Source organism: Mycolicibacterium sp. XJ1819, assembly GCF_053483675.1.
The window spans coordinates 1-112,438 of sequence record NZ_JBEFST010000014.1 but is presented as its reverse complement, the minus strand read 5'-3'; the positions used below and the strand labels follow the sequence as shown (position 1 = coordinate 112,438).

Annotated in this window: 116 protein-coding genes and 1 pseudogene (1 of these 117 cut by a window edge); 70 read left to right on the top strand and 47 right to left on the bottom strand. The window is 68.1% G+C overall.

Features of this window, described 5'->3' with window-relative positions; genetic code table 11:
• Both ABQE89_RS16965 and ABQE89_RS16960 read left to right on the top strand, forming a co-directional pair.
• Window positions 1–35: the final stretch of a thiolase family protein gene (locus tag ABQE89_RS16965; RefSeq protein ID WP_448418774.1), read on the top strand. 1,159 nt of this gene lie to the left of the window's left edge; 35 of the gene's 1,194 nt are visible here — the last part of the coding sequence; its start codon lies off the left edge, out of view; it ends in the stop codon at window positions 33–35.
• Between the two features lie 8 nt (window positions 36–43).
• Complete coding sequence (locus ABQE89_RS16960) at window positions 44–1,597, top strand: AMP-binding protein (RefSeq protein WP_448418617.1); 1,554 nt, start codon at window positions 44–46, stop codon at window positions 1,595–1,597.
• A gap of 12 nt (window positions 1,598–1,609) precedes the next feature.
• Here the strand turns inward: ABQE89_RS16960 and ABQE89_RS16955 are convergent.
• Window positions 1,610–1,720: pseudogene (locus ABQE89_RS16955) on the bottom strand (CAP domain-containing protein); the annotation flags it as partial.
• Between the two features lie 79 nt (window positions 1,721–1,799).
• Between ABQE89_RS16955 and ABQE89_RS16950 the strand changes: the two are divergent.
• From ABQE89_RS16950 to ABQE89_RS16935, 4 genes are read left to right on the top strand one after another with little or no spacing between them, the layout of a single operon-like run.
• Window positions 1,800–2,234: a lipoprotein LpqH gene (locus tag ABQE89_RS16950; RefSeq protein WP_448418615.1), complete on the top strand. Its 435-nt coding sequence runs from the start codon at window positions 1,800–1,802 to the stop codon at window positions 2,232–2,234.
• 18 nt (window positions 2,235–2,252) lie between these two features.
• Window positions 2,253–2,447 (top strand): ferredoxin FdxE, encoded by a 195-nt coding sequence (locus ABQE89_RS16945; RefSeq protein ID WP_448418613.1) that lies wholly within the window; start codon window positions 2,253–2,255, stop codon window positions 2,445–2,447.
• Between the two features lie 8 nt (window positions 2,448–2,455).
• A complete protein-coding gene (locus tag ABQE89_RS16940; protein ID WP_448418611.1) occupies window positions 2,456–3,598 on the top strand; it encodes an acyl-CoA dehydrogenase family protein in 1,143 nt (380 codons plus the stop codon).
• A gap of 39 nt (window positions 3,599–3,637) precedes the next feature.
• Window positions 3,638–4,732 (top strand): Gfo/Idh/MocA family protein, encoded by a 1,095-nt coding sequence (locus tag ABQE89_RS16935; protein WP_448418609.1) that lies wholly within the window; start codon window positions 3,638–3,640, stop codon window positions 4,730–4,732.
• Here ABQE89_RS16935 and ABQE89_RS16930 read toward each other — a convergent pair.
• Complete coding sequence (locus ABQE89_RS16930) at window positions 4,729–5,178, bottom strand: Zn-ribbon domain-containing OB-fold protein (protein WP_448418607.1); 450 nt, start codon at window positions 5,176–5,178, stop codon at window positions 4,729–4,731. The genes ABQE89_RS16935 and ABQE89_RS16930 overlap by 4 nt on opposite strands.
• Window positions 5,179–5,293: 115 nt before the next feature.
• On the opposite strand from ABQE89_RS16930, the gene ABQE89_RS16925 reads away from it, so the two are divergent.
• Genes ABQE89_RS16925 through ABQE89_RS16915 form a run of 3 tightly spaced genes read left to right on the top strand, consistent with a single transcriptional unit; the run spans window position 5,294 to window position 7,649 of the window.
• Entirely contained in the window at window positions 5,294–6,007 is a 714-nt protein-coding gene (locus tag ABQE89_RS16925) for an Rv1363c family protein (protein ID WP_448418605.1), read from the top strand.
• Window positions 6,008–6,018: 11 nt separating this feature from the next.
• The gene (locus ABQE89_RS16920; protein ID WP_448418603.1) at window positions 6,019–6,741 is read left to right on the top strand and encodes an Rv1363c family protein; all 723 of its coding nucleotides are present in this window, start codon (window positions 6,019–6,021) and stop codon (window positions 6,739–6,741) included.
• The gene (locus tag ABQE89_RS16915; protein WP_448418601.1) at window positions 6,741–7,649 is read left to right on the top strand and encodes an alpha/beta fold hydrolase; all 909 of its coding nucleotides are present in this window, start codon (window positions 6,741–6,743) and stop codon (window positions 7,647–7,649) included. Before ABQE89_RS16920 ends, ABQE89_RS16915 begins: the two co-directional genes overlap by 1 nt.
• Here ABQE89_RS16915 and ABQE89_RS16910 read toward each other — a convergent pair.
• Entirely contained in the window at window positions 7,646–8,449 is an 804-nt protein-coding gene (locus tag ABQE89_RS16910; RefSeq protein ID WP_448418599.1) for an SDR family NAD(P)-dependent oxidoreductase, read from the bottom strand. The two genes, ABQE89_RS16915 and ABQE89_RS16910, sit on opposite strands and share 4 nt — an antisense overlap.
• 23 nt (window positions 8,450–8,472) lie before the next feature.
• Between ABQE89_RS16910 and ABQE89_RS16905 the strand changes: the two genes are divergently transcribed.
• From ABQE89_RS16905 to ABQE89_RS16895, 3 genes are all read left to right on the top strand, one after another.
• Window positions 8,473–9,750, top strand: a complete 1,278-nt coding sequence (locus ABQE89_RS16905) for a WS/DGAT domain-containing protein (protein ID WP_448418597.1) — start codon at window positions 8,473–8,475, stop codon at window positions 9,748–9,750.
• Between the two features lie 34 nt (window positions 9,751–9,784).
• Window positions 9,785–10,309, top strand: coding sequence for a DoxX family protein (locus ABQE89_RS16900; RefSeq protein WP_448418595.1), 525 nt, complete (start codon window positions 9,785–9,787; stop codon window positions 10,307–10,309).
• Window positions 10,310–10,442: 133 nt separating this feature from the next.
• Window positions 10,443–12,191 (top strand): DUF3556 domain-containing protein, encoded by a 1,749-nt coding sequence (locus ABQE89_RS16895; protein WP_448418593.1) that lies wholly within the window; start codon window positions 10,443–10,445, stop codon window positions 12,189–12,191.
• Here ABQE89_RS16895 and ABQE89_RS16890 read toward each other — a convergent pair.
• Window positions 12,166–12,957: a FadR/GntR family transcriptional regulator gene (locus ABQE89_RS16890; RefSeq protein ID WP_448418591.1), complete on the bottom strand. Its 792-nt coding sequence runs from the start codon at window positions 12,955–12,957 to the stop codon at window positions 12,166–12,168. The two genes, ABQE89_RS16895 and ABQE89_RS16890, sit on opposite strands and share 26 nt — an antisense overlap.
• A gap of 142 nt (window positions 12,958–13,099) precedes the next feature.
• Between ABQE89_RS16890 and ABQE89_RS16885 the strand changes: the two genes are divergently transcribed.
• From ABQE89_RS16885 to ABQE89_RS16875, 3 genes are read left to right on the top strand one after another with little or no spacing between them, the layout of a single operon-like run.
• On the top strand, window positions 13,100–14,245 hold the full coding sequence (locus ABQE89_RS16885; RefSeq protein WP_448418589.1) for a thiolase family protein: 1,146 nt from the start codon (window positions 13,100–13,102) through the stop codon (window positions 14,243–14,245).
• Window positions 14,242–15,039 carry a crotonase/enoyl-CoA hydratase family protein gene (locus ABQE89_RS16880; protein WP_448418587.1) on the top strand — a complete coding sequence of 266 codons (798 nt, stop codon included), beginning with the start codon at window positions 14,242–14,244 and terminating at the stop codon, window positions 15,037–15,039. The genes ABQE89_RS16885 and ABQE89_RS16880 overlap by 4 nt, the downstream gene beginning before the upstream one ends.
• Window positions 15,040–15,041: 2 nt before the next feature.
• Window positions 15,042–16,184, top strand: coding sequence for an acyl-CoA dehydrogenase family protein (locus tag ABQE89_RS16875; protein WP_448418585.1), 1,143 nt, complete (start codon window positions 15,042–15,044; stop codon window positions 16,182–16,184).
• A gap of 102 nt (window positions 16,185–16,286) precedes the next feature.
• Here ABQE89_RS16875 and ABQE89_RS16870 read toward each other — a convergent pair whose 3' ends face one another.
• Window positions 16,287–17,036, bottom strand: coding sequence for a fasciclin domain-containing protein (locus ABQE89_RS16870; RefSeq protein WP_448418583.1), 750 nt, complete (start codon window positions 17,034–17,036; stop codon window positions 16,287–16,289).
• A gap of 161 nt (window positions 17,037–17,197) precedes the next feature.
• Between ABQE89_RS16870 and ABQE89_RS16865 the strand changes: the two genes are divergently transcribed.
• The 3 genes from ABQE89_RS16865 to ABQE89_RS16855 are packed head-to-tail and all read left to right on the top strand — an operon-like array spanning window position 17,198 to window position 19,631.
• Entirely contained in the window at window positions 17,198–17,725 is a 528-nt protein-coding gene (locus ABQE89_RS16865) for a gamma carbonic anhydrase family protein (protein ID WP_448418581.1), read from the top strand.
• A gap of 38 nt (window positions 17,726–17,763) precedes the next feature.
• Window positions 17,764–18,912, top strand: a complete 1,149-nt coding sequence (locus tag ABQE89_RS16860) for an NAD(P)H-binding protein (RefSeq protein WP_448418579.1) — start codon at window positions 17,764–17,766, stop codon at window positions 18,910–18,912.
• Window positions 18,909–19,631 (top strand): CPBP family intramembrane glutamic endopeptidase, encoded by a 723-nt coding sequence (locus tag ABQE89_RS16855; protein WP_448418577.1) that lies wholly within the window; start codon window positions 18,909–18,911, stop codon window positions 19,629–19,631. The genes ABQE89_RS16860 and ABQE89_RS16855 overlap by 4 nt, the downstream gene beginning before the upstream one ends.
• A 6-nt stretch (window positions 19,632–19,637) precedes the next feature.
• Here the strand turns inward: ABQE89_RS16855 and tet(V) are convergent, their stop codons facing one another.
• Both tet(V) and ABQE89_RS16845 read right to left on the bottom strand, forming a co-directional pair.
• Complete coding sequence (gene tet(V), locus ABQE89_RS16850; protein WP_448418575.1) at window positions 19,638–20,924, bottom strand: tetracycline efflux MFS transporter Tet(V); 1,287 nt, start codon at window positions 20,922–20,924, stop codon at window positions 19,638–19,640.
• Between the two features lie 134 nt (window positions 20,925–21,058).
• The gene (locus ABQE89_RS16845; protein WP_448418573.1) at window positions 21,059–21,877 is read right to left on the bottom strand and encodes an enoyl-CoA hydratase; all 819 of its coding nucleotides are present in this window, start codon (window positions 21,875–21,877) and stop codon (window positions 21,059–21,061) included.
• Between the two features lie 89 nt (window positions 21,878–21,966).
• Here ABQE89_RS16845 and ABQE89_RS16840 point away from each other — a divergent pair, with 89 nt between their 5' ends.
• Genes ABQE89_RS16840 through ABQE89_RS16830 form a run of 3 tightly spaced genes read left to right on the top strand, consistent with a single transcriptional unit; the run spans window position 21,967 to window position 24,837 of the window.
• Window positions 21,967–23,061, top strand: coding sequence for a CaiB/BaiF CoA transferase family protein (locus ABQE89_RS16840; RefSeq protein WP_448418571.1), 1,095 nt, complete (start codon window positions 21,967–21,969; stop codon window positions 23,059–23,061).
• Window positions 23,062–23,089: 28 nt separating this feature from the next.
• On the top strand, window positions 23,090–23,842 hold the full coding sequence (locus ABQE89_RS16835) for a 3-hydroxyacyl-CoA dehydrogenase (RefSeq protein WP_448418569.1): 753 nt from the start codon (window positions 23,090–23,092) through the stop codon (window positions 23,840–23,842).
• Window positions 23,839–24,837, top strand: coding sequence for an NAD(P)H-dependent flavin oxidoreductase (locus ABQE89_RS16830; RefSeq protein WP_448418567.1), 999 nt, complete (start codon window positions 23,839–23,841; stop codon window positions 24,835–24,837). Before ABQE89_RS16835 ends, ABQE89_RS16830 begins: the two co-directional genes overlap by 4 nt.
• 77 nt (window positions 24,838–24,914) lie before the next feature.
• Here the strand turns inward: ABQE89_RS16830 and ABQE89_RS16825 are convergent, their stop codons facing one another.
• Window positions 24,915–25,046: a hypothetical protein gene (locus ABQE89_RS16825; protein WP_448418565.1), complete on the bottom strand. Its 132-nt coding sequence runs from the start codon at window positions 25,044–25,046 to the stop codon at window positions 24,915–24,917.
• 106 nt (window positions 25,047–25,152) lie between these two features.
• On the bottom strand, window positions 25,153–25,707 hold the full coding sequence (locus ABQE89_RS16820; RefSeq protein WP_448418563.1) for a DoxX family protein: 555 nt from the start codon (window positions 25,705–25,707) through the stop codon (window positions 25,153–25,155).
• Between the two features lie 156 nt (window positions 25,708–25,863).
• On the opposite strand from ABQE89_RS16820, the gene ABQE89_RS16815 reads away from it, so the two are divergent.
• The 3 genes from ABQE89_RS16815 to ABQE89_RS16805 are packed head-to-tail and all read left to right on the top strand — an operon-like array spanning window position 25,864 to window position 29,415.
• Entirely contained in the window at window positions 25,864–28,125 is a 2,262-nt protein-coding gene (locus tag ABQE89_RS16815) for an MMPL family transporter (protein WP_448418561.1), read from the top strand.
• Window positions 28,122–28,805, top strand: coding sequence for a TetR/AcrR family transcriptional regulator (locus ABQE89_RS16810; RefSeq protein ID WP_448418559.1), 684 nt, complete (start codon window positions 28,122–28,124; stop codon window positions 28,803–28,805). Before ABQE89_RS16815 ends, ABQE89_RS16810 begins: the two co-directional genes overlap by 4 nt.
• Window positions 28,783–29,415, top strand: a complete 633-nt coding sequence (locus ABQE89_RS16805; protein WP_448418557.1) for a class I SAM-dependent methyltransferase — start codon at window positions 28,783–28,785, stop codon at window positions 29,413–29,415. The genes ABQE89_RS16810 and ABQE89_RS16805 overlap by 23 nt, the downstream gene beginning before the upstream one ends.
• 49 nt (window positions 29,416–29,464) lie before the next feature.
• On the opposite strand, the gene ABQE89_RS16800 is transcribed toward ABQE89_RS16805, so the two are convergent.
• Complete coding sequence (locus ABQE89_RS16800; protein WP_448418555.1) at window positions 29,465–30,178, bottom strand: NAD-dependent deacylase; 714 nt, start codon at window positions 30,176–30,178, stop codon at window positions 29,465–29,467.
• Window positions 30,179–30,215: 37 nt separating this feature from the next.
• Between ABQE89_RS16800 and ABQE89_RS16795 the strand changes: the two genes are divergently transcribed.
• Window positions 30,216–30,581 (top strand): Rv1152 family transcriptional regulator, encoded by a 366-nt coding sequence (locus tag ABQE89_RS16795; protein WP_448418772.1) that lies wholly within the window; start codon window positions 30,216–30,218, stop codon window positions 30,579–30,581.
• A gap of 3 nt (window positions 30,582–30,584) precedes the next feature.
• Here ABQE89_RS16795 and ABQE89_RS16790 read toward each other — a convergent pair whose 3' ends face one another.
• The 3 genes from ABQE89_RS16790 to ABQE89_RS16780 are packed head-to-tail and all read right to left on the bottom strand — an operon-like array spanning window position 30,585 to window position 32,805.
• Window positions 30,585–31,427 (bottom strand): class I SAM-dependent methyltransferase, encoded by an 843-nt coding sequence (locus ABQE89_RS16790; RefSeq protein WP_448418553.1) that lies wholly within the window; start codon window positions 31,425–31,427, stop codon window positions 30,585–30,587.
• Between the two features lie 14 nt (window positions 31,428–31,441).
• A complete protein-coding gene (locus tag ABQE89_RS16785) occupies window positions 31,442–31,963 on the bottom strand; it encodes a DUF1697 domain-containing protein (protein ID WP_448418551.1) in 522 nt (173 codons plus the stop codon).
• Window positions 31,960–32,805, bottom strand: coding sequence for a class I SAM-dependent methyltransferase (locus ABQE89_RS16780; protein WP_448418549.1), 846 nt, complete (start codon window positions 32,803–32,805; stop codon window positions 31,960–31,962). Before ABQE89_RS16780 ends, ABQE89_RS16785 begins: the two co-directional genes overlap by 4 nt.
• Window positions 32,806–32,836: 31 nt before the next feature.
• On the opposite strand from ABQE89_RS16780, the gene ABQE89_RS16775 reads away from it, so the two are divergent.
• Both ABQE89_RS16775 and ABQE89_RS16770 read left to right on the top strand, forming a co-directional pair.
• Window positions 32,837–33,280 carry a PPOX class F420-dependent oxidoreductase gene (locus ABQE89_RS16775; protein ID WP_448418547.1) on the top strand — a complete coding sequence of 148 codons (444 nt, stop codon included), beginning with the start codon at window positions 32,837–32,839 and terminating at the stop codon, window positions 33,278–33,280.
• A gap of 41 nt (window positions 33,281–33,321) precedes the next feature.
• Window positions 33,322–33,492: a DUF5302 domain-containing protein gene (locus ABQE89_RS16770; protein ID WP_448418545.1), complete on the top strand. Its 171-nt coding sequence runs from the start codon at window positions 33,322–33,324 to the stop codon at window positions 33,490–33,492.
• Here the strand turns inward: ABQE89_RS16770 and ABQE89_RS16765 are convergent.
• Genes ABQE89_RS16765 through ABQE89_RS16755 form a run of 3 tightly spaced genes read right to left on the bottom strand, consistent with a single transcriptional unit; the run spans window position 33,489 to window position 36,711 of the window.
• On the bottom strand, window positions 33,489–34,685 hold the full coding sequence (locus ABQE89_RS16765) for an MFS transporter (protein ID WP_448418543.1): 1,197 nt from the start codon (window positions 34,683–34,685) through the stop codon (window positions 33,489–33,491). The two genes, ABQE89_RS16770 and ABQE89_RS16765, sit on opposite strands and share 4 nt — an antisense overlap.
• A 41-nt stretch (window positions 34,686–34,726) precedes the next feature.
• Window positions 34,727–36,364, bottom strand: coding sequence for a monocarboxylic acid transporter (locus ABQE89_RS16760; protein ID WP_448418541.1), 1,638 nt, complete (start codon window positions 36,362–36,364; stop codon window positions 34,727–34,729).
• On the bottom strand, window positions 36,361–36,711 hold the full coding sequence (locus ABQE89_RS16755) for a DUF485 domain-containing protein (RefSeq protein WP_448418539.1): 351 nt from the start codon (window positions 36,709–36,711) through the stop codon (window positions 36,361–36,363). Before ABQE89_RS16755 ends, ABQE89_RS16760 begins: the two co-directional genes overlap by 4 nt.
• 114 nt (window positions 36,712–36,825) lie before the next feature.
• Here ABQE89_RS16755 and ABQE89_RS16750 point away from each other — a divergent pair, with 114 nt between their 5' ends.
• Window positions 36,826–37,407: an HhH-GPD-type base excision DNA repair protein gene (locus tag ABQE89_RS16750; protein WP_448418537.1), complete on the top strand. Its 582-nt coding sequence runs from the start codon at window positions 36,826–36,828 to the stop codon at window positions 37,405–37,407.
• Window positions 37,408–37,413: 6 nt separating this feature from the next.
• Here the strand turns inward: ABQE89_RS16750 and ABQE89_RS16745 are convergent, their stop codons facing one another.
• Together ABQE89_RS16745 and ABQE89_RS16740 are read right to left on the bottom strand one after the other, a co-directional pair.
• Window positions 37,414–37,791, bottom strand: coding sequence for a recombinase family protein (locus ABQE89_RS16745; RefSeq protein WP_448418535.1), 378 nt, complete (start codon window positions 37,789–37,791; stop codon window positions 37,414–37,416).
• Window positions 37,792–37,854: 63 nt separating this feature from the next.
• On the bottom strand, window positions 37,855–38,523 hold the full coding sequence (locus ABQE89_RS16740; protein WP_448418533.1) for a nitroreductase family protein: 669 nt from the start codon (window positions 38,521–38,523) through the stop codon (window positions 37,855–37,857).
• Between the two features lie 47 nt (window positions 38,524–38,570).
• On the opposite strand from ABQE89_RS16740, the gene ABQE89_RS16735 reads away from it, so the two are divergent.
• Entirely contained in the window at window positions 38,571–38,717 is a 147-nt protein-coding gene (locus tag ABQE89_RS16735) for a DUF1059 domain-containing protein (RefSeq protein ID WP_448418531.1), read from the top strand.
• A gap of 39 nt (window positions 38,718–38,756) precedes the next feature.
• On the opposite strand, the gene ABQE89_RS16730 is transcribed toward ABQE89_RS16735, so the two are convergent.
• Both ABQE89_RS16730 and ABQE89_RS16725 read right to left on the bottom strand, forming a co-directional pair.
• Window positions 38,757–39,701 carry an Rv1157c family protein gene (locus tag ABQE89_RS16730; RefSeq protein WP_448418529.1) on the bottom strand — a complete coding sequence of 315 codons (945 nt, stop codon included), beginning with the start codon at window positions 39,699–39,701 and terminating at the stop codon, window positions 38,757–38,759.
• 67 nt (window positions 39,702–39,768) lie between these two features.
• On the bottom strand, window positions 39,769–40,272 hold the full coding sequence (locus ABQE89_RS16725; protein ID WP_448418527.1) for a hypothetical protein: 504 nt from the start codon (window positions 40,270–40,272) through the stop codon (window positions 39,769–39,771).
• 138 nt (window positions 40,273–40,410) lie between these two features.
• Between ABQE89_RS16725 and ABQE89_RS16720 the strand changes: the two genes are divergently transcribed.
• Entirely contained in the window at window positions 40,411–41,610 is a 1,200-nt protein-coding gene (locus ABQE89_RS16720; protein ID WP_448418770.1) for a mannosyltransferase, read from the top strand.
• Here ABQE89_RS16720 and ABQE89_RS16715 read toward each other — a convergent pair.
• Complete coding sequence (locus ABQE89_RS16715; protein ID WP_448418525.1) at window positions 41,588–41,872, bottom strand: 4a-hydroxytetrahydrobiopterin dehydratase; 285 nt, start codon at window positions 41,870–41,872, stop codon at window positions 41,588–41,590. The two genes, ABQE89_RS16720 and ABQE89_RS16715, sit on opposite strands and share 23 nt — an antisense overlap.
• Before the next feature lie 27 nt (window positions 41,873–41,899).
• Here ABQE89_RS16715 and ABQE89_RS16710 point away from each other — a divergent pair, with 27 nt between their 5' ends.
• Entirely contained in the window at window positions 41,900–42,301 is a 402-nt protein-coding gene (locus ABQE89_RS16710) for a (deoxy)nucleoside triphosphate pyrophosphohydrolase (RefSeq protein WP_448418523.1), read from the top strand.
• Window positions 42,302–42,336: 35 nt separating this feature from the next.
• On the opposite strand, the gene ABQE89_RS16705 is transcribed toward ABQE89_RS16710, so the two are convergent.
• Entirely contained in the window at window positions 42,337–42,504 is a 168-nt protein-coding gene (locus ABQE89_RS16705) for a hypothetical protein (RefSeq protein ID WP_448418521.1), read from the bottom strand.
• A gap of 55 nt (window positions 42,505–42,559) precedes the next feature.
• Between ABQE89_RS16705 and typA the strand changes: the two genes are divergently transcribed.
• Window positions 42,560–44,461, top strand: a complete 1,902-nt coding sequence (gene typA, locus ABQE89_RS16700) for a translational GTPase TypA (RefSeq protein WP_448418519.1) — start codon at window positions 42,560–42,562, stop codon at window positions 44,459–44,461.
• A gap of 63 nt (window positions 44,462–44,524) precedes the next feature.
• Window positions 44,525–46,363 (top strand): ABC transporter family substrate-binding protein, encoded by a 1,839-nt coding sequence (locus tag ABQE89_RS16695; RefSeq protein ID WP_448418768.1) that lies wholly within the window; start codon window positions 44,525–44,527, stop codon window positions 46,361–46,363.
• A gap of 59 nt (window positions 46,364–46,422) precedes the next feature.
• Here ABQE89_RS16695 and ABQE89_RS16690 read toward each other — a convergent pair whose 3' ends face one another.
• Window positions 46,423–47,907, bottom strand: coding sequence for a hypothetical protein (locus tag ABQE89_RS16690; protein ID WP_448418517.1), 1,485 nt, complete (start codon window positions 47,905–47,907; stop codon window positions 46,423–46,425).
• Window positions 47,908–48,467: 560 nt separating this feature from the next.
• Here ABQE89_RS16690 and mshB point away from each other — a divergent pair.
• Both mshB and ABQE89_RS16680 read left to right on the top strand, forming a co-directional pair.
• Window positions 48,468–49,352 (top strand): N-acetyl-1-D-myo-inositol-2-amino-2-deoxy-alpha-D-glucopyranoside deacetylase, encoded by an 885-nt coding sequence (gene mshB, locus ABQE89_RS16685; RefSeq protein WP_448418515.1) that lies wholly within the window; start codon window positions 48,468–48,470, stop codon window positions 49,350–49,352.
• Window positions 49,353–49,466: 114 nt separating this feature from the next.
• Complete coding sequence (locus ABQE89_RS16680; RefSeq protein ID WP_448418513.1) at window positions 49,467–49,895, top strand: hypothetical protein; 429 nt, start codon at window positions 49,467–49,469, stop codon at window positions 49,893–49,895.
• A gap of 12 nt (window positions 49,896–49,907) precedes the next feature.
• On the opposite strand, the gene ABQE89_RS16675 is transcribed toward ABQE89_RS16680, so the two are convergent.
• The gene (locus tag ABQE89_RS16675; RefSeq protein ID WP_448418511.1) at window positions 49,908–50,873 is read right to left on the bottom strand and encodes a hypothetical protein; all 966 of its coding nucleotides are present in this window, start codon (window positions 50,871–50,873) and stop codon (window positions 49,908–49,910) included.
• Window positions 50,874–51,088: 215 nt separating this feature from the next.
• Between ABQE89_RS16675 and ABQE89_RS16670 the strand changes: the two genes are divergently transcribed.
• Together ABQE89_RS16670 and ABQE89_RS16665 are read left to right on the top strand one after the other, a co-directional pair.
• Complete coding sequence (locus ABQE89_RS16670; RefSeq protein WP_448418509.1) at window positions 51,089–53,668, top strand: bifunctional FO biosynthesis protein CofGH; 2,580 nt, start codon at window positions 51,089–51,091, stop codon at window positions 53,666–53,668.
• Between the two features lie 194 nt (window positions 53,669–53,862).
• Complete coding sequence (locus ABQE89_RS16665; protein WP_448418507.1) at window positions 53,863–54,411, top strand: YceI family protein; 549 nt, start codon at window positions 53,863–53,865, stop codon at window positions 54,409–54,411.
• Between the two features lie 91 nt (window positions 54,412–54,502).
• Here the strand turns inward: ABQE89_RS16665 and ABQE89_RS16660 are convergent, their stop codons facing one another.
• Both ABQE89_RS16660 and ABQE89_RS16655 read right to left on the bottom strand, forming a co-directional pair.
• Window positions 54,503–56,563: an FAD-dependent oxidoreductase gene (locus ABQE89_RS16660; protein ID WP_448418505.1), complete on the bottom strand. Its 2,061-nt coding sequence runs from the start codon at window positions 56,561–56,563 to the stop codon at window positions 54,503–54,505.
• Window positions 56,509–57,078, bottom strand: a complete 570-nt coding sequence (locus tag ABQE89_RS16655; RefSeq protein ID WP_448418503.1) for a PadR family transcriptional regulator — start codon at window positions 57,076–57,078, stop codon at window positions 56,509–56,511. The genes ABQE89_RS16660 and ABQE89_RS16655 overlap by 55 nt, the downstream gene beginning before the upstream one ends.
• A 254-nt stretch (window positions 57,079–57,332) precedes the next feature.
• Between ABQE89_RS16655 and fdxA the strand changes: the two genes are divergently transcribed.
• Entirely contained in the window at window positions 57,333–57,659 is a 327-nt protein-coding gene (gene fdxA / locus ABQE89_RS16650) for a ferredoxin (protein WP_448418501.1), read from the top strand.
• Between the two features lie 27 nt (window positions 57,660–57,686).
• Complete coding sequence (gene dapC, locus ABQE89_RS16645) at window positions 57,687–58,775, top strand: succinyldiaminopimelate transaminase (protein ID WP_448418499.1); 1,089 nt, start codon at window positions 57,687–57,689, stop codon at window positions 58,773–58,775.
• Here the strand turns inward: dapC and ABQE89_RS16640 are convergent, their stop codons facing one another.
• Entirely contained in the window at window positions 58,776–60,365 is a 1,590-nt protein-coding gene (locus ABQE89_RS16640; protein WP_448418497.1) for a PucR family transcriptional regulator, read from the bottom strand.
• A 92-nt stretch (window positions 60,366–60,457) separates the two neighbouring features.
• Here ABQE89_RS16640 and pruA point away from each other — a divergent pair, with 92 nt between their 5' ends.
• Together pruA and ABQE89_RS16630 are read left to right on the top strand one after the other, a co-directional pair.
• Window positions 60,458–62,086, top strand: coding sequence for an L-glutamate gamma-semialdehyde dehydrogenase (gene pruA, locus ABQE89_RS16635; protein ID WP_448418495.1), 1,629 nt, complete (start codon window positions 60,458–60,460; stop codon window positions 62,084–62,086).
• Between the two features lies 1 nt (window position 62,087).
• Window positions 62,088–63,050, top strand: coding sequence for a proline dehydrogenase family protein (locus tag ABQE89_RS16630; RefSeq protein ID WP_448418493.1), 963 nt, complete (start codon window positions 62,088–62,090; stop codon window positions 63,048–63,050).
• On the opposite strand, the gene ABQE89_RS16625 is transcribed toward ABQE89_RS16630, so the two are convergent.
• Both ABQE89_RS16625 and ABQE89_RS16620 read right to left on the bottom strand, forming a co-directional pair.
• On the bottom strand, window positions 63,047–63,547 hold the full coding sequence (locus ABQE89_RS16625; RefSeq protein ID WP_448418491.1) for an Rv2253 family sensor-like surface protein: 501 nt from the start codon (window positions 63,545–63,547) through the stop codon (window positions 63,047–63,049). The genes ABQE89_RS16630 and ABQE89_RS16625 overlap by 4 nt on opposite strands.
• Window positions 63,548–63,655: 108 nt before the next feature.
• Complete coding sequence (locus tag ABQE89_RS16620; RefSeq protein WP_448418766.1) at window positions 63,656–64,141, bottom strand: NUDIX domain-containing protein; 486 nt, start codon at window positions 64,139–64,141, stop codon at window positions 63,656–63,658.
• Window positions 64,142–64,235: 94 nt separating this feature from the next.
• Here ABQE89_RS16620 and ABQE89_RS16615 point away from each other — a divergent pair, with 94 nt between their 5' ends.
• From ABQE89_RS16615 to ABQE89_RS16605, 3 genes are read left to right on the top strand one after another with little or no spacing between them, the layout of a single operon-like run.
• Entirely contained in the window at window positions 64,236–65,642 is a 1,407-nt protein-coding gene (locus tag ABQE89_RS16615; RefSeq protein ID WP_448418489.1) for an acyl-CoA synthetase, read from the top strand.
• Window positions 65,633–65,983: a VOC family protein gene (locus ABQE89_RS16610; RefSeq protein ID WP_448418487.1), complete on the top strand. Its 351-nt coding sequence runs from the start codon at window positions 65,633–65,635 to the stop codon at window positions 65,981–65,983. The genes ABQE89_RS16615 and ABQE89_RS16610 overlap by 10 nt, the downstream gene beginning before the upstream one ends.
• Window positions 65,984–66,015: 32 nt before the next feature.
• Complete coding sequence (locus tag ABQE89_RS16605) at window positions 66,016–66,603, top strand: M15 family metallopeptidase (RefSeq protein ID WP_448418485.1); 588 nt, start codon at window positions 66,016–66,018, stop codon at window positions 66,601–66,603.
• Window positions 66,604–66,695: 92 nt separating this feature from the next.
• Here the strand turns inward: ABQE89_RS16605 and dapD are convergent, their stop codons facing one another.
• Window positions 66,696–67,688: a 2,3,4,5-tetrahydropyridine-2,6-dicarboxylate N-succinyltransferase gene (gene dapD / locus ABQE89_RS16600; RefSeq protein WP_448418483.1), complete on the bottom strand. Its 993-nt coding sequence runs from the start codon at window positions 67,686–67,688 to the stop codon at window positions 66,696–66,698.
• Between the two features lie 23 nt (window positions 67,689–67,711).
• Between dapD and dapE the strand changes: the two genes are divergently transcribed.
• The 4 genes from dapE to ABQE89_RS16580 all read left to right on the top strand — a co-directional run bounded on the left by dapE (window position 67,712) and on the right by ABQE89_RS16580 (window position 72,298).
• Complete coding sequence (gene dapE, locus ABQE89_RS16595) at window positions 67,712–68,776, top strand: succinyl-diaminopimelate desuccinylase (protein WP_448418481.1); 1,065 nt, start codon at window positions 67,712–67,714, stop codon at window positions 68,774–68,776.
• Window positions 68,777–68,853: 77 nt separating this feature from the next.
• The gene (locus tag ABQE89_RS16590) at window positions 68,854–70,473 is read left to right on the top strand and encodes an ABC-F family ATP-binding cassette domain-containing protein (RefSeq protein ID WP_448418479.1); all 1,620 of its coding nucleotides are present in this window, start codon (window positions 68,854–68,856) and stop codon (window positions 70,471–70,473) included.
• A 40-nt stretch (window positions 70,474–70,513) separates the two neighbouring features.
• The gene (locus ABQE89_RS16585) at window positions 70,514–71,641 is read left to right on the top strand and encodes a hypothetical protein (protein ID WP_448418477.1); all 1,128 of its coding nucleotides are present in this window, start codon (window positions 70,514–70,516) and stop codon (window positions 71,639–71,641) included.
• A gap of 18 nt (window positions 71,642–71,659) precedes the next feature.
• Window positions 71,660–72,298, top strand: a complete 639-nt coding sequence (locus tag ABQE89_RS16580) for a hypothetical protein (RefSeq protein WP_448418475.1) — start codon at window positions 71,660–71,662, stop codon at window positions 72,296–72,298.
• On the opposite strand, the gene ABQE89_RS16575 is transcribed toward ABQE89_RS16580, so the two are convergent.
• Entirely contained in the window at window positions 72,293–72,952 is a 660-nt protein-coding gene (locus ABQE89_RS16575; RefSeq protein ID WP_448418473.1) for an ESX-1 secretion-associated protein, read from the bottom strand. The two genes, ABQE89_RS16580 and ABQE89_RS16575, sit on opposite strands and share 6 nt — an antisense overlap.
• Window positions 72,953–72,983: 31 nt before the next feature.
• Complete coding sequence (locus ABQE89_RS16570; protein ID WP_448418471.1) at window positions 72,984–75,098, bottom strand: AAA family ATPase; 2,115 nt, start codon at window positions 75,096–75,098, stop codon at window positions 72,984–72,986.
• 28 nt (window positions 75,099–75,126) lie between these two features.
• On the opposite strand from ABQE89_RS16570, the gene ABQE89_RS16565 reads away from it, so the two are divergent.
• From ABQE89_RS16565 to ABQE89_RS16535, 7 genes are all read left to right on the top strand, one after another.
• Window positions 75,127–75,687: a cytokinin riboside 5'-monophosphate phosphoribohydrolase gene (locus tag ABQE89_RS16565; protein ID WP_448418469.1), complete on the top strand. Its 561-nt coding sequence runs from the start codon at window positions 75,127–75,129 to the stop codon at window positions 75,685–75,687.
• 60 nt (window positions 75,688–75,747) lie between these two features.
• Window positions 75,748–77,532 (top strand): long-chain-acyl-CoA synthetase FadD6, encoded by a 1,785-nt coding sequence (fadD6, locus tag ABQE89_RS16560; protein WP_448418467.1) that lies wholly within the window; start codon window positions 75,748–75,750, stop codon window positions 77,530–77,532.
• Window positions 77,533–77,600: 68 nt separating this feature from the next.
• Window positions 77,601–78,476: a dihydropteroate synthase gene (gene folP, locus ABQE89_RS16555; protein ID WP_448418465.1), complete on the top strand. Its 876-nt coding sequence runs from the start codon at window positions 77,601–77,603 to the stop codon at window positions 78,474–78,476.
• 29 nt (window positions 78,477–78,505) lie between these two features.
• Complete coding sequence (locus tag ABQE89_RS16550) at window positions 78,506–79,414, top strand: glucosyl-3-phosphoglycerate synthase (protein ID WP_448418764.1); 909 nt, start codon at window positions 78,506–78,508, stop codon at window positions 79,412–79,414.
• Between the two features lie 45 nt (window positions 79,415–79,459).
• Window positions 79,460–79,846 carry a DivIVA domain-containing protein gene (locus ABQE89_RS16545; RefSeq protein WP_448418463.1) on the top strand — a complete coding sequence of 129 codons (387 nt, stop codon included), beginning with the start codon at window positions 79,460–79,462 and terminating at the stop codon, window positions 79,844–79,846.
• On the top strand, window positions 79,843–80,442 hold the full coding sequence (locus ABQE89_RS16540) for a DNA-3-methyladenine glycosylase I (protein WP_448418461.1): 600 nt from the start codon (window positions 79,843–79,845) through the stop codon (window positions 80,440–80,442). Before ABQE89_RS16545 ends, ABQE89_RS16540 begins: the two co-directional genes overlap by 4 nt.
• A 151-nt stretch (window positions 80,443–80,593) precedes the next feature.
• A complete protein-coding gene (locus ABQE89_RS16535; RefSeq protein WP_448418459.1) occupies window positions 80,594–80,761 on the top strand; it encodes a DUF3117 domain-containing protein in 168 nt (55 codons plus the stop codon).
• A 40-nt stretch (window positions 80,762–80,801) separates the two neighbouring features.
• On the opposite strand, the gene glgA is transcribed toward ABQE89_RS16535, so the two are convergent.
• Entirely contained in the window at window positions 80,802–81,965 is a 1,164-nt protein-coding gene (glgA, locus tag ABQE89_RS16530) for a glycogen synthase (protein WP_448418457.1), read from the bottom strand.
• Between the two features lie 90 nt (window positions 81,966–82,055).
• On the opposite strand from glgA, the gene glgC reads away from it, so the two are divergent.
• Window positions 82,056–83,270, top strand: coding sequence for a glucose-1-phosphate adenylyltransferase (gene glgC / locus ABQE89_RS16525; RefSeq protein WP_448418455.1), 1,215 nt, complete (start codon window positions 82,056–82,058; stop codon window positions 83,268–83,270).
• On the opposite strand, the gene ABQE89_RS16520 is transcribed toward glgC, so the two are convergent.
• The 6 genes from ABQE89_RS16520 to ABQE89_RS16495 form a co-directional block, all read right to left on the bottom strand.
• Complete coding sequence (locus ABQE89_RS16520) at window positions 83,267–83,881, bottom strand: DUF4126 domain-containing protein (RefSeq protein ID WP_448418453.1); 615 nt, start codon at window positions 83,879–83,881, stop codon at window positions 83,267–83,269. The genes glgC and ABQE89_RS16520 overlap by 4 nt on opposite strands.
• A gap of 39 nt (window positions 83,882–83,920) precedes the next feature.
• Entirely contained in the window at window positions 83,921–84,598 is a 678-nt protein-coding gene (locus tag ABQE89_RS16515) for a methyltransferase family protein (RefSeq protein ID WP_448418451.1), read from the bottom strand.
• A gap of 15 nt (window positions 84,599–84,613) precedes the next feature.
• Window positions 84,614–86,236, bottom strand: a complete 1,623-nt coding sequence (locus ABQE89_RS16510) for an ABC transporter permease (RefSeq protein ID WP_448418449.1) — start codon at window positions 86,234–86,236, stop codon at window positions 84,614–84,616.
• Window positions 86,233–87,177 carry an ABC transporter ATP-binding protein gene (locus ABQE89_RS16505; protein ID WP_448418447.1) on the bottom strand — a complete coding sequence of 315 codons (945 nt, stop codon included), beginning with the start codon at window positions 87,175–87,177 and terminating at the stop codon, window positions 86,233–86,235. The genes ABQE89_RS16510 and ABQE89_RS16505 overlap by 4 nt, the downstream gene beginning before the upstream one ends.
• Window positions 87,143–87,835: a TetR/AcrR family transcriptional regulator gene (locus tag ABQE89_RS16500; RefSeq protein ID WP_448418445.1), complete on the bottom strand. Its 693-nt coding sequence runs from the start codon at window positions 87,833–87,835 to the stop codon at window positions 87,143–87,145. The genes ABQE89_RS16505 and ABQE89_RS16500 overlap by 35 nt, the downstream gene beginning before the upstream one ends.
• Window positions 87,836–87,921: 86 nt before the next feature.
• Window positions 87,922–88,578 (bottom strand): O-methyltransferase, encoded by a 657-nt coding sequence (locus ABQE89_RS16495; RefSeq protein ID WP_448418443.1) that lies wholly within the window; start codon window positions 88,576–88,578, stop codon window positions 87,922–87,924.
• Between the two features lie 174 nt (window positions 88,579–88,752).
• Between ABQE89_RS16495 and sigE the strand changes: the two genes are divergently transcribed.
• The 4 genes from sigE (at window position 88,753) to tatB (ending at window position 91,944) form a co-directional block, all read left to right on the top strand.
• Window positions 88,753–89,505 carry an RNA polymerase sigma factor SigE gene (gene sigE / locus ABQE89_RS16490; protein WP_448418441.1) on the top strand — a complete coding sequence of 251 codons (753 nt, stop codon included), beginning with the start codon at window positions 88,753–88,755 and terminating at the stop codon, window positions 89,503–89,505.
• A gap of 92 nt (window positions 89,506–89,597) precedes the next feature.
• Window positions 89,598–89,993, top strand: coding sequence for an anti-sigma E factor RseA (rseA, locus tag ABQE89_RS16485; protein WP_448418762.1), 396 nt, complete (start codon window positions 89,598–89,600; stop codon window positions 89,991–89,993).
• A 71-nt stretch (window positions 89,994–90,064) separates the two neighbouring features.
• Complete coding sequence (gene htrA / locus ABQE89_RS16480) at window positions 90,065–91,552, top strand: serine protease HtrA (RefSeq protein ID WP_448418439.1); 1,488 nt, start codon at window positions 90,065–90,067, stop codon at window positions 91,550–91,552.
• Between the two features lie 2 nt (window positions 91,553–91,554).
• The gene (tatB, locus tag ABQE89_RS16475) at window positions 91,555–91,944 is read left to right on the top strand and encodes a Sec-independent protein translocase protein TatB (protein ID WP_448418437.1); all 390 of its coding nucleotides are present in this window, start codon (window positions 91,555–91,557) and stop codon (window positions 91,942–91,944) included.
• A 43-nt stretch (window positions 91,945–91,987) separates the two neighbouring features.
• Here the strand turns inward: tatB and ABQE89_RS16470 are convergent, their stop codons facing one another.
• The 4 genes from ABQE89_RS16470 to ABQE89_RS16455 form a co-directional block, all read right to left on the bottom strand.
• A complete protein-coding gene (locus ABQE89_RS16470; protein ID WP_448418435.1) occupies window positions 91,988–93,130 on the bottom strand; it encodes an Mrp/NBP35 family ATP-binding protein in 1,143 nt (380 codons plus the stop codon).
• Between the two features lie 34 nt (window positions 93,131–93,164).
• A complete protein-coding gene (locus ABQE89_RS16465; protein WP_448418433.1) occupies window positions 93,165–94,529 on the bottom strand; it encodes a lytic transglycosylase domain-containing protein in 1,365 nt (454 codons plus the stop codon).
• A gap of 154 nt (window positions 94,530–94,683) precedes the next feature.
• Window positions 94,684–95,226, bottom strand: a complete 543-nt coding sequence (locus ABQE89_RS16460; protein ID WP_448418431.1) for a DUF1003 domain-containing protein — start codon at window positions 95,224–95,226, stop codon at window positions 94,684–94,686.
• Window positions 95,223–96,515, bottom strand: coding sequence for a magnesium transporter MgtE N-terminal domain-containing protein (locus tag ABQE89_RS16455; protein WP_448418429.1), 1,293 nt, complete (start codon window positions 96,513–96,515; stop codon window positions 95,223–95,225). The genes ABQE89_RS16460 and ABQE89_RS16455 overlap by 4 nt, the downstream gene beginning before the upstream one ends.
• 25 nt (window positions 96,516–96,540) lie before the next feature.
• On the opposite strand from ABQE89_RS16455, the gene ABQE89_RS16450 reads away from it, so the two are divergent.
• Entirely contained in the window at window positions 96,541–97,497 is a 957-nt protein-coding gene (locus ABQE89_RS16450) for an HpcH/HpaI aldolase/citrate lyase family protein (protein WP_448418427.1), read from the top strand.
• A 13-nt stretch (window positions 97,498–97,510) separates the two neighbouring features.
• Here the strand turns inward: ABQE89_RS16450 and ABQE89_RS16445 are convergent, their stop codons facing one another.
• Both ABQE89_RS16445 and ABQE89_RS16440 read right to left on the bottom strand, forming a co-directional pair.
• Window positions 97,511–97,909, bottom strand: coding sequence for a DUF4190 domain-containing protein (locus ABQE89_RS16445; RefSeq protein ID WP_448418425.1), 399 nt, complete (start codon window positions 97,907–97,909; stop codon window positions 97,511–97,513).
• A gap of 16 nt (window positions 97,910–97,925) precedes the next feature.
• On the bottom strand, window positions 97,926–98,567 hold the full coding sequence (locus ABQE89_RS16440) for a DUF4190 domain-containing protein (protein WP_448418423.1): 642 nt from the start codon (window positions 98,565–98,567) through the stop codon (window positions 97,926–97,928).
• A gap of 107 nt (window positions 98,568–98,674) precedes the next feature.
• Here ABQE89_RS16440 and ABQE89_RS16435 point away from each other — a divergent pair, with 107 nt between their 5' ends.
• The 9 genes from ABQE89_RS16435 (at window position 98,675) to ABQE89_RS16395 (ending at window position 107,579) form a co-directional block, all read left to right on the top strand.
• Window positions 98,675–99,199 carry a YflT domain-containing protein gene (locus ABQE89_RS16435; protein WP_448418421.1) on the top strand — a complete coding sequence of 175 codons (525 nt, stop codon included), beginning with the start codon at window positions 98,675–98,677 and terminating at the stop codon, window positions 99,197–99,199.
• A gap of 134 nt (window positions 99,200–99,333) precedes the next feature.
• On the top strand, window positions 99,334–100,731 hold the full coding sequence (locus ABQE89_RS16430) for an ABC transporter substrate-binding protein (RefSeq protein ID WP_448418419.1): 1,398 nt from the start codon (window positions 99,334–99,336) through the stop codon (window positions 100,729–100,731).
• Window positions 100,728–101,642, top strand: a complete 915-nt coding sequence (locus tag ABQE89_RS16425) for a carbohydrate ABC transporter permease (RefSeq protein ID WP_448418417.1) — start codon at window positions 100,728–100,730, stop codon at window positions 101,640–101,642. The genes ABQE89_RS16430 and ABQE89_RS16425 overlap by 4 nt, the downstream gene beginning before the upstream one ends.
• A 13-nt stretch (window positions 101,643–101,655) precedes the next feature.
• Window positions 101,656–102,480 (top strand): carbohydrate ABC transporter permease, encoded by an 825-nt coding sequence (locus tag ABQE89_RS16420; RefSeq protein WP_448418760.1) that lies wholly within the window; start codon window positions 101,656–101,658, stop codon window positions 102,478–102,480.
• Between the two features lie 3 nt (window positions 102,481–102,483).
• A complete protein-coding gene (locus ABQE89_RS16415) occupies window positions 102,484–103,737 on the top strand; it encodes an ABC transporter ATP-binding protein (protein ID WP_448418415.1) in 1,254 nt (417 codons plus the stop codon).
• The gene (locus ABQE89_RS16410; RefSeq protein ID WP_448418413.1) at window positions 103,734–104,327 is read left to right on the top strand and encodes a suppressor of fused domain protein; all 594 of its coding nucleotides are present in this window, start codon (window positions 103,734–103,736) and stop codon (window positions 104,325–104,327) included. Before ABQE89_RS16415 ends, ABQE89_RS16410 begins: the two co-directional genes overlap by 4 nt.
• Before the next feature lie 156 nt (window positions 104,328–104,483).
• Window positions 104,484–105,473 carry a malate dehydrogenase gene (locus ABQE89_RS16405; protein ID WP_448418411.1) on the top strand — a complete coding sequence of 330 codons (990 nt, stop codon included), beginning with the start codon at window positions 104,484–104,486 and terminating at the stop codon, window positions 105,471–105,473.
• Window positions 105,474–105,556: 83 nt separating this feature from the next.
• Entirely contained in the window at window positions 105,557–106,729 is a 1,173-nt protein-coding gene (locus ABQE89_RS16400; RefSeq protein WP_448418758.1) for an NAD(P)-dependent malic enzyme, read from the top strand.
• Window positions 106,730–106,736: 7 nt separating this feature from the next.
• On the top strand, window positions 106,737–107,579 hold the full coding sequence (locus ABQE89_RS16395) for a glycine betaine ABC transporter substrate-binding protein (protein WP_448418409.1): 843 nt from the start codon (window positions 106,737–106,739) through the stop codon (window positions 107,577–107,579).
• A 5-nt stretch (window positions 107,580–107,584) separates the two neighbouring features.
• Here the strand turns inward: ABQE89_RS16395 and ABQE89_RS16390 are convergent, their stop codons facing one another.
• Window positions 107,585–108,415 carry an SDR family NAD(P)-dependent oxidoreductase gene (locus tag ABQE89_RS16390; protein WP_448418407.1) on the bottom strand — a complete coding sequence of 277 codons (831 nt, stop codon included), beginning with the start codon at window positions 108,413–108,415 and terminating at the stop codon, window positions 107,585–107,587.
• Between the two features lie 135 nt (window positions 108,416–108,550).
• On the bottom strand, window positions 108,551–112,222 hold the full coding sequence (locus ABQE89_RS16385; protein WP_448418756.1) for a multifunctional oxoglutarate decarboxylase/oxoglutarate dehydrogenase thiamine pyrophosphate-binding subunit/dihydrolipoyllysine-residue succinyltransferase subunit: 3,672 nt from the start codon (window positions 112,220–112,222) through the stop codon (window positions 108,551–108,553).
• Window positions 112,223–112,438: the final 216 nt, after the last annotated feature.

Sequence of the window (112,438 nt, the reverse complement as noted above, 5' to 3'; positions counted from 1 at the left end):
CTGTCGCCGGATCGATGTTGTTGAGCAGCAGGTAGTTACGGCCATGGCGGGCGACATCGGCGACGCGGCCATGACGTTGGGCGACATCGTCACCGACAACGCCCGACGCTTTCCGGAGGTGGTCGCCTACCGCCTCGACGACCACAGCATCACCCACGCGCAGTTGTACGAGCGCGCGACACGGTTGGTGTCAGCGATGGTGGCCGCGGGCGTCCGACGTCAGGACCGCATCGCGATCCTGTCCCGCAACAGCGTGGAGTTCGGCGAGGTGATGGCGGCCTGCCAGCTCAGCGGAATCATCATGGCCACCGTGAACTTCCGGCTGACCGCCGGTGAAGTCCGCGATGTGCTGAACCGGGTACGACCGTCGATCCTGTTCTATTCGGCCGAATTCGCCCCGATGATCGGCGACCTCGCCGCGCAGCTGAACACCTCTCCGCGCCTGGTGGTCATCGGCGGGCCGGCGCGCCCGGACATGGCCGGCTACGACGAGTTCCTGGCCACCGGTTCGGACGGTGAACTCGCGCTGCGCGCGCAACCCGACGACATCGCGAGCCTGATCTTCACCAGCGGCACCACCGGCGCCTCCAAATGCTGCATCCTCGGACAGCGGGAGAGTCGCCGCGTCGCCTTCACGATGAACGGCGAGATGCATTCGGGCGCAGCGGATCGCGGCCTGATCAACATGCCGATGTTTCACATCGGCGCCATCGCCATCATCGGCGGAGTGCATGCACGCGGCGGAACCGTGGTGCTGCAGCGGCAGTTCGACCCTGACGAGGCGGTCGGGTTGATCGCGCGTGAACGCATCTCCCTGGTCCATCTCGCGCCGGTGATGCTGCAGGCGCTGCTGGACGCGGTGACCGACCCCGCATCCGTCGCGCACCTGCGCACCGTCATCTACGCGGCGGCGCCGATGACCACCGGCATTCTGCAGCGGGCGATGGCGATGTGGCCGTCGGCCGGTTTTCTCAACCTCTACGGGCAGACCGAGGTGATCGTCTCCGGTCTGCCCCGGGAGCTGCACACGCTCGACGCCGGTGACGTGCTGCGTTCGGTCGGATTCCCGTTTCCGGGCATCGAGGTGCGCATCGTCGCCGACGACGGCAGCGAGGTGGCGGTCGGGCAGGCCGGTGAGATCGTCGTCCGGGCGGATTCGATGTTCCGGGGTTACTGGGACGACCACGCCGCGACGCTGGCGACGTTGCGCGACGGGTGGTGCCACACCGGTGACGTCGGCCGGTTCGACGCCCGCGGACTGCTGTATCTGGTGGACCGCAAGAAGGACGTGATCATCACCGGCGGGGAGAACGTGTACTCACCAGAGGTCGAGGACGTGGTGAGCCGGATCGACGGGGTGGCGGCGTGCGCGGTGGTGGGGACACCGGACGAGCAGTGGGGTGAAACCGTCTGCGCGGTCGTGGTTCTCGACCCCGCCAAGCCCGACGCCACGCTGACGCTGGACACTGTCCGGGAGTATGCCCGCGGCCGGCTCGCGGGATACAAACTGCCGCGCCGACTCGTGGTCGTCCCGGAGTTGCCCGTGCTGCCCAGCGGCAAGATCGACAAGAAGCGGCTGCGGGCCGCGCTGGCGTGAAACCGCCGACTTCTAGACCGGCGGATAGGCCGGCGGCGGATACACGCCGCGCAGAATCCAGGCGAACCAGTTCATGCCGTACTCCAGTTCGTCGCTGGCGTCGTAATCCGGGTTGGGGTCCATCCGTCGTCCTTTCGCCGTGATACCGGAAGTCAACTACTTCACGGTTGAAATGGGAAGATATTTAGCGGATTATGTTCGGGTGACGGTTCACCGTATTCTCGGCGCCTGCGTGTTCGCGTTCGTCCTGGCCGGCTGTTCGAACTCGGCGCCCGCCGAGCCGCCGCCGGGCATCCTGTCGGCGGGCACCGCCGAGATCAGCATCGACGGCGCGAACGTCGAAACCACCCACGACGTGCACTGCACGACGGGGGAGACCGTCGTGACCGTCAACACCGGCAACGACGATTCCGGCACCACCTCGGCCATCGACACCGCCGACGGATTGGTCGTGCAGTTCGCGCAGTTCCGCAACGTCGGTGGGTTCACCGGTAGCTACTGGGCCGACCTGGACCCCGAAGCCGAGGCCCAGATTTCGGGGCACACGTTCACCCTGTCCGGGACCGCCAACGGCTTCCATGAGGACAACCCCAGCGCACGCATATCGCAGCCCTTTTCCATCAAAGTCGCGTGCTGAGACAACGGAGGATTGATTGTGAAAGTTCGACTCGATCAGGCGAGATGCGTCGGCCATGCGCAATGCCACGCGGTGGACCCGGACCTCTTCCCGATCGACGACTCCGGTTACAGCATCCTCGAGGCGCACGAGGTCAAGCCGGGCGATGAGCAACTCACCCGCGACGGCGCGGCGGCGTGCCCGGAGATGGCCATCATCATCGAGGAAGACTGACACCGCAGGTGAAGCGACTGATCTACGAAGCCGACCACGAGCAGTTTCGGGAGACCACCAGGCAGTACATCGAACGCGAAGTCGTGCCCCACGCCGAAAGGTGGGAGCGCGAGCGGATCGTCGACCGGTCGGCGTACGTCGCCGCGGGCAAGTACGGGCTGATCGGGTTCAACATGCCCGAGGAGTACGGCGGCGGCGGCACCGACGACTTCCGGTTCAACGCCGTGATCACCGAGGAACTGGCCCGGTGGGGTAACACGGTGCCGGCGCTGAGCCTGCAGAACGACGTCGTCGGCCCGTACTTCAAGAATTTGGCCAACGACGAGCAGAAGGCGCGCTGGCTGCCCGGCATCATCGCCGGCGACACCATCGTGGCGATCGCGATGACCGAACCCGGTGCGGGCAGCGACCTGGCCGGCATCCGCACCTCGGCGGTGCGCGACGGGCAAAACTGGATTCTCAACGGCGCCAAGACATTCATCTCCTCGGGCATCAACTGCGATCTGGTGGTCGTGGTGACCCGCACCGATCCGGACGCGGGTCACAAGGGCTTTTCGCTGCTGGTGGTCGAGGACGGGATGGAGGGTTTCACCCGCGGCCGCAAGCTGGACAAGATGGGCCTGCACGCCCAGGACACCGCGGAGTTGAACTTCGAGAACGTGCGGGTGCCCGCGGCCAACGTGCTGGGCACCGAGGGCCGCGGGTTCTACCACCTGATGCAGAACCTGCCCTCGGAGCGGTTGTCGATCGCGATCTCGGCGATCGCGGGCGCACGCGAGACGTGGCGGCAGACCCTGCAATACGTCAAGGACCGCAAGGCCTTCGGGCAGCCGATCGGCAGCTTCCAGCACAACCGGTTCTTGATGGCCGAGATGGACACCGAACTCGACGTCTGTGAGCAGTACATCGACCGCTGCCTGCAGGCCGTGGTCGACGGCGAGTTGACGGCCGTCGAGGCGGCCAAGGCGAAATGGTGGTGCACCGAGACGGCCAAAAAGGTGGTCGACCACTGCGTGCAATTGCACGGCGGATACGGCTACATGAACGAGTACCGGGTGGCCCGCGACTATGCGGACGTGCGGATCCAGACCATTCTCGGCGGCACGACAGAGATCATGAAGGACCTCATCGGCCGCGATCTGGGTCTGTGACGCCTGGTGTAGTCGAGCCGGCTGCGAACGGGAGTACCAGTGACAGCACCAACGGCGTTGCGCGTCGGGATCATCGGAGTCGGCTGGGGCGCACACGTCCAGGTGCCGGGCTTTCGGGCGGCCGAAGGTTTCGAACCCGTGGCGCTGTGCGCCCGCACACCTGAGCGTCTGGAGCGCACCGCGGCCAGAACCGGTATCTCCGACACCTCCACCGACTGGCGGTCGTTTGTGGCCCGCGACGATCTCGACGTCATCTCGGTGGCGACGCCGACGGTGCTGCACCGCGACATGACCCTCGCCGCACTGGAGGCCGGCAAGGCCGTGCTGTGTGAGAAACCGCTGGCCGGTGACGTCGGCGCCGCCCGCGAAATGGTCAGCGCCGCAGCCCAAGCGGGCCGCCCGACGGCATGCTGCTTCGAGAACCGGTGGAATCCCGACTGGTTGGCGGTGGCCGGCAAGGTCGACGCGGGCTTTCTCGGTACGCCGTATCTGGCAAGGATCAGCCGCAGCGCCGCGTACTGGCATCCCAGCCATGCGCCGCAGGCCAGGTGGATGTACGACCGGGCCCAGGGCGGGGGATACCTGGCGGGCATGCTGGTGCACGATCTGGACTTCGTGTGCAGCATGCTCGGCCGGCCCGCGTCGGTGTGCGCGGAGGTGCGCACCGCCGTCCCGGTCCGCGAACTGCCCGACGGCGAGGTGATCGAGGTGACCGCCGACGACACCGCGGCGCTGTTGATGCGCATGGAGTCCGGGACGACGGCCGTGCTCAGCGTCTCGGTGGTCGGCGCGCACGCCGACCATTACCGGTTGGAACTGTTCGGCGCCGACGGCACCATCATCGGTGACGGCGGTCTTCGCGCAAGCCGGTATCAGGCAGCCAGGGCGACCGACGACGCGCTGGCGGATCTGGCGGTGGTCGAGCGTGACCCCGCCCATCCCGAGCAGCTGCCGAACGGGCTTGCGGGACACGCGAGCCGGGCCATGGCCCTGATGCTCGAGGATTGGCTGCCCGCGTTCGGGGGCGCGCCGAGCAACGCGCCGACCTTCGAGGACGGGCTGCTGAGCCTGGCCGTCATCGAGGCGGCACGTCGCTCCGCCGAGGGCGGCGGCTGGGAAGCGGTGGTCGTCTAGTGGTCCGCCGGCGTCGTCACCGGCCGGAACAGAGGCAACCAAACTCGGTTCTCGTCCTCGCCCCACTCCTCGAAGAAGACCTCGACCGGCAGCCCGACCCGGATGTCGTCGACCGACACGTCGACGACATTGGTGACCAGCCGGACATCGGGTTCGTCGTCGAGTTCGACCATCGCGACGATGTAGGGCGGCTCGAAGCCGGGAATCCAGGGCTGGCGGTTGACGGTGTACGCCGCCACGGTGGCGCGACCCGTTGCCGGCTCGGGTCCCACGTCGGTGCTGCGGCAGCGCCAGCAGGCGGGGCCGGGCGGGTGGAAGAAGTGGCCGCACCCTCGGCAGCGGCAAATCAGCAGCTCACCGCGCTCACCGCCGGTCCAGAACGCCCGGCTCTCGGCGGTCGGATCGGGCGCCAGCCGAAACTGTGGTCGGGTATAAGTGGTGGCCATAACCTAAACAGTAAACTATATGACGTTTTGACGATCTAGGGTGGTTGACGCGTAGGCGCACCCGGTGCCGCTAGGGTGTCGAGCACGTACGTTGACGGCGGCCGTAAGGAAGTAGATGGCAGACGACGAAAGCACCGCGAAGCGGGACGCGAGCGATTCGGCTCCCGACGACGAACAGCCCCTCGGTGATGGCGAATCCGCCGACGCCGCCACGGCTGGGGTCGAGGCCGAAACCGCCGAGGTCGCAGCGGGGGAAGACGGCTCAGACAGCGCCGACAGTGCTGACAGCGCTGAGGGCGACGCGGCCGATGAGGGCGCCGAGACCGTCGCGCCGGCCAAGCGCAAGATCTCGCATGTACGCCTCGCGACGATTGCGGGCCTGGTGCTGGTATTGGGGTTGGGCGGGCTCGCAGGATGGCTCGGTTACCAGGCCTACCAGGCGCGCAAGGCCGACGACCTGCGCAACCTGTTCATTCAGGTCGGACGGCAGGGCGCGCTGAACCTGACGACGATCGATTGGGAGCAGGCCGAAGGCGATGTGCAACGGATCCTGGACTCCGCGACCGGCACGTTCTACGACGACTTCCAGCAGCGGGCTCAGCCGTTCGTCGAGGTCGTCAAGCAGGCGCAGTCGAAGTCGACCGGTTCGATCAACGAGGCCGGCCTGGAATCGCAGTCCGGCAATGAGGGTCGGGTTCTGGTCGCGGTGACCGTCAACACCACGAACCTGGGCGCGCCCGAGCAGCAACCGCGGTCCTGGCGAATGCGGATCACCGTCGAAAAAGTTGGAGATGAGGCGAAGGTATCCAATGTGGAGTTCGTACCGTGAGCAGGCACCGGATGCCTAAGGGCAGCAGCAGCGACGAGACCCCCGAGACGCCCGCCGAGTCCGCGGAGATCACCGAGTCGGCCGCGACCGAGACGACCGAGACCGAGGCGGCAACTGAGGTGGCTTCCACCGAGGCCGAGGCGGCGACCGAGGTCGCCGACACCGAGGCGGCTGTGGAGGACTACCCCGCGGACGCGGCGACCGACGGCGAGGCCACCGAAGATTCGGAGCCCGCCAAGCCCAAGCGCCGCATCAACTGGTCTCGGGTCGCGGCCTACGGCCTGTTGCCCGGGCTTGCGCTGGTTCTGGCGATCGCCGCGGGCTATTTCAAGTGGGTCGACAACTCGATCGCGGATTCGGAGCGAGTCGGCGAGGAGACCGTTCAGGTCGCCAAGGACAGCACCATCGCGATGCTGTCCTACAAGCCCGACTCCGTCGAGGAGGAACTCAACTCCGCGCGCGATCTGCTGACCGGAGAATTCCGCGACTCGTACACGACGTTGATCAACGACGTGGTGATCCCGGGCGCCAAGGAGAAGGCGATCTCGGCGGTGGCGTCGGTGCCCGCGGCCGCCTCGGTGTCCGCGGACCCGAACCGCGCCGTGGTTCTCGTCTTCGTCAACCAGACCGTCGTGGTGGGTCAGGATCCCCCGACCGACACGGCGTCGAGCGTGCGCGTGACCCTGGACAAGGTCGACGATCGCTGGCTGATCTCGAGCTTCGATCCGGTGTGATGCCCCGGCCCGACACGGTCGATGTCACGACGCCGTCGGGACAGCTACGGGCCCTGACGTGGGGTTCCGCCGATGCGCCGATAGCGTTGTGCCTGCACGGTTTTCCCGACACCGCCCACGGGTGGCGTAAGGTCGCGCCGAAGTTGGTGGCCGGGGGCTGGCGGGTGGTCGCGCCGTTCATGCGCGGCTACGCACCGTCGTCGATCCCGTCGGACGGTAGCTACCACATCGGCGCATTGATGGACGACGCGCTTCGGGTGCTCGACACCGTCGGCCCCACCGGACGCGACGTGATCATCGGACACGACTGGGGTGCCATGGCCGCGGCGGGCCTTGCCGCCATGCCCGACAGTCCGTTCCGCAAGGCCGTGGTCATGTCGGTTCCGCTCGCCGCGGCGCTGCGCGGCAGGGGTGCGCTACCCGAGGACTTCGGCCGCTTCGTCGCCACGCTGCCCGGACAGCTCAGACGCAGCTGGTACATCCTGTATTTCCAATTGCCCTGGCTGCCGGAACGTTCCACCGACTGGGTGGTGCCTCGGCTGTGGCGGCGGTGGTCGCCGTCCTACCCGGCCGACGAGGACCTCGGACACGTGCGGGACGCCATCGGGGCGCCGGACCGCTGGCGCGCCGCCTTGGGGTACTACCGCGCCGCGGTGCGCAAGCCCAAACCGCCCGCGCAATACGCCGAGCTGCACGAGCACTGGCTGTCCGCACCGGCGATGCCGACGCTTTATCTGCACGGCGCCGACGACGGTTGCATGACAGCGGATTACGCGCACTGGGTGCAGAAGGTGGTACCGGACGGCAGCCGGACAGTGGTCGTCGAGCGGGCGGGTCACTTCCTGCAACTCGACCAACCGGAGGTCGTCGGGCAACAGATCGCCGACTTCATCGGGCCTGCGGGTTAGCCCAGTGTCATACCGGGATGGTTGCGCGCGACCAGGCCCAGCAGCAGCCGCCGCGGTAGGTGATGGTTGACGACGGCGGCGATGCGGTTGCCCAGTCCGGGCACGATGACGCGCCGGCCGGCCGCGAGGCCGTCGATACCGGCCCTGGCCACCTCGTCGGGCCGTTTCCACAAGAACTTCGGCAGCGACTTCTCGGCTTCTGCGTCGGGAATGCCTGCGGCCTCGCCGAACCCGGTCCGCACCGGCCCGGGACACAGCGTGGCCGCCACGACACCCGTGCCCCGCAACTCCTGGCCCAGGGCATCGGTGTAGGACAGTACGAACGCCTTGGCCGCGCCGTAGGTGGCCTGCCCCGGCACCGGGCCGAACGCACCGACCGAGGCGACGTTGAGCACCGCGCCCCGGCCGCGGTCGACCATGTCCGGCACGAAGCGGCTGCACAGGTCGACGACGGCGCTGACGTCGACCTCGACCAGCCGTAGTTCGGCCTGCGGGTCGCAGGCGGCGACGGGTCCGAGGTTGGTCATCCCGGCGTTGTTGACCAGGATGTCGGCGACCACGCCCAGCGCGGCAACGCGGTCCGGCAAGGCGGCGCGCTCAGCGGTCACCGACAGGTCCGCCGGTAGCACATGCGTTGCGCCACCGATCGATTCGGCCAGGGCATACAGCCGGTCCGCGCGGCGGGCCGTCAGCACCAACTGGTGACCGCGACGGCCCAGTTCTCGTGCGATCTGTTCGCCGATACCGGACGACGCCCCGGTGATGACGGCGGCGGTGCCGGTGCTGGGCGGCGGGAGCATGCGCGAGAGCCTAACCTGACACGATGCTGCTTGGTCGGCTGTCGATGGTGGATGCCCAGATGTTCTGGATGTCGGTGAAGATCCCGAACGACCAGTTCCTGCTGTACGGGTTCGCGGGTGCGCCGGACGACGTCGAAATGTCCGTCGAGGTGATTCGGCGGCGCGCCGAGGTGTGCGCAGACCTGAGGCTGCGGGTGTGCGATCACGGCGGGCTGAGCCACCCGCGGTGGGTGGACGCACCGGTGCAGTCCGGTCAATTCGTCGTGCACGAGCTTGCCGACATCAGTTGGCGCGGATGTCTGGCCGCAGTCGCCGAGTTGGCCGAGCACCAATTGGATGCGTGCGCGATGACGTGGCGGTTGCACGTCTTCAGTGGGGTAACGGGCATGCCGGGAGCCGAGATCGCCACGGTGGCCGTCGTGCAGATGGCGCACGCCCTGGGCGACGGACAGCGGTCAGCGGCGCTGGCGGCCGCGCTGTTCGGTAGGCGCGGCGCCGTCCCCACAGCCCCGCCCCGGGCGCGGTTCGAGGCTCTCGCGCTGCCCTGGCTCGGCTACCGCGCCGCGCAGGCCCACCGCCGGCTGGTGCGTGACACCGAGGCGGGAACGGTGCCGCCGCCGGCCACGTCGCGTCCGCCGCTACGGACCAACGCGCAACCCGAAGGCGTGCGCGCTATCCGCACCGTGGTCGTGAACCGGTCCCGGATCGCAGGTCCGACGGTGACCGTCGGGGCACTGGCCGCGGTGTCCACGGCGCTGTCGCGACACCTGCGGGAGCTGGGTGAGGACCCGGCCACGCTGGGCGCCGAGGTACCGATGGCGAAAGTCGGTGTCAGACAGGCCTACAACCAGTTCGGCAACGTCGGCGTCGGCCTGTACCCGCAGTTGGATTTCGGCGACCGGGTGGCGCGCATCGAAGAGGAGTTCGCACAGCGGCGCCGACGGGCCGCCCATCCGGCGATGGCCGCCGCCGCTCGCGCGTCGGCAGCGGCACCCGCGCCCCTCGTGCGATGGGGCGTCGGCAAATTCGATGTGTCTCGACGGTCCCCGACGGTGACCGGCAACACCGTGGTGTCCAGCGTCAATCGGGGGCCCGCCGATCTCCGCTTCGGTGAGGCACCGGTGGTCTTGACGGCCGGCTATCCCGCGCTGTCGCCGATGATGGGCACCACCCACGGTGTGCACGGCATCGGCGAGACCGTCGCGGTCAGCGTCCATGCGGCGCAGTCGGCGATCGGGGACATCGACGCCTACGCGGAGCGATTGGCCGCGGCCCTGGCCGAGCATTCCGGGGTTGGCTAGCCACTCCCGTAACAGATGGCCTAGATTCTGTCGCATGACTGCATACGACGTCGGAGTCCTGATCCTGCGAGTCGTGCTCGGTCTGACCATGGCCGCCCACGGCTACAACAAGTTCTTCGGCCCCGGCGGGCTCAAGGGCACGGCCGGTTGGTTCGACAGCATGGGTATGAAGCCCGGCATGTTCCACGCCAGGATCGCCGCGACCACCGAGATGGCCGCCGGAATCGGTCTGGCGCTCGGTCTGCTCACCCCGATCCCCGCGGCGGGCTTCGTCGCGCTGATGCTGGTGGCCGCGTGGACGGTGCACCGCCCCAACGGCTTCTTCATCGTCAAGGAGGGCTGGGAGTACAACCTGGTGCTGGCCGCGGCCGCGGTCGGCATCGCGACGATCGGCGCGGGCAAGCTCAGCCTGGATCACCTGCTGTTCAGCACCTCGACCCTCTACGACTATCTGCACGGCTGGTGGGGGCTGGCGATCTCGCTGGGGCTCGGCCTCGCCGGCGGCATCGGGCAGTTGCTGATCTTCTACCGTCCACCGGCCAAGGCCGACGCCTCCTGAGCTTTCCGCGCCTTCCGCGCCGAAATCGACCGGAGGGCTGTGCACCGGGCGAATCACGACCCTCACGCAGATTTCGCGGGGTTGGGCGGCGAAGTGAGGCCGCACGAGCTAGAACACGTTCTAGTCTTGGGCCATGGGGTTTCTGAAGCAGGACGCGCCCGTCGTCGACTACGACGAATGGAGCAAGGGCACCCGCGCCGAGAAGATCGTGCCGATGGCCCGGCACTGGGCCGAGGTCGGGTTCGGCACTCCCGTCGTCCTTCACCTGTTCTACGTCGTGAAGATCGCGCTCTACATCCTGGGCGCATGGCTGGTCGTGCTCACCACCGACGGCATCGACGGATTCACCGACGTCACCTCCTGGTACGCCGAACCGATCGTGTTCGAGAAGGTCGTGCTCTACACGATGCTGTTCGAGGTGGTGGGGCTGGGCTGCGGGTTCGGTCCGCTCAACAACCGCTTCTTCCCGCCGATGGGTTCGATGCTGTACTGGTTGCGGCCCAAGACGATCCGGTTGCCGCCCTGGCCTACCCGCATACCGCTGACCAAGGGCACCGCGCGCACACCGGTTGACGTCGTGCTCTACGCCGCACTGCTGGCGATGCTCGTGGTGGCGTTGTTTACCGACGGCACCGGGCCGATTCCAGAACTGGATACCACTGTGGGTGTGCTGCCGGTCTGGCAGATCGCCACGATTCTGGGCATCCTCGCGGTGGTCAGCCTGCGAGACAAGGTGATCTTCCTGGCCGCTCGTGGCGAGGTATACGCGTCGCTGGCGGTGTGCTTCCTGTTTCCCGGCGCCGACGCGATCCTGGCGGCCAAGTTGGTGCTGCTGGTGATCTGGCTGGGCGCGGCCACGTCGAAGCTCAACAAGCACTTCCCGTTCGTCATCTCGACGATGATGAGCAACAACCCGGTGATCAGGCCGCGATGGATCAAACGCCGGTTCTTCGAACGCTTTCCCGACGATTTGCGTCCGGGTCGGGTGTCGCGCTGGATCGCGCATTTCAGCACCGCGATCGAGGGTCTGGTGCCGCTGGTGTTGTTCTTCTCCCACGGCGGCTGGCCGACGGCGATCGCCGCCGCCATCATGCTCATCTTCCATTTCGGAATCCTGTCGTCGATCCCGATGGGCGTGCCGCTGGAGTGGAACGTGTTCATGATGTTCAGCGTGCTGGCGTTGTTCGTCGGCCACGCGCGCGTCGGACTGGGGGATCTGCAGAGTCCCTGGCCGATCGTGTTGTTCGCGGTGCTGGCGGGCATCGTCGTGATGGGAAACCTGTTCCCGCGCAAGGTGTCTTTTCTGCCCGGCATGCGCTACTACGCGGGCAACTGGGACACCGGGCTGTGGTGCGTGAAGCCGTCGGCGGCGGAGAAGCTCGAAAACGGCATCGTCTCGATCGCGAGCATGCCGCAGTCGCAGATGGAGCGGTACTACGGCAGCCCGGAGACCGCCCAGATGTACCTCTACATGGGATATGCGTTCCGCGCCTTCAACACTCACGGCCGGGCGATGTTCACCCTCGCGCACCGCGCGATGGTCGACCAGAACGAGGACGACTACGTGCTCACCGACGGCGAGCGCATCTGCAGCACGGCCATCGGGTGGAATTTCGGCGACGGCCACATGCACAACGAGCAGCTGATCGAGGCGTTGCAGCAACGCTGTCACTTCGAGCCCGGCGAGGTGCGGGTGGTGCTGATCGACGGGCAACCGATCCACCGGCAGACCCAGCAGTACCGGTTGGTCGACGCCGCGACCGGCGAGTTCGAGCGGGGCTACATCAAGGTCGCCGACATGGTCACCCGCCAACCGTGGGACGACACCGTGCCGGTGCACGTGACGTGGTCGACGATCAGCCCATCACGTCGCGGACCTTGACGTCCTCGAGCCCCTCCACCATCAAGTTGCGCGCCACGTCGAGATGCTTGCGCCAGTGGGCCTCGGTCGCCGCGCCGTCACCGGAGCGCAACAACTGCATCAGGCGTTGATACGACCGCATCAACTTGTCGTAGTCCGCCTTGGAGACCGGTCGGCCCTCCTTGAAGACGAATGCGGTGTGGCGCACCGTGATCTCATGCAGCATGCCCGCGATGATCCCCAGCGTCGCATTGCCCGACAGCTGAACCATCCGCAGGTGGAAATCACCGATCGACTCGGCGAGTCGTCCCGACTCCTTACCGGCCGGAATGTGTTCGGCCAGCATCTTCTCGAGTTCGTCGAACGCCTCGGTGTTGCCCGACTCGGCGAGCAGTCGGGCGGCCATCGGCTCGATGGCCGCCTGCGCCGTCATGGGGTCGGCGATGGTGGCGCCGGACAGCTCGAGCAGCAGGCCCGCCGGGCGCGCGACGATCTCCGCGCCGGGCACGCGGACGCGCGCGCCCGTGCGCGAACCGCGACGGACTTCGACGAGGCGCTCGGACTCGAGCACCCGGACGGCCTCGCGCAGGGTAGGCCTGCTCACCCCGAAGTGGGCCATCAACTCGGCTTCGTTGGGCAGGAAGTCACCGTCTTTGAGTTGGCCGTCGACCACCATGCGGCGCAGGGTGCCCGCCACCAGTTCAGCGGTCTTCGGCGACCGGACCGCCGCACTCGCACCGATGCCGTCGGGGCCGATCATCGGCGCCAGCGGCGTGCTTCGAGCCACTTCGTCTCCCATATCACCCATAACATTGCTGCCGGCCGGACCGCAGGCCGGATACCGGCCCACCCTATCAGCGAGTAGGTTGACCTAGTAAACTTTGTTCCTCTACGTTCGGGGCAACACATCATTTCGAAGGAGTACTTCCATGGCTGAAGCCGTCATCGTCGAGGCCGTCCGGTCACCGGTCGGCAAGCGCAACGGCGGATTGTCGGGTGTCCACCCCGCGGATCTGTCGGCGCAGGTGCTCAATGGCCTGGTCGAGCGCGCCGGAGTTGACCCGGAGATCGTCGACGACGTCATCTGGGGTTGCGTCATGCAGGCCGGTGAGCAGGCGATGGACATCGGCCGCACCGCCCTGCTGGCGGCCGGCTGGCCGGAGACCGTGCCGGGTGTGACCGTCGACCGCCAGTGCGGGTCGAGCCAGCAGTCGGTGCACTTCGCCGCGGCAGGCGTGATCGCCGGGCATTACGACGTGGCGGTGGCCGGCGGTGTCGAGTCGATGTCACGCACGCCGATGGGCGCCTCACTGGCCAACGGTGGCAACCCGTTCTCGCCGGGCTTCAAGGCCCGCTATGACAAGACCCCCAACCAGGGCATCGGTGCGGAGATGATCGCCGAGCAGTGGGGCTTCGACCGCACCGCGCTCGACGAGTTCTCACTCGGATCTCACGAGAAGGCAGCCGCCGCACAGGATTCAGGCGCCTTCGACGACGAGATCGTGGCGATCAAGGATCAGGACGGCAACCCGGTCACCAAGGACGAGGGCATCCGCCGCGGCACCACCATCGAGAAGATGGGCCAGCTCAAGCCGGCGTTCAAGGAGGACGGCGTGATCCACGCCGGCAACTCCTCGCAGATCTCCGACGGTTCGGCTGCGCTGCTGTTCATGTCGGCGGAGAAGGCGAAGTCGTTGGGACTCAAGCCCATCGCCCGCGTGCACACCGCCACGCTGGCCGGTGCGGACCCGGTGATCATGCTGACCGCCCCGATCCCGGCGACCCAGAAGGCGTTGAAGCGGTCGGGCCTCAAGATCGAGGACATCGGCGTATTCGAGGTCAACGAGGCCTTCGCTCCCGTGCCGCTGGCATGGTTGAAGGACATCGGCGCTGACGAGAAGAAGCTCAACCCCAACGGCGGCGCGATCGCGCTGGGCCACCCGCTGGGCGGCTCCGGTGCGCGCATCATGACGACGATGCTTTACCACATGCGCGCCAAGGGAATTAAGTACGGTCTGCAGACGATGTGTGAGGGTGGCGGTCAGGCCAACGCCACCATCCTCGAGCTGCTGTGACGATAGACGTGACCGCCCCCGCCGCTCTCATCGAGCGGCGGGGCAACGTCTCGATCATCACGATCAACCGCCCCGAGGCGCGCAACGCCGTCAACGGTGCGGTGAGCACCGCGGTCGGTGACGCGCTGCAACAGGCGCAGGACGACTCCGAGGTGCGCGCCGTCGTCATTACCGGCGCAGGCGAATCCTTCTGCGCAGGAGCCGATCTCAAGGCCATATCGCGCCGGGAGAATCTGTTCCATCCCGATCACCCTGAATGGGGTTTCGCGGGCTACGTCCACCACTTCATCGACAAGCCGACGATCGCCGCGGTCAACGGCACCGCGTTGGGCGGTGGCAGTGAGCTCGCGCTCGCCAGCGATCTCGTGGTGGCCGAAGAGCGGGCGAAATTCGGTCTGCCCGAGGTCAAACGGGGGCTGATCGCCGCGGCCGGCGGCGTGTTCCGCATCGTCGATCAGCTGCCGCGCAAGGTGGCCATGGAGCTGATCTTCACCGGCGAACCGATGACGTCGGCCGATGCGCTGAAGTGGGGACTGGTCAACCAGGTGGTGCCCGACGGCAGGGCCGTCGACGCGGCGATCGCACTCGCCGAACGGATCACCTGCAACGCACCGCTGGCGGTGTGGGCGAGCAAGCGCGTCGCCTACGGCGTCGACGACGGGGTCATCACCGGTGACGAAGCCGGCTGGGCACGCACCACACGCGAAGTCGGCGCACTGTTGCGCTCCGAGGACGCCAGGGAAGGTCCGCTGGCCTTCGCAGAGAAACGTCAACCCGTCTGGAAAGCGAAATAGCAATGAAGAGAACCATCTACGACGCCGAGCACGAAGCATTCCGCGACACCGTGCGCAGTTACATCGAAAGCGAACTCGTCCCCAACGCCGAGAAGTGGGAGGAGGAGCGCATCGTCGACCGCTCGGCCTACGTGGCCGCGGGCAAGCACGGGCTGATCGGGTTCAACATGCCCGAGGAGTACGGCGGCGGCGGCAGCGACGACTTCCGCTTCAACGCGATCATCGACGAGGAACTTGCCAAATCCGGTGTGCCCGCGCCCTCGCTGAGCCTGCACAACGACGTCGTCGGCCCGTACTTCAAGAACCTGGCCAACGACGAGCAGAAGAAGCGCTGGATGCCCGGCATCGTCAGCGGCGAGACCATCATCGGCGTCGCGATGACCGAACCCGGCGCCGGCAGCGACCTGGCCGGCATCCGCACCTCGGCCGTGCGCGACGGCGACGATTGGATTGTCAACGGCGCCAAGACATTCATCTCCTCGGGCATCAACTGCGACCTGGTGGTCGTGGTGACCCGCACCGATCCGGACGCGGGTCACAAGGGCTTCACGCTGATGGTCGTCGAGCGCGGGATGGAGGGCTTCACCCGCGGCCGCAAGCTGGACAAGATGGGCCTGCACTATCAGGACACCGCGGAGCTGAGCTTCGAGAACGTGCGGGTGCCCGCGGCCAACGTGCTGGGCACCGAGGGCCGCGGGTTCTACCACCTGATGGAGAACCTGCCCTCGGAGCGGTTGTCGATCGCGATCTCGGCGATCGCAGGGGCGCGCGAGACCTGGCGCCAAACCCTGCAATACGTCAAGGACCGCAAGGCGTTCGGGCAGCCGATCGGCAGCTTCCAGCACAACCGGTTTTTGATGGCCGAGATGGACACCGAACTCGAGGTCACCGAGCAGTACATCGACCGGTGTCTGCAGGGCGTCGTCGACAACGACCTGACCGCGGTCGAGGCCGCCAAGGCCAAGTGGTGGGCCACCGAGGTCGCCAAGAAGGTCGTCGACCGCTGCGTGCAGTTGCACGGCGGCTACGGCTACATGATGGAGTACCGCGTCGCGCGCGACTATGTCGACGGGCGCATCCAGACCATCTTCGGTGGCACGACCGAGATCATGAAAGAGATCATCGGCCGCGATCTGGGCCTGTAGCCGGGCTCGGCCCAGGCCGCCGGTTCGAGATCGACGTTCTGGCGGGCTCTACTCGCACAAAGGCGCCCAAACGTTTGTTTGGGCGCCTTTAGGCGTCGGGCGTCAGCCGATCGGGGCGTCCGCGGCGGGCACCGGCGCGGCGGGCTCGGTCGTCTCGGCGGGCAGAGCTGTCTCGGTCGTTTCGGAGGACTCGGCCGGCTCAGTCGTCTCGGTGGCCTCACCGGTCGTCGTCGAGGTGAGCGCCTCCGGCGACGCGGCCGGGTCCAGCACCGCGTCGATCAGATAGATCCGCGCGTTGGCGGCCTGAATGCCACCGCACACCACCTTGGCGGTGTCGTTGACGGTGATGTCGCCACCCTCGCCCTCGACCTTGATGTCGGCGCCCTGCTGCGTCGGTCGCTGACCCTTGACGTCCTTGGGGCCGAGCAGGCCGAGGAACACGTGGTAGTAGTCGAAGTCGGTCAACGCGGCCGGATCGGCCTTCAACGCGTCGAGCTGGGCGGGCGTCAGCGTGGCGAACGCCTCGTCGGTCGGCGCGAACACCACGTACGGGCCGTTCTCCAGCACCGGCACCACGTTCACGACCGGGTTGAATCCGCCCGAGATCGCGGCGTTGAACGTGCTGGCTTCCGGGATGGCGGCCAGCGCCTGTCCGACGGGCACGGTGGCCAGCGACTTCCAGTTCGGCACGGCCTCCTTGAACGCGCCGCAACCGGGCCCCTCGGGGTCGGGGATCTCGAGGGCGGCCGGCTCCGCGGGCTGTGCGTGCGCGGATACCGCCAGCGGCACCGACACCGCAATCGCGGCGAGTCCGGCAGCAGCTCCGATGGCTTTGCTGGTGCGAGTCTTCAACGTACGGCTCCTCAGCTAGGTCAGGTCGCCTGGAATGTTAAAGGCATGGCTCGGCCAACACCAAAGCAGCATCTCCGCGAAATCGCCACCGCACCGCGTTGACCTGCGGTTTGCGAATCTGCGCACAGTTGCCGCGGGCGCGGGTGAATAGCATGTCGGCCATGCCTGAGCCGTTGATACTGACCATCGGGGACCGCGCCCCGTCGCTGCACGCCGAAAGCTGGGTGGCGCCCAATGCGACCGTGATCGGTCACGTCATCCTCGCGGCGCGCGCCAGCGTCTGGTACGGCGCCACCCTGCGCGCCGAGGCCGAGCCGGTCGAGATCGGCACCGGCACCAACATCCAGGACGGGACCACCATCCACGTCGACCCCGGATTCCCGGTGCGCGTCGGATCGGGCGTCAGCGTCGGGCACAACGCGGTGCTGCACGGCTGCACCGTCAAGGACGACTGCCTGATCGGCATGGGCGCGGTCGTCCTCAACGGTGCGACGATCGGCGAGGGGTCGTTGATCGCCGCGGGCGCACTGATTCCGCAGGGGATGGTGGTGCCGCCGCGGTCGATGGTCGCCGGGGTGCCGGGCCGGGCGCGCCGTGAGCTCACCGACGAGGAACTCGCCCATACCCGGTTCAACGCCCAGGCGTATCAGCAGCTGATGGACCTGCATCGACAGGCAACCGGCGCCTGACGGGTTCCGATCGGTCGGCGGTGGGTAACTGTCGTAGCGTGAGCAATATGCGCATCCTGGTCACCGGCGCGACCGGCTACATCGGTTCGCGTCTGGTCACCAGCCTGCTGCGTGCCGGACACTCCGTCGTCGCAGCGACCAGAACCCCGTCCCGGCTCGTCGATTTCGGCTGGTACGACGACGTCGCCGGCGTCGCGCTGGACGCCCACAACGAAGAGTCGGCGCGGCACGCGTTCGCCGACGCCGGGCCGATCGACGTCGTGTACTACCTGGTGCACGGCATCGGCCAGCCGGGCTTTCGCGAGGCGGACAACCGCGCCGCCGCCACCGTGGCCAACGCCGCCAAGACCGCGGGCGTCAAGCGGATCGTCTACCTCGGCGGATTCGTACCCGACGACGACATCCTCTCCGAGCACCTGAGCAGCCGCGCCGAGGTCGCGCAGGCGCTCGAGGTCGACGGCGGTCCGGACGTGGTCTGGCTCGGCGCGGCGATGATCATCGGTGCGGGGTCGACCTCGTTCGAGATGTTGCGTTATGTCGGCGACCGGTTCCTACTCCTGCCGATGCCGGCGTGGGCGGCCAATCCCATTGACCCGATTGCGATCACCGATGTTCTGCACTACCTGGTGGCCGCCGCCGACGTCGACCTGGTGCCCGCCGGCGCGTACGACATCCACGGCGGGGAGACCACGTCGTATGGGGAGCTGTTGCGCACCTACGCGCAAATCTGCGGCAAGTGGCGCGGCGCGGTGCCGGTCAACGGCGTCGACATCGGGGTGGTGTCGTGGATGACCGCGATGGTGCTGCCGGTGCCGGGCGGTCTGGCCTCGGATCTGGTGGAGTCGCTGGACCATCCGATGGTGGCGTCGGTGACCGGCCTGCGCGACATCGTGCCGGATCCGCCGGGGGGCCTCGTCGGCGTAACGGACGCGATCACCCGCGCGCTGGCCAGTCGCGAGCCCACACCCGTCGACCAATTGGCCGATCCGCACCACCTCGCTGACACCGACCCGGTCTGGGCGGGCGGTGACGCGTTGCGCATTCAGCAACTCGCGCGGGCGATCACCCCCACGATCACCCATCCGGCACTCGGCCTCATCGGCGTGGTTCCCGGCCCGGTGGCCGGCGCGGTGCGCACGGGTCTGGACACCCTGATCGGCCTGGTTCCCAAGGCGCGGCCGGTATGAGCCGACCCGCCGACAGCCGTCCCGGGTTCCTGCGCGAAATGCGCGACATCGCCGTCACGGTCGCGGTGCCGCACCACGAACCGCCGTCGGCGATCCGGAAACGACGCGTCGTCGTCGCGGTCGTCTTGGTGATCGGCGCTGCGTTGCTGGGATATTCGTTGACCCGCCCGGCAGGTGACGACGACTTCTACTGGCTGACATTGCTTCTCGCGGCGGTGTGGGCGGTCGGTGCGCTGGTGTCCGGACCGCTGCACCTGGGGTGTGTGCGGTTTCGCGGCCGCAACCAGCGCCCGGTGATCACCGGCACCGCGGTAGGCCTGGCCCTTGGCGGGGCGTTCGTGGTGGGCGGGCTGATCGCCAGGGAAATCCCCGGTGTGCGCGAATACGTCACGCGGGTCTTGGAATTCGCCGACTACGGCCCCTTGCTTCTGGTGGTGTTCATCACGGTGATCAACGGTCTGGCCGAGGAGATGTTCTTCCGAGGCGCGTTGTACACCGCGCTCGGCGGCGCCTATCCGCTGCTCGTCTCGACCGTGCTCTACGTCGTCGCGACGTCGGTGACGACCGGCAACCCGATGCTCGGCTTCGCCGCCGTCGTTCTCGGTCTTGTCTGCGCCTGGGAGCGCAGGGCGACCGGGGGAGTGCTGGCACCGATGCTGACCCACTTCTTCTGGGGTCTGATCCTGGTGCTGGCACTGCCCCCGATCTTCGGTGTGTAGACGCCCCTAGTGCAACGGGTGGGCCAACTCGTCGCGGCGCATCCTGGCTGCGCCCATCGCGACGGCCGCCAGCAGCATCGGGGCGATGCCCGCCACGAGGAAGATCGTCTGCATCGACACGACTTTCGACAGCGGGCCCGCGATCGCGAACGACAACGGCAAAAACGCCAGCGAGACGAAGAAGTCCAGGCTCGACACCCGGCCGAGCATGTGCCTGGGCACCCGCCGCTGCAACAGCGTGCCCCAGATGACCATTCCCGCACCGTCGGTGAACCCGACCACCAGTGTTGCCACCGCCATCACCGCGAACGACGACGAAAACCCGAGGACCACAATCGGAATCGATCCGAGGCCCCACATCGCCATCATCACCGTCAGATACCGGCGCGGAAGTCGACCCGAGGACACCGACAGCGCGCCGATCGCGCTGCCCACGCCGAAGAACGCCAGGATGAACCCGTATGTCCGCGCACCGTCGGCGAACCGGTCCTTGACGATGAACGGCAGCAGCACCTCGATCGGGCCCAGCACCACCAACACGAACAGGCTCGCGAACAGCAGCGTCCACAGAATCCACGGGGTGCCGAGGACGAACACAAAGCCCTCGCGAAGGTCGCGAAGCACGCGCGGGCGGGGCAGATCGGGCTGCGCCACCGCCGCTTCGGCTGGGTCTGCGGTGGCCGACAACAGCAGTAGACCGATTGTGAACAACACCGCGACCGCCACACTGCCGACACTCGGAAACGTCGCGCCGACCACCACGCCCGCGACGGCCGGGCCCACCGCGCGTTGGAACACCGGACGGACCACACCTTCGACGCCGTTGGCGGCCAGCAGTTGTTCGGCGGGCAGGATGCGGGGCAGGATCGCGCTGTAGGCGGGAAAGAAGAACGCCGCCGCGATGCCGAGCGCAGCAGCCGCCACCGCCATATGCCAGATCCGCAGCGCCCCAAGCCATCCCAGCACCGCCACCGCCGACACCGCGACGACGTTGACCGACTCGACGGCGATGATGATCGTGCGCTGGTTGAACCTGTCCGCGGCGATCCCGCCGGCCAGCACGAACGCCACCAGGCCCGCGCCCAAGCACGTCGCGACCAGCGAGAGCGCGGTGGGATCGTCGGACAGTTCGATGACCTGCATGGCCATCACCACGGCCCACATGCCTTCGGCGAAGATCGACAACGACACCGCGGTGATCAGCAGGCGGTACTCGCGGATGCGAAATGGCGCGAGCACACGCCAGCCGCCGGTCTGGCGGACCGGCGGCTCGAGATCGAATTGGGTGCTCACCGGTCGATGGTCGCCGAAGCGGGGCCGCGCGGTCCACCGATTTTCCAGCCCGCCGAGATCGACGAAAAGGCGCGATCTACTCGCACTTTCCCGCCCATTTGTCCGTTCGGGCGGGAAGACGAAGGGGAGAGGGGTTAGCTGTCGGTGAACTTCGCGGGTCGCCGCTCCTGGAAAGCCCTGGCGCCCTCGAGGAAGTCGGCGGAATGCATCAGCAGCAACTGGCCCTGTCGCTCGCGTTCGATTGCGGCCTCCAACTCGGTGAGCGTGGCCGCGTTGATGGCATCCTTGGTCTTGCGCAGCGCCACCACCGGCCCCGACACCAGCGTCGCGATCATCTTGTCCACCGCGGCGTCGAACTCGTCGGCCGGATGGACCGCGGTCACCAGACCCCACTGGTAGGCGTCGTCGGCCGAGATGCGTTCGGCCAACAACGCCATCCGGGTGGCGCGGATACGGCCGATCGCCGCGGCGATCAACGCCGAGGCCCCGCCGTCGGGCATCAACCCGATCTTGGTGAACGCCAACATGAAAAACGCGTTCTCCGAGGCCATTACGACATCGCACGCCAGCGCCAGCGAGACCCCCACGCCTGCCGCCGGACCGTGGACCACCGCGACCACCGGTTGCGGCACGTTGACGATCGAGCGCACGGCGCGGTTGGCGGCGTCGAGCACCGACGCCGGTCCGTCGACTGTCTTCTGCGCCTGGTCGTCGTCGCTGATCCCGGCGCCGGAGCAGAATCCGCGTCCGGCCCCGCCGAGTCGCACGACCTTGACCTGCGGGTCGGAGGCTGCCTGCTCGAGAGTCTGGGCGATGGTGTCCAGCATCGGCTTGGTCAGCGAGTTCAGGCTGTCCGGCCGGTTCATGGTCACCGACAACACACCGTCGGCGAGATCGACCGTGACGTCGTCGATGCCTACATAACCGTGGGCGCCCGAGTCGAGGGTTGTCATGGCTGCACCCTAGATCCGCTTCACATGGTTATACAAGTAAGCTATGTCGGCGGTCGACAGCGTTCGTCGAATGGAGGGCGGTTTTCACCATGGCAGGACCACTTCAGGGTCTTCGAGTCATCGAATTGGCCAGTATCGGACCCGGGCCGCACGCGGCGATGATCCTCGGTGACCTCGGCGCCGATGTCGTGCGTATCGAGCGTCCCGGCGGCAAGGTCGGCGGCATCCCCTCCTCGAAACGGGAAACCGCCCTGCGCAACCGCCGGTCGGTGGCCGCCGACCTCAAGACCGACGAGGGCCGCGACCTGGTGCTCAAGCTGGTGGCCAAGGCCGACGTGCTGATCGAGGGGCTGCGGCCCGGCGTGACCGAACGGCTGGGCCTCGGTCCCGAGGATTGCGCGAAGGTCAACGAACGCCTTGTCTACGGCCGGATGACCGGCTGGGGTCAGACCGGTCCGCGCCGCCTGCAGGCCGGCCACGACATCAACTACATCTCCCTCAACGGCGTGCTGCACTCGATCGGCCGGGCCGGCGAGCGGCCGGTGCCGCCGCTCAACCTGACCGGCGACTTCGGCGGCGGGTCGATGTTCCTGCTGGTCGGAATCCTGTCGGCGCTGTGGGAGCGGCAGACCTCGGGCAAGGGCCAGGTGGTCGACGCCGCGATGATCGACGGCTCCAGTGTGCTGGCCCAGATGATCTGGGGTTTCCGCCAGGACGGGCTGTGGTCCGACGAGCGGGGCGTCAACATCCTCGACGGCGGCGCGCCCTACTACGACACCTATACCTGCGCCGACGGCCGCTACATCGCGATCGGGGCGATCGAACCGCAGTTCTACGCCGAGATGCTCAAGGGGCTCGGCCTCGACGGTGAAGACCTGCCCGATCAGAACGACGCGAGCCGCTGGCCCGAACTGCGCGCACGCATCGCCGAGGCCGTCGCCGCCAAGGACCGCGACCACTGGGCCAAGGTGTTCGCCGGCACCGACGCGTGCGTGACACCGGTGCTGTCGTTCGGCGAGGTGGAGACCGAACCGCACGTCACCGAGCGCGACACCTTCTATCGCGTCGGCGATTACCTGCAGCCGATGCCCGCGCCGCGGTTCTCCCGCAGCCAGCCGCCGAAACCCACCCCACCGGGCGAGGCGGGCGCCGACACCGAATCCGTCTTACGGGACTGGACCTAGAGGACCTCAAGGAAAGGAACACATTTCAGTGGAGATCAAGGACGCCGTCGCCGTTGTCACCGGGGGCGCATCGGGCCTGGGCCTGGCCACCACCAAGCGTCTGCTCGACAAAGGCGCTTCGGTGGTCGTCATCGACCTCAAGGGCGAGGACGCGGTCAAGCAACTCGGTGACCGCGCGCAGTTCGTCGAGGCCAACGTCGCCGATCCGGACGCGGTGACCAAGGCGCTGGACGCCGCCGAGAAGATCGGCCCGCTGCGGATCAACGTGAACTGCGCGGGCATCGGCAACGCGATCAAGACGCTGTCCAAGGACGGCGCGTTCCCGCTCGACGCCTTCAAGAAGGTCATCGAGGTCAACCTGATCGGCACCTTCAACGTGCTCCGGCTGTCGGCCGAGCGCATCGCCAAGGCCGAGCCGATCAACGGGGAGCGTGGCGTCATCATCAACACCGCGTCGGTCGCGGCGTTCGAGGGCCAGATCGGTCAGGCCGCGTACTCGGCGTCCAAGGGCGGTGTGGTCGGCATGACCCTGCCGATCGCCCGCGATCTGTCGCGTGAGTTGATCCGCGTGGTCACCATCGCGCCGGGTCTGTTCAAGACGCCGCTGCTGGGCTCGCTGCCCGAGGAGGCGCAGCAGTCGCTGGGCAAGCAGGTGCCGCATCCGGCCCGCCTCGGCGACCCCGACGAATACGGCGCGCTCGCGGTGCACATCGTGGAGAACGCGATGCTCAACGGTGAGGTGATCCGCCTCGACGGAGCGATCCGGATGGCCCCCCGATGACAATCAACACGAAGTTCACCGAGACCTTCGGCATCGAGCATCCCATCGTGCAGGGTGGGATGCAGTGGGTCGGCCGCGCGGAACTGGTTGCGGCGGTGGCCAATGCGGGCGCACTGGGTTTCATCACGGCGCTGACGCAGCCGACGCCGGCGGATCTGGCCAAGGAGATCGCCCGGTGTCGCGAGATGACCGACAAGCCGTTCGGGGTGAACCTGACGATCCTGCCGACGATCAACCCGCCGCCCTATGACGAGTACCGCCAGGTGATCGTCGACTCGGGCATCAAGATCGTCGAGACCGCGGGCTCCAACCCGGCGCCGCATCTGCCGATGTTCCACGAGAACGGGATCAAGGTGCTGCACAAGTGCACCTCGGTGCGGCATGCGGTCAAGGCGCAGAGCCTCGGCGTGGACGGCATCAGCATCGACGGGTTCGAATGCGCCGGGCATCCCGGTGAGGACGACATCCCGGGCCTGGTGTTGATCCCGGCGGCGGCCACCAAGATCGACATTCCGATGATCGCCTCGGGCGGTTTCGCCGACGGGCGCGGTCTGGTGGCCGCGCTGGCGCTGGGCGCCGACGGCATCAACATGGGCAGCCGGTTCATGTGCACCGTCGAGTCGGCGATTCATCAGAACGTCAAGGAAGCGATCGTGGCGGGCACCGAACTCGACACCGATCTGATCTTCCGTCCACTGCGCAACACCGCCCGGGTGGCGCGCAACGCGGTGTCGCAGGAAGTGGTGGAAATCCTCAACCGCGGCGGTCAGTTCCCCGACGTCAAGGATCTGGTCGCCGGCGTGCGGGGCAACAAGGTCTACGAGACCGGCGACCTGGACGCGGGTATCTGGTCGGTGGGCACCTCGATGGGGCTGATCAACGACATCCCGACCTGCGGCGAGTTGGTGTCGCGGATCGTCGCCGAGGCCGAGGAGATCATCACCGACAGGCTGAGCGGCATGGTCGAGGTCGACGAAGAGGAAAACGTCGCCTGAGCGGAAATCAACGGAACATGCCCACATTGGGGCAAACAGGTACGGCGGAAACGCGCGCCTTCGGGCGCGCGTTTTGCTTACACCGCGGTGCGTAGCGGCTGATCGTCCTCGAGTTGCTCGGAGGTGTCGCCCTCTACCAGGACATCGCCGTGGTAAAGCGCCTCGAAGTCAATCTTGATGACATCAGCACTGGTGTCGTCGATCCACATGTACTCGACAGTAGGGATCACTATTAAGGAATCATTGAGTCACGATTCGGAATATCGTGGCAATTATTACCCCGGAGTAAGGTTTGTGGCCGACGGGCGGTAGCGCTCAGCCCGCAGGCGCGGTGAAGTGGATCGGGTTAGCGCCCAGCAGCGCCACCCAGGTCACGATCGCGGCGGCGACGGCCACGATGAGCAATCCCACCGCGACACGCACCGGCCACGCCGTCCTACCCAGCACCTTTGCGTCCAGCGAGTAGGCGCCGGCGCCGAGGAACAGCATGGCCGCAGCGCCGATGCCGATCAGGAACGGCACGTTGAACGGCTCGGACCAGAACGCCGCGGCAGACACGTTGACCGCCCACGCGTCGACCATCGCCGCGAGCACCGCTGCAGCCGCCAACGGAGTCAGCGCGCCCAGGATCAACCCCAGACCGCCGAGGGTCTCGGCGGTGGTCACCATGAAGGCGGCCAACCCGGGCAGGCGCCACCCCGCGGCCTCCATGAAGCCGACCGTGGCGCTGAAGTCGAAGACCTTGATCAGACCGGCCTGAAGGATCGCCGCCCCGACCCCGATGCGCAGGATCAGCAGGCCGACGTCGGCGGCGGTGTTGCCAACGGAGTTGCGCGAGGTGCTGGTGGCGGTCTCGTCCGAGATTGTCATGCCGATTACGACTACCAGAGAGCGCGGAACTCATCGCGGCGAATCGCAGTGAACGCCGCGGGTACTTCAACCGTGTTCCGGAGGGAGGCGTTGACCACCCTGACTTACCACTGTTAAGTTACCGTCGCTATCTCACTGCGAGCGGAAGGCCGCGGCATGCTGCAACGATTCGCACACCTGGCCATCGCGGCGCCCCGACGCATCGTCGCCGTCGCCGCGTTGGTCATGGTGACCTGCGGAATCTTCGGCATCCCCGTGGCCAAGTATCTGTCCGCGGGTGGATTTCAAGACCCCACGTCGGAGTCGGCGCAGGCCAACCAGTTGCTCGTCGACAAGTTCGGTCAAGGCGACATGGAGTTGATCATCAGCGTCAGCTCCGACCAGGGGGCGCAGGCACCTGCGGCGCACGCCGTCGGTACCGACATCGCCACCCAGCTGCAGGCGTCGCCGCACGTGGCGCAGGTCGTGTCCGCGTGGACCGCACCCGCTACGGCCACGCCCGCGCTGCTCAGCGAGGACGGCCGGACCGGGCTCATCGTCGCGGGGATCACCGGCGGCGAAAGCGGCGCGCAGAAGCACGCCAAGGAGTTGACGGACCGTTTGGTGCGCGACCGCGACGGCGTGACCGTGCGCGCCGGCGGTGAGGCGATGACCTACGTCCAGATCAACGGGCAGAGCGAACGCGACCTGCTGCGCATGGAAGCCATCGCGATACCGCTGAGCTTCGTGGTGCTGGTGTGGGTGTTCGGCGGTCTGCTCGCGGCGGCGCTGCCGCTGGCCGTCGGCGGCTTCGCGATCCTGGGATCGATGGCGGTGCTGCGTGCGGTCACGTTCGTCACCGACGTCTCGATCTTCGCGCTCAACCTCACCGTCGCGCTCGGCTTGGCGCTCGCCATCGACTACACGCTGCTGATCATCAGCCGATATCGCGACGAACTCGCCGACGGGGCTGACCGTGACCGAGCGCTGGTGCACACCATGGTGACCGCCGGGCGCACCGTACTGTTCTCGGCGTTGACGGTTGCCCTGTCGATGGTGGCGATGGTGCTGTTCCCGATGTACTTCCTGAAGTCCTTCGCCTACGCGGGCATCGCGGTGGTGACGTTCGCGGCGGTGGCGGCGATCGTGGTGGCGCCTGCGGCGATCGTGCTGCTCGGCGAGCGCCTGGACTCACTGGACGTCCGCCGCCTGGGCAGGCGCATTCTCGGCAGGCCCGAACCGGTGCGAAAGCCCGTCGAGCAGACGTTCTGGTATCGCTGTACGAAATCCGTTATGCGCCGGGCAATTCCGATCGGTTTCGGCATCGTCGCGCTGCTGATGGTGCTCGGTGCGCCGTTCCTCGGAGCCAAGTGGGGCTTCCCCGACGACCGGGTTCTTCCGCAGTCGGCATCGGCCCGCCAGATCGGCGACCAGCTTCGCGCCGACTTCACGGTCGACTCGGCGCGCAACGTCGCCGTCGTCATCCCCGACGCCTCCGGGGTCACGCCCACTGACCTGGAGCGCTACGCGGCGGCGTTGTCGCAGGTGCCCGACGTGAGCACGGTGTCGGCGCCGGGCGGGACGTTCGCCGACGGCAGGTTGGTGGGTGCGCCGTCGGCGTCGACCGGATTGGCCGACGGCAGCGCCTTTTTGACCGTCACCAGTGACGCCCCGCTGTTCTCGGATGCCTCCGAGGCGCAGCTGGACGGCTTGCGCGCGGTGAGCCCGCCCGCCGGACAACCGGTGCAGCTGACCGGCGTCGCGCAGATCAACAGGGACAGCTCGTCGGCGATCACCTCGCGTCTGCCCATGGTTCTCGGGGTCATCGCGGCGATCACGTTCGTGCTGTTGTTCCTGCTCACCGGGAGCGTGGTGTTGCCGCTCAAGGCGTTGGTGCTCAACGTGTTGTCGTTGACCGCGGCATTCGGGGCGCTGGTGTGGATCTTCCAGGACGGACATCTGGGTGCGTTGGGCACCACGCCCACCGGAACTCTGGTGGCCAACATGCCGGTGCTGTTGTTCTGCATCGCCTTCGGGCTGTCGATGGATTACGAAGTGTTCCTGGTGTCGAGGATCCGGGAATACTGGCTGAAATTGGCGGGTGAAGATCTTTCGCCCCGCGAGCGCAACGACGAGAGCGTCGCACTCGGCCTGGCCAGGACGGGCCGGGTGGTGACCGCGGCGGCGCTGGTGATGTCGATCTCGTTTGCCGCGCTGATCGCCGCGCAGGTGGCGTTCATGCGAATGTTCGGCGTGGGTCTCACGCTGGCGGTGCTCGCAGACGCGACGCTGGTGCGCATGGCGCTGGTGCCCGCGTTCATGCATGTGCTGGGCCGGTGGAACTGGTGGGCGCCCAGACCGTTGGCGCGGCTGCACGAGCGCATCGGGTTGCGCGAGTCGGCCGTCGCACCAAGCAAAGACACGGTCGGTGCGTCGTGAGACGCCGACGCGCGCCCCGCGGATCGGGAGAACAGCTGCGTGAGGAGATCCTCGACGCGACCACCGACCTGCTGCTGGAGACCGGCAACGCCAAGGCGGTGTCGATTAGGGCGGTGGCCGAGCGGGTCGGGGTGACGTCGCCGTCGATCTATCTGCATTTCGCCGACAAAGACGCGCTGCTGGACGCGGTGTGTGTGCGGTACTTCGAAAAGCTCGACGCGGAGATGCAGGAAGCGGCCGCCGTGCAGCCGACAACGGTGGAGGTGCTGCGCGCCCAGGGGCTGGCCTACATCCGGTTCGCGGTGAAAACACCGGAGCTGTACCGGATCGCCACGATGGGCGAAGGGCGGGCCGGCAGCGACATCGATCTGACACTGAACGCGTCCGCGTTCCAACACATGCGCACCTCCGTGGAGGCGCTGATGGCCGACGGGATCTTCCCGGCGGGCGATTCGACTAGCGTGGCGCTCGAACTGTGGTCCACCGCCCACGGCGTCGCCGCCCTGCTGATCTCGAAACCGTATCTGCCGTGGGGGGACGTCGAGGAGTTCGCCGACCGGGTGCTCAGCGCGGCGTGTATGGGCCATATCGTGCGGGGCGCACTGGAACCGGATCTGCCTCCGGCCGAGGCGATCGCCATGTTGAAGGGAATGGTCGATGGGCAACACCGAAGTCAATAACCCGTTTTTCGCCAGGCTGTGGACGTTCATGTCGAGCCACGAGACCGAGGCGATCAAGCGGCTGCGTCGCGAGAACCTCGCCGGGCTGTCCGGCCGGGTGCTGGAAGTCGGCGCCGGAACGGGGACGAACTTCGCGCATTACCCGGACACGGTGACCGAGGTGGTGGCCGTCGAACCCGAGCAGCAGCTGGTGCGCCATGCCCGACACGCGGCGCTGAGCGCCCGGGTGCCGGTCACCGTCGAGGACGCGACGATCGAGAGCCTCGGTGAAACCGAACCGTTCGACGCGGTGGTGTGCTCGCTGGTGTTGTGCTCGGTCGACGAGCCCGACAGCGTTCTGCGGCAACTGCATTCACTGCTGCGGCCCGGAGGCGAGCTGCGCTATCTGGAGCATATCGCCGGTAGCGGAGCGCGCGCCCGACTGCAGAAGATCGCCGACGCCACGCTGTGGCCGCGGCTGCTGGGCAACTGCCACACCCATCGGCACACCGAGCAGGCGATCGTGGGTGCGGGGTTTGCGGTCTCTGGCGCGCGGCGCGAGTGGACACTTCCGCGATGGGCACCGGTGCCGGTGGCGGAGTTCGCGATCGGCCGCGCCGTCAAAGCGTGATTTTGTGTGCGTTCAGGAGCGGTCAGCGCACCAGAACGCACACAAAACGCTAGTTGAGCAGGGTGGGCAGTCGTTGCAGCAGGTTGGGCAGCGCGGTGGCGGCCTTCTCCCGAAGCGAGACCGTGGCGGTGTCCGACAGCGGGGTGCGCTCGGGGTTGACCTCGATGACGACGGTGCGGCGCGCCAGCGCCAACTCCGGCAGGCCCGCCGCGGGGTAGACGATCGACGACGTGCCGACCACCACCACGATGTCGGCGTTGGTGACCGCCTCGACCGAGCTCTCCCACGCATCGTCGGGCAGGCCCTCGCCGAACCACACCACGTTCGGCCGGATCAGGCCGCCGCATTCGCACCGCGGCGGTTCGACGGTGTGCGCGGGTTCGGGCATATCGGGCACAGCGCCGCTGTAGGCGGCTTCGCAACGGTCGCAACGGAACTCGAAAAGGCTGCCGTGCACGTGATACACGCGTTTGCTGCCGGCGCGCTCGTGTAGATCGTCGACGTTCTGGGTGACGACGTGCACCTCGGCGTAGTCCTGCCACGCCGCCACGGCGCGGTGGCCGTCGTTGGGCTCCACCGCGCGCATCATGTGGTGCCGCCACAGATACCAGGCCCACACCCGCTCCGGGTGGGCCCGCCAACCGTCGGCGCTGGAGATCTCGTAGGGATCGACCTTGGCCCACAGCCCCGTTTCGACATCGCGGAACGTCGGCACCCCGCTTTCCGCCGAGATGCCCGCACCGCTGAGGACCGCTATCTGCACATGTCCAAACTTACCGTTGGTGGGCGATACTGAGCGGGTGGCCGAGTTGGGGGAGTGGGTGCGCATTGACCAGCGCGCTGCCGCTGCACTGTTCGACCAGCTCAGAACCCAGATCATCGACGGGGTGCGGGACGGCCGGCTGCCGCCGGGCACTCGATTGCCGACCGTGCGCGAACTGGCCGGCCAACTCGGACTGGCCGTCAACACCGTGGCGCGCGCGTATCGCGAACTGGAGGCCGCGGGCATCCTGGAGACCCGCGGTCGCTTCGGCACGTTCGTCGCCCGAGTGGATCCCGCGGACACCACCATGGCCACCGCCGCCAGCGCGTTCGTGTCGACGGCGAAGTCGTTGGGCATCGGCAAAGCCGACGCGCTGCGCTACGTCGAAGCGGCGTTCGACTGACCGCTAGCCGAACTCCAGCAGCGTGAACACCGGCCGGACCGGGTCGAACAGCGAGAGTCGCTGCAAAGTCGCCGCCGCCGCGTTGAACACTTTGCCGCGTCCGGGCGGGATCGCGATGTCGTGGACGGCGCGGATGCCGGGAATCTCGTTCACCAGGTTCGCCAGCTGCGAGGGGGTCATGCTGAACGGCATCGGCGGCACCCGGTAGCGCAGCGACGGCCGCAGCACGCCGCGGCTGATCGATTTGGCGAACCACGCCGGTGGAAGGTCGAACATCATCTGGCCGCCGGGGAACCGCTCGGCGCACGCGGCGATCAGACCCAGCGCCTCCTGCGGTTGCAGATACATCAGCAGCCCTTCGGCGGTGACGAACACCCCGTGCGCGGTGTCGACCCGGTCCATCCAGCTGTAGTCCAGGGCCGACTGAGCGCACATGTCGATACGGTCCGACGCAGGAAGCAGCTTGCTGCGCAAGGCGACCATCGGCGGCAAGTCGACGGTGAGCCAACGGAATTCGTGTCCCGCGTCGGAGGCGTCGAGGCGGTGGAAACTGGTCTGCAGTCCTTCGGCGAGCGCCACCACCGTCGCCTTCGGATGGTCGGCGAGATAGCGGCGGGTCTGCTTGTCGAAGGCCAGCGCCCGCACCGCCATGTCCTGGCGTCTGCTCATGCCGAATTTCGCCCAGTCGAAGTCGATGGCGTCGACCAACTCGACGGCCATCGGGTCATCGATGATGCGGTCGGGTCGACGGGCCTCGTTCGCCCGTACCTGCAGGGTCATCAGCGCGGTTTCTGACACGCCGGTCAGCACGGTGCCGTCGGCCTTGGCGGTCGGTGTGGAACTCACGTAGGTGAATCTACCTACCGCAACAACTTGTCGAGTGTGCGCAGGTTGCGGGTGGTCGTCGACGACTTGTAGCGCTTCTTGCCCATCGTCTTGCCCATGGCGGAGTCCAGGGTCGCGGCTTTCGGCACCTGCCAGTAGACGACCCCGTCTCCGCGCTGGATCTTCTCGCCGGGACCGGCGTTGTTCGCCAGCGCGGCGAGCTCGTCGAGCACATCCTCGTCGGACACGAATGTCACGTAGGAGTGGTGGCCCTCGACCTCGCGCGCGAACGGGTACGCGGCAGAGATCGTCGCCACCGTGTCGATCGGGTAGGCCAGCACCCAGGCGTCGTAGCCGAACGCGTCGCGCAGCGTCTTTTCGGCCTTGCGGCGCACCGCATCGGGCCCGGCGCGGCTGTCCAGCACAACGTTGCCGCTGGCGAGAATCGTTCTCACATTGGTGAATCCGGCACGCTCGAGGGCGGTGGCCACCTCGGCCATCTTGAGGTTGACGCCGCCGACGTTGACGCCGCGCAGGAAGGCGGCGTAGCGGGTCACGAGCCGAACTCCAACAGCGTGATACTGGGCCGGCGCCGCCGATGGAAGCCGATGCGGTCGATGGTGGGGGAGGCAGCCAACTTCCACAGGCCGCGACCCGGCGGCAGGACGATGTCGCGGGCGGCGCGCACACCGGGGATGTCCTCGGCGAGGGCGAGGCCCTCATCGGCGCTGAGTGCGAACGGCATCGGCGGGGTGACGTAGCTTCTGGAGAGCTTCAGGCGACCCTTGAGCGTGCGTTCGCGCAGCCACCGCGGAATGGAGTCGAACATCATCTGGCCGGTCGGGAAGCGGGCCGCGCAGTCCCGGATCAGCCCGAGCGCATCCTCGGGTGGCAGATACATCAACAGCCCCTCAGCGGTGATGAACACACCGTGGGTGTCATCGACGCGGTCCAGCCAACTGCGATCCAGTGCCGACTGGGCCAGTGCGACGATCCGGTCGTCGCGAGGCAGCAGCTGTTCGCGCAGCGCCATCACCGGCGGCAGATCGACGGAGTACCAGGTCAATTCGTCCGCGACACCGTCGCGCTCGAGGCGCCAGAAGCTGGTCTGCAGACCCTCGGCCAGCGCCACCACCGACGCCTTGGGATGCGCGGACAGATAGGCCCGCGCGGCGCCGTCGAATGCCAGCGCGCGCAGGGCGTGCGATTGGTTGGGTCTGCCGAACTTGGCGTAGTCGTATCGGATCGTGTCGAACAGCGTGATTGCCCACGGGTCGCGGATCACGCCGTCGGAGCGTTTGGCCTCGCTGGCCCGGTTGCGCAACGTCCACAGCGTGGTGGCCGAGACGCCGTCGAGAACATCGCCGTCGATCGTAAAAGATCCAGAAAGCCGCGTCACCGAATCGATGGTAGAGACGTAGGCTCGTCTCATGGGTCGCGACGTCTTCGACGACAAGCTGTTGGCAGTGATCAGTGGTAACTCGTTGGGGGTGTTGGCCACCATCAAGCGCGACGGGCGACCGCAGTTGTCCAATGTGTCCTACCACTTCGACCCGCGTCAGCAAACGATTCAGGTGTCGATCACCGAGCCGAGGGCCAAGACCCGCAATCTGCGCCGCGACCCGCGGGCGTCCATCCACGTCAGCTCCGACGACGGCTGGGCCTACGCGGTGGCCGAGGGGGACGCCGTGCTCACTGCGCCCGCCGCGTCACCCGACGACGACACGGTGGCGGGGTTGATTGCGTTGTACCGCAATATCGCCGGGGAGCATCCCGATTGGGACGAGTATCGCCAGGCCATGGTCGACGAGCGCCGCGTGTTGATGACGCTGCCGATCTCGCACGTTTACGGCATGCCGCCGGGCAAGCGGTAAAGGGCGCGACACCGCGGATCTGACCAGGCTAGGCTTCGCACATGGCCGATGAACCGGAAGACGACACCAAGCGCAAGTTCCGGGAAGCGCTGGAGCGGAAGAACGCCAAGGCCGCCGCCGGTGCCGGTGACCACAAGGACGGCGGAGACAAACAACCCCGGGCGCACGGACCCGTCGAGCACCGCCGCGAGTTCCGCCGCAAGAGCGGTTAACCGACCGGCGCTTCGCGCGTCTCGCGCGCCTCGCGCACCAGGATCGCCGCCAGACACACGCCCGCGAGCACGGCGACAGCGACCGCGAAAATCACACCGGCCGTGCGTAATCCCCACGCCTGGGCCGCGAGTCCCTCGCCGACCACGGGCAGCGAGATCGCCACGTATCCGACGACGAAGTAGGTCGAATTCACCTCGGCGCGGCGGTCAGCCGGTGTTCGCTCGGCGACGGCGGCAAGACCGCGGCTGAACGTGATGCCGTGCCCGATACCCGCAACGATCGCGGCCGCGATCAGCCCGGTCAGCGACGAGAAGCCAAGGGCGAAAGCCAGAATGACCATGCCGGCGACCAGGATGGCGCAGCCGACCGCCACCGCCCGATACGGTTCCGAGCGGCCGGCAGCGATCTGCGCCACCACCGAGGCGGCAAAGATGGAGCCGGCGACCACGCCGGCCACGGCGTGGTTGTCGATGCCGACGACCTCGGCCACGAAGGCCGGTGCGACGGCCATGAACAGGCCGGTCACCGCGAAACCCGCGAACGCCGCGAGCGCGGCGATGACGAACACCACGCGCACCTCGGCGGGCACCGACAGCCGTTGCACCCCGAGGCGCCCGGAGCGTGCCGAGGTTTCCGGTGCGAGCGCCACCGCGACGCCCGCCAGCGCAGCCAGCACGATGTGCACCACGAAGCTCAGATGCAACGGGTGCGGGGCGTACTGCACCAGCACCCCGGCCACCATCGGCCCGGCGCCCAGGCCGCCGATGTTGGCCACGGTCGCGACCGCGGCCGCCCGGCCGCGCCAGGCGGGCGGGGCCGCCTCGATCACCGCCGCGGTGGCGGTCCCGGTGAACAGGCCCGCCGACAGGCCCGACAGCACTCGGCCCACGAACAGCAGCGGTACCGAATCCGCCATCAGGAAGACCACCGCGCTGGCCAGCGCCGCCAGCACACCGGCCGCCAGCACCGGCCGGCGACCGATCACGTCCGACCACCGGCCGAACACCAGCAGCGCGAACAGCACCCCGCCGGCGTACATCGCGTAGATCACGGTGGTGGTCAGCACGTCGAACTGCATCTGGTCGGCGTACAAGGCGTACATCGGGGTCGGCATGGTGGTGCCGAGCATGATTGCGGCGAACGCGTACGCCAGCAGCGCAAAGGCGAAACGTGAGGTCACGCGTCGGTTCAACTGCCGCGGCGCGCGGGGTAATCCCGCGGCCGGCCCGCGCCTCAGCGGCCGACCGCCTTCTCGGCGCCCACCCCGGTCAACGTGCGCACCTCGAATTCCGCGTTGACGCGCGGATCGCCACGGTCGGGTGAGCTCAGCGTGCCGACGATGCCGAGCAGAAACGCCAGCGGAATCGACACGATGCCGGGGTTGGCCAGCGAAAACCACGCGAAGTCGACGTCTGGCAGCATCGCGGTCTTGGCGCCGGAGACCGCGGGGGAGAACACGATCAGCAGGATCGTCGAGATCAGGCCGCCGTACATGCTCCACAACGCGCCGCGGGTGTTGAATCGCGGCCAGTACAGCGAATACAGGATCGTCGGCAGGTTGGCGGCGGCCGCGATCGCGAAGGCCAGCGCCACCAGGAACGCGATGTTCTGTTCGGCGGCCAGCACGCCGAGGGCGATGCTGAGCACGCCGAGCACCACCACGGTGAGGCGAGAGACCCGCACCTGCTCGGCCTCGGGCACCCGGTCGCTTTTGAGCACGCTGGCGTAGATGTCGTGGGCGAACGACGTCGCGGCCGTGATCGTCAGACCGGCGACCACCGCGAGGATCGTGGCGAACGCGACCGCCGAGATGACGCCGAGCAGGATCACCCCGCCCAGTTCGAAGGCCAGCAGGGGCGCGGCCGAGTTCTGTGCGCCCGGCGCCGCCAGGATGGCGTCGGGGCCGACCAGCGCCGCGGCGCCGTAGCCCAGCGCCAGGGTGAACAGGTAGAACGCCCCGATGAGCACGATCGCCCACACCACCGAACGGCGGGCCTCCTTCGCGGAGGGCACCGTGTAGAAGCGCATCAGCACGTGCGGCAGTCCCGCGGTGCCGAGCACCAGCGCCAGCGCCAGCGAGATGAAGTTGAGTTGCGACGACAGCGAGGCGCCGTACTGCGCGCCCGGCGCGAGCACGTCGCGGGCGGCGACCGTCTCGTTGCTCGACCCGCTGACCGCGGTCTGGGCCGCGCCGAGGATCTCGGAGAAGTTCAGCCCGAACTGGGCGAGCACCATCACCGTCATCATCGCCGCTCCGCCGATGAGCAACACCGCCTTGATGATCTGCACCCACGTCGTGCCCTTCATCCCGCCGATCAGCACATAGAGGATCATCAGCAGGCCGACGACCGCGATGACCACCGCCTGGCCCAGATCTCCGGAGACGTCGAGCAGCAGTGCGACCAGCCCGCCGGCGCCGGCCATCTGCGCCAACAGGTAGAACAGGCAGACGGCCAGCGTGGTGGTGGCGGCGGCCAATCGGACCGGTCGCTGGTTGAGCCGGAAGCTCAGCACGTCGGCCATCGTGAATTTGCCTGCGTTGCGCAGTAGTTCGGCCACCAACAGCAACGCGACCAGCCACGCGACCAGGAAGCCGATGGAGTAGAGGAACCCGTCGTAACCGTAGACCGCGATGGCGCCGGCGATCCCGAGGAAACTGGCCGCCGAGAGGTAATCGCCGGAGATGGCGATGCCGTTCTGCGGGCCGGTGAATGCCCGTCCGGCGGTGAAGAACTCCGTCGCGGTGGCGTTCTTCTTGCTGGCGCGGATGACGATGTAGAGCGTGACGGCGACGAACAGCGTGAAGATACCGATGTTGGCGACGGGATTACCGACGGTCGTCGCGGCCTGGCCGAGGTGGGTGACGGTCATGCCGCGCGTCCCTCGAGTTCGGCGCGGATGGCTTCGGCGTGCGGATCGAGGTCACGGGTGGCGAACCTGACGTAGACCCCGGTGATCACGAAGGTGGACACGAACTGTCCCAACCCGATCAGCAGCCCGATGTTGATGTCGCCCCACACCTTGGTGGCCATGAAGTCGTGGGCAAACGCGCCGAGAAGGACATAGGCGGAGTACCACAGCAGGAACAGCGCGCTCATCGGAAAAACGAAGCGGCGCAGCCTGGTTCGTAACTCCTGGAACTCCGCACTGGCCTGCACGGCCAGATACTGTTCACCGCTGACGGCGGTCGCGGTGGACGAGGGGTCGGTCTCGGACACGAATGACTCCTGACCTCGATCTCCGAATTGTTCGCGCGCAGGGGTGAGACCTGCGTCACAGGCAGGTGGTTCCCAGACGGCCCCGAGACCAAACGTCGCATCTAGACTGGGTTCGTGGCGAAACTGCAGTTGGTCCAGGATCCGGAAGCCGATGCGTTGCTGGAGGCAAATCCGTTCGCATTGCTGATCGGGATGCTGCTCGACCAGCAATACCCGATGGAGGCGGCCTTTGCCGGGCCGAAGAAGATCGCCGACCGCATCGGCGGTCTGGACCCCGGGGTGATCGCCGACTACGACCCGGAGAAGTTCGCCGAGTTGTGCTCGAAAACGCCTGCGGTACATCGCTTTCCGGGGTCGATGGCCAAGCGCATCCAGGCGCTGGCGCAACTGGTGGTCGACCAGTACGGCGGTGACGCGGCAGCGCTGTGGACCGCGGGCGACCCCGACGGGCCTGAGGTGCTTCGTCGGCTCAAGGCACTGCCCGGCTTCGGCGAGCAGAAGGCCAAGATCTTCCTCGCGCTGCTGGGAAAGCAGTACGGGGTGACCCCGCAGGGTTGGCGCAAGGCCGCCGGCGACTATGGCAAGGCCGGGTCGTACATGTCGGTCGCCGACGTGGTCGATGCCGGGTCGTTGGAGAAGGTGCGTTCCTACAAGAAGGAAGCAAAGGCGAAGGCCAAGGCCGCCAAGTCCCAGTGATCTCGCTCAGCGGTTGAGCGCCGTGTCCAACTGCGCCAGAGTCCTGACGATCCGGGCGACGACGCGTCCGGTCGACGTGCCGGTGTCCAGGCCCTCCTTCAGGGCCCGCAGCCTGATCCCGCGGTCGGTGAGGTCGGCGATGGTCCGGGTCACTTCGGTCGTGGAGCGGCCCAGCCGATCGAGCGCGACGACCACGACGGTGTCGCCCGACCGGGCGTAGCTGAGCATCGCGTGCAGGCCCGCGCGCATCCGGTCGGCGGATTCGGAGAGCCTGTCGGTGAACACCCGCCTCGGGTCCACGCCCGCGGCGTTGAGCTCCGCGAGCTGACCGTCCAGTGTCTGTCCGGCGGAGCTTGCTGTGGCGTACCCCAGCATGCAGGTCACGAGCTCAAGATCGCATGCCTGACGCGTTCGGGGAAGGGTCGAGGCCGGCTGGGCGCCGAACTGTTACCGAACGTCAACCGACAGCGGCCGGCCGTCGAAGCGTTCGAGGGTGGCGATCTCCGACACCGGTCTGCGGGTGAGTTTCTTGACCTGCTTGACGGGCTTGCCGATCGGCAGCAGCGCGGCGACCGCGTAGTTGTCCGGAATTCCGAGCAGCTCTTTGACCCGGGGTTCCTCGGCGACGGCGGCGGTGGTCAGGACCCCGCCGCAACCCTCGTTGCGCGCGGCCAACAGGATGTTCCACACGAACGGATAGACCGAGGCGCCCGCGATCAGGCCCACCCGGTCGAGGTGCTGATCGAACGCCGCGACGACGCCCAGGTCGACGCACACCACCAGCACCGCGTCGGCCCCGCGCAGCGGCGACTGGTCCGGCACCTTGACCGCGGCGACGGTCTGCTCGTCGACACCGCACGGCTGCAGCGGATTCCACGGGCTCTCGCCGTTGCGCAGTTGGGCGATGTAGCGCTTGGTGCCCGGAATGGTGCATTCGATGAGCGCTTCGCGGGTCTGCGTGTCGCGGACGACGATGACGCGGTTGCCCTGCCGGTTGCCGCCGCTGGGGGCGAACCGCGCGTTGTCGAGGATCCGCTCGAGCGCGGCATCGGACACGGGCTCGCCGGTGAATTCGCGGGCGGCGAAGGTGGTGCGCATGACGTTGGACAGATCCATGGCTACATCCTGACGACTATCGAAGCGACGTATGCCAAGGTGATGGCATGAAAACACACCTGAACTGTCCCTGTGGCGAGTCGATCGTCGGCGAGAACGAGGACGACCTGGTGGAGAAGGCCCAGGTGCACCTGACCGAAAAGCACCCCGGCCGCGAGTACGACCGGGACGCCATCCTCTTCATGGCCTACTGACCCTTTTCCGCGGAAGCCGCGGAAAAAGACGGTGGCGAACTACGGAACGACGGTCGAGCCGATGGTCGGCATGAACTGACACTGCTTGTCAGTGGTGGTGACCCCGCCGAAGATCGTCGAGATGATGCTGCCCGAACCGGTGTCGACGATCGCGGTCAGCGTCGTCGGCCCCTCCGGGTTGATGTCGGAGCGCGGCTTGAGTGTGGCGCTGCCCGATTTGCCGGTGCTCAGGTTGACCCAGGTGACGTTCAACGGCAACGCCTGCTCGGCCGCGGGTCCGGGGGTGCCGATCGCGGTGAACACGTAGGCGGTCTGGCCCGGGCCCGGCCCGGGAGTCGGGATCTTGGCGGGCCCGGCCACCGAAATCGCTGTCGCGAGCACGTTTCCACCGTCCACCAGGCACCCGTTGCTGATCGACGGGTACATGAAGTCCTGCGTCGGCGGGGCGTCGGGGCCGAACGCCGGGCCGGGCGCACCCTCGGGGGCCGGCGGGGCCGGTGCGGGGGCCGGTGCCGCCTCGGGTGCGGGGGCCGGGGCGTCGACGGGAGCGGCCTCGGGCGCCGGCGGGGGAGCCGGGATCGCCTCGGCAGCCTCCGGCGCCGGCCCCACGGCGTGTGCCGGGTTGATGCCTGCGGGGAGGTGCGCCTGCGTGCCCGGCACCGCACCGGGCGCAGGCACGTGTGCGGCGGCGATCTGGTTGACCGCGGTGGCCACATTGCGGGACTCCGGCGGTGCCACGGCGTCACCGGCGAACACCGCGGCGGCGGCCATCAGCGACGACGCGGCGTTCGTCGGGTCCGAGGCCGCCTGCTGGATGACGGGGGCAAGGTTCTGCACCGCCGACAGTCCCGGTGCCTGCAGCCCGTCGATCGGCGAGGGCGGCGCGGGCTGGGCTTGGGCGACCCCGGACACGCCGCCGAACAGCAGCGTGACCGAGGAGCCGACCGCGACGGCGGCGGTGGCGAGCATCGTCCGAGTTGACATGTCTACCCCAATGCGTGGTTGTGGTTGGTCAGTGATGGTCGATGTCGTCCGCCGGTATGCCCAACGATCAGGGCAACGCAGAAAGCGGTGAGAACACCGGCGCGGGAGCGGTCGCCACCGGCGCTGCCGGCGTCGTCGCCGGCGCCGAGGGCAGCAGCCCCGACAACGGCAGCCCCTGGGGCATCAGCGACGCGAGCCCGGTGGGCAGCCCCGACAGCACGTTCTGCGGCGTGGTCGCCGGAGCCGTGGTCGCCGGCGTGTTCAGCGGCGCGGCCGCCCCGGGAAGTGACGACGGCTGCGGAAGGGTGACCGACGCGGTGGCGCTGGGCGGCGGGGTGGCCGGCGCGGCGGGAGTCTGAGCGCTGCCGAGCAACGTCGTCACGCCCTGCATCAACTGGGTGGCCGCGGCGGGGTTCGCCAACTGCTGAAGGAATGGCAGGCCCGGCACGGCCGGGGCGGGCGGTGTCGGCGCCGGTTGAGCACCTGCGGTGGCGCTGAGCGCCAGTGCGGCCGAGACCGCCCCTGCAGCGGCGATCATCGTGGTTGCGAACAGTTTTCCGGTGCTGTGCATTGTTCTCCCAATCCGTTTGTTGGCACGCCTGCGCCCGAAGCTACGGCGTTACTGGTGTTACTCAAGTGACACGTGTGGCGGTTATTCAACCGTTACGGATGCGAAGGGTTTTGGTGACCGGACCGTAGAGTCGGAGGAATCGACACCTCGACCGCCGCCGTCTCGACCGCCCGGCGCCGGCCCGTTGGGCTGGCCGCCGCGGCCCCGGTCGTGCTGATCGTCAGCGTCGCCGTGCGGCTGGCGTGGACGTACTTCGTGCCCAACGGCGCCAACTTCGTCGACCTGCACGTCTACGTCGGCGGTGCCGGAACGCTGGCCGGCCCCGGGGCCTTGTACGACTACGTCTACGCCGATCAGACGCCTGACTTTCCGCTGCCGTTCACCTATCCGCCGTTCGCGGCCGTGGTGTTCTATCCGCTGCACCTGCTGCCGTTCGACCTGGTCGCGTTCGTGTGGCAGTTGGGCATCGTCGCGGCCCTCTACGGCGTGGTGCGGATGAGCCAGCGACTGCTGGGCGCAGGCGGACGCGGCACCGCCATGCTGTGGACCGCGGTCGGGATCTGGATCGAACCGCTGCGCAGCACGTTCGACTACGGGCAGATCAACGTCCTGCTGGTGCTCGCGGTGCTCTACGCCGTGTACAGCACGCGATGGTGGTTGTCGGGTCTGCTGATCGGTCTTGCCGCCGGGGTGAAGCTGACGCCGGCGGTGTCGGGGCTGTACTTCGTCGGCGCCAGGCGGTGGGGCACCGCGGTGTTCTCTGCCGTCGTGTTCTTCGCCACCGTGGCGTTCTCCGCGTTGCTGATCAGGGGTGAAACCCGTTACTACTTCACCGAATTGCTCGGTGACGCCGACCGGGTCGGACCGATCGGCACGTCGTTCAACCAGTCATGGCGCGGCGCGATCTCCCGGATTCTCGGATACGACGCGGGATACGGGCCGTTGGTGGTAGCCGCGATCGCGGTGACCGCGCTGCTGGCGTGGCTGGCGTGGCGGGCGATCGGTGGCGCCGCAGACCGGCTGGGTGCGATCGTGGTCGTGAAGTTGTTCGGGCTGCTGCTCTCGCCGATCTCCTGGACGCATCACTGGGTCTGGTTGATTCCGCTGATGATCTGGCTGCTGCACGGGCCGTTGCGAGAACGGTTGGGTGCGCGCGTGCTGGGCTGGGGATGGCTGGTGTTGACGCTCATCGGGGTGCCGTGGCTGTTGAGCTTCGCCCAGCCGACGATCTGGGACATCGACCGACCGTGGTATCTGGCGTGGGCGGGGTTGGTCTACATCGTCGCGACGTTGGTCACGCTGGGGTGGATCGCCGCTACTGGTCGACGATCGCGTTGATCTCCTTGGCCATCTCGACGTCCTTGTCGGTGATACCGCCCTCGGAGTGCGTTACCAATGCGAATGTCACTGTCCGCCAGCGGATGTCGATGTCAGGGTGATGGTCTTTCTCCTCGGCCTTCTCGCCGACCCTTCGCACGGCGTCGATACCGTCGAGGAAGGCCGAAAATTTGATCGAGCGGCGCAGCGCGCCCTCGGCGCGTTCCCAGCCGGGAAGGTCGGGCAGTGCGGCGTCTACTTGGTCGTCCGTTAACACAGCCATACGTTCGACGGTATACCGTCAGCCGCAGTGTCAAACGAGAAGTCGAACCAGATCGTCGTCGCGGGGGCGCTGATCTCCGAGGGCTCGCTGCTGGTGGCCCAGCGGTCCCGGCCGCCGGAATTGGCCGGCCTCTGGGAGTTGCCCGGCGGTAAGGTCGCCGCGGGCGAAAGCGACGAGGCCGCGCTGGCGCGCGAGCTCAAAGAGGAACTCGGCGTGGCGGTGACCGTCGGTTCCCGCCTGGGCGCCGACGTCGCGCTGAGCGCGACGACCACCTTGCGCGCCTACCTCGTCACGCTGCTCGGAGGCACGTTGCATCCGCATGACCACCGGGCGCTGCGGTGGATCACCGTCGACGACCTCGACGGCCTGGCCTGGGTGCCCGCCGACCGCACCTGGCTAGCCGAACTCAGACAGGCTCTCGCCGGTTAGTCGTCAAACACCCGTCGCCACAGCCGAACTCGGGCTCACCCGCGACGCGCTCGCTTGTACACCTTCATCAATTGCTTGCCGCGCACCCCGTGCCGTTCGGCCTTTCGGACCTTGGCCACGACGACCGGACAGCGCTTGCATCGCGGCGAACTGCGGCAGCACTTCTTCTTCGGTTCGAGGTCGGCGAGCTTGGCGGGCTTCAAGTGACAGAAATCTCTCGTTTTCGTGATCAGCCCAGCGCACTGCGACAATCACCAGGTGAATTCGGGCCCCAAATTTCGGAACGTCGCCATCGTGGCACACGTCGACCATGGCAAGACCACCTTGGTCGACGCGATGCTGCGCCAATCGGGCGCGCTCACCCACCGGGGCGACGACACCACCGAACGGATCATGGACTCCGGTGACCTGGAGAAGGAAAAGGGCATCACGATCCTGGCCAAGAACACCGCGGTGCATCGGCATCACCCCGACGGGACGGTCACGGTCATCAACGTCATCGACACCCCGGGCCACGCGGACTTCGGCGGTGAGGTCGAGCGCGGCCTGTCCATGGTCGACGGTGTGCTGTTGCTCGTGGACGCCTCGGAAGGTCCGCTGCCGCAGACCCGTTTCGTGCTGCGCAAGGCCCTGGCCGCCCACCTTCCCGTCGTCCTGGTCGTCAACAAGACCGACCGACCCGATGCCCGCATCAAGGAGGTCGTCGACGCCAGCCACGACCTTCTGCTCGATGTCGCCGCGGACCTCGACGACGCGGCGCAGCAGGCCGCCGATCACGCGCTGGGCCTGCCGACGCTGTACGCCTCCGGCCGCGCGGGCGTCGTCAGCACCACCGCGCCCCACGACGGTCAAATCCCCGATGGTGACAACCTCGACCCGCTGTTCGACGTGCTGCTCGAACACATCCCGCCACCGAGCGGTGACCCGGACAGACCGCTTCAGGCCCTGGTCACCAACCTCGACGCGTCGGCATTTCTCGGCCGTCTCGCGCTGATCCGCATTCACAACGGCCGCATCAAGAAGGGTCAGCAGGTCGCGTGGATGCGTCAGGTCGACGGCGCCCCGGTGATCACCGGCGCCAAGATCACCGAACTGCTGGCCACCGAAGGCGTCGAGCGCACCCCGACAGACGAGGCGGTCGCCGGCGACATCGTCGCGGTCGCGGGGCTGCCCGAGATCATGATCGGCGACACGCTCGCCGACCCCGAGCATGCCCATGCGCTGCCCCGCATCACCGTCGACGAACCGGCCATCTCGGTCACCATCGGCACCAACACCTCGCCGCTGGCAGGTCGGGTGTCCGGCCACAAACTGACCGCCCGGATGGTCAAGTCGCGGCTGGACCAGGAACTCGTCGGCAACGTGTCGATCCGTGTCGTCGACATCGGCAGGCCCGACGCCTGGGAGGTGCAGGGCCGCGGGGAGTTGGCGCTGGCCGTGCTCGTCGAGCAGATGCGCCGAGAGGGCTTCGAGTTGACCGTCGGCAAGCCCCAGGTGGTCACCAAGACCGTCGACGGCACGCTGCACGAGCCGTTCGAGGAACTCACCATCGACTGCCCCGAGCAGTACGTCGGCGCGGTCACCCAGTTGATGGCCGCCCGCAAGGGACGGATGGAGGAGATGGCCAATCACGCCGCGGGCTGGGTGCGGATGGACTTCATCGTGCCCAGCCGCGGGCTGATCGGCTTTCGTACCGACTTCCTCACCGAGACGCGCGGCACCGGCATCGCCAACGCGGTGTTCGACGGCTACCGGCCGTGGGCCGGGGAGATCCGGGCCCGCCACACCGGCTCGCTGGTCTCAGACAGGACCGGCACCGTCACGCCGTATGCACTGCTCCAGCTCGCCGACCGCGGGCAGTTCTTCGTCGAACCGGGGGAGGACACCTACGAGGGCCAGGTGGTCGGCCTCAACCCGCGTGCCGAGGACCTCGACATCAACGTCACCCGGGAGAAGAAGCTGACGAACATGCGCAGCTCGACGGCCGACGTGATGGAGACGCTGGCCAAATCACTCGAACTCGACCTGGAGCGCGCGATGGAGTTCTGCGCACCCGACGAGTGCGTGGAGGTCACCCCGGAGGTGGTGCGGGTGCGCAAGGTCGAGCTCAACGCCGCCCATCGGGCCCGCGCGAAGGCTCGCGCCAAGGCGCGCAGTTAGCCTGCCGATACCCTGAACAGCGTGCCGGGCCCCCTACGCGTGATCGCCGCGATAACCGCGTTGATGACGTTGGTGTCGGGCTGCACGGTCAGCCCGCCCCCCGCTCCGCAGAGCACCGACACCACCCAGACGGCCGCGCCTCCGCCGCCCCGCCTGACCCAGATCATCATGGCCATCGATTGGATCGGCCCGGGCTTCAACCCGCATCTGGTGTCCGATCAGTCGCCGGTCAACGCGGCCATCAGCTCACTGGTCTTGCCCAGCTCGTTTCGGCCGATCCCCGACCCGAACACCCCGACGGGATCCCGGTGGGAGCTCGACCCCACGCTGCTGGAATCGGCGGAGGTGACCAGTGAGGACCCGTTCACCGTCACCTACAAGATCCGGCCCGAGGCGTCCTGGACCGACAACGCGCCGATCGGCGCCGACGACTTCTGGTTCCTCTGGCAGCAGATGGTCAGCCAGCCCGGGGTGGTCGATCCCGCGGGCTACGACCTGATCACCGGGGTGCAGTCGGTGGAGGGCGGTAAAACCGCGGTGGTCACGTTCTCACAGCCGTATCCGGCGTGGCGCGAACTGTTCAACGACATCCTGCCTGCCCACATCGTCAAGGACATCCCGGGCGGGTTCGCCGCCGGGTTGGCGCGCGCGCTGCCGGTCACCGGCGGCCAGTTCCGGGTGGAGAACATCGACCCGCAGCGCGACGAGATCCTGCTCGCCCGCAACGACCGCTACTGGGGACCGCCGGCCAAACCCGACCTGATGCTGTTGCGCCGGGGCGGGGATTCGGCGGCGCTGGCCGATTCGATCCGCAACGGGGACACGCAGGTGGCCCAGGTGCACGGCGGTGCGGCCGCTTTCGCGCAGCTGTCCGCCATTCCCGACGTGCGCACCGCGCGCATCGTCACCCCTCGCGTGATGCAGTTGACGCTGCGGGCCCAACAGCCGGCGCTGGCCGACTCGGCTGTGCGCAAGGCGCTGTTCGGGCTGCTCGACGTCGATCTGCTCGCCGCGGTGGGCGCCGGTGACGACAACACGGTGACGTTGGCGCAGGCGCAGGTCCGGTCGCCGTCGGATCCCGGTTACGTGCCGACGGCGCCGCCGGCGATGTCCAGGGAGGACGCGCTGGAACTGCTGGCGGACACCGGCTTCGAGGTCGAACCCGTGCAGACGCCGTCGCCGACGACGACGCCGGGCACGCCGGGGCCCGACCCCAACCGCGGCCGCATCACCAGAGACGGTGCACCGCTGACGTTGGTCATCGGGGTGGCGGCCAACGACCCGACATCGGTCGCGGTCGCCAACACCGCCGCCGATCAGCTGCGCAACGTCGGCATCACGGCGTCGGTTTCGGCCCTGGATCCGGTGGTGCTCTACGGTGACGCGCTGCCCAACAACCGGGTGGACGCGGTGGTGGGGTGGCGTCAGGCCGGCGGTGATCTGGCGACCGCACTGGCCTCGCGCTTCGGGTGTGCGGCGTTGGAGGCGACGCCGGTGTCGACGGCCGCACCGGCCACCCCGACAGAGCCGACCACGACCACCGCCGAAACCACCACGACCGCCGCTGAGCCGGTGCCGCCGCAGGCGACGACGGCCCCATCGCCGACACAGCTGCCCGGACCGCCACCGGGTGAGCTGGTGCAGGCGCCCAGCAATATCACCGGCATCTGCGACCGCAGCATCCAGCCCAAGATCGAGGCCGGACTCGACGGCACCGAGCCCATCGACGACGTCATCACCGCCGTCGAACCGCGGTTGTGGAACATGGCGACGGTGCTGCCGATCCTGCAGGACACCACGATCGTCGCGGCGGGGCCGAGCGTGCAGAACGTCAGCCTGTCCGGCGCCGTGCCGGTCGGCATCGTCGGCGATGCCGGCAATTGGGTCAAGACGCGCCAATAGACGAGCAATCGGCCCCCTTCCCGGGAAGGGGGCCGACCGTGTGCGGCGTGCCTACCGGATCACTCGGTGTTATTGCCCTCATCGGTGGGGCCGGGATTGTTGTCGTTGACGACGTTGCCGCGGCCGTCGTCGTTGTTGTCGTTGACGACGTTGCCGCCGCCACCCTCGCCGTCGCCTTCACCGTCTTCGTCATCGATGCCGTTCTCGTCGATGATGTCGTCGCCGAGGTCGTCGTCACCAAGGCCGGTGAATGTCGCGAACTCGGCGTCGTCGATATCGGTCGTCTCGACGAGTTCAGCCTCGGGTGGCGGGTCCACGACCTGAGTGACCAGATCCTGCACCGTCGGGACGAACCCGGGAAGGGTGATCTCGACGGGCAGCTCGACTTCGACGGGGCCGCCTGGGGTGGGCACCGTAAACTCCTCGAGTGCCACGCCCTGGTTGTTGATGAGCCCGCCGGCCAGGACGGTCGGGAACGGCTCGCCGATCGCCGCCAGGGTCGCCGCCGCCAGCGCGAGTTGGGGGTCGAGCCCGATCAGCTGATCCTCCAGCAGGGGCGACAGATTCGGGCCGTAGCCGCCGTTCACCACCCCGTCGATCAGGGTTGCCGGTGCGCCGATCAGCGCGTTGAGAACGCCGCCGATGTCACCGGAGCCCAGCGCGTTGACGACATTCTGGATCGCGGCGCCGGTTGCTCCCGTCCCGCTGATCAGTGATCCCAGCAGGCCGACGGAGCCGACGGCCAGGAGAGCGGCGGCCTCTTCTTCGGGCACCCCCAGGATCGGCGCGACGATCGGCGCGGGGATCTGGGCCAGCGTGACCAGGATCTGCGTGCCGAGGAATGCCAGCGAGTTGAACGCGTCTTCGATCTGCCGAGGTTCCTCGACCAGGGCGGTGGCCATCATTTCTCCGCCCCCCAGCTGATCCAACAGCTGCGTGACCAAGCCCTGCAGGGTGGGGATGACGCCCGGCACGGTCCAGGGCGGAAGCGCCATGAGAATGTTGCCCGGATTGATCAGCCCACCGGTCAGTGTGGTCGGGAACATCTCGCTGATCAGGCTCGCCACATTGGGCCCGAAATTCCCGTTCACGATGCCGTCGATGATCGTCGCCGGAGCCCCGATGAGCGCATTGAGAATGCCCACCGGGTCGCCGGTGCCCAGTCCGTCGACGATGTCCTGGACGGCGGCGCCGACGCCGCCCGGTCCGCTGATCAACGGCCCGAACAATCCCAGGGAGCCGATCGCGAGGAATGTCTCCGCCTCCTCCGGCTCCATGTCCAGGAGTTGTGCCACGAGGGGCGCGGGCAGTTTGGCGAGCGAGACCAACACCTCGGCGCCGACGAATGTCAGCTGGTTGATCGCGTCTTCGATCTCGCTGGCGGCAAGCTCGACCGGCGGCGCGAGTTGCACGGTGGGATTCGGAACCTGTACGTCCTGCGGCGTGAACTGAATCGGTGCGACAGCGATGGCGCTGGCGCCCACAATGGCCACCCCGGTGGTCAGGTACGGACGTAGACGTAGTGCGCGATGCTCGCGATGCATGAGTGCCTCCGTAGCTCGATGTTGATGGTCAGCGCACCCCGAACCTATGCCGCGTGTTAGCTCGGAGGTCCCGATTGGGCGCGAAAACCCTCATCCGACAGCAAACCGATTGCGGTATCAAATAGCTGCGTTAATGACGTGAAATTGCTGGTCAATCCCTTGATCAAAATTATCTACGGATCCGGCAAATTTGTTGCAGCCAACACCAAGCGGCCGTGCCGACGTCGATGTCTAGGAGCCGGGGAAAGCGGCACAGATTTTGCTGTGATTGGCGTTTATCACAGGAGTCTGTCGTCAGGTCATGGATTGCGACGGTTGCTGGCCGGTGCGGGTTTGCCGCGGAGTGCAACCCGGTCGTCACATCGGCACCAGCCTCCCCATTGGTAGCGGGGCCGTCGGCCGACGCTCGCCGGTAGGTCGACTTATGGCAATGCGCGGGCTCAGGCGGGCGACGGCTTCCGTAGTTAACTAACGCATACGTTAATTCAGTGTCCACCGGCTAAGTTTCTCGCCGGTAACCACGACGCGCGTGTCTCGAACCGGCGCGTAGCGTCACGAAGGTGTCCACGCCAGAGACCCCGCGCCTGTTGTTTGTGCACGCCCATCCCGACGACGAGACGCTGACCACCGGCGCGACGATCGCCCATTACGCCGCGCGTGGCGCTCGCGTACAGGTCGTCACCTGCACGCTCGGTGAGGAAGGTGAGGTGATCGGGGACCGCTGGGCCCGACTCGCCGTCGACGAGGCCGACCAACTCGGCGGCTTCCGGATCGGGGAGCTGACCGCGGCGCTCGAGGCGCTGGGCGCCGGTGAACCGACGTTCCTCGGCGGGGCCGGACGGTGGCGCGACTCGGGAATGGCGGGCACGCCGCCCCGCCGTCGTCAGCGGTTTGTCGACGCAGATCCTGACGAGGCGATCGGGGCGCTGGTGGCCATCATTCGGGAACTGCGCCCGCACGTCGTCGTCACCTATGACCCGAACGGCGGATACGGCCACCCGGACCACATCCACGCCCATGAGGTGACCACCGCCGCCGTCGCCGCCGCGAGCGGGCCCGATTTTCCCGGCGACCCGTGGACGGTGCCCAAGACGTACTGGACGGTGATGTCGAAGTCGGCGATGGCCGCCGGTCTGGACGCGCTCGACGACATCCCCTTGCAGTGGCTGCGGGTGTCGATCGAGGACGTGCCGTTCGGACACCCCGACGACGCGATCACCGCGGTGATCGATGCGCCCGACCAGCTGCCGGCGAAGGTGGCCGCATTACGGGCGCACGCGACGCAGGTGACCGTCTCGCCAGACGGCAGGTCGCTGGCGCTGTCGAACAACATCGCCATGCCGATCGGCGCCGTCGAGCACTACATCCTGGTCTCCGGTCACCCCGGCGACCGCGACGCGCGCGGATGGGAGACCGACCTACTGGCGGGGTTGAACCTCCGATAGGCACAATCCGACGGAGTAAGCTGCCGGACATCCAACGGCGCACGGAAGGATCGCAATGGACCAGGACCTCGATCCCAACCTGCAGCATTGGCAGGACAGATTCGACAACCTGCAGTGGGTGATCGGATCGATGGTGGCGCTGCTCGACAGCATCCCGACCTGAGCGCCCCCATACCGAAAACCAGCCGTTTGCGCGCGGTGGTCCTGGCGCTGCTTGCGGTCGACGGCGTGCTCAGCGCGATAGCGGGAACGTTCTTCCTCCAGCTTTATATCGGCTCGGTGCCGTTTCCCATCAGCGCGCTGATCTGTGGCGTGGTCAACGCGGCGCTGGTGTGGGCCGCATTGCAGTGGACCTCGGAGTTGCCGCTGGCAGGGCTACCGCTGTGGTCCTGGCTTCTGACGCTGGCGGTGCTGGCACTCGGCGGACCCGGTGACGACATCGCGTTCGGAGGTGTGGGAATCATGGGATTCGCGCCGCTTCTGCTCATCGCACTTGGCACGCTGCTGCCGGCCGCGGTGTTGTGGCGGCACGTGCGCGCATGACGGGTCGCTGAGTCAGGTCCCGGCGTCGGTCGCGTTCGGGCCAGGCTCGTCGGTGGTCGCGGTGGTGGTCGTCGTATCGCCGAGCGCGGTCGGCACTCCCGTGGCGACGTTGTCGGTGGTGTCGACGATCGTGGTCGCCTCGGGGGCGTCGGAATCGTCTGCGAATGGGCCGTCGACGTCGTCGACGTCGTCGGCGAGCGTCGGTTCGATGTCGAGTTCGGGAATCTCGTCGTGCGCGTCGATTTGCGACGTCACGATGGCGCTCTCCGTGACGGTTTTCTCGAGGGTCTTCTTGAGTCTGGTGTCGACGTCGGTGTCGTCCACGAAGCCCGCCGACGGTTCCTCGACCAATTCGCTCGACGCGGCCCTCGTCATCTCGACGTCCGCGAAGGTCTGCTCGGCCGCCGGCAGCGGCGGCAGTGGAGGCAACGGCGGCAGCGGCGGCAGGAAACTGAGCGCCCACGCGATCTCGGCGTTGACGAAGGCCACGCCCGCGGCAATGGACTCGTTGACGAAGTCCGCGAACGCTGAACCGATCGACTGGCCGCCGATGACGTCGGCGATGTTGAACACCGCGCTCTGCACGACGGATTCGCCGAGGTTGTAGAAGATGCCGATCTGCGGAGCCAACAGGCCGATCCCGGGGATCCAGCCGACCGCGTACTGCGCAAGCGACACGCCGTAGGCCACCCACGGTTCGACGGTGTTGTAGGTCGCGATGATCGCGTTGGCCAGGCCGGGGAACGCGAGCAGGCTCTGCGTCTGCGGGGGCTCGGCTGCCACCGCGTCGAGTAGTACAGACGGGCCGTCTTGTCCCTGCACCACGCCGGGGCGGGCGTGGGCCATCAGCACAACGGTGGCCGGCGGGCCGGCGGAGGGTGGCGGCGCTGCCGGCGTGGCTGCCGGGGCCGTCACGATGACACCGGAACCGACCACGGCGATGCCGGTCATCAATGCTGCGCAGGCGGAGATCTTCACGATCGCCCCTCCTCGTCGGGGATAGCGGTCGGGGATGACGCGATTGTGCTCAAACTTACGCCGGAGTCAATCGTTGTCGGCGGATTTCGCGGTGCGTGGACGTGCCGCGGTCGACGCCAACCAGCAGGGACTACTGTGGCCGATATGTCAGGCGCAGTGGTGTGGCGACGGTTGGATGCGCGGATGATATTCGTCGACGACGGGGTTACACGGGAGTGGCCCTGAACCCCCAGCGCGGCGTCGACCTGCCTAACCCGGTGGCCTCACCGAAACCCGACGCGGTGCCCCCTGCCGCCATGCGCCGGGTATTGCGGCGTGCTCGTGACGGGGTGGCGCTGAACGTCGAAGAAGCCGCTCTGGCCATGACCGCCCGCGGCGACGACCTGGCCGATTTGTGCGCGAGCGCCGCCAGGGTCCGCGACGCCGGTCTGGAATCGGCCGGTCGTCGTGGCGACACCGGTCGGCTACCGATGACCTACTCGCCCAAGGTGTTCATCCCGGTCACCCACCTGTGCCGCGACACCTGCCATTACTGCACGTTCGTCACCGTTCCCCCGAAGCTGCGCGCGGCCGGGATGGGGATGTACATGGAGCCCGACGAGATTCTCGACGTGGCGCGGCGCGGGGCCGAAATGGGCTGCAAGGAAGCACTGTTCACCCTCGGGGATCGGCCGGAGGCACGGTGGGACGAGGCCAAGCAGTGGCTCGACGAACGCGGCTATGACTCGACGCTGGACTATGTGCGCGCGATGGCCATCCGCGTGCTGGAGGAGACCGGCCTGCTGCCGCACCTGAACCCCGGCGTGATGAGTTGGTCGGAGCTCTCGAGGCTCAAGCCGGTGGCGCCGTCGATGGGGATGATGCTGGAAACCACCTCGCGGCGGCTGTTCGAGACCAAGGGCCTGGCCCACTATGGCAGCCCGGACAAGGATCCGGCGGTGCGACTGCGCACGCTCGATGACGCGGGGCGGTTGTCGATCCCGTTCACCACGGGTCTGCTGGTCGGTATCGGGGAGACGCTGACCGAACGCGCCGAGACTATCCATGCGATTCGCCGCTCGCACAAGGAATTCGGGCATGTTCAGGAAGTGATCGTGCAGAACTTCCGGGCCAAGGACCATACGGCGATGGCGTCGGTGCCGGACGCGGACTTCGAGGATTTCGTGGCCACGGTGGCCGTCACCCGGTTGGTGATGGGCCCCAAGGTGCGCGTGCAGTCGCCGCCGAACCTGGTGTCGCGCGAGGAGTGCATGGCGCTGATCGGTGCGGGTGTCGACGACTGGGGCGGGGTGTCGCCGCTGACGCCCGACCACGTCAATCCGGAACGGCCGTGGCCGGCGTTGGACGAACTGTCCGCGGTCACCTCCGACGGCGGCTACGACCTGGTCCAGCGGCTCACCGCCCAACCGCAGTACGTGCGGGCCGGTGCGGCGTGGATCGACCCGCGGGTGCGTGGCCACGTCGACGCGCTGGCCGACCCGGACACCGGTCTGGCCCGCGACGTCAACCCCGTCGGCCGGCCGTGGCAGGAGCCCGACGAGGCGACCCAGTCGCTGGGCCGGGTGGATCTGCACACCGCGATCGACACCGAAGGCCGACGCAGCGAGACCCGCAGCGACCTGGGTAGCGCATTCGGCGACTGGGAGTCGATCCGGGAGAAGGTCTCCGAATTGGCGGCACGGGCGCCCGAGCGCATCGACACCGACGTGCTCTCGGCGCTGCGCTCGGCCGAGCGTGATCCCGCGGGCCTTTCTGACGCGGCGTACCTCGCGTTGGCGACCGCCGACGGGTCCGCATTGGATGCCGTTGCTGCGCTGGCTGATTCGCTGCGCCGTGACGCGGTCGGCGAGGACGTGACGTTCGTCGTCAACCGCAACATCAACTTCACCAACATCTGCTACACCGGGTGTCGGTTCTGCGCGTTCGCGCAACGCAAGGGCGACGCCGACGCCTACTCGCTGTCGACCGACGAAGTCGCCGACCGGGCGTGGCAGGCCCACGTCGCCGGCGCGACCGAGGTGTGCATGCAGGGCGGCATCGACCCGGAACTGCCCGTCACCGGGTACGCCGACCTGGTGCGGGCGGTCAAGGCCCGGGTGCCCTCGATACATGTGCACGCCTTCTCGCCGATGGAAGTCGTCAACGGCGCCGCCAAGAGTGGTCTGTCGATCCGGGACTGGCTGATCTCGCTGCGCGAGGCCGGCCTGGGATCGATTCCCGGTACTGCCGCGGAGATCCTCGACGACGAGGTGCGCTGGGTGTTGACCAAGGGCAAGTTGCCGACCTCGGCGTGGATCGAAGTGGTCACCACCGCGCATGAGGTTGGCCTGCCGTCCAGTTCGACGATGATGTACGGCCACGTCGACACGCCGCGGCACTGGGTGGGCCATCTTCGCGTGCTGCGTGAGATCCAGGACCGCACCGGCGGGTTCACCGAGTTCGTGCCGCTGCCGTTCGTACACCAGAGCTCGCCGCTGTATCTGGCCGGCGGCGCACGGCCGGGCCCGACACACCGCGACAATCGCGCTGTACACGCGCTGGCCCGGATCATGCTGCACGGCAGCATCTCCAACATCCAGACCAGTTGGGTCAAGCTCGGTACCGAGCGCACGCAGGTGATGCTCAACGGCGGCGCCAACGATCTCGGCGGCACGCTGATGGAGGAGACCATCTCGCGGATGGCGGGTTCGGAGTTCGGGTCGGCCAAGAGCGTCGAGGAACTCGTCGCGATCGCTGAGGGCATCGGCCGGCCCGCCCGCCAACGCTCGACGACCTATACGCCACTCGCGGCCTGACCTACCTTTTTTACGGCGAGCGTGCGCGTCTGCGGGCGACACGCCGTCGGAAAATCCGAGTTCGCGCACGCTCGCGTCGGAAATCAGTCAATTCCTGACCCGAAGCCGGAATTAACCGGACCCTAGTCCGGTTGCATGGAGAAGTGCCGATCGTCGGCACCCCCATGACTGACCAAGACCGAAGGAGAGCAAGCATGACTACCGCAGTGGCCACTGGCCTGAGCACCGGAACCTGGACCGTCGACCCCGCTCACTCGACCGTGGGATTCTCCGTACGCCACCTGATGGTGAGCAAGGTGCGCGGCACGTTCGACAAGTTCAACGGCACCATCACCGTCGCCGAGGACGGCACGCCGTCTGTCACCGCGGAGGTTGCCGTCGACTCGGTGAACACCCGCAACGAGCAGCGCGACGCCCACTTGCGGTCCGCCGAGTTCTTCGACGTCGAGAAGCACCCGACGGCGACGTTCACCTCCACGGCCGTGCGACCCGACGGCGACGACTACATCCTCGACGGCGACCTCACGATCAAGGGCATCACCAAGCCGGTCAGCCTCGCGCTGCAGTTCAACGGCGTCAACCCGGGCATGGGTGCCGGTGAGGTGGCGGGCTTCGAAGCTTCGGTGGTGTTGAACCGCCGCGACTTCGGCATCGACATCGACATGCCGCTGGAGACCGGTGGCGCCGTGGTCGGTGACAAGGTGACCGTCACGCTCGAGATCGAGGCGACCAAGCAGAAGTAGGGTGGCCGGCCGCGAGCGTGCGCCATCTCGGATTTTTCTACGGCGTGTCGGCCGCAGACGCGCACGCTCGCGGCGAAAAGGGGACGGGGGGTTACAGGCGGGCGGCCAGCTCGGTGCCCTGCTTGATGGCTCGCTTCGCGTCGAGTTCTGCCGCCAGCGCCGCGCCACCGATGATGTGTGGTTCGATGCCGCGGGCGCGCAGCTCGTCTTCGAGGTCACGCACTGAGTCCTGGCCCGCGCAGATCACGACATTGTCGACGTCGAGAACACGCGGATGGGCCCGCTTCGACCCGAAGCTGATGTGCAGCCCGGCGTCGTCGATCAGCTCGTAGTTGACGTTCGAGAGCTGTTCGACCCGCTTGGCTTTCAGCGAGGCGCGGTGTACCCAGCCGGTCGTCTTGCCCAACCGCTTGCCCTGCGGTCCCTTCGTGCGTTGCAGCAGATACACCTGGCGCGCAGGCGGGGAGGGGATGGGCGTCGTCAACGCTCCGCGCGCCTCGGCGGGGTCGGCGACGCCCCACTCCGCCTTCCACTCCTTGAGGTTGAGCGTCGGCGACTCGTCGGTCACCAGAAACTCGGCGACGTCGAATCCGATGCCGCCGGCGCCCACCACCGCCACCGATGCGCCGACCGGCTTACCCGAGATGGCCTCGGCGTAGGACAGCACCATCGGGTGGTCGATGCCGGGGATGTCGGGGATGCGCGGTGACACGCCGGTGGCCAGCACCACCTCGTCGAAACCGGTCAGGTCGTCGGCGCAGGCCCGCGTCGCCAGTCGCACGTCGACGCCGTGCTTGTCGAGCATCTGGCGGTAGTAGCGGATGGTCTCGTCGAACTCCTCTTTGCCGGGAATCCTTCGGGCCAAGTCGAATTGGCCTCCGATCATCTTTGCCGCCTCGAACAATGTCACCTGGTGGCCGCGTTGGGCGGCGGTGACGGCGGCGGCCAGCCCGGCTGGGCCCGCCCCGACCACCGCGACGCGTCTGGCGGTGCGCGTGGGTCCGAGCACCAGTGTGGTTTCGTGACCGGCGCGCGGATTCAACAGGCACGACACGGTTTTTCGGCCGAAGGCGTGATCCAGGCAGGCCTGGTTGCAGGCGATGCACGTGTTGATCTCGTCGGCCGCACCGTCGGCGGCCTTGCGCACCCAGTCGGGGTCGGCCAGCAGCGGGCGTGCCAGCGAGACAAGTTGGACTTGGCCCTCGGCCAGGATCTGCTCGGCGACCTGCGGCATGTTGATCCGGTTCGACGCGACCACCGGGATGTCCACGTGTTCGGCGAGTGCATTGCTGATGTCGACGAAGGCACTGTTGGGCACTGACGTCACGATCGTCGGCACCCGCGCTTCGTGCCAGCCGATGCCGGTGTTGACGATCGTCGCGCCGGCCGCCTCGATGTCGGTTGCCAGCGCGACGGTTTCGTCCCAGCTCTGGCCGTCCTCGACATAGTCGGCCATCGACATCCGGTAGCAGATGATGAAGTCGTCGCCGACGGCGGCGCGCGTGCGCCGGACGATCTCGACGGGAAAGCGCCTGCGCTTCTCGGCCGCGCCGCCCCACGCGTCGGTGCGCTTGTTCGTGCGTGGGGCGAGGAACTGGTTGATCAGATACCCTTCGCTGCCCATGATCTCGACGCCGTCGTAGCCGGCCTCGCGGGCCAGGACGGCACATCGGACGAAGTCGTCGATGGTGCCGCTGACATCTCGCAGCGCGCGGGGCTTGAACGGATTGATCGACGCCTTGATGGCCGAGGCGCTCACGGAAAACGGGTGATACGCATAGCGTCCCGCATGCAGGATCTGGAGCAAGATCTTGGCGCCCGCGTCGTGTACGCGTGCGGTGACGCGACGGTGCCTGCGCGCATCCGAAGACGTCAGCATCTGTGCGGCGAACGGCAGCAGCCAGCCGGTGCGATTGGGTGCGTACCCGCCGGTGATGATCAGTCCGACGCCGCCGCGGGCGCGTTCCTCGAAATATGCTGCGAGCCGGTCGATGTGGTGCGCCCGGTCCTCCAGGCCGGTGTGCATCGAGCCCATCACCACCCGATTGCGCAGCGTGGTGAAGCCAAGATCCAGCGGCGACAACAGGTTCGGATATGTCACGGTTTCCCCCGCGGGGGTGGGCCAAGGGCGGTTGTCACTTCGTCGAGCCAATCGATCGCGCTCTCCTCCGCCCGAATACCGCCGCGCAGCACGAGGTACTGGTGCAGGGCGCTACCGGTGAGCGCGCTCGGATCGGGGAACTGCCGCTTCTGATATCTCCGGTACACGTCGAGCAATTCGGCGCGTTCGGCGCGCAGTGCGCAGACCTGACTGCGCACTGCGTCGATGTCACCGTGCACTGCGCCGCGCACCTTGACCGCCAAGTCGCGGGTGCGATTGTCCGCGACGGTGCTGCCGCGACCGGACAGCGGTTCGGCGATCCAACGCGCCAATTCGGCACGCCCGCTGGGGGAAACGGTGTACACCTTCTTGTCCGGTCTGCCCTGCTGGACGACCGTCCTGGCGTGCACCCAGTTGTCGTTCTCCATCGTCCGCAGTGTGCGGTAGATCTGCTGATGGGTTGCGGCCCAGAAGTAACCGATGGACCGATCGAATCGACGGGCCAGCTCGTATCCCGACCCGGACTGTTCGCACAGCGCCACCAGAATCGCGTGCTGAAGGGCCACTCCCGCAGCTTAGGTTCCATGAGGCGTATATGCAATTGGTTGCACTGCATTTGCTTGCATAGGTGGGCCGATAGCGACCTGTATGTGCAACGTCTAGTATCAGTAACTACGCGCAACCCTTAACCGGGTGGCGCTGAAGTTAGGGCACACTAAGACGACCGCTCAGGTATCGACCACGCATACTTGCGGCGAAGTCACAGGGCGCCCGAACCCAGACCGGCAGCCCCACTGGACAGGAGATCGAGGAGACCTTCGTGACGTACACGATTGCCGAACCCTGCGTCGACATCAAAGACAAGGCATGTATCGAAGAGTGCCCGGTCGACTGCATCTACGAGGGTGCTCGCATGCTCTACATCCACCCGGACGAGTGCGTGGACTGCGGCGCCTGTGAACCGGTCTGCCCCGTCGAGGCCATCTATTACGAAGATGATGTGCCCGACCAGTGGAGCGAGTACACACAGATCAACGCCGACTTCTTCGTCGAGCTCGGTTCGCCGGGCGGCGCGTCGAAGGTGGGCATGACCGAAAACGATCCCCAGGTGGTCAAGGATTTGCCACCCCAAGGCGAGGGCGACTGAACGGTTCACACCGAGCGTCGTAGGCGGGTGAGCGCGTCGCTGCCGGTGTTCCCCTGGGACACCCTGGCCGACGCGACCGCCCTGGCCCGTTCCCATCCGGACGGCATCGTCGACCTGTCGGTGGGCACACCGGTCGATCCGGTGGCACCGGTGATCCGCGAGGCGTTGGCGGCCGCCAGTTCCGCACCCGGGTATCCGACGACGGCGGGCACCCCACAGTTGCGCGCCGCCGCAGCCACGGCGCTGACCCGGCGTTACGGGGTCACCGCGCTGCCCGACGATGCGGTGCTGCCGGTCATCGGCACCAAGGAACTGATCGCTTGGCTGCCGACGCTGCTGGGCCTGGGCTCCGAGGACACCGTCGTCGTGCCCGAACTGGCGTATCCGACATACGAAGTCGGCGCGCGGCTGGCCGCCGCGCAGGTGCTGCGCGCCGATTCGCTGACCCAGCTGGGGCCGCAGTCGCCGTCGATGGTGTACCTGAACTCCCCGTCCAATCCGACCGGCAAGGTGCTCGGCCTCGAGCACCTGCGCAAGGTCGTCGGCTGGGCCCGGGATCGCGGGGTGCTGGTCGCCTCCGACGAGTGCTATCTCGGGCTGGGCTGGGACACCGAACCGGTGTCGATCCTGCATCCATCGGTCAGCGACGGCGACCACACCGGGCTGCTGGCCGTGCACTCGCTGTCGAAGACGTCGTCGCTGGCCGGCTACCGCGCCGGGTTCGTCGCCGGTGACCCCGCTGTCGTCGCCGAATTGCTGGCCGTGCGCAAGCAAGCGGGCATGATGGTGCCCACCCCGGTGCAGGCGGCGATGGTGGCCGCGCTCGACGACGACGACCACGAGCGCGCGCAGCGGGACCGGTATGCGCGACGACGGGCCGTGCTGATGCCCGCACTGCAGGCCGCGGGCCTGACCATCGACGACTCCGAGGCCGGCCTGTACCTGTGGGCCAGCCGCGACGAGCCGTGCCGCGACACCGTGGCATGGCTGGCTGAACGCGGCATCCTGGTGGCGCCGGGCGAGTTCTACGGCCCGCGCGGATCGCGACACGTCCGGGTCGCCCTGACCGCAACCGACGAGCGGATAGCCGCCGCGGCGCAACGACTCGCCGCCTGATCACGTCCTCGGGGTTGCCGTGGCACGCAACCCCAGCGCCAGCACCAGGCGGTCGTCGGGATTGTCCAGCGATGTCGACAGCAGCTTCTCGATGCGGCGCACGCGGTACCGCACCGTGTTCGGGTGGACATGCAGGCGTTGCGCCACCGCCGCCACATCGCCGAATTCGTCGAGATAGGCGCCCAGCGTGGTGGCCAGCACCGGCTCCTGCTCGCGCAGCCGAGCCACCCGCGGATCGACGAGCCGCGGCTGTCCGGCCACGTGCGCCACGATCTCGTCCAGCAACACCGTGGTGCGAGCCTCCTCGATCGAGGTGACCTGACCGATCGCACCGGGATGGCGCGAGGCGCTGTCGAACACCCTGTCCACCTCAACCCTCGCGGGCGCGACAGCGGCCGGCCCCGCCACCGGAGCGGCCACCACCGCATGCAGCGTCAAGCCGAGTTCTCGCCGGATGCCCGCGACCAGGCCGCGCACCCACGACATCACCGATGACGGTGAACCCACCTTGGGCAACAGCACGTAGCTGCGATCGTCACTCGAGGCCACCTGCGCGTCGGCGCGAAATGCCGTGGCGCTCAGGGCGATCACCCCGGCGGGCAGCGTCGTGTCACCTCCCAACCCGATGAGCGCGGCCTTGGCGTCCGCGGTGATGGCCAATTCTCGGGCCACCGCGGCCACATCCACGTCGTCGCCGGTCAGGCCCAGCAGTTCCCGGACCAGGACGGTGTGCCTCGACGGGACGGCCGCCAGCCGCGACATGATGCGCGCGGCCAGCACCGCGCCGCCGCGAAGGATGTCCTCGGCGTCCTCGGCCAACGGCGTCGAGCCCTGCTGGAGCCAGATCGTTCCCGCGAACGAGGGCCGCCTGGCCGTGCCCGACGGCAGATGGATGCCCACCGCCAGTCGCGGCTGCAACCCGAGCTCCGGGCGTTCGGCCACCCGCACCACGTCCCCGCCCGCGCGCAGCGCATCGAAGATGCCCCACTGTCCGATCCACTCCAGGTGCTCGGGAGGGCCCGCGCGGCCCAGGATCGTCAGTCGGCGCAGCTCGTCGGCCTCGTCGCTGGACGCCGAGTACGCCAGCACATGCGACTGGTCGTCCTCGATGCTGACCATGCCGCCGGTGCGGTCGGCGATCGACTGGGCCAGCCCGAAAAGATCGGTGCCGGGGTCGTGGTGTGGATCGCCGCGGTCACGGTGGTGTTCGAAGGCGTGGTTGACCAGCTTGTAAAGCAGTTCCCACCGCGCCCGCGGGTCGACGGCCACCACCGCGGTGCCCAGCGCGACGGCCCGTCCCACGGCCTCGTCCGACGGTTCCTTGACGAAGATGGCGACGGGTGCTCGGCCGCCCGTGAACTGCTGCTCGAGTAGGCGCACCGCCTCGATGTCGGGAACCCCGAGCAGGAAGAAGACGTCAACGGACCCCGGACCGACGGCCAGGCCGAGTCGCACATCGTCGGCGTCGACGAGCGCGACGGAACCCACCGTCAGGTCCAGCCCGCGGGGCGCGTCGACCAGCGTGACCATGGTCCGGTCCAGAGCCAGCAGCAGTTGGCCCAGACCCAGACCCGTAGACGGGACGGCCATCGCGCCTCCTTTGTCCAAGACCACTATAAGTCCGCGGTGGTCTTGTCAGATCCGCCAACAGATCGCGGCGGAGGCGAGCGCACGCTGGCGGTATGGATGCCATCACCGACGTGCCCCTGCCCGACAACGAGCCCGTCCTCGACTACGCGCCCGGTTCGGCCGAGCGCACCCGGCTCACCGACGCACTCCGCGACCTGAGCGCCGATCATGTCGATTTGCCCCATGTCATCGGCGGCACCCGGCGGATGGGCGCCGGAGCGGTCGTCGACGTGGTTCAACCACACCGTCACCGCGCCCGACTGGGCACCTTCACCAACGCCGACCACGCCGACGCGGCAGCCGCGGTAGACGCCGCGCTCGCCGCCAAGCCGCAATGGGAGGCCACGCCGTTCGACGAACGCGTCGCGGTCTTCCTGCGCGCCGCGGACCTGCTGGCCGGCCCATGGCGGGAGAAGTTGTGCGCGGCCACCATGCTGGGCCAGTCGAAGTCGGCATATCAGGCCGAGATCGACGCCGCCTGTGAGCTCGTCGACTTCTGGCGCTTCAACGTCGCCTTCGCCCGCCGCATCCTGGCGCAACAGCCCATCAGCGTGCGCGGCGTGTGGAACCGCACCGACTACCGGCCGCTGGAGGGCTTCGTCTACGCCATCACACCGTTCAACTTCACCGCGATCGCGGCGAACCTGCCGACCGCGCCGGCACTGATGGGTAACACCGTGGTGTGGAAGCCCTCGCCCACTCAGACGTTCGCGGCCCAACTGACCATGCAGATCTTGGAGGCGGCGGGCCTACCGCCGGGGGTGATCAATCTGCTGGCCGGCGACGGGATCGCGGTTTCCGATGTGGCGCTGGCGGATCCGCGCCTGGCAGGTATCCACTTCACGGGGTCGACTTCGACTTTTCAGCACCTGTGGCGCGAGGTCGGCTCGCACATCGACCGCTACCACACCTATCCGCGACTGGTCGGGGAGACCGGCGGCAAGGACTTCGTGCTGGCGCACAGATCGGCCCAACCGGATGTGTTGCGCACGGCGCTGATCCGCGGTGCGTTCGACTATCAGGGGCAGAAGTGCTCAGCCGCGTCGCGGGCATTCGTCGCGCGTTCGGTGTGGCAGACGATGGGTGACGACCTGCTGTCCGCCGCCGATGAGCTCCGCTACGGTGACGTCACCGACCTGAGCAATTTCGGTGGCGCACTCATCGACGAGCGGGCATTCGCCAAGAATGTCAACGCCATCGAACGGGCGAAATGCGCTCCGCACGTCACGATCGCGGTCGGCGGCGAATACGACGACAGCGAAGGATATTTCGTTCGTCCGACCGTGTTGCTGTCCGACGACCCCACCGACGAGGCATTCGGCACCGAGTACTTCGGCCCGATCTTGGCGGTGCATGTTTATCCGGACGAGGTCTACGACCGCATACTCGACGTCATCGACACCGGCGCGCGCTACGCGCTGACCGGGGCGGTGATCGCCGATGACCGTGCCGCGATCCTGCGGGCCCAGCAGCGCTTGCGGCACGCGGCGGGCAACTTCTACGTCAACGATAAGCCGACCGGTGCGGTGGTGGGGCAGCAACCGTTCGGTGGGTCGCGCGCATCGGGCACCAACGACAAGGCCGGTTCGGCGCTGAACCTGTTGCGCTGGACATCGGCCCGATCGGTCAAGGAGACATTCGTCGCGCCCACCGACCACAACTATCCGCACATGGCGACCTGAGATGGGCGTCTTCGAACGCGTCGCACGCCCCGCGATCCTGGCCGCAAGCGGGTCTGACCGGCTGCGCCGGGCCGCCGAACGGGTACCGGCCACGCGAAAGGTCGTGCGTCGGTTCGTGCCGGGAGAGGGGATCGATGACGCGCTGAGATCGGTTGTCGCATTGCGGGCCTCGGGGCGGTTGGTGTCGGTCGACTACCTGGGTGAACGCGTGACCGATCGCGATACCGCCGACGCAACCGTCGAGGCCTACCTCAAGGTGCTCGACGCGTTCGATGCGCTCGGTGAGCCGGCGGCAACGGTGCGACCGCTCGAGCTGTCGCTGAAACTGTCAGCGCTCGGGCAGGCGCTACCTCGCGACGGCGACAAGATCGCGCTGGAGAACGCACACACCATCTGTGAGCGGGCTCGGCGCGTCGGCGCGTGGGTGACCGTGGACGCCGAGGACCACACCGTCACCGACTCGACGTTGTCGATCGCGCGTGATCTGCGAACCGAATTCACCTGGCTGGGTGTGGTTCTGCAGGCCTATCTGCGACGCACTGTCGACGACTGCGAGGAGTTGGCGCGTTCGGCAGCGCGCGTGCGACTGTGCAAGGGCGCCTACGACGAACCGGCGGCGGTGGCGTACCGCGATCAGGCCGAGGTCAGTGCCTCCTATCTGCGTTGTCTGCGAATCTTGATGATGGGTAACGGCTATCCAATGGTGGCGTCTCACGACCCCGACATCATCGAGGCGGTGCCCGCGATGGCCTGGGAGTCCGGCAGGGGTGTCGAGGACTTCGAGTACCAGATGCTCTACGGGATCCGCGAATCCGAGCAGCACCGCCTCGCCGCCGCGGGAAACCACGTGCGGGTCTATGTGCCGTTCGGGACACAGTGGTACGGCTACTTCGTGCGGCGCCTGGCGGAGCGGCCGGCGAACATGACGTTCTTCCTGCGCGCGCTCGCCGAGCGGCGAGCCTAGGCCGGTACGGCCGCCACCGGCATCACCACGTTGCCGCGACAGGTTCCGGCCAGGATGTCGGTGTGCCAGGTGCCGTAGAGCGACCCGTCGATGTCGGGTGCGTAGAAGACCCGCGATCGCGCGGGGGCGTACTCGCTGGGCACACCGTCACCGCGGAAGCACTCCCACTGCCAGTTGTAGGCGTACTGCCACCGCGATCCGTCCCAGGTGTATCGGATCGGTTGAGGGATGGTCGGATTGGTCGGCGCGGGGCCCGCGACGACGGTGGCCACGCACAGACCACTGGAGCAGTCGGTGGCCAGCACATACACCGCGCTGAAATTCGGTTCGGACTGAGCGGCGGCCACGCTGCTGCCCATCTTCTCGGACGCATAGGTGATGACCTGGTAGCGGCCTTCCCATGACGGCGGCGCCGCAGACACCGACGGCAGCACCGAAATCGCGGACACCGCAGCATAAACCGCGAGCATCACGCACGACTTTCGGTGGGCAGACATGCCACCAGCGTATTTGCCCGTCCCGTCAATAGGGTTTCTCGACACTGGGTGCGACAGCTACGAAACCGTCACATCTTCGTATCGACGCTATTTCAGCCGACTCGGCTGCTACCTCGCGGACAGCATCAGCAGTGTCCACGCCGCCACTGTCTGCGCGTCGGTGATCTCGCCGTCGCGGATCATCTTCTCCACGTCGGCGCGGTCGAACCAGGCGCTGTGCATGTCCTGTTCCTCGTGTTCGCGCTCGTGTTCGCCTTCGGTGATGCCGGTCGCCAGAAACACCCAGCCGCGCTGGCTGCTCATGCCCGGTGCGACGTCGAGTTGCCCCAGCCGGGTCAGCTGCGCCGCCCGCAGCCCGGTCTCCTCCCGAAGTTCGCGCTCGGCCAGCTCGGCAGGTTCGAGGTGGGCCTGGTCCGGCGCGGTCCCCTGAGGGAACTCCCAGCGGCGTAGACCAATTGGATAGCGGTACTGTTCGACCAGCCGGTAGCGCTCGCCGTCCTGCGCGATGACCAGGGCATAGGGCGGCTTGTCCACGACGGAGTAGATGCCGTCGCTGCCGTCCGGCCTGCGGATCTGGTCCTCGCGCAGGGTCATCCAGCTGTTGCGGTAGATCTCGCGAGACGCCAGGCGTTCGATGTGGGGCACGCGCCCAGTATCGCCGAGGCGACGATGGGTAATCTCGCTGGTGATGTTGTTGGCCTCGCTGAACCCCTCCGCCGTCGCGTCCGGCGCCGACCTCCCCGACGCCGTCCGCATCGACGGCGCCGCGTTGAGTCGCAGCGACCTGGTCGGCGCGGCGACGTCGGTGGCCGAGCGGGTGGCCGGCGCGCAGCGGGTCGCCGTGCTGGCCACGCCCACTGCCAGCACCGTGCTGGCGATCACCGGATGCCTGATCGCCGGTGTGCCCGCGGTGCCGGTACCCGCCGACGTCGGCGTCGCCGAACGTAGGCACATCCTCACCGACTCCGGCGCGCAGGCCTGGCTGGGGGAGAAGCCCGCTGACACCGAGGGCCTTCCGCACGTGCCCGTGCGGTTACATGCCCGGTCGTGGCACCGCTACGCCGAGCCTGCCGCCGAGTCGACGGCGCTGGTCATCTACACCTCCGGCACCACGGGACCGCCCAAGGGTGTGGTGGTGAGTCGCCGCGCGATCGCCGCGGACCTCGACGCGCTGGCGCAGGCCTGGCAGTGGACCCCCGACGACGTACTGGTGCACGGCTTGCCGCTGTATCACGTACACGGACTGGTGCTGGGCCTGCTCGGATCGTTACGGGTGGGTAATCGCTTCGTGCACACCGGAAAACCGACGCCCGAGGCCTACGCCGCGGCCGCCGGCTCACTGTATTTCGGTGTGCCCACGGTGTGGTCGCGGGTGGCCGCCGACTCCACCGCGGCCGCGGCCCTGGCCCCGGCCCGGTTGTTGGTGTCGGGCAGTGCGCCGCTGCCGGTACCGCTGTTCGACAGACTTGCCGATTCCACCGGCCACCGGCCGGTGGAACGCTACGGCACCAGCGAATCGCTGATCACCGTCAGCACCCGCGCCGACGGCGAGCGTCGCCCCGGCTGGGTAGGGCTTCCGCTGACCGGGATCGAGACGCGGCTGGTCGACGACAACGGCGACGAGGTGGCACACGACGGCGAAACCATTGGTCGACTGCAGGTTCGAGGCCCCACATTGTTCGACGGCTATCTCAACCGGCCCGACGCCACCGCTGAGGCTTTCGACGTCGACGGCTGGTATCGCACCGGTGACGTCGCGGTGATCGACGCCGGCGGTATGCACCGGATCGTCGGGCGTGAGTCGGTGGACCTGATCAAGACCGGCGGGTTTCGTGTCGGTGCCGGCGAGATCGAAACCGCGCTGCTCGGTCATCCCGGCGTCTCCGAGGTCGCGGTGGTCGGGTTGCCCGATGACGATCTCGGTCAACGCATCGTGGCTTTCGTCGTCGGCGACGCCGACCCCGCCGCGCTGACGGAGTTCGTGGCTCAGGAGCTTTCAGTGCATAAGCGCCCACGTGAGGTTCGACTGGTGGACAGCCTACCTCGCAATGCCATGGGCAAGGTGCTGAAAAAGGAGTTGGCCCAATGGCATTGAAGTTCGACGAGATCTGCATCGACGCCCGCGATGCCACCGCGCTGGGCGGCTGGTGGTCGACGGTGTTGGGCTGGCCGCAGTCGGTCGACGACGACGGTGACGTGGTACTGCACGCGCCGGCCGGGGCGGGCCCCGACTGGTTGTTTCTCGCTGTACCCGACGACAAGGTGGTCAAGAACCGCATCCACTTCGACTTCCGGCCCGACGATCAGCAGGCCGAAGTGCGCCGCGTCATCGGCCTGGGCGCCTCGCGCGTCGACATCGGCCAGGGCGACGCGAGTTGGGTGGTGCTGGCCGATCCGGAGGGCAACGAATTCTGCATCCTCGCCGCCCACGACTGACCCCGCGACCGTCCTCGCGAGCGTGCGTGTTTGTGGCCGACACGCCGTGGGAAAGCCGTAGTTTCCGCACGCTCGCCACGTGCTTGGCGCTCGTCGTCGCCGGATGCGGCGCCGCTGCATCGCCGCCGCCCGTCACCGGCACCGCCGAACCCGCGTCGTTCACCATCGGCCCGGCCGCCGTGGACACTGTCGGCGGCTGGTTGCCCGACGGCAGGACACTCTCGCCGGTCGACACCTCCAACCCGATCGTCGGCTGGCTGGAGCCGTCGCTGCTCGAAGCGGTCCAGGACGCCGCCCGCGCGGCGGCGGCCGAAGGCATCGATATGAGGATCACCTCGGGTTGGCGGTCGCGGGGTTTTCAGCAGCGCCTGTTCGACGGGGCAGTGCGGAATTTCGGAAATGTAGACGCGGCCACGGAGTTCGTGGCCGCGCCGGAGACGTCCAAGCATGTCGACGGTAAGGCCGTCGACATCGCGCCCATCGAGGCCGACAACTGGTTGATCCGCCACGGGTCCCGGTTTGGGCTGTGTCAGATCTACGCCAACGAGATCTGGCACTTCGAGTTGGTCGCCGACAACGGCCGATGCCCGCCGCTGAAACCCAACGCCGCGGCGGGCTGACCTGGTGTGAGCGTGCGTAAAGTCGTGAATCTGAGCGGCGTGTCGCCCGCAGACACGCACGCTCGCGCCAAAAACAAGGGGGAGGCCCCAGGTCAGTTCTGGTGTAGCGCTTCGTTGAGCGTGATGCCCGAGCCGTCGCGCTTGACCACCTCCACCGCGCCGGTGAGCGAATTACGCCGGAACAAAAGGTTGTTCGCGCCCGAGAGCTCACGGGCCTTGACGGTCTTACCGTCGGAGGTCTGCACCTTGGTCCCGGCGGTGACGTAGAGACCGGCCTCGACGACGCAGTCGTCGCCGAGCGAGATACCGAGGCCGGCGTTGGCACCCAGCAGGCAGCGCTTGCCGACCGAGATCACCTCGGTCCCACCGCCCGACAGCGTGCCCATGATCGACGCGCCACCACCCACATCGGAGCCGTCGCCGACGACGACACCGGCCGAGATCCGGCCCTCGACCATCGAGTTGCCCAGCGTGCCGGCGTTGAAGTTGACGAAGCCCTCGTGCATCACCGTGGTGCCGGAGGCCAGGTGCGCACCCAGGCGCACCCGGTCGGCGTCGGCGATGCGCACCCCGGCCGGAGTCACGTAGTCGACCATGCGGGGGAACTTGTCGATACCGAACACCGTCACCGGGCCGCGGCGACGCAACCGGGCGCGGACACGTTCGAAACCCTCCACCGCACACGGCCCGTGATTCGTCCACACCACGTTGGTCAGCACACCGAACAAGCCGTCGGCGTTCAGGCCGTGCGGCGCCACCAGGCGGTGCGACAGCAGGTGCAGCCGCAGGTAGGCGTCATAGGCGTCGGTCGCCTTGTCCTCCAGCGACGAGATCACCGTGCGCACCGCGACCGTCTCCACCTCGCGGTCCTCGTCGCGGCCCGTCAACTCCGCCAGCTCGGGCGGAATCTCCGCCACCGACAGCCGCGACGTGCCCGAAGGGCCGTCCGCGCCGAGCTCCGGCTCGGGAAACCACGTGTCGAGAACCGATCCGTCGGCGGCGATCGTCGCCACACCGACACCTGCAGCTGAAGTCACGATCCCCAAAGTAGCAGTACCCCGACATGTCGAGAAAAGCCTGCTCATGGGACCGACTAGCCTGATGAACTGTGTTGGATCTACGCGGCGACCCGATCGCGCTGACCGCGGCGCTGGTGGACATTCCCAGTGAATCGCGCGATGAACGACGCATCGCCGACGAGATCGAAGCCGCCCTGCGCGAACAGGCTACCGGCTACGAGATCGTGCGCAACGGCAACGCGGTACTGGCCCGCAGCCACCTGGGCCGACCGTCGCGGGTGCTGCTGGCCGGGCACACCGACACCGTGCCCGCTGCCGACAACCTGCCCAGCAAGCTGGTCGGCGGCAAGCTCTTCGGCTGCGGCACATCGGATATGAAGTCGGGCGACGCGGTCTTTCTGCACCTGGTCGCCACGGTTGCCGAACCGCGCCACGACATCACGCTGGTGATGTACGACGCGGAGGAGATCGAGGCCTCCGCCAACGGCCTGGGCCGCATCGAAACTGAACTGCCCGACTGGTTGCGGGCCGACGTCGCAATCCTCGGCGAGCCCACCGGCGGCTACATCGAGGCCGGCTGCCAGGGCACCCTGCGGGTGGTGGTCAGCGCGACGGGCACTCGGGCTCATTCTGCACGATCATGGTTGGGCGACAACGCGATCCACAAACTCGGCGCGGTGTTGGAACGGCTGTCCGGCTATCGGCCACGCAACGTGGACATCGACGGCTGCACCTATCGCGAGGGACTGTCGGCGGTGCGCATCGACGGCGGCATCGCGGGCAACGTCATCCCCGACGCCGCGTCGGTGACGGTCAACTTCCGCTTCGCACCGGACCGCAGCGTCGACGAGGCGCTGCGGCACGTCCACGAGGTCCTCGACGGGCTCGACGTGCAGATCGCGCTGACCGACTCCGCCGCAGGCGCGCTGCCCGGGCTGTCCAAGCCCGCGGCCGCGGCGCTGGTGGACGCCGCCGGCGGACAGGTGCGGGCGAAATACGGGTGGACCGACGTCGCGCGGTTCGCGAGTCTGGGCGTGCCCGCGGTCAACTACGGTCCCGGCGACCCGAACCTCGCTCACCGCGCCGACGAGCACGTGGACACCGCGGTGATCACCGACGTCGCGGAAACGCTGCGTCGTTATTTATCCGGTTGACGCGGCGCCTACGCTGAACACATGCGGTGAGAAGACGACCCCGGTGACCATCCGTCGTTCTTCTGTGAGAAATCCGCATGTCTTCGATCGTCTTTTCCCATGTGTCGTTCGCCTGGTCTGATGACGCGCCGTTGTTCGACGAGTTGTCGTTCACGGTCGGTGACGGCCGCACCGGCCTCGTCGCGCCCAACGGGGCGGGCAAGAGCGCGCTGCTCAAACTGACAGCCGGTGAGCTCACGCCGACGGCAGGCTCCGTCACCGTCGACGGACGGATCGGCTATCTGCCGCAGACCCTGCCGATGGTCGCCGAGCGCACCGTGGCCGACGTGCTCGGCATCGCGCCGGCTGTCGAGGCGCTCGATGCGCTGGCGCGCGGCGACGCGAGCGAGGCCGTGTTCGCCGCGATCGGTGACGACTGGGACGTCGAGAAGCGCACCCAGGCGCAACTGGACCGGCTCGGCCTCGGACACGTGGAGTTCGACCGCCGAGTGGGCTCGCTGTCCGGCGGGGAGGTCGTGACGCTCGGCCTGGCCGCGCAACTGCTCGACCACCCCGACGTGCTACTGCTCGACGAACCGACCAACAACCTCGACGTCGAAGCCCGCCACCACCTCTACGACGTGCTCGACGATTTCGCCGGCTGCCTGCTGTTGGTCAGCCACGACCGGACGCTGCTCGACCGCATGGATCGCATCGCCGAACTGCACCGTGGTGAAATCCGTTTCCACGGCGGTAATTTCACGACCTACGAGCAAGGTCTCGCCGAAGCCGAGCGCGCGGCCGCCGACAGGGTCCGCAGTGCCCAGCAGCAACTCAAGCGTGAGAAGCGCGACATGCAGCAGGCGCGCGAGCGTGCCGCGCGCAAGTCGTCGAACGCGGCGCGCAACCTCAAGGACGCCGGGCTGCCGAAGATCGTCGCCGGGGCGATGAAGCGCAGCGCCCAGGAGTCCGCCGGGCGCACCGACGGGGTGCACGCCGCGCGGGTCGGCGACGCGAAGACCCGACTCGAGGAGGCCGAGCGCATGCTGCGCGACGACGAGGCGATCGCGTTGGAACTGCCCGACACCTACGTGCCCGCGGGCCGCACCGTCGTCCGCGCCGAAGGCCTGCGGGTCACCCGCGGTGACCGGCACCTGTTGACCGACGTCGACCTGCACCTGCGCGGCCCCGAACGCGTCGCGCTGACCGGGCCCAACGGCGCGGGCAAGTCCACGCTGTTGCGCGTCGTCGCAGGCGATCTGGCACCGGACGCCGGCATCGTCCAACGCGCCGACGGCCGGATCGCGTATCTGTCGCAACGGCTCGACCTGCTCAACCCGCAGCGCACCGTCGCCGAATGCCTCGCGGCGTCGGTGCCCAGCCTTTCACCGACCCGGCGCCGACACCTGCTGGTCCGGTTCCTGTTCAGCGGCAACCGGATACACCGCCCGGTCGCCGACCTGTCGGGTGGGGAGCGGCTGCGCGCGACGCTGGCGTGCGTGCTCTACGCCGAACCGGCCCCACAGCTGTTGCTGCTCGACGAGCCCACCAACAACCTCGATCTGGTCAGCGTCGGGCAACTGCGGGACGCGCTACGGGCTTACCAGGGCGCTTTCGTCGTCGTCAGCCATGACGAGCGCTTCCTGGCCGAGATCGGCGTGCAGCGCACCCTGCGGCTGTCGGGCGGGCGGTTGACGACGTCGGCGGACCCGATTTAGCGGACCGGACGGCTGCGGATACACGGTAAATTTGGACGCCATGGGGATCATGCCCGACACCAGCCCGTTCGGGTCGCAGACAGTGACGGGTCCGGGCTGGCCGAACGTCGATGAGGATGCTCTGGCGGCGGCGGCCGCGTCCTATGAGGCGCTGGCGGCCAAGCTGACCGGCTCGGTGGTCCCACAGCAGCAGGGCCAGCTGATGGCGCTTTCCGACGTCTGGGAGGGCGCGGGCTCGATGGCGGCGACCGGTGAGGCCAGCACCATCATCGCGGGCCACGAGGCCAACGCCGCACACGCCGCCGCCATCGCGGTCAAGCTGCGCGCGATGGAGGCCACTGTCGTGAAGACCAAGGCGTTGGCGAACACGATCGCGCAGGAAGTGCAGCACGAGTGCGAGGCCATCGCGGCCATGCCGTTCATTAACGCGCAGCAACTGGTGCAGAGCCGCGTCAAGATGGGGCTGTCCCAGAACATCGCCAACGTCACCGCGAACACCACCGAGTTGGCCAACACGATCGGCGTGCCGCCCAGCATCCCGTTTCTCGGTGCGCCGCCGGTTCCCGGCGCGAAGGAGGCGCAGGACAGCGGCGAGGAGGCCGCCAAACACGCCGGGCAGGGATCCGACCAGGCGATGCAGCTGGCCAGCCAGATGGGATCGATGGCCGCGCAGATCCCCATGCAGATCGGTCAGGCCGTGATGGCGATTCCGCAGCAGATCGGCCAGCAGCTCCAGCAGCTGTCTCAGCCGTTGCAACAGCTGACGTCGATGTTCGGCCAGGGCGGCAAGGCCGACGCGCTGGGCGGCGCGGGCCTGCCGTTCTCGTCGTTCTCCAACCATCCGCTGGCCGGCGGTTCCGGCGCGGGCGGCGGTTCGGGCATGGTGCGTGCCGCGTCGCTGCCCGGCTCGGGTGGGGTGCCACTGCAGACACCGCAGCTGGCCAGTCTGGTGGGCAGCAAGCCGGTCAGCACCGCGCCCGTCGAGGGCGCGGCGGCCGGCGCGGCGACGCTCGGCGGTGCGGCCCCGGCGGCGGCGGGCGGCGGGATGGGCGGTATGGCGCCGATGATGGGCCAGCGCGGCCAGAGCGGTGGCACCGCCGCGGGGCTCGCCGTGCCCGCGCCACTCGACTACGACCTGGCAGAAGACGATGTGGACGACGACTGGTGACGGCGGGACAGGTAAGCGATGAGTAGCCCACTGAGGAAACCCGACGCCCTGAACTGGAACGCGGCGTCGGTGGAACTCCCCGAGATCCCGATGCTGCCCGCCGGCCAGGACGCCATGAGCGCGACCATCTCGGCCACGCTTCCGACCCTGGCCGCCCCGTTGGCGGCCAACGTGGCGGCGCTGTCGGCGAAGGAGAACATGTTCACCGGCAAGTTGGGCGTCGCGCAGACCGCATACCAGAACTCCGACGAGGCGGGCCACCAGTCGGTCGGACAGGTGGTCGGGATGCTGGGCCAACTCGGCCAACAGGCCGGGCAGATGGGCCAGATGGCCGGCGCGCCCGCGCAGGCTGCGGGCGGACAGAGCGGAATGTTCGGTTCGCTCATCCAGCAGGCGATGCAGGCCGCCCAGGGGACCGGCGGTCAGGGATTCGGTGCGCAGGGCCCGGCCGGGGCCGCCGGCGCTGCCGGCAGCCAGCAGCAGGCGCCTGCCGAGTCCGAACCGAAGCACGACGAAGCGCGAGAAGCGCACGAACCCGAGCAGCACGAGCGCGAGCCGCTGCTGCGCGCCGACGACAGTCGGCCGGGCCCGGTTCCGATCTCGCCGCCCGAGCCGACGGGATCGCCCGGCGACGAGGACCTGCGCCGCAGGCTATAGCGCAGTCTGGTCGCCCTGCGCCTGCCGGGGTGCGACGTCGGGTGCCCGTCCGGTGGCCTCGGATGCCCCCTGTGCGGCGCCGTTGGGCTCAGCGGAGGTGACGGCCTCATCGCCTGCGGACGTCGCTGCCTGGGTGGCGCCCTGCACGGCCTGCTGGACGCCCTGGGCGACCTGTTGCGGCACTTGCCCGACTCCCTGGGCCAGCCCGGCCAGCGGTTGCACCATCTGGCCCACCTGCTGACCGACCTGCCCGAGAAGTTGTCCGACGATCTGGCCGCCCCCCGCACCGGTCGCAGCGGGGGAGCCCGCGCCCGCCTGGGCGCTCTGCTGCGCCTGCATGGCTTGCGCTGCGGCGCTGAGCTTTTCGGCGCCCTGCTGATCGCCGGCCTGGTACATCTGGGCGGCCTTGTGCAGCAACCCGGCGATCGTGGTGCCTGAACTGGCGGTGGCCGTGATCGCGCCCGACCGGGTGCCCAGCGCGCCGGACAGCGCGGTGCTCACCGCGGCGGCGATGGTGCCGTGTGTCATCTGCACGCCGGTGGCCTGCGGTGCGGCGGCGCCGGTCAACTGCGACAACCCCGCGGCAACCTGGTCGTGGATCTGCGCATACGACCGCACACCGTCGGTCTGTACGTACAGTTCGTTGCCGCTCATGGCCCCAAGTGTAAAACCGCGCCGACGGCCCCTATGACGACAATTGTGCGGCGGCGTCGGCCGCTGTCCGGTGCATGCCGAGCGCGGCGAACCGCTGCGACACCTCCCCGAGCGCGGTAGCGTCACGCGCGACCAGCGCCCGCGCAAACGCCAGCGTCAACTCGCCGACGGCACAGTCCACCTCGGCGCCGATCCGGGTGACGCCGTCGACGGCGCGCAGATCGCCGAGGCGCGCGGTGTCGAGCAGGGCCCGCAGCGCGACCGCCCACTGGCCGCCCCGCTCGGCGCTGCGCACCGCGTCACGGGCCGCGGCCACCGCACCATGGGTGTCGCGCCGCGCCGACATCGTCCACGCACGCGCCAACGCGAGTTCGGGCGCGAACAACATCGACTTCAGTCCGTGGCGGGACTCGGCGCGCGCCAACGCCTTTCCCGCCTCCACGGTCGCGCCGAGCTGACCGAGCGCGGACGCCAGCAGCATCCACGCCAGCGGACCCCAGGAATAGCCGGTCGGGGCCAGCGCGGTCGCCGCTCGCTGCAGCAGGCGCACCGCGTCGTCGAGCTCACCCTTGGCGATCAGCACATCGGCCACCAGCACCTCGCCGATCGCGCGGCCCGGCTGTTGCATCTGCGCGTAGTCGGTGAGCTGTTGAGCCAGCGTCTGGGCGTCGTCGAGCCTGCCCGCCATCACCAGCGCGGTGGTCTGGCCGAATCCACTGGTGAAGCGCAGCAGCCCGGGATGCTCGGCGGCGAGCGCCCGCTCGGCCAGGCCGTCCACCACGGCGAAGTTGCCCATCCGAGAACAACTCAGCGCCGCGGCCGCCGCCGCCCAGCCCACCGCGGTGTCGTCGGCCGAGGACGAGGCCAGCACCCCGTCGGCGATCTGCTTGGCCCGCGCCGGGGTGCCCGCGTTCATCGCGAACGTCGCCGACAACGCGTCGAGCGTGGTCTGCGCCGACGGTGAGCTCACCCGGTTGCGGGTGGCCTTAAGGAACGCGGTCGCACGCTCGGGCTCCGAGAGCATCCAGAACTGGTTGGCCGCGCGCGGCAGCGCCCACTGCATCAGCTCGGACTCCGACAAACTCGCGGGATCGACCTCTGCCAGCACCGAATCGGCCTCCCGGCCGCGGCCCTGCCAGGCCAGCGCGTACGCCAGCGTCAGCCGCGCGGTCAACGTCGGGGACCGGTGCACGGCGGCGCGCGCCAGCCGTTCGGAGAGCACCAGATCGCCTAACCGCAGCGCTTCGTCCGCCGCGCCGGTCACCTCCTCCACCGGCTGGGGGTGGTCGCTGTCGAGGGCGAGGACCGCCAGTCGAAGCCGGTCGACGACGCCGCGGGTGGGCCGGTCGGCCAGCCGTTCGACCACCGCGGTGCGTAACCGGCGCAGCTCGGGGCCGCCGAGCGCATCGCGCACCGCGTCCACGAAAAGTGGGTGGGCGGGCCGGATCCGGTCGCCGTCGCGCACTGCCGCGCCGGCCGCCTCCGCCTCGGTGACGGCATCGTGGCCGGCGAGTTCGACGACCTCGTCGAGCGGCAGCGGATCGGACACGGCGAGGTATTGGAGCACCCGGTGCGCGCCGTCGGGCAGGCCCGCGACCAGTTCGTGGACCAGCGTGGCCGCCCGCTGGTCGTCGTGCCCGGCCGGCCCCACCTCGACGGGCGAGAGCAGCCCGTCTTCCCACAGCGTCGAAATGCTTTCGGCCACAGCTCCGTTCGCGGCGGCGGTCACGATGAGGGTGGCCGCGCGGCCGACGGCAAGCTGGTAGACCAACGTCGCCGACACCTCGTCGAGCAGATGCGCGTCCTCGACGACGAGCAGCCGTCCGTCGCCCAGCCGCTGGCGGGCCGCCCGCAGCACCTCGGCGGTCTTGCCGGTGTCGGGCACCTCGATCAGGTCGCCGAACGCCGCCAGCGGGACCTCGGCCGTCGACGCCGTGGCGATCACCCGGTCGACCCGGTCGAACCGCGAAGCCAGCCGCGAAACCGCGGCGTCCACCAGCGTGGACTTGCCTGCACCCGCGGGGCCGATCAGCACGACCCCGCCGCGTTCGCGCACCCCGGCCTCGATCGCCTGCAGTGCCGACTCGGGCGGCGGCGTCGATTTGAGGTTCGCTCCTGACGTGCGCATGACCCACTCAACAGGCACCGAGCGAGTGTATGGCTAGGTTTGGGATGTGTCCGGCGAACCCGACCGCGAGTGGGCGGTCTGTGTGTACTGCGCGTCGGGACCGACGCATCCTGAGTTGCTCGCGTTGGCTGCCCAGGTGGGCAAGGCCATCGCCGAGCGCTGCTGGACGCTGGTGTCCGGGGGCGGCAACGTATCGGCGATGGGCGCGATGGCCCACGCGGCCAGGCAGCGCGGCGGCTGCACCGTCGGGGTGATCCCCAAGGCGCTGGTGCACCGCGAGGTCGCCGACGTCGAGGCCGACGAACTCGTCGTCACCGACACGATGCGCCAACGCAAGCAGGTCATGGAACACCGCGCCGACGCCTTCCTCGCGCTGCCCGGCGGCATCGGCACACTCGAGGAGTTCTTCGAAGCCTGGACCGCCGGGTATCTGGGTATGCATGACAAGCCGGTGGTCATGCTCGACCCGACGGGACACTATGCCGGTCTGCTGGCGTGGCTGTACGGACTTGTCGACACCGGGTACGTCGCCGAGGAGGCGATGGACCGGCTGATTGTCGTCGACACCGTCGAGGCTGCGCTGGCCGCCTGCGCACCGGGCGGCTGAGCGCCGTCGTTTGGCCAGATAGGGTCTGTTTCGCACGCGAACACCGGAGGGGTTACAGGCATGACCGACCAGAATTCAGGCGTCCGTCACAGCGTGGGGTTGTTCGACATCGCAACCCGCATACCGCGCCTGCTGCTCGACGCCCCGGTGATGCTGCGCGGTGTGCTGACCGGGTTCACCGCGCGCCCGTCGGCCAAGACCTCGATCGGCAAGGTGTTCCAGGACCGCGCGGCGCGCTACGGCGACCGGGTGTTCATCAAGTTCGACGACCAGCAGGTGACCTATCGGCAGGCCAATGAGACCGCCAACCGCTTCGCCGCCGCGCTGGCCGCCCGCGGGGTCGGCCACGGCGACGTGGTGGGCATCATGCTGCGCAACTCCCCGAACGCCGTGCTGCTGATGTTGGCCGTGGTCAAGTGCGGCGCGATCGCCGGCATGCTCAACTACCACCAGCGCGGCGACGTCCTGGCCCACAGCATCGGGTTGCTCGACGCCAAAACCGTCGTCACCGAGACCGACCTGGTCGAGGCCGTCACCGACAGCGGCGCGGACACCGAGGGGCTGATGACCGTCGAGGAACTGGAGCGCGTCGCGGCCACCGCCCCCACCCAGGACCCCGCGGCGACGGCGGCGGTGCTGGCCAAGGACAAGGCGTTCTACATCTTCACCTCGGGCACCACCGGAATGCCCAAAGCCAGCGTGATGACCCACTACCGGTGGTTGCGCGCACTCGCCGGCTTCGGCGGGCTCGGGCTGCGGTTGCGCAGCGACGACACCCTGTACTCCTGTTTGCCGCTGTATCACAACAACGCGCTGACCGTCGCGGTCGGCTCGACGGTCAACGCCGGCGCCACCCTTGCGCTGGGCAAGTCGTTCTCGGCGTCGAAATTCTGGGACGACGTGATTCGTTATCAGGCAACCGCTTTCATCTACATCGGCGAGATCTGCGGCTATCTGCTCAACCAGCCGCCGAAGGCCACCGACCGCCAGCACAAGGTGCGGGTCATCATCGGCAACGGTCTGCGCCCGGCGATCTGGGACGAGTTCACCGAGCGCTTCGGGATCGAGCGGGTGTGCGAGTTCTACGCCGCCAGCGAGGGCAATACCGCGTTCGTCAACGCCCTCAACATCGACAAGACGACGGGGATGTGCCCCACGCCGGTGGCCTTCGTCGAATACGACCCGGACACCGGTGATCCGGTGCGCGATGAGAACGGCCGCGTGCGCAAGGTCAAGAAGGGTGAACCCGGCCTGCTGCTGTCCAAGGTCAGCAGCTTCCAGCCGTTCGACGGCTACACCGACCCGAAGGCCAGCGAGAAGAAGTTGGTGCGCAACGCGTTTCGCGACGGCGACGTTTGGTTCAACACCGGTGACCTGATGCGGTCGCAGGGTCTGGGCCACGCGGCCTTCGTCGACCGGCTCGGCGACACCTTCCGGTGGAAGGGTGAGAACGTCGCGACCACCGAGGTGGAGGCCGCCGTCGCGACCGATCCGCAGATCGAGGAGGCCACCGTCTTCGGTGTCGAGGTGCCCGGCACGGGCGGCCGCGCCGGCATGGTGGCGCTGCAGCTGAAGGAGGGCGAGGAGTTCGACGGCAAGGCGCTGGCCAAGGCCTGCTACGAGCGGCTGCCCAGCTACGCGGTGCCGCTGTTCGCCCGAGTCGTCGGCGAGTTGGCCTACACCACCACCTTCAAGAGCCAGAAGGTCGAGCTGCGCAAACAGGGCTACGGCGAGGACGTCAAGGACCCGCTGTATGTGCTGGCCGGCCGCGACGAGGGGTATGTGCCGTTCTACGACGAGTACCCGGCCGAGGTGGCCGCGGGTAAGCGCCCCAAAAACTCGTGACTTCGGCGTGGCTGGTCGCGCTGAGCGCGACTGAGCACGCCGAAATCGCTGGACCGTAGCCTGGAAGGGTGCAGTCGAGCTATCTGGGACGTCCCGTGGCCGGCGATCGTCCGATGATCATGGCGATCGTCAACCGGACGCCGGACTCGTTCTACGACCGCGGCGCCACGTTTCGCGACGACGCCGCCAAGGCCGCTGCCCACCGGGTGATCGAAGAAGGCGCCGACGTCGTCGACATTGGCGGGGTGAAGGCCGGGCCGGGAGACATCGTCGACGTCGACGAGGAAATCGCGCGGGTGGTGCCGTTCATCGAATGGCTGCGCGACACCTACCCCGACCAGGTGATCAGCGTCGACACCTGGCGCTCCGCGGTGGCCAAGCAGGCCTGCGCCGCCGGCGCCGACCTGATCAACGACACCTGGGGCGGCCACGATCCGGCGTTGCCCGAAGTGGCCGCCGAGTTCGGCGCCGGGCTGGTCTGTTCCCACACCGGCGGTGCGGTGCCGCGGACCCGGCCGTTTCGGGTCAACTACGGCATCTCCGAACGCGCCGTGCTCGACGACGTGATCGCCGAGGTGACCCGGGCGGCCGAACGCGCCGTTGCCGCGGGGGTGGCCAGGGAGGCGATCCTCATCGATCCGACCCACGATTTCGGCAAGAACACCCACCACGGGCTGAGTTTGTTGCGCCACGTAAAAGACCTTGTTAACACTGGGTGGCCGGTCCTGATGGCGCTGAGTAACAAGGACTTTATCGGGGAAACTCTAGGAGTGGACCTGACCGGACGCCTGGAAGGCACCCTCGCCGCGACCGCACTGGCCGCCGCCGAGGGCGCCGCGATGTTCCGGGTGCACGAAGTCGGGCCCACACGGCGCGTGCTCGAAATGGTCGCGTCGATCCAGGGACAGCGTCCACCGACGCGCACGGTAAGGGGACTGGCATGACACTCACACCCGAATTGTCGACGGCCGTCGTGTCCGACCGCTGGCTGGCCGAGCGCAGTTGGAGCCGCCCGTCGTGGACCGTCGCCGAACTCGAGGCCGCCAAGGCCGGGCGCACCGTCTCGGTGGTGTTGCCGGCCCTCAACGAGCAGGACACGGTCGGCACCGTGGTCGACAGCATCGCCCCACTGCTGGGCGGGCTGGTCGACGAGCTGATCGTGCTGGATTCGGGCTCCACCGACGAGACCGAGATCCGGGCCGTGGCCGCGGGCGCCAAGGTGGTCAGCCGCGAGGTCGCGCTGCCCGAGGTCGCCCCGCAGCCCGGTAAGGGCGAGGTCCTGTGGCGCTCGCTGGCCGCGACCAGCGGCGACATCGTGGTGTTCGTCGACTCCGACCTCGTCGACCCCGACCCGATGTTCGTGCCCAAGCTGGTCGGCCCGCTGCTGGTCGCCGAGGGCGTGCACCTGGTCAAGGGCTTCTACCGGCGCCCGCTCAACGTCAGCGGCAAGGAGGACGCCAACGGCGGTGGCCGGGTCACCGAACTGGTGGCGCGCCCGCTGCTCACGGCGCTGCGGCCGGAACTCGGTGGCGTGCTGCAGCCGCTGGGCGGCGAGTACGCGGGCACCCGCGAACTATTGACGTCGGTGCCGTTCGCCCCCGGCTACGGCGTGGAGATCGGGCTGCTCATCGACACCTACGACCGACTGGGCCTGGACGCGATCGCCCAGGTCAACCTCGGCGTGCGGGTGCATCGCAACCGGCCGCTGACCGAGCTGGCCTCGATGAGCCGCCAGGTCATCGCCACGCTGCTGTCGCGGTGCGGCGTGCCGGACTCCGGTGTCGGACTCACCCAGTTCTACGCCGACGGCGACGGGTTCTGCCCGCGCACCTCGGAGGTGTCGCTGGTGGACCGCCCGCCGATGATCACCCTGCGCGGCTGAGCGGGCGGCCCGCCTGATGTCGGTGACGTCAGGCAATATCGAAGCGTGACGCTCGTGCTGGTCTACCTCGTGGTGCTGGTCCTGGTCGCCGTCGTGCTCTTCGCGCTGGGCAGCGTCCTGTTCGGGCGGGGCGAGCCGCTGCCGCCGCTGCCCCGCGGCACCACCGCCACCGTGCTGCCCGCATCCGGGGTGACGGGCGCCGACGTCGACGCGGTGAAGTTCTCCCAGACGTTGCGCGGCTACAAGACCAGCGAGGTGGACTGGGTGCTCGACCGGCTCGGCCAGGAAATCGACCAGCTGCGAGGTCAGCTCGGGGCGGTGCGCGCCGCGCACGGTATCGACGACGACAGCCCGGACGACCTAGCCGACGACGGTCCAGACGACCTAGCCGACGGCGGGGCGCACGCCGTGCCGGCGGAGGGTGAGGCGTGAGCGCCGACGAACTGGTGCGGTGCGGCTGGATCGACGAATCGCGTTTGGCGCCAGCGGATTTCATCCTGTATAGGGACTATCACGACACCGAGTGGGGCCGGCCGCTGCGGGACTCGGCGGCGCTGTTCGAACGCATCAGCCTCGAGGCGTTTCAGAGCGGGCTGTCGTGGCTGATCATCCTGCGCAAGCGGGAGAATTTTCGTCACGCCTTCGCCGGTTTCGACATGGAGCGCGTCGCCCGCTTCACCGACGCGGACGTCGCGCGGCTGATGAACGACACCGGCATCGTGCGCAACCGGGCGAAGATCGAGGCCACCGTCGCCAACGCCCGCGCCGCCGCGGACCTCGCCGACGCCGGGGTCGACCTCGCCGAACTGCTGTGGTCGTTCGCGCCGCCGCCACGGCCCCGGCCCGCCGACCTCGCGCACGTCCCGGCGGTGACCCCGGAGTCCACGGCGATGGCCAAGGAGCTGAAAAAACGGGGGTTCCGATTCGTCGGTCCGACGACCGCATACGCTTTGATGCAGGCCACCGGGATGGTCGACGACCACACCGTCGACTGCTGGGTGCCGGCGGCCGATTCTGCCCCCGGGTGACCGGTTAGCCGGGTCTTTGCACACCTCCCCGGCGGGATAGGGAACAATAGAGGTGATCGTTTAGCAGTTCAGTGCCGGGTGCTGTCAACGGGTGGACAGTTCCGGGCACCACCGGGCCCGAGCGGGCCGGCTCATGTGGAGGGAGCACTCGATGGCGGCGATGAAGCCCCGGACCGGCGACGGTCCACTGGAAGCAACCAAGGAGGGGCGCGGCATCGTGATGCGGGTACCACTGGAAGGCGGCGGACGACTCGTCGTCGAACTGACGCCCGAGGAAGCGGCCGCGCTCGGAGACGAACTCAAGGCCGTCACCAGCTAGCGGCGTCGGCTGTCGTCGGCGGTGTTCCACCCGAGATCACCTATCCGGCGACGGCCCGATAGATCTCCACGGTCTGTTCGGCGATGTGCGTCCAGGAAAATTCCTCGATACAGCGCTGACGTCCGGCCTGACCGTACCGGCGGGCCCGTTGCGGGTCGGCCACCAGTGCGTTGACGGCCTCGGCCAGGCGTGCCTCGTAACCGGTCGGGTCGTCGGCGTCGTAGTGCACCAGTACTCCCGTGCGCCCGTCGGCCACCACCTCGGGGATGCCGCCGACGTCGGAGGCCACCACCGCGGTCGCGCACGCCATCGCCTCGAGATTGACGATGCCCAGCGGCTCGTACACCGAGGGGCATACGAAGACCGTTGCCGCGGAATGGATTTCCCGCAATTTGCTGATCGGCAGCATCTCACGCACCCAGAACACCCCGCTGCGGGCCCGGGCCAGTTGTTGCACTGCGTCGGCCACCTCAGCGGCGATCTCCGGGGTGTCGGGCGCCCCCGCGCACAACACCAGCTGGACCTCCGGCGCGAACCGGTGGGCGGCCGCCACCAGGTGCGCCACCCCCTTCTGCCGGGTGATGCGCCCGACGAAGGCGACGATCGGCCGGCTCGCGTCGACGCCAAGGTCGTCAAGCACAGACCCGTCGGACTGCGGGGCCACCGGGTGCCAGACGTCGGTGTCGATCCCGTTGCGCACGACATGCACCCGGGTGGGATCCAATGACGGATACGTGGCCAACACGTCCGCGCGCATGCCCGAGCTGACCGCGATGACCGCGTCGGCGGCCTCCATCGCGGTCTTCTCCACCCAGCACGACACCCGGTAGCCGCCGCCGAGCTGTTCGGCCTTCCACGGCCGCATCGGCTCGAGGGAATGCGCGGTCAGCACGTGCGGGACGCCGTACAGCAGCCCGGCCAGGTGACCGGCCATCCCCGCATACCAGGTGTGCGAATGCACGACGGTGGCCTCACCGGCGGCCTTGACCATGTTCAGGTCGGCCGACAGCGTCGACAGCGTCGGGTTCGCACCGGCCAGCGCCGGGTCCGGTTGGGCGGCGAACGCGTCGGCCCGCGGGGCCCCCATGCAGTGCACGTCGACCTCGCACAGCCGGCGCAGCTGGGCGACCAGTTCGGTGACGTGCACCCCCGCGCCGCCGTAAACCTCGGGTGGATACTCCCGCGTCATCATCGCCACCCGCATGGTGACGACGGTAGTGGCCGTGCGTGGCGGCGGCCAGCGCGAACGGTTCAATGCCTGGCAGCCGCGCGAGCCTACGGATAGGTTTGACAGATGCGGGAACTGCCACACGTGCTGGGCATTGTGCTCGCCGGGGGTGAAGGCAAACGGCTCTATCCGTTGACCGCGGACCGAGCCAAACCCGCGGTGCCTTTCGGCGGCGCGTACCGGCTCATCGACTTCGTGCTGTCGAACCTCGTCAACGCCCGTTTTCTCCGGATATGCGTGCTCACCCAGTACAAATCGCACTCACTGGACCGTCACATCTCGCAGAACTGGCGACTGTCGGGGCTGGCGGGCGAGTACATCACCCCGGTACCCGCCCAGCAGCGGTTGGGCCCGCGTTGGTACACCGGATCGGCCGACGCGATCTACCAGTCGATGAATCTGATCTACGACGAGGACCCCGACTACATCGCCGTGTTCGGCGCCGACCACGTGTACCGGATGGACCCCGAGCAGATGGTCCAGTTTCACATCGAGAGCGGGGCGGGGGCGACGGTGGCGGGCATCCGGGTGCCGCGGGCGGAGGCCACCGCGTTCGGCTGCATCGACTCCGATGAGTCCGGCCGCATCCGCGGGTTCATCGAGAAGCCCGCCGAACCGCCGGGCACCCCGGACGATCCCGAGCAGACGTTCGCCTCGATGGGCAACTACATCTTCACCACCAAGGTGCTCATCGACGCCATCCGCGCCGACGCCGAGGACGATCACTCCGATCACGACATGGGCGGCGACATCATCCCGCGCCTCGTCGACGACGGTATGGCCGCGGTCTATGACTTCAGCGACAACGAGGTGCCGGGCGCCACCGAACGTGACCATGGCTACTGGCGCGACGTCGGAACCCTCGACGCGTTCTACGACGCGCACATGGATCTGGTGTCGGTGCATCCGGTGTTCAACCTGTACAACAAGCGCTGGCCGATCCGCGGCGCCACCGAGAACCTGGCGCCGGCCAAGTTCGTCAACGGCGGTTCTGCCCAGGAGTCGGTGGTGGGCGCGGGCAGCATCATTTCGGCTGCCTCGGTACGCAATTCGGTGCTGTCGTCGAATGTGGTGATCGACGACGGCGCGATCGTGGAGGGCAGCGTCATCATGCCCGGCACCCGGGTGGGCCGCGGCGCGGTGGTGCGCCACGCGATCCTGGACAAGAACGTGGTGGTGGGTCCCGGCGAGATGGTCGGGGTGGATCTGGACAAGGACCGCGAACGGTTCTCGATCAGCGCCGGGGGAGTGGTCGCGGTCGGCAAGGGCGTCTGGATCTAGCTTCCGCTGGTCGCCGGCGGCGGCCCGGCGGAGTCGCGGGTGCGGTGACGTCGTCGGCGCACGAGCCGCACGGCCGTCCACGCCAGCACCACCACGACCACCAGCACCAGCACCGGGATCAGCACCGCCACGAAGACCAGGCCGACGCTGGCGGCGTCCTCCACGGTGCTCAGCACGGGTGCGGCCACGCCCGCGGTGGCGACATTGGCGGCCGGGCGCACCGTCGACTTCGCCAGGGACACCACCAGCGCGACGACGACGCCGACGACGACGGGAATCCACTGACCCGACTGCGTGAAGGCACCCGGGTCGGCGACCGCGGGGGTCTGCGCCGCGGTGCCCGACCCGAACACGATCCCGCCCGCGGTCGGGCGGACGAAAGTCTGCACCGCGTCGTTGACGGTGTCGAGCGCGGGCACCTTGTCGGCGACGATCTCGACGACCAGCAGCGCCGCGACGATCGTCATCACCCAGCCGTTCTCCAGCCAGGCCCAACCGTGCGGCAGCGTGACGAGGTCGGTGAACCGCGACAGCAGCCCGAGAAACAGCAGCGGAATGTAGGCGTTGAGTCCCGCTGCGGTGGCCAGCCCGAACCCGGTCAGCAGTTCCACCCCGGCATTATCCGCCCAGGCGCACCCGCCAGCGGGGGTTTACCACAGGTAGGGCACCAACCGGTGACGCACCTTCTGGGTGTACTCGGGATAGCCGGCGAGGTCCTGGTGCAACAACGTCTCCTCGTCGAGGATGCGCACGGCGAACACCGCCAGTCCCGGCGCCAGCAGCACCAGGCCCCACCAGGAGTCGAGCGCGGGCGGTGCGCCGATCATCATGATCAGAATTCCGAAGTACATCGGATGCCGGACAACCGCGTACAGCCCGGTGGACACCACCGTCTGGCCGGCCTCCACCGTGACGTTGGCTCCGGCGAAGCTGTTCTGCAGCACGGTCAGCGTCGCCACCGCGAGGCCCACCGCGACCAGCACCTGACCGATCACCACCGCCGCCGTCGGCACGCTGGACCAGCCGAACCGGTGGTCGAGCGCGCTGACGACCGCCACCGCCGCGAAGATCAGGAAGTAGCCGACGCTGGCGAATTTCTGTGCGGGTCTGGTCTCGGCGGTGGGACCCGACCGCATGCGGCGTCGCAACACCTCCGGCCGGCGCACCGCCAGGTAGACGTTCGGGGCGGTCGTGACGACCACGAAGATCGCGATGAAAACCCATGCCTGCCAATAGTTGACCGTGCCGGCCGGAACGAACAGCAACAAGCCGATGACGACGATTCCGACGAGGGCGGACAACAGCGCCGCCAGTACACCGATCTTCATGGAATCCTTCGCTTTCTACACCGCGTCGCGACGACGATAGAGCAATCCGGCCGCGAGCGTCAGCACCACAGCGATACCGACCATCGCCGCCATCGTCAGGATCGGATAGTCCAACGGGGCGGTCGTGCGGCCGACCGGTGAGAGGTCGATCAGCCATCGGGGGAGCCGCAGCAGCGCGCCCAGATACAGCGATGTGACCACGAACGTCACTGCGAGCCAACCGATCCAGGGTCTGCGCGCCGCGACGGCGATCGCGGCGACCCCGGCCAGCACCGCCATGGCGGGCAGGTGCGCCAGCGCGGCGAGGATCAGGCTGACCACCGTGCGCGGTTCGTTGACGGTGAGGCCCGCGCCCAGGCCGTTGCCCAGGCCGGCGAAGAACAACAGCACCGCTGACCCGGCCAGCGCAGAGGCCACCGCGGTGGTCAGCCACCGCCACCGCGACACCGCGCCGGCCAGAACCACCTCGCCGAGGCCCTTTTCCTCGTCGCTGAGTACGCGTAGCACCGCACCGACGACGTATGCGGTGGCCGCGGCCGCGAGAAACTGGGTCATCGCCATGTACACGCCCTCGCGCCCCTGCTGTGCGAGCATGCGTTCGATCAGTTCGTTGTCGCGGGCCATGTCCAGAAGCGAATTCGTCATCGACCCGAAGGCCAAGCCGCCGAGGAACAGTCCGACCGTCCAGCCGATCGTCTGGCCCCGCTGCAGCGTCATATGCAACCCGAATACGCCCCTGATCGGGCGGGCATTCGGACGCTCGCCGCTGGCGGCGAAGTTGCCCTCGTCGTACTGGCGCCTGCTCTCCAGCACCGCCGCCGACGTGACGAGTGCGACCGTCAGCGCCACCAGAGCGGCGAACGGCCACCACCGCACGTCGACGAACGCGCGCATCTGCTGTGCCCACGCAATGGGGGATAACCAACTCAGCGCACTGCCCGAGTTGTCGATGACGTCTCCGACGCCGCGCACGAGGGCGGCCGTCGCCAGCACGGCCATCGCCGCACCGGTCGCGGTGCGGGACTGCCGCCACAGTTGGGCGGTCACGGCGGCGACCGCGCCGAACACCGTAGCCACCCCGGTCACGCCGAGACACATCGCCGCGGAGTCGACGACACCGAAGCCGGACACCACCAGCACCAGCGTCATCGCGACGGCCAGCACCGCGTTGACGCCGGCGGCCAGCAGCAACGCGGCCGACGTTCGCGCGTACCGGCCGACCACCGATGACAGAACCAGCTCTGCTGCGCCGCTTTCCTCTTCGGCGCGGGTATGCCGGATGACGGTGAGTATTGCCAGGATCGAGGCGGCGACGATCAGGGTCAGCATCATCTCGTTGGCGATCATCGTGCCGAGGTGTGTCTCGTTGACGCCGAACATCGGCCCGCCCATGATCATCGCCGCGGGAGTTCTCATCAGCTCCACCCGGGCCTGACGTTGGGCCTCGTCGGGATAGGCCAGTTTCAACGCGCCGGGGGCGTAGGCCACCAGCGCGGTCAAGGCGGCGGTCCACACCGCGAGCCGAACGCGATCCCTGCGCAGCGCCAACCGCAACAGGCTGGCTGTCCCGGTCCACAGCGAGCCGGCGGGGGCCGCGGCGTGCCTGCCCGTGCTGGGTGCCAGCGTGCCGGTGCTCATCGGGGTTCGCCCTGGTATTCGCGCAGGAACAGGTCCTCCAGCGACGCGGGCGTCACGGTCAACTCCTGGATGCCCAGTCGGGTCAGCTGTTCCATGGTGGAGTCCAGATCGGCGCGGTCGACCGTGAACCGGATCTCACCGTCGTGGGTGATCTCGAAGTCGTGCACCGAGGGCAGCCGGGCCAGGGATCGGCCGTCGCCGCGGGTGCGGGCGATCACGGTGGTCCGCATCAGATGTCGCAGCTCGGCGAGCGGGCCGGACCGCACGGTGCGTCCGCCGCGGATGATGGTGACGTTGTCGCAGAGCTTCTCGACCTCGGCGAGGATGTGGCTGGACAGCAGCACGGCCGCGCCGCGCGCGGAGACCTCCTGGACACACTGCTGAAAGGCTTTCTCCATCAACGGGTCCAACCCCGAAGTCGGCTCGTCGAGGACGTAGAGCTCGGCGTCGGTGGAGAATGCGGCGACGATCGCCACCTTCTGCCGGTTGCCCTTGGAGTAGGTGCGTGCCTTCTTGTGGGGGTCGAGTTCGAAGCGCTCGATCAACTCGTCGCGACGGGCGGTGTCGACGCCGTTACCCCGCAGGCGCGCCAGAAAGTCGATGGCCTGTTGGCCGGTCAGATTCGGCCACAACGTCACATCGCCTGGCACATAGGCGATCCGGCTGTGCAGTGCCACCGCGTCGCGCCACGGGTCACCGCCGAGCAGTCGCGTGGTGCCGCCGTCCGGGCGCAACAGCCCGAGCAGCACCCGGATGGTGGTCGACTTGCCAGCGCCGTTGGGCCCCAGGAAGCCGGTGATGTCACCGGGTGCGACGGTCAGGTCCAAGCCGTCGAGCGCCCTGGTGCGGCCGAAAGTCTTGATCAGGCCGCGGATCTCGACGGCGGGTTGGGAGCGGTCGGCGGCGTCAGCCTGCATCGGCCTGGTCGTCTGAGCCCTCATCAGGTTGACCTCCTCGGGTGGTGAGCGGAATACCCTTTTCGCGCTGAGCCAGAAACGCGTCATACATCGTCGAATCGGCCATCAGGCCCTTGGTGTACAACTCGAGTGCGGGCAGCGTCATCTCTTCGCCGTAGTCACGCAGCACGGTTCGCAGATCGGACGGGTTCTCGTGCAGTTGCAGATACATCAAGAAGCTGCCCCCGCCGGCCATCGTCAGAAACCGGGCCCTGGCCGCCGGATCCCGGCTCGGGAGGAGGACGCCGTTGCGCACGGCCTCTTCGGTGTACTGCTCGGTGTTCTCGATCATCGTGCGCCACAACATTTTCGCCAGGTTGCTTCCGGACTGCATGCTGCGCACCAGGTAGGCCATCAGCGGTGCGTAGGACTCGATCTCGGCCATCTGGGCGAACCACGTGGCGGGGTCGTTGGCCTGCAGCGAGGCCGACTTGCCTGAGCGCACTTCCTCGGCGATGTAGTCGTCGCAGGCCTTTCGCAGGCCGTCTTTGGAGCCGAAGTGATGGATGACCAGCGCCGCGGAGACACCTGCCGCCTCGGCGATCGCGCGCAGGCCGATGTGGAAGCCATGCGCGCCCCACTGTTCGATCGCGGCGTCGCGGATTCGTGCGACCGCGGTCCGATCGTCGGCGGCTGAACGCATGTTCAACAGCCTAAACGTGCGTTCAGCCGACGTCAACCGTGCGGCCTCCCGTGAGACGGGCCTCGGGGTTACGTGACGTGGCGGCGTCAGTCGCGGGCGGCGGCGAGCAGGCCGTCACCGAGCGGTATCAGCACCGGGGTGAGCCGCTCGTCCTCGGCGATCAACCGGGCTGCCTCGCGGACCGCGGCGACCTCGGCGTCGTTGGCGGTGGCGTCACCGGCACGCCCGCCCAGGGCCGCGCGGTGCACGACGATCGCGCCGCCCGGCCGCAGCAACCGCACACCCTCCACCACGAACTGCGGCTGATCGAGGGGGTCGGCGTCGATGAAGACGAGGTCGTAGGACTCGTCGGCCAACCGGGTCAGCACCTCCTGGGCCCGGCCGCTGATCAGCCGGGTCCGGCCCGGCCCGATACCGGCCTCGACGAACGCCTGCTTGGCGATGCGCTGGTGCTCCGGTTCGACGTCGATCGTGGTGAGCACACCGTCTTCGCGCATGCCCGACAGCAGCCAGAGCCCGCTGACCCCCGCGCCCGTGCCGACCTCGACGACGGCCTTGGCGCCGGTCACTTTGGCCAGCACGCACATCAGCGCGCCGACCGCCGGCGTCACCGCGCCCGCCCCGATGTCGATGGCGCGTTCGCGCGCGGCCGCGACGATGGCGTCTTCGGAGATCGACTGCTCAGCGTGGGCGACGATCGATTCGGCCCGACTCGGGACACCCGTGTCGTCGCTGCTGACCATGCCCGCAGCGTAGTCAACCCGCGTCAGCCGGGGTCGCGACACGCCCGACCCCGGACCGCATCCGTACTCACGATGACGGCGGTTTTCGCAGGTCGTAAATGGGTAGACAGCATTCTCAGGAAACGTTCAGTGTGCTCATATGCCAAACACACCAGGGTTGGAGACCGTACTCGCATGACCGACGGCGAGCGCTGCCCCTCAGGGAATAACCGCATCGACCTCCGTGTTGCCGGACATATCGAGCCTTCAGATCGCCATGAAGACTGTGACCAGGAGGGGGATCCGACAATCGCCACGAAGATGGCCCCGACGTCGATGACGCATTTCCAGCCCAATGACGCGGAATGGGTCGAACCCGCGGAGGAGTTGAGCGGCACCGCGGTGTTCGACGCCACCGGCGACAAGGCCGCGATGCCGTCGTGGGACGAACTGGTGCGCGAGCACGCCGATCGCGTTTACCGGCTGGCCTACCGGCTGTCCGGAAACCCGCACGACGCCGAGGATTTGACGCAGGAGACCTTCATCCGCGTGTTCCGCTCGGTGCAGAACTACCAGCCGGGCACCTTCGAGGGCTGGTTGCACCGCATCACCACGAACCTGTTCCTCGACATGGTCCGCAGGCGCGCGCGCATTCGGATGGAGGCGCTGCCCGAGGATTACGACCGGGTGCCCGCCGACGACCCCAATCCCGAGCAGATCTACCACGACTCACGGCTGGGGCCCGACCTGCAGGCCGCGCTGGACTCGCTGCCGCCGGAGTTCCGCGCCGCGGTGGTGTTGTGCGACATCGAGGGTTTGTCCTACGAGGAGATCGGCGCGACGCTCGACGTCAAGCTCGGCACGGTGCGCAGCCGGATCCACCGGGGCAGGCAGGCCCTGCGCGACTACCTGGCCAGCCACCCGGAGACCACGGCGTCGGTCGCCTGAGTACCTGAGTAGAGGGTTCGGCGCGGCGCGCCGCGCTACATTCGGAGTCAGTATTGTTTTCACAACCGGTGTCGGCGAGAGGAGCTGGGGTGATGTTCGACCGCGGGCACTTGTTCCGCCGGGCGTTCTCCTGGCTGCCGGCCCAACTGGCCTCCCAAAGCGATGCGCCGGTCGGCCCGCGGGAGTTCAGTTCCACCGAACATCTGAGCATCGAGGCCATCGCGGCGTTCGTGGATGGTGAGCTTCGCATGAAAGCGCACCTGCGCGCGGCGCATCACCTGTCGTTGTGTCCGCAGTGCGCCGGCGAGGTCGACCTCCAGCGTCGGGCCCGAAGTGCGTTGCGGGATTCCAATCCGATTGCCATACCGAGCTCACTACTGGGGCAGTTGTCGCAGATTCCACACCATATGCCCACCGAGCCGGTCGCCCCGGTGTCGGAGCAAGAGTTAGCTGACGGGACCGACCGCACCCGCCGCAAGCGCCGGTAGGGTGGATGGGCGAAGTCGAGTGACGGCGTGCGTCGGCCCCTGCTGGCGCCCGGACAAAGGGTGATGAACGGGTGACCAAAACGGACCAAGGCGGTCGCGAGCGTCTCGAACCGCGGCCTGTTTCGCGGCCACCGGTCGATCCCGTGGCGCGACGGACGTTCGGCCGCCCCGAGGGCGTGCGCGGTTCGTTCGTCGGCGTCGAGAAGTATCGCGAGCAGGAGTACACCCCGAAGGACCGGCCGTCGGACCCGGTGCTGGCCGAGGCGTTCGGCCGCCCGCCGGGGGCGGGCGACTCGTTGCAGCGCCACCCCGCTGACGTGGGCGCCCTGGCGGCCGAGCGCGACGGGCAGCGCCCCGATACGCCGCCGGATCCGTGGCGCGATCCCGGCGCCCCGGTGTCGTTGGGCACCCCGGCGATGCCGCAACCCGCCCACCAGCCCAGCGGCGTCAGCACGGGCCGGCTGGGGGTGCGCGACGTGCTGTTCGGCGGCCGGGTGTCCTATGTCGCGCTGGCGGTGCTGGGCATCGTCGCGGTGGTCATCGGTATCGCCGGGGGCTGGGTGGGCCGCAAGACCGCCGAGGTGGTCGAGGCGTTCACCACCTCGAACGTGACGCTGCAAACCGGCGACACCGCCCCGCCCCCCGAGGGACAATTTGCCAAAGTCGCTGCGGCAGTGGCTGATTCGGTGGTCACCATCGAAGCCACCAGTGACCAGGAGGGCTCGCAGGGCTCCGGCGTCGTCATCGATCCGCGCGGCTACATCGTCACCAACAACCACGTCATCTCCGAGGCCGCGACAAAGCCGAGCGAATACAAGATGCATGTGGTGTTCAACGACGGCAAGGAGGTGCCTGCCGCCCTCGTCGGCCGCGACCCCAAGACCGACCTCGCGGTGCTCAAGGTCGACAACGTCGAGAACCTGAGCGTGGCCACGCTGGGTGACTCCGACAAGCTCCGCGTCGGCGAAGAGGTGATCGCCGCGGGCGCGCCGCTGGGCCTGCGCAGCACGGTGACCCAGGGCATCATCAGCGCGTTGCACCGGCCGGTGCCGTTGTCGGGCGACGGTACCGACACCGACACCGTCATCGACGGTGTGCAGACCGACGCGTCGATCAACCACGGCAACTCCGGCGGGCCGCTCATCGACATGAACGGCCACGTCATCGGCATCAACACGGCAGGCAAGTCGCTCTCGGACAGTGCCAGCGGGCTGGGCTTCGCGATCCCGGTCAACGAGGTCAAGACCGTGGTCGAGGCGCTGATCCGCGACGGCAGGATCGCCCACCCGACGCTGGGTCTGACCGCGCGCTCGGTCAGCAACGACATCGCGTCGGGCGCTCAGGTGGCCAATGTGAAGGTCGGTAGCCCCGCCGAACGGGCAGGCATTCTCGAGAACGACGTCGTCGTCAAGGTCGGCGACCGGACCGTCGCCGACGCCGACGAGTTCGTCGTCGCCGTGCGCCAACTCAAGATCGGCGAGGACGCGCCGATCGAGGTGGTGCGCGACGGCCGTCGAGTGGTCCTCACCGTCAATCCTGGCCCTGACGCCAGCGTGTAGCCATGTTTTCGAACGTCGGCTGGGGCGAGATGCTGATCTTGGTGATCGCCGGACTGGTGATCCTGGGACCAGAACGCCTGCCCGGCGCGATCCGCTGGACGTCCAACGCGCTGCGGCAGGCCCGCGACTACCTCAGCGGCGCCACCAGCCAACTGCGTGACGATCTCGGCCCGGAGTTCGACGACCTGCGCCAGCCGCTCAGCGAGTTGAACAAATTACGGGGCATGACACCGCGGGCCGCGATCACCAAACACCTGCTCGACGGCGACGACTCCATCTTCACCGGCAGCTTCGACAAACCGAACGACAAGCCCGTCAGTCAGTTGGGGCCGGCGCCTGCCGCCGCACCCGAACCGCCGGCGACGACGCCGTTCGACAGCGACGCCACCTGACGCTGCGCGAGACTGCAATCCGCGTTTCGCGGCAGCCCGAATGTCAGCGGCCCTTCGGGTCCAGCCCCAACGACATGCCCGCCAACCCGCGTTTACGGCTCGACAATGCATCAGCGATGCTGAGCAATTCCTTGCCGGCGGCCGAGTCCGGCGCTGAGAGCACCAACGGAACACCGGAATCACCGGCGGTGACGATGGCGGGGTCCAGCGGCACCTGGCCCAACAGCGGCACATCGGCGCCGACGGCACGCGACAGTGATTCGGCGACCTGCTTGCCGCCGCCCTCGCCGAAGATCTGCATCGTGGTGCCGTCGGGCAGCACCAGCCCCGACATGTTCTCCACCACGCCGACGATGCGCTGACGCGTCTGCAATGCGATCGCACCCGCGCGCTCGGCCACCTCCGCCGCGGCCAGCTGGGGCGTCGTCACCACCAGGATCTCCGCGCCGGGGATCAGCTGGGCCACCGAGATGGCCACGTCGCCGGTGCCGGGCGGCAAATCGAGCAGCAAGACGTCCAGGTCGCCCCAGTAGACGTCGGCGAGGAATTGCTGTAACGCCCGGTGCAGCATCGGGCCCCGCCACACCACCGGCGTGTTGCCCTGGGTGAACATCGCGATCGAGATGACCCGCACGTCGTGGGCCACCGGCGGCAAAATCATCGACTCGACCTGGGTGGGCCGGTCGGTGGTGCCCATCATGCGCGGCACCGAATGGCCGTAGATGTCGGCGTCGAGCACCCCCACCGAGAGCCCACGCGCGGCCATCGCGGCGGCCAGGTTGACGGTGACGCTGGACTTGCCGACCCCGCCCTTGCCGGACGCGACGGCGTAGACCCGGGTCAGCGAATCGGGCTGAGCGAACGGGATGACCGGCTCGCGGGCGTCACCGCGCAACTGCTTGCGAAGCTCGGTGCGCTGTTCGTCGCTCATCACATCGAGGGTGACGTCGACTCTGCCGGTGCCGGGGACGTCGGCGACGGCCTTGCGGACGCTCTCGGAGATCTCGGTCTTCTTCGGACAGGCCGAGGTGGTCAGGTACACCTCGACGTGCACACGGCCGTCGGCGTCGACGGTGACGTCCTTGACCATGCCGAGTTCGGTGATCGGCCGCCGCAACTCGGGATCGATCACCTTGGCCAGCGCGGCCCGGACCGCGGATTCCAACTCCGGGGCAGATTCAGACATCACCGTCGAGTCTAGGCCGACTCGACGTGCGTGATTAACCGGCCGGTGGCGGCGGCCCGGGTGCTGGCCCGGGCGGCGGCCCAGGTGGGGTCGACACGGGCGCTTCCATCGGACCCGGGGCCGGCCCTGGCGCTGCGGGGACCGGGTCGGTGGGCGGCACCGCCTGGGGGTTGGCGGGCACCGGTCCGGGCGGCGGGGGCACCAGCGGCTGGGCGTCGACCGGCGCCCCGGCCGCGGGCTGCAACTGCGGCTGCTGCGGTAGGTCCTGGATGCAGAACACCGCGCACTCCGGCTGCGGCGGCTGCGGCATCCACGGCGGTGTCCATTCCGGCGGCTCCTGCAGCGCCGGCGCGAGCGGTCCCGGCGCCGGGCCGGGCAGCGGCCCGAGCTGCTGGCCGGGTACGAACCCGGGGATCTGGCTGGCCACGTCCCTGCGCTCCAGCAGCGGCATCAGCGCCAGCGGATCGTTGGCGGGCAGGCCCAGTGCGTTGAGCGGCAGGCCCGGGCCGAGGCCTTCGTAGTTCTCCAGGTGCGGATTGCCCAGAGCGGGCACCGGCCCGGTGATCGGGGGCAGGTCCATCGGCACCACCCCGGTGGCGTAGGCGGCCGCCCAGCCCAACACGTTGCGGGCGTAGGCCACCGAGTTGTTGTAGCGCAGGATCGCCGACATCACGTGGGACTGGTCGCGCAGGTTCATCCCGCCGCTGCACAGGTAGCGCGCGGCGGCCAGGCTGGAGTCGTACAGGTTCTGCGGATCGGCCTTGCCGTCGCCGTCGCCGTCGGAGGCATACCGAGCCCAGGTGCCGGGCAGGAACTGCATGGGGCCCATCGCGCGGGCGTAGGTGACGCGGTCGGCGGTGCGGCTCTGCACGATGATCTCGTTGCCGGGCAGCGTGCCGTCGAGTGTGGGCCCGTAGATGGGCCGCACCGCGGTGCCGCGTTCGTCGGTGGCGCCGCCGTTGGCGTGCATCGACTCGATCCGTCCGATGCCCGCCAGCAGGTTCCAGCTCACGCCGCATTCGGGGTACGCCGAGGCCATCATCCGCTCGGCATTGCGATAGGCGGACAGCGCCATCGCTGGAATACGAAGTGCCCCAGGTGAATTGACCACGGCAGCGGGCGGCGGTGCGGAGACCGTGGTGGCGGCTATGTTGAACGCCGACGGCGTCTTGGTGACGGCGACCACCGCCGGTCCGGAGGGATTCTCCGGCGTCGGGGCCACAGCGGCCAGCGGGGTCACCCCGTCCTGGTACGTCGCGTGCGGCGGTTGTGCGGCGCCGCCGACGGCGCTGGCCAGGATCAGCGGGGTGATGACGGCGATGCCCGACATGGTGCGCGCGCGGGGAGGAGCGAAGCGAATGCCGCGCAGCCGGGGAGCCGGGGCCGCTGCCCTACGCATGATCCGCCCCACCCGCTGTCGTACTGCCTTGAGGGCGGCTCCTCCGCCGATCTGCACGCAAACCGTCCTTACCTCTGAGCTGGCTTGTGAACCAAGTCACCATACCTAGTGGATAACAACCGCGTTACAGCAATGGCACGGATGTCGCGGTCGGTTATTTGGACCGCCGCTCCGTGACGTCGGAATCGGGCTCGGCTTCGCCGTCGGGAACACCTCGGGGTTGTTGCAGTTCCACGAGCTTGTCGCGCAGCTCCTCGAGCTCTCGGCGAAGGTAGTCGCGGGTGGCGACCTCGCCGATCGCGAGCCGCAGCGCGGCCAGTTCACGGGCCAGATACTCGGTGTCGGCCTTGGTCTGCAGGGCGCGGCGGCGGTCTTCGTCCAGCGAGACCCGGTCGCGGTTCTCCTGGCGGTTCTGTGCGAGCAGGATCAGCGGCGCCGCGTACGCCGCCTGGGTGGAGAACGCCAGGTTGAGCAGGATGAATGGGTACGGATCCCAGCGCAGCGTCACAGCAAACAGGTTCACCGCGATCCACGCGACCACGAGGATGGTCTGCCACGCGAGGTAGCGGCCGGTGCCGAGGAACCGGGCGATCGACTCGCTGAACCGGCCCACCGCCTCCGAGTCGAAGTCGATGGCGGTGAAGCGCCGCGCGGTGACCGGCGTGTCGAGTCGCCCGCGGGCCGACGGCTCGGTCATGTGGCCCCCTCGGCGCCGGTCAGTTCGGGTTCTTCGGTTTCGCGCCAGTTCTCCGGCAGCAGATGGTCGAGCAGGTCGTCGACCGACACCGCGCCCAGCAGATGGCTCTGCTCGTCGAGCACGGGCGCGCACACCAGGTTGTAGGCGGCGAAGTAGCGGGCCACCGCCGACAGCGAGTCCTGCGGGCGCAGCGTCGGCAGATCGGTGTCGAGGATGCCGCTGACCAGGTCCGCCGGGGGTTCGCGCAGCAGCCGCTGCAAATGCACGCAACCCAGATATCGCCCGGTCGGGGTCGCCGTCGGCGGCCGCACCACGAACACCACGGACGCCAACGCAGGGGTGAGGTCGGGATAGCGGACCCTGGCCAGCGCCTCGGCGACGGTGGTGTCCGGGGCCAGCACCACCGGCTCAGAGGTCATCAGCCCGCCGGCGGTGTCGGGTGAGTGGGACAGCAGCCGTCGCACATCCTCGGAGTCCTCGGGGTCCATCCGGCCCAGGAAATGCTCGGCCTCCGACGGGTTCATCGAGCCCAGCAGGTCGGCGGCGTCGTCGGGATCCATCGCGCCGAGGACGTCGACGGCCCGCTCGGCGGGCAGGCGTTTGATCATCGCGGCCTGCTCGTCTTCGGGCAGCTCCTGCAGCACGTCGGCCATCCGCTCGTCGTCGAGGGCGCGGACCACCTCGTAGCGGCGCTTGCTGGGCAGCTCCCGGATCGCCTCGGCGACCTCGATGGCGCGTTGGGTCTCGAACTGCTGGAGCAGTTCGGCCACGCCCTGATCGGGCATCGCCAGGCCCGACGGCGTCAGCCCCTGCACGTGCTGCCAGTCGACGACGTGGACGTTGCCTCGCCGGCCGAGGCGCCGCTGGGTGCGCACCGCGACCCGGGTGACCATCCAGTCGCGGGTGCGGGTCTGTTCGATACCGAGGTCCACGACGATCAGTTCGGTGCCGTGCAGGTGGGGCATGTCGGGGTCGTTGACGCGCACGCGGGTCTCGATGACCTGTCCGAGCACCAGCGCCTCACCGGGACGCTGGGCGAACCTGCGCAACGACACGCTGCCGGTCGCCAACGTCACCGCGCCGGGCTCGATGGACGTGACGCGCAGGATGGGAACGAAAATCCTTCGCCGCGTAAGCAATTCGACGACGAGCCCGAGGACGCGTGGCTGCTGGCGCACGATGCTGATGCTGACCACCACGTCGCGGACGCGGCCGATGGACTCCCCGTCGGGGCCGAGCACCACCATCCCCGCCAGTCGGGCCGCGTACACCCTGTTCACCGCCGCCATGACTAAAAGGGTAGAGAGTGTGGTTGTGGAAAACCGGTATCGACCCCGCCGGACGATCCTGTCCGTTCCGGGGAGCAGCGCCAAGATGGTGGAGAAGGCCAAGGCACTGGAGGCCGACGAGGTCTTCCTGGATTTGGAGGACGCCGTCGCAGCCGAGGCCAAGGCCGAAGCCCGCACCCGGGTGGCGGCCGCGTTGGCCGAGCCGGGTTGGGCCGGACAACTGCGCGGTGTGCGGGTCAACGACTGGACCACGCCGTGGACCCACGCCGACATCATCGAGGTGGTCGCGACCGCCGGTGCGCACCTCGACATCGTGGTGCTGCCCAAGGTGACCGAGGCGTCGCACATCCATGCGCTGGATCTGCTTCTGAGCCAACTGGAAGCCACCCACGGGCTGCCTGCGGGACGCATCGGCATCGAGGCGCAGATCGAGAACGCGGGGGGCCTGACCAACATCGACGCGATCGCGGCGGGCCCGCGCGTGCAGGCCCTGGTGCTCGGGCCCGCCGACATGTCGGCCAGCCTGAACATGCGCACGCTCGAGGTCGGCGAACAGCCGGAGGGCTATGACGTCGGCGACGCCTTCCACCATGTGCTGATGCGCATCCTGATCGCCGCTCGCGCCCACGGCGTGCTGGCGATCGACGGGCCCTACCTGAAGGTGCGTGACATCGAGGGGTTCCGCCGGGTCGCGGGCCGTTCCGCCGCGCTCGGATACGACGGCAAGTGGGTGCTTCACCCTGACCAGATCGCGGCGGGCAACGAGATCTTCTCCCCGCGTCAGGCCGACTACGACCACGCGGAGCTGATCCTGGAGGCCTACGAGTGGCACACGTCGCGCGCCGGCGGGGCCCGCGGTGCGGTGATGCTCGGCGACGAGATGATCGACGAGGCGAGCCGCAAGATGGCGTTGGTGATCGCGGGCAAGGGCCGCGCCGCGGGCATGGTGCGCAAGGCCGAGCCTTTCCGCCCGCCGGCGTGAGCGGCCCGTCAGCTCAGATCCACTGCCACCCGCTGGCCAGGATCGCGACGTAGAGCAGGACGTAGACGAGCCAACCCGCGACGGCCAGGCCGCCCAGGACCGTGCCCGCCACCGCCAGGCCGTACCCGTCCTGGCCGGTGCGCCGGGTCTCGCGCATCGCGACCACGCCGAGGATCAGCCCGACGATCGAGGTCAGGCCGCAGCAGGTCACGCCGATCACCGAGAGCACCAGCGACGCGGTCGCCTTACCGTTGACGCCCGGCGGGCGCACCGGCCAGTACGGGTCGTAGGCCCCGCCGTAGGGGGCGCCCGGATAGCCCGGCGCGGGGCCCGGGTAGATGGGCGGCGGCAGCCCGGCGTCGCCGGGATAGTCGACCGGTCGGTACGGGTCGGGCTGCTGCGGGGTGGTCATCGCGCTGGGCGACCGTCTAGGCGATCATGAAGACCAGCCCGACGATCACGCCGATCAGCAACGAGGCGGCGCCGACGGCGATGCCCGCGATCGCCAGTGGCTGACCACCTTCGCCCCGTTCTTTGATCTGGTTCATCGCGATGATCCCGAGCACGATCCCGATGACCGCGCCGAGGCCACAACACAGCCCCACCAGCGAGGCCACCAGCGACGCGATGGCCAGGCTGTTGGTCTTCTGGGGCGCGCCGTAGCCGCCGTAACCGGTTGCCGGGTAGCCGACCGGCGGCGCACCGTAGCCCGGCGCAGCCCCGTACGGAGTCGCGCCGAATCCGCTCGGATCGGGGTACGGCGGGGGCGGATAGCCCGGCTGGCCGTAGCCGGGCTGGCCGTAGCCGGGCTGGCCGTAGCCGGTCTGGCCGTAGTCGGGCGGCGGATATCCGGGAGTCGGCGGGTAGTCGGGCACCTGGTAGCCGGGCGGGGTGGCGGCGGGGTCGTAGGCCGCCGGTTGCCCGCCGGGTGGCGTCGGCTCGTCGGTACTCGCCGAATCCCCGGCCTGCTCGATCGGCGGCGCTTCGTGGCCCGCCGACGTCGGCTCGGAGGCACCCCCGCCGGAGTCGGATGATTCCGTTTTATCGGAGTCCTCTCCCGGATTTGTCATGCTTGCAAACCTAGCGCACATGCAGGGCACCATTGCAGGTGTTGAGCCGTTGGTCGGGGTGGGAGCGACCACGCAACCAGGCTCGCAGTTAAGGAGATACGAGACAGATGACCAGCCCGTTTCAGCCTGGACAGCATCCCGGGGTCACCCCGGCAACCGCGGCCGCTCGGCGGGGTCCGGCGGCACTTCCGACCCCTCCGAAGGGGTGGCCGATCGGGTCCTACCCGACCTACGCCGAAGCCCAGCGCGCCGTCGACTATCTGTCGGATCAACAGTTCCCCGTCGAACAGGTGACGATCGTCGGGGTGGACCTGATGCAGGTCGAGCGGGTCACCGGCAGATTGACGTGGCCCAAGGTGCTCGGCGGCGGTGTGCTCACCGGGGCTTGGCTGGGCCTGTTCATCGGCCTGATTCTGAGCTTTTTCAGCCCGAACCCGTGGGGTGCGCTGATCACCGGCCTGGTCGCCGGTGTGTTCTTCGGCCTGATCACCTCGGCGATCCCGTATGCGATGGCGCGCGGCACAAGAGATTTCAGTTCGACGCTGCAATTGGTCGCCGGTCGCTACGACGTACTCTGCGATCCGCAGAGCGCCGAGCAGGGTCGGGATCTGCTGGCACGCTTGACCATCTAGTGAAGATTTAGCCGCCGAAAACGGCTGCGTCGCAGGTCACGATTGCGACGCGCGCGCCGTATGGTGTTGCAAACCACCACCGTCTGCCTCTACGGTTTGCCCGCGGGACGTTCCTGGCGGACGGGAGGCGGGTGGTGCGCGGTCGGCGGCTGTGTGCGGCGGCGGTGGCGGCCCTGACGACGGTTTCGGTGGTCACGGCGTGCGGTTCGGACAGCGACGAGATCGTCATCAGCTACTACACGCCGGCAAACGAATCGGCCACGTTCACCGCCGTGTCCGAACGGTGCAACGAGGCGCTGGGCGGACGGTTCCGCATCGAGCAGCGCAACCTTCCCAAGAGCGCAGACGAGCAGCGACTGCAGTTGGCGAGGCGACTCACCGGCAACGACAGGTCGCTGGACGTGATGGCGCTCGACGTGGTGTGGACCGCTGAATTCGCGGAAGCCGGTTGGGCGTTGCCGCTCTCGGACGACCCGGCGGGCCGCGCGGTGTCGGACGCCACCTCCAACACCCTGCCGGGGCCGCTGGAGACGGCCACGTGGAACGGCGAGCTCTACGCGGCGCCGATCACCACCAACACCCAATTACTCTGGTACCGGGCCGATTTGATTCCGGACCCGCCCACCACATGGGATGGCATGGTGGCTGATGCGACGCGGTTGCACGCCGAGGGCGGGCCGAGTTGGATCGCCGTGCAGGGTAAGCAGTACGAGGGTCTGGTGGTGTGGTTCAACACGTTGCTGGAAAGCGCGGGCGGGCGGGTGCTCTCCGACGACGGGCAGCGGGTCACGTTGACCGACACCCCCAAGCATCGCGCGGCCACTGTCAAGGCGCTCGAGATCATCAAATCCGTTGCCACCGCCCCAGGAGCGGACCCGTCGATCACCCAGACCGACGAGACCACCGCGCGGTTGGCACTCGAACAGGGCAAGGCGGCGCTGGAGGTGAACTGGCCCTACGTGCTGCCGTCGCTGCTGGAGAACGCGGTCAAGGGCGGGGTGCCGTTTCTGCCGCTCAACAAGGACGCGGCGCTCGAGGGCAGCATCAACGACGTCGGTACGTTCTCGCCGACCGACGAACAGTTCGACATCGCCTATGAGGCGAGCAAGCCGGTGTTCGGTTTCGCGCCGTATCCCGGGGTGCAGTCCGGCGAGCCGGCCAAGGTGACCCTCGGTGGCCTGAACCTCGCGGTGGCCAAGACCACCCGGCACAGAGCCGAAGCGTTCGAGGCGATCCGGTGCCTGCGCAACGTGGAGAACCAGCGCTACACCTCGGTCGAGGGCGGTCTTCCTGCCGTGCGCGCCTCGCTCTACGACGACCCGGCGTTTCAGGCCAAGTACCCGCAGTACGAGATCATCCGCGATCAGTTGACCAACGCCGCGGTACGTCCGGCCACCCCGGTCTACCAATCGGTGTCCACCCGGATGGCGGTCACCCTGTCGCCGATCTCGGCCATCGACCCGGAGAAGACCGCCGACGACCTCACCGAGCAGGTGCAGAAGGCGATTGACGGCAAGGGGTTGATCCCGTGACCGCGTCCGTCGCAGACACACCGGCGGCCAACAGCGACGACACCAGATCCGACCGCCGGCTGGCTTTTTGGCTGATCTCACCCGCGGTGCTGCTGATGATCGCGGTCACCGGTTATCCGATCGCCTATGCGGTGTGGCTGAGCCTTCAGCGCTACAACCTCGCCGAGCCCGATGACGTCTCGTTCGTCGGGCTGGAGAACTACGTCACCGTGCTCACCGACCGGTACTGGTGGACGGCGTTCGCGGTGACGCTGGCGATCACGGTCGTGTCGGTGGCGATCGAACTCGCGCTCGGTATGGCGCTGGCGCTGGTGATGCACCGGACGATCTTCGGAAAGGGCGTGGTACGCACCGCGATTCTGATTCCGTACGGGATCGTCACGGTCGCCGCCTCCTACAGCTGGTACTACGCGTGGACACCGGGGACCGGCTATCTGGCCAACCTGTTGCCGGAGGGCAGCGCGCCACTGACGCAACAGATTCCGTCTCTGGCCATTGTGGTGCTGGCCGAGGTGTGGAAGACCACGCCGTTCATGGCGCTGTTGTTGTTGGCGGGGTTGGCGCTGGTGCCGCAGGATCTGCTCAACGCCGCGCAGGTGGACGGGGCCGGCCCGTGGAAGCGGCTGGTGAAGGTCATCCTGCCGCTGATCAAGCCGGCGATCCTGGTGGCGCTGCTGTTCCGCACGCTCGACGCGTTCCGCATCTTCGACAACATCTACATCCTCACCGGCGGCGCCAACGACACCGGCTCGGTGTCGATCCTGGGCTACGACAACCTGTTCAAGGCATTCAACCTCGGGTTGGGGTCGGCGATCAGCGTGTTGATCTTCCTGTCGGTGGCGACCATCGCGTTCATCTACATCAAGATCTTCGGCGCCTCGGCGCCCGGAGCCGATCGGGAGGATCGCTGAGGTGAATGAGCGGGTGACTCCCCGGCGCGCGACCGGTTGGATCGTCGTCGACGCCCTCGTCATCATCTACGCCTTGTTCCCGGTGCTGTGGATTCTGAGCCTGTCGCTGAAGTCGACGGCAACGGTCAAGGACGGCAAGCTGATCCCCACCGAGGTGACGTTCGACAACTACAAGGCGATCTTCCAGGGCAACTTCTTCACCTCGGCGTTGGTCAACTCGGTGGGGATCGGGTTGATCACCACGCTGATCGCTGTTGCCATCGGCGGCATGGCGGCCTATGCCGTTGCGCGGCTGGACTTTCCGGGTAAGCGTCTGCTGGTCGGCGCAGCCTTGCTGATCGCGATGTTCCCGCAGATATCTTTGGTGACACCGCTGTTCAACATCGAACGGCGCATCGGGCTGTTCGACACGTGGCCCGGCCTGATCATTCCCTACATCACCTTCGCGCTGCCGTTGGCGATCTACACGCTCTCGGCGTTCTTCCGCGAGATTCCGTGGGATCTGGAGAAGGCCGCGAAGATGGACGGCGCCACACCGGGGCAGGCGTTCCGCAGGGTGATAGCGCCGTTGGCCGCGCCGGGCATCGTCACCGCGGCGATCCTGGTGTTCATCTTCGCCTGGAACGACCTGCTGCTGGCGCTGTCGCTGACCGCTACGGAGCGGGCCATCACCGCGCCGGTGGCGATCGCGAACTTCACCGGCAGTTCACAGTTCGAGGAGCCGACGGGGTCGATCGCGGCGGGTGCGATGGTCATCACCATTCCGATCATCATCTTTGTCCTAATCTTCCAACGACGGATCGTCTCGGGATTGACGTCCGGTGCGGTGAAGGGGTAATCGATGGCCGAGATCGTGTTGGACCGGGTGACCAAGAGTTACGCAGGCGGCGCTACGGCCGTGAAGGAACTGTCGTTGACGATCGCCGACGGCGAGTTCATCATCCTGGTCGGGCCGTCCGGTTGCGGGAAGTCCACGACGCTGAACATGATCGCCGGGCTCGAAGACATCACCTCGGGAGAGTTGCGCATCGACGGCGAGCGGGTCAACGAGAAGGCGCCGAAGGACCGCGACATCGCAATGGTCTTCCAGTCCTATGCCCTTTATCCGCACATGACGGTGCGGCAGAACATCGCGTTTCCGCTGACGCTGGCGAAGATGCGCAAGGACGAGATCGCCCGCAAGGTCGAGGAGGCGGCGCAGATTCTCGATCTGTCAGACCTGTTGGACCGCAAACCGGCTCAACTGTCGGGCGGGCAGCGGCAGCGGGTGGCCATGGGCCGCGCGATCGTGCGCAACCCCAAGGCGTTCCTCATGGACGAGCCGTTGTCGAACCTGGACGCCAAGTTGCGCGTGCAGATGCGTTCGGAGATCGCGCGGTTGCAGGACAAGCTGGGCACCACGACGGTCTATGTGACCCACGACCAGACCGAGGCGATGACGCTGGGCGATCGGGTGGTGGTGCTGTTGGCCGGTGTCGCGCAGCAGATCGGCACGCCCGACGAGCTCTACCATCGACCGTCGAACCTGTTCGTCGCGGGATTCATCGGTTCACCCTCGATGAACTTCTTCCCGGCCACCATGACCGACGTGGGGGTGCGGTTGCCGTTCGGTGAGGTGACGCTGACCCAGGATGTTCTCGATCTTCTCGCTCGAAACAACGCCCCCACCAACGTGATCGCCGGCCTGCGCCCGGAGCATTTCGAGGATGCCGCGGTGCTCGACGGTTATGCCCGGATCCAGGCGCTGACCTTCGAGGTGAACGTCGAGTTGGTGGAGTCGCTCGGCGCCGACAAGTACGTGCACTTCAAGACCGAGGGCGCCGGAGCGCAGGCGGCGCTGCTGGCTGAACTGGCCGCCGAGTCGGGCATCGGTGAAAACGAGTTCGTGGCGCGGGTCTCCACCGAGTCGCAGGTGAAGCAGGGGCAGACGATCGAGCTCGCGCTGGAGACCAAGAGGGTGACACTGTTCGACCCCGATTCCGGCCGGAATCTGATGTTGGGGGAGGACCCGCCGAGCGAGAAGGCGGCGTCGGGTGAGAAGCCCGCGTCGGGCGAGCCGCCTGCGTCGGGCGAGCCGACGCCCACCACCGAGTGATCGACGTCCTGGCGACGGTCCGCACGCATCTGCGCGAACATTTCGCCCGAGTCGGCGTCGCGGCGGAACCCGACGCGGCCAGCGTCACCTTCCTGGGCACGGAGAGCATCGAGGTGCTGCGCTTCGGGCCGGACGACGACGGCGCGGCCCACTATGTGTCGCTGGGGTGTTCGCGCCATCCCATGTTCGATCCGACCGAACTGGTCACCGATGCGCTACACGGCCCACGCGCGGAGGTGGTGGTGGCGTTGCGCGGCCCGACACCGACCGGTCTGGCCCGTTCGGTGGCGGTGTTGGCCGCCGCACCGGCCGTCGAGGGTCTGATCCTGGAAGCGGACGCGTTGGTCGATCTCGAGTCTCCGCTGTGGGATTCGGCGTCGTTCACCGCTTTTCTGCTGGGCGACAGCGACATCGACGACGTCGCGCTGACCGACCCGTTGCCGCCGGTGAAGGTGTTGTCGGCCACCCCGATCACCGCGACCGAGGCGGCCTGGGTGCGGCTGAAGGGGGCCGAGGCGATGCGTGAGGCGTGGGTGCAGGACGGGGTCGATGTGACGGACCCACGGCGGCGGGCCGCCAAGCCCACTTGAGCGGCGAGCCGCCAAGCCCACCTGAGCGGCGGGCCGCCAAGCCCACTTGAGCGGCGGGCCGCCAAGCCCACTTGAGCGGCGGAGTCCGAAATCGGGGCGCGATCGCGGTGCGCTAGTTTCAACCCCGAACCTCATCTCTTCCAAGGAGCCTTTGACGTGAGCACATCTCCCCTGAAGATCGCGGTCACCGGCGCCGCCGGTCAGATCGGCTACAGCCTGCTGTTCCGCCTTGCCAGCGGCTCGCTGTTGGGGCCCGACCGGCCCATCGAGCTTCGGCTGCTCGAGATCGAGCCCGCCCTCAAGGCCCTGGAGGGTGTCGTGATGGAGCTCGACGACTGCGCGTTTCCGCTGCTCGCGGGCGTGGAGATCGGGGCGGACGCGAACAAGATCTTCGACGGCGCGAACTTGGCGCTGCTGGTCGGCGCCCGGCCGCGCGGTCCGGGGATGGAGCGCGGCGACCTGCTCGAGGCCAACGGCGCGATCTTCACCGCGCAGGGCAAGGCGCTGAACGAGGTCGCCGCCGACGACGTCCGAATCGGCGTGACCGGCAACCCCGCCAACACCAACGCGCTGATCGCGATGTCCAACGCACCTGACATCCCCCGCGAGCGGTTCTCCGCACTGACCCGGCTGGACCACAACCGGGCGATCTCGCAGCTGGCCAAGAAGACCGGGGCGGCGGTGACGGACATCAAGAAGATCACCATCTGGGGTAACCACTCGGCCACCCAGTACCCCGACCTGTTCCACGCCGAGGTGGGCGGCAAGAACGCCGCGAAGGTGGTCAACGACCAGAACTGGATCGAGAACGACTTCATCCCGACCGTCGCCAAGCGCGGCGCGGCGATCATCGAGGCCCGCGGCGCCTCGTCGGCGGCCTCGGCAGCGTCGGCGACCGTGGACGCCGCTCGCGACTGGCTGCTGGGCACCCCGAAGGACGACTGGGTGTCGATGGCGGTGATCTCCGACGGCAGCTACGGCGTTCCGGAGGGGCTGATCTCGTCGTTCCCGGTCACCACCAAGGGCGGCGACTGGAGCATCGTGCAGGGCCTGGAGATCGACGACTTCTCGCGCGGTCGCATCGACAAGTCCACCGCCGAGCTGGCCGACGAGCGCAAGGCCGTCACCGACCTCGGGCTGATCTGAGCAGGGGCTTCGACCAGCCCCTTGACGGTCGGGCCAGGCCGGGCCAGTACGCTCGGTGCGTGTCCGAAACTGCGTCGCACTTGGTGAATGGCTTGTCGCAGCCCGAACCTCCGATCGAGCTCAGCGATGAAGAGATCTTCTCAGCCCATGTGGGCGGCAAGCTTTCCGTAGCGCTCAATGCGCCACTGGACACCCAGCGCGCGCTGTCGATCGCCTATACCCCGGGGGTGGCGCAGGTCAGCCGGGCGATCGCCGCCGACCACACGCTGGCCGCGCGATACACCTGGTCACACCGGATGGTCGCGGTGGTCAGCGACGGCACCTCGGTGCTGGGACTGGGCGATATCGGTGCGGCGGCCGCACTGCCGGTGATGGAGGGCAAGAGCGCGCTGTTCAAGGCGTTCGCCGATCTGGATTCGATCCCGATCGTGCTGGAGACCAAGGACCCCGACGAGATCGTCGAGACGCTGGTGCGGATGCGGCCGTCGTTCGGCGCGGTCAACCTCGAAGACATCTCGGCGCCGCGCTGCTTCGAGATCGAACGCCGGCTCATCGAGGCGTTGGACTGCCCCGTCATGCATGACGACCAGCACGGCACCGCAATCGTCGTGCTGGCGGCACTGATCGGTGCGGCCACGGTGCTCGACCGCGACATCGCCGCGCTGCGCGTCGTCATCTCCGGTGCGGGCGCGGCGGGCGTCGCTTGTGCAAAGATCCTGTTGGCCAAGGGCGTTCGCGACGTCACCGTGCTGGACTCGCAGGGCATCCTGCACAGGGACCGCGGCAACCTCAACACCTACAAGACCGAGCTCGCCGAGCTGACGAACCCCACCGGACTGAGCGGCGGGATGGCCGAGGCGCTCAAGGGCGCCGACGTCTTCCTGGGGCTGTCGGCCGGGGTGGTGCCCGTGGAGCTGGTGGCGACGATGGCACCGGACAGCATCGTGTTCGCGTTGTCCAATCCCGACCCCGAGATTCACCCCGACGACGCCAAGAAACACGCGGCGGTGGTGGCCACCGGCCGCAGTGACTTCCCGAACCAGATCAACAACGTGCTGGCCTTCCCGGGGGTGTTCCGGGGCGCCCTGGACGCCGATGCGCCCCGGATCACCGAGCAGATGAAGGTGGCGGCCGCCGAGGCGATCTTCTCGGTGCTGGGCGACGACCTGTCGGTCGACCGCATCGTGCCCAGCGTGCTGGATCCGCGGGTCGCCCCGGCGGTGGCGCAGGCGGTCGCGGCCGCGTCCGGCGCCTAGGCCGCCCGTGGGCCGGCTCGTCCGCACGCTCGTCGCGCTGGTCGTGCTGGTGACCGCCGGGTGCAGCAGCGGCCCGGCCACTGTGCCGTCGATCCCGGTCGGCGCCGAACCCGGTCCGCAAGCGGCGCTTATCGCCCATCTCTACGCCGCCGCGCTGCGGTTCTACGGCAATCCGGCGCATGTCGAGGAGTTTTTAGATCCGCTGGTCGAACTGGACTCCGCGCGGGTTCGGGTGGTGCCCGCCTTCACCGGCCGGGTGCTGCGCCGGTTCGATCCCGACGCGGTGGCCCGATCGGCCAGCCAGGTCTACCGCGACATGGTGTCGGTGCTGCCCGAAGGCGTCGCGGCGGGGGACTACACCGAGTCGGCGCAGGACAAGCCCGCGCTGGCGGTCACCGAGGCCACCGCGACGGACTGGGGTGGCCGCGACGTGACCGCGGCGGTGCGCCACTGCGACGACCTCAGGGTCGGGCGAGTGGCCGACGCGGCCGTACCTGCCGTGCTCGGTACCTGCCGGATCGCGACGCCGCGCGAATTCGACGATAGTGCAGCGCTTTTCAATGCGGTGCGGGCCGGCCGGGTGAACGCGGCATGGACGACGACCGCCGCATACGACGTGCCGTCGGAGTTGCTGACGCTCTCGGACCGCACCTCGCTGATCCGCGCCGAAAACCTGGTGCCGCTGTACCGGCGCAACGAACTCAACGAGTCACAGGTGCTGGCGCTCAACGAGGTGGCGGGCGTACTGGACACCGCTGCGCTGGCCCGGATGCGAGCCGAGGTCGCCGACGGCGCCGATCCGGGCCACGTCGCGAACGCGTTTCTCGACGAACATCCGCTCGGCGCCTGACGGCGCTACTTCGCGGTCGGCATGAACCGGGCGGTCGCCGCGGAGAACAGCCGCTGATATCCCGATCCGGTGACACGCACGATCAGGTCGAGCACCTTGGCATCGGCGCCGACGAGCACGCGCGCCCGGTTTCGCCGCACACCGTCGAGAATGATCCGTGCCGCCTTCTCCGGTGAGGTGCTCGCCAGTTTCTTGTCGAACGTCTGGGCCAACTCGGTCTTGTCGAGGCCCTCGGCGGCGGTCATGTTCCGCGCGATCGCGGTCTTGATGCCACCGGGGTGCACGGTCGTCACCTTCACCGGATGGCCGGCGACCAGCATCTCCTGCCGCAGCGCCTCGGTGAACCCCCGCACCGCGAACTTCGCCGCGTTGTATGCGGCCTGGCCGGGCACCGAGAACAGCCCGAAGATGCTCGAGATGTTGACGACATGCCCGTCGCCGGAGGAGATCAGATGGGGCAGAAAAACTTTGGTGCCGTTGACCACGCCCCAGAAGTCGACGTCCATCACGCGCTCGATGTCTTTGTACTGGCTGATCTCGATATCGCCTGCGAACGCGATCCCGGCGTTGTTGTAGATCTGGTTGACCTTCCCGAAGTGCTCGGCCACCGCGTCGGCGTACAGCTCGAACGCCTCACGTTCGGTCACGTCGAGCCGATCGGCCTTGACCGGCGCGCCGATGGCCTTGAGCCGTTCCTCGGTGACGGCCAGGCCCTCGGTGTCGACGTCGCTGATCGCCACGCTGGCGCCCGAGCGGCCGAGTTCGACGGCCAGTGCCTGCCCGATGCCCGATCCGGCACCGGTCACCACCGCGACCTTTCCGGCGAAGCCCTCCATGGTCACTCCCTCGTGTCAGTGGACTGCAGACGAGGCTAGCCGGTACCGGCGGTAGCGCCTGCGGCGGCCCGCCCTGGCGTGAGCGTGCGCGAACTCCGGACACACCGCGGCCTGTCGCCCCGCCGGGAGCAGGTGCTACTCGAAGGCCTCGTCGATGATCTCCTGCTGTTCGACCGCGTGCACCTTCGACGAACCCGACGACGGCGCCGACATCGCCCGCCGCGAGATCCGCCGGATGCCCGAGAGCTTCTCGGGCAGCACCTCGGGCAGCGTCAGGCCGAACGTCGGCCATGCGCCCTGGTTGGCGGGCTCCTCCTGGACCCAGAAGTATTCCTCGACGTTGGGGTAGCGGTCCAGGGTCTCGGCCAGGCGCCGCCGTGGCAGCGGGGCGAGTTGTTCGACGCGCACCATCGCGACGTCCTCGCGCTTGTCCTTGTTCTTGCGCGCCGCCAGCTCGTAGTACAGCTTGCCGCTGGTCAACAACAGCCGCCGGACCTTGCTGCGGTCGCCGGTGCCCTCCTCGTAGGTGGGCTCCTCGAGCACCGAGCGGAACTTCGCCTCGGTGAAGTCCTTGAGGTCGCTGACCGCGGCCTTGTTGCGCAGCATCGACTTCGGGGTGAACACGATCAGCGGTCGCTGGATCCCGTCCAGGCCGTGCCTGCGCAGCAGGTGGAAGTAGTTCGCGGGCGTCGACGGGATCGCGATCGTCATCGACCCCTCCGCCCACAGTTGCAGGAACCGCTCGATACGTCCCGAGGTGTGGTCGGGACCCTGACCCTCGTGGCCGTGCGGCAGCAGCAACACCACATCGGAGAGCTGACCCCACTTGGCCTCACCCGAGGAGATGAACTCGTCGATGATCGACTGCGCGCCGTTGACGAAGTCGCCGAACTGCGCCTCCCACAACACCATCGCGTCGTGGTCGCCGACGGAGTATCCGTACTCGAAACCCACCGCTGCGAACTCCGACAACGCCGAGTCGTACACCTCGAACTTGCCGCCGGTCGGCGTGCCGTCGGGGTTGGTGGCCAGCAGTTGCAGAGGGGTGAACTCCTCGCCGGTGGTGCGGTCGATGATCACCGAGTGCCGTTGGCTGAACGTGCCGCGCCGGGTGTCCTGACCCGTCAGCCGCACCATCTTGCCTTCGGCCACAAAGGATCCCAACGCCAACAGCTCGGCGAACGCCCAGTCCACCTTGCCCTCGTAGGCCATCTCGCGGCGCTTCTCCAGCACCGGCTTGACCCGCGGATGCACGTTGAAGTTCTCGGGGTAGGCCAGGTGGGCATCGCCGATGCGGGCCAACAGCGACTTGTCCACCCCGGTCTTCATCCCGGCGGGCACCATCTGGTCGGACTCCACCGATGCGCTCGGCGCGATCGGGTGCTTCTCCAGCTCGCGGACCTCGTTGAACACCCGCTCGAGCTGGCCCTGGTAGTCGCGCAGCGCGTCCTCGGCCTCTTTCATCGAGATGTCGCCGCGGCCGATCAGCGCCTCGGTGTAGGTCTTGCGGACGCCGCGCCGGGTGTCGATGACGTCGTACATGTACGGCTGCGTCATCGACGGGTCGTCGCCCTCGTTGTGACCGCGCCTGCGGTAGCACAGCATGTCGATGACGACGTCCTTCTTGAACTTCTGGCGGAAGTCCATGGCCAGCCGGGCCACCCAGACGCAGGCTTCCGGATCGTCGCCGTTGACGTGGAAGATCGGCGCGCCGATCATCTTCGCCACGTCGGTGCAGTACTCAGAGGACCGGGAGTCGGTCGGCGACGTGGTGAAGCCGATCTGGTTGTTGACCACGATGTGGATCGTGCCGCCGGTGCGATATCCGCGCAGCAGCGCGAGGTTCAGCGTCTCGGCCACCACGCCCTGCCCGGCGAACGCGGCGTCACCGTGCAGCACCATGGGCACCACGGGGAACTCTTCGGAGCCCGCCTCGCCCTTGTCCAGCAGATCCTGCTTGGCCCGGACCAGTCCTTCCACCACCGGGTCGACGGCCTCCAGATGCGACGGGTTGGCCACCAGCGAAACCTCGATGTCGTTGTCGCCGAACATCTGGATGTAGGTGCCTGTCGCGCCGAGGTGGTACTTGACGTCGCCGGAACCGTGCGCCTGCGACGGGTTCAGATTGCCCTCGAACTCGCTGAAGATCTGCGAGTACGGCTTGCCAACGATGTTGGCCAGCACGTTCAGCCGGCCGCGGTGCGGCATCGCGATCACGACCTCGTTGAGGGCGTGCTCGGCGGCCTGATCGATCGCCGCGTCCATCATCGGGATGACGGTTTCCGCTCCCTCTAGCGAGAAACGTTTCTGCCCAACGTATTTGGTCTGCAAGAACGTTTCGAACGCCTCGGCCGCGTTCAGCCTGGACAGGATGTACTTCTGCTCGGCGACGGTGGGCTTGTCGTGGCCGTTCTCCAACCGTTCCTGCAGCCACTGCTGCTGGGCGGGCTCCAGGATGTGGGTGTACTCCACCCCGATGTGGCGGCAGTACGCGTCGCGCAGCACCGCGAGCACGTCGCGCAGCTTCTTGCGCTCGGCGCCGGCGAAGCCGTTCACCTTGAACTCGCGGTCCAGATCCCACAGCGTCAGCCCGTGGGTGAGCACGTCGAGGTCGGGGTGGCTGCGGAAGCGGTCCTTGTCCAGCCGCAGGGGATCGATGTCGGCCATCAGGTGGCCGCGGTTGCGGTAGGCCGCGATCAGTTCGATGACGCGGGCGTTCTTGTCCTCGATCGAGTCCGGGTTGTCGGTGCGCCACCGCACGGGCTCGTAGGGGATGCCGAGTTCGCGGAAGATCTCGTCGAAGAAATCGTCGTCGATGAGCAGCTGATGAATGGTGCGCAGGAAGTCGCCGGACTCCGCGCCCTGGATGATGCGGTGGTCATACGTCGATGTCAGGGTGACCAGCTTGCCGACGCCCAACTCGGCGATGCGTTCCTCGCTGGCGCCCTGGAACTCCGCGGGATACTCCATCGCACCGACGCCGAGGATCGTGCCCTGACCCTGCATCAGCCGGGGCACGGAGTGCACGGTCCCGATGGTGCCGGGGTTGGTCAACGAAATCGTCACGCCGGCAAAGTCGTCGGCGGTCAGCTTGCCGTCGCGCGCCCGCCTGACGATGTCTTCGTAGGCGGCGATGAACTGACCGAACCGCATCGTGTCGGCTTTCTTGATGCCCGCGACGACGAGTTGTCGCGAGCCGCCCTTGCCCTGAAGGTCGATGGCCAGCCCGAGGTTGACGTGCTCGGGGGTGACGGCCGAGGGCCGACCGTCCACTTCGGCGAAATGCCGGTTCATGTTCGGGAACGCCTTGACCGCCTGCACCATCGCGTAGCCGATCAGGTGGGTGAACGAGACCTTGCCGCCGCGGGTGCGCTTGAGGTGGTTGTTGATGACGATCCGGTTGTCGATCATCGCCTTGGCCGGGATCGCGCGCACGCTCGTCGCCGTCGGCACTTCCAGCGAGGCCGACATGTTGCGCACCACTGCGGCGGCGGCGCCGCGCAGCACCTGCACCTCATCGCCGTCGGTTTGCGCCGCGGCGGACGCCTTCGGTTTCGGCTGAGCCTTGGGTTCGGGCTTGGGTTCGGCCTTCTTCTCGGCCTTTTCGGCGGCGGGCTTTTGCGGTGCCGACTTCTTGGCCGGGGGCGGCGCGGGTGCGGGTTCGGGCGGAGCTACCGGGGCGGCGGCCTGTTGTCCGTTGCCGGCGCTGGCGGCTTGGCTGTCTGTTGGTTCGGGGGAGTAGTCGACCAGGAATTCATGCCAACTGGGATCTACCGAGGAGGGATCCTCGCGAAACTTGCGGTACATCTCCTCGACCAACCACTCGTTTTGTCCGAATGGTGAAGGTGAGCTCACGGTAGCTACTCGCCTCGATTCCTTCGCATCACGCGAGCGCCCGGCGCTCGCCGTCTTGATCTCTCTGCGGTTACCCGCTTCACCGCCGCCTAAAGGCTAGCGCCGAAGCATCGGTCAAGCCATGACAACCGTTGGATAGCGACTTCGGCGTGATTACCTGCGGCTAGC

Coding starts and splice junctions, on each gene's coding strand:
- ABQE89_RS16960 (WP_448418617.1), top strand. CDS start 44: ATGGCGGGCGACATCGGCGACGCGGCCATGACGTTGGGCGACATCGTC.
- ABQE89_RS16930 (WP_448418607.1), bottom strand. CDS start 5,178: ATGGCCACCACTTATACCCGACCACAGTTTCGGCTGGCGCCCGATCCG.
- ABQE89_RS16925 (WP_448418605.1), top strand. CDS start 5,294: ATGGCAGACGACGAAAGCACCGCGAAGCGGGACGCGAGCGATTCGGCT.
- ABQE89_RS16920 (WP_448418603.1), top strand. CDS start 6,019: ATGCCTAAGGGCAGCAGCAGCGACGAGACCCCCGAGACGCCCGCCGAG.
- ABQE89_RS16915 (WP_448418601.1), top strand. CDS start 6,741: ATGCCCCGGCCCGACACGGTCGATGTCACGACGCCGTCGGGACAGCTA.
- ABQE89_RS16910 (WP_448418599.1), bottom strand. CDS start 8,449: ATGCTCCCGCCGCCCAGCACCGGCACCGCCGCCGTCATCACCGGGGCG.
- ABQE89_RS16905 (WP_448418597.1), top strand. CDS start 8,473: ATGCTGCTTGGTCGGCTGTCGATGGTGGATGCCCAGATGTTCTGGATG.
- ABQE89_RS16900 (WP_448418595.1), top strand. CDS start 9,785: ATGACTGCATACGACGTCGGAGTCCTGATCCTGCGAGTCGTGCTCGGT.
- ABQE89_RS16895 (WP_448418593.1), top strand. CDS start 10,443: ATGGGGTTTCTGAAGCAGGACGCGCCCGTCGTCGACTACGACGAATGG.
- ABQE89_RS16885 (WP_448418589.1), top strand. CDS start 13,100: ATGGCTGAAGCCGTCATCGTCGAGGCCGTCCGGTCACCGGTCGGCAAG.
- ABQE89_RS16875 (WP_448418585.1), top strand. CDS start 15,042: ATGAAGAGAACCATCTACGACGCCGAGCACGAAGCATTCCGCGACACC.
- ABQE89_RS16865 (WP_448418581.1), top strand. CDS start 17,198: ATGCCTGAGCCGTTGATACTGACCATCGGGGACCGCGCCCCGTCGCTG.
- ABQE89_RS16855 (WP_448418577.1), top strand. CDS start 18,909: ATGAGCCGACCCGCCGACAGCCGTCCCGGGTTCCTGCGCGAAATGCGC.
- ABQE89_RS16845 (WP_448418573.1), bottom strand. CDS start 21,877: ATGACAACCCTCGACTCGGGCGCCCACGGTTATGTAGGCATCGACGAC.
- ABQE89_RS16840 (WP_448418571.1), top strand. CDS start 21,967: ATGGCAGGACCACTTCAGGGTCTTCGAGTCATCGAATTGGCCAGTATC.
- ABQE89_RS16830 (WP_448418567.1), top strand. CDS start 23,839: ATGACAATCAACACGAAGTTCACCGAGACCTTCGGCATCGAGCATCCC.
- ABQE89_RS16825 (WP_448418565.1), bottom strand. CDS start 25,046: ATGTGGATCGACGACACCAGTGCTGATGTCATCAAGATTGACTTCGAG.
- ABQE89_RS16820 (WP_448418563.1), bottom strand. CDS start 25,707: ATGACAATCTCGGACGAGACCGCCACCAGCACCTCGCGCAACTCCGTT.
- ABQE89_RS16815 (WP_448418561.1), top strand. CDS start 25,864: ATGCTGCAACGATTCGCACACCTGGCCATCGCGGCGCCCCGACGCATC.
- ABQE89_RS16805 (WP_448418557.1), top strand. CDS start 28,783: ATGGGCAACACCGAAGTCAATAACCCGTTTTTCGCCAGGCTGTGGACG.
- ABQE89_RS16775 (WP_448418547.1), top strand. CDS start 32,837: ATGGGTCGCGACGTCTTCGACGACAAGCTGTTGGCAGTGATCAGTGGT.
- ABQE89_RS16770 (WP_448418545.1), top strand. CDS start 33,322: ATGGCCGATGAACCGGAAGACGACACCAAGCGCAAGTTCCGGGAAGCG.
- ABQE89_RS16760 (WP_448418541.1), bottom strand. CDS start 36,364: ATGACCGTCACCCACCTCGGCCAGGCCGCGACGACCGTCGGTAATCCC.
- ABQE89_RS16740 (WP_448418533.1), bottom strand. CDS start 38,523: ATGGATCTGTCCAACGTCATGCGCACCACCTTCGCCGCCCGCGAATTC.
- ABQE89_RS16735 (WP_448418531.1), top strand. CDS start 38,571: ATGAAAACACACCTGAACTGTCCCTGTGGCGAGTCGATCGTCGGCGAG.
- ABQE89_RS16730 (WP_448418529.1), bottom strand. CDS start 39,701: ATGTCAACTCGGACGATGCTCGCCACCGCCGCCGTCGCGGTCGGCTCC.
- ABQE89_RS16725 (WP_448418527.1), bottom strand. CDS start 40,272: ATGCACAGCACCGGAAAACTGTTCGCAACCACGATGATCGCCGCTGCA.
- ABQE89_RS16715 (WP_448418525.1), bottom strand. CDS start 41,872: ATGGCTGTGTTAACGGACGACCAAGTAGACGCCGCACTGCCCGACCTT.
- ABQE89_RS16695 (WP_448418768.1), top strand. CDS start 44,525: ATGACGTTGGTGTCGGGCTGCACGGTCAGCCCGCCCCCCGCTCCGCAG.
- ABQE89_RS16690 (WP_448418517.1), bottom strand. CDS start 47,907: ATGCATCGCGAGCATCGCGCACTACGTCTACGTCCGTACCTGACCACC.
- ABQE89_RS16665 (WP_448418507.1), top strand. CDS start 53,863: ATGACTACCGCAGTGGCCACTGGCCTGAGCACCGGAACCTGGACCGTC.
- ABQE89_RS16640 (WP_448418497.1), bottom strand. CDS start 60,365: ATGGCCGTCCCGTCTACGGGTCTGGGTCTGGGCCAACTGCTGCTGGCT.
- pruA (WP_448418495.1), top strand. CDS start 60,458: ATGGATGCCATCACCGACGTGCCCCTGCCCGACAACGAGCCCGTCCTC.
- ABQE89_RS16630 (WP_448418493.1), top strand. CDS start 62,088: ATGGGCGTCTTCGAACGCGTCGCACGCCCCGCGATCCTGGCCGCAAGC.
- ABQE89_RS16625 (WP_448418491.1), bottom strand. CDS start 63,547: ATGTCTGCCCACCGAAAGTCGTGCGTGATGCTCGCGGTTTATGCTGCG.
- ABQE89_RS16620 (WP_448418766.1), bottom strand. CDS start 64,141: ATGACCCTGCGCGAGGACCAGATCCGCAGGCCGGACGGCAGCGACGGC.
- ABQE89_RS16615 (WP_448418489.1), top strand. CDS start 64,236: ATGTTGTTGGCCTCGCTGAACCCCTCCGCCGTCGCGTCCGGCGCCGAC.
- ABQE89_RS16610 (WP_448418487.1), top strand. CDS start 65,633: ATGGCATTGAAGTTCGACGAGATCTGCATCGACGCCCGCGATGCCACC.
- dapD (WP_448418483.1), bottom strand. CDS start 67,688: ATGAGCAGGCTTTTCTCGACATGTCGGGGTACTGCTACTTTGGGGATC.
- ABQE89_RS16590 (WP_448418479.1), top strand. CDS start 68,854: ATGTCTTCGATCGTCTTTTCCCATGTGTCGTTCGCCTGGTCTGATGAC.
- ABQE89_RS16585 (WP_448418477.1), top strand. CDS start 70,514: ATGGGGATCATGCCCGACACCAGCCCGTTCGGGTCGCAGACAGTGACG.
- ABQE89_RS16580 (WP_448418475.1), top strand. CDS start 71,660: ATGAGTAGCCCACTGAGGAAACCCGACGCCCTGAACTGGAACGCGGCG.
- ABQE89_RS16575 (WP_448418473.1), bottom strand. CDS start 72,952: ATGAGCGGCAACGAACTGTACGTACAGACCGACGGTGTGCGGTCGTAT.
- fadD6 (WP_448418467.1), top strand. CDS start 75,748: ATGACCGACCAGAATTCAGGCGTCCGTCACAGCGTGGGGTTGTTCGAC.
- ABQE89_RS16535 (WP_448418459.1), top strand. CDS start 80,594: ATGGCGGCGATGAAGCCCCGGACCGGCGACGGTCCACTGGAAGCAACC.
- glgA (WP_448418457.1), bottom strand. CDS start 81,965: ATGCGGGTGGCGATGATGACGCGGGAGTATCCACCCGAGGTTTACGGC.
- glgC (WP_448418455.1), top strand. CDS start 82,056: ATGCGGGAACTGCCACACGTGCTGGGCATTGTGCTCGCCGGGGGTGAA.
- ABQE89_RS16515 (WP_448418451.1), bottom strand. CDS start 84,598: ATGAAGATCGGTGTACTGGCGGCGCTGTTGTCCGCCCTCGTCGGAATC.
- ABQE89_RS16510 (WP_448418449.1), bottom strand. CDS start 86,236: ATGAGCACCGGCACGCTGGCACCCAGCACGGGCAGGCACGCCGCGGCC.
- ABQE89_RS16505 (WP_448418447.1), bottom strand. CDS start 87,177: ATGAGGGCTCAGACGACCAGGCCGATGCAGGCTGACGCCGCCGACCGC.
- ABQE89_RS16500 (WP_448418445.1), bottom strand. CDS start 87,835: ATGCGTTCAGCCGCCGACGATCGGACCGCGGTCGCACGAATCCGCGAC.
- ABQE89_RS16495 (WP_448418443.1), bottom strand. CDS start 88,578: ATGGTCAGCAGCGACGACACGGGTGTCCCGAGTCGGGCCGAATCGATC.
- sigE (WP_448418441.1), top strand. CDS start 88,753: ATGACCGACGGCGAGCGCTGCCCCTCAGGGAATAACCGCATCGACCTC.
- rseA (WP_448418762.1), top strand. CDS start 89,598: ATGTTCGACCGCGGGCACTTGTTCCGCCGGGCGTTCTCCTGGCTGCCG.
- tatB (WP_448418437.1), top strand. CDS start 91,555: ATGTTTTCGAACGTCGGCTGGGGCGAGATGCTGATCTTGGTGATCGCC.
- ABQE89_RS16470 (WP_448418435.1), bottom strand. CDS start 93,130: ATGTCTGAATCTGCCCCGGAGTTGGAATCCGCGGTCCGGGCCGCGCTG.
- ABQE89_RS16465 (WP_448418433.1), bottom strand. CDS start 94,529: ATGCGTAGGGCAGCGGCCCCGGCTCCCCGGCTGCGCGGCATTCGCTTC.
- ABQE89_RS16460 (WP_448418431.1), bottom strand. CDS start 95,226: ATGACCGAGCCGTCGGCCCGCGGGCGACTCGACACGCCGGTCACCGCG.
- ABQE89_RS16455 (WP_448418429.1), bottom strand. CDS start 96,515: ATGGCGGCGGTGAACAGGGTGTACGCGGCCCGACTGGCGGGGATGGTG.
- ABQE89_RS16445 (WP_448418425.1), bottom strand. CDS start 97,909: ATGACCACCCCGCAGCAGCCCGACCCGTACCGACCGGTCGACTATCCC.
- ABQE89_RS16440 (WP_448418423.1), bottom strand. CDS start 98,567: ATGACAAATCCGGGAGAGGACTCCGATAAAACGGAATCATCCGACTCC.
- ABQE89_RS16435 (WP_448418421.1), top strand. CDS start 98,675: ATGACCAGCCCGTTTCAGCCTGGACAGCATCCCGGGGTCACCCCGGCA.
- ABQE89_RS16415 (WP_448418415.1), top strand. CDS start 102,484: ATGGCCGAGATCGTGTTGGACCGGGTGACCAAGAGTTACGCAGGCGGC.
- ABQE89_RS16390 (WP_448418407.1), bottom strand. CDS start 108,415: ATGGAGGGCTTCGCCGGAAAGGTCGCGGTGGTGACCGGTGCCGGATCG.
- ABQE89_RS16385 (WP_448418756.1), bottom strand. CDS start 112,222: ATGTACCGCAAGTTTCGCGAGGATCCCTCCTCGGTAGATCCCAGTTGG.